Genomic DNA, 113262 nt, shown 5'->3' on the forward strand with positions numbered 1-113262 from the left:
CCGTGCTGGGGTGAGCTGCCGTGCTGGGGTGAGCTGCCGTGCTGGGGTGAGCTGCCGTGCTGGGTGAGGCCGCCGTGCTGGGTGAGGCCGCCGTGCCTGGTGGGGGCGGAGATCAGGGTCGAGTCAGCGGCGGCCGCACCGGTTTCAGGCCGAGACGGCCAGTCCCGCGACAATGGCCGCCGCGTCGGCGCCGTCGTGGTCGGCGCGGGTGGTGACGGTCAGCTGCACCAGATACCGATCCTCGACGATGACATAGCGGTTGTAGGCCCACAGGGTCATCGGTTCGACCACGTAGGTGCCGGTGATCGCGGAGGACGGGAAGCCGTTGAACTCGCCGGTGTGGGTATCGAGCTCCTGCCACTCCGGCAGCCGCCGCGCATCGGTGAACCCGCACTCCAGCAGTTTGGACGAGTCCATCGGCTCGGAGAACTTCGCGACCAGCACCACGGCGTTGTCGGCCCAGCCGCCCTCGGGCGCGGTCGCCCACACCCCGTACGCGCCGGGGAACTGCGCCGGGTTCATCTGCTGCCACCCCTCCGGCACCGGAATCGAGATCTGTGGGGCGCCAGCGGCTTCGGGCGCGACGGACTCCACTTGCACACCCGCCGAGGCGAGGTATTCGGCAATGCTGGGCAGCCCATCGGGGCCGGTGGGGGTGGTCACGAGAGGTCCTCTCGGATCGACTACGGATGGCCGCAGGGGAGTCTGCCATGAACCGGCGCGCGACGATCGGCGACCGAGTGGATCGGTTCGAAGCCGGCGGTGGGATCGGCCGAGACCGACCGGGTCGATCGGGTCGAGACCGGCGGGGCGGCCGGTGGGCGACCCCGGGTGGATCGGGTCGAGACGCAGAGGGTTCGAGACGCAGAGGGTGTACCGCGACGACCGGGTCGGTCGGTGCCGCCGCTGGGGCGGGTACCGACCGACCCGGTCGATTCGCGTGCCGCTCAGGCGAAGCGGCGCAGGCGCAGGCTGTTGCTGACCACGAAGACACTGGACAGCGCCATGGCGGCACCCGCGAGCATGGGGTTGAGCATGCCCGCGGCGGCCAGCGGAATGGCCGCGACGTTGTAGCCGAAGGCCCAGAACAGATTGCCCTTGATAGTGCCCAGGGTGGCCCGGGACAGCCGGATGGCCGCCGCCACGGTGCGCAGATCGCCGCGCACCAGCGTGATGTCGCTGGCCTCGATCGCCACATCGGTGCCGGTGCCCATGGCCAGACCGAGATCGGCCTGGGCGAGCGCGGCGGCGTCGTTGACGCCGTCGCCGACCATGGCGACGACCTTGCCCTCGTCCTGGAGTCGCTTGATCACGTCGAGCTTGTCGCTGGGCAGCACCTCGGCGATCACCTCGGTGATGCCGACCCGATCCGCCACCGTGCGGGCGGCGGCGGCATTGTCGCCGGTCAGCAGCACCGGGGTGAGTCCGAGCGCCTTCAGGTCCGAAATCGCCTCGGCGCTGGTGGATTTGATCGCGTCGGCGATCACCAGCACGCCGCGAGCGGTACCGTCCCAGGCCACCACGACGGCGGTGTGCCCGGCGTCCTCGGCCTGGGACTTGGCCTGTGCCAACGACTCCGGCAGGGTGATCGACCAATCCTCGAGCAGCGCGGTGCGCCCGATCACCACCGCGCGTTCACCGACGAGACCCTGCACGCCCTTGCCGCCGTGGGAGACGAACTGCTCCACCGGATCCAGGGTCAGGCCGGCGGCCGCCGCACCGTCCACCACGGCCGTGGCGACCGGGTGCTCGGAACCGTGCTCCACCGCCGCGGCCACCGCGAGCAGTTCGTCCGCGTCCTGCCCGGCGGCCGGGATCACCTGCGCCAGCGTCATCTTGCCGGTGGTCACGGTGCCGGTCTTGTCCAGTACCACGGTGTCGATGCGCCGGGTCGACTCCAGCACCTGCGGGCCCTTGATCAGGATGCCCAGCTGCGCACCGCGACCGGTGCCGACCAGCAGCGCCGTCGGAGTGGCCAGGCCCAGGGCGCACGGGCAGGCGATGATCAGCACCGCCACGGCCGCGCCGAACGCGGCGGCGGTGGCCGTCCCGGTGCCGAGCCAGAAGCCCAGCGTCGCCACCGAAATGGCGATGACGATCGGCACGAAGACCCCGGCTACCCGGTCGGCGAGCCGCTGCACCTGCGCCTTGCCGTTCTGCGCGTCCTCCACCAGCTTGGCCATCTGCGCCAGCTGGGTGTCCGCGCCGACGCGGGTGGCGCGCACGGTCAGCATGCCGCCCGCGTTCACCGTCGCCCCGACCACCTCGTCGCCGGGCCCGACCTCGACCGGCACGGACTCACCGGTCAGCATGCTCATATCGAGGGCCGAACTGCCGCTCACCACTACGCCGTCGGTGGCGACCTTCTCTCCGGGGCGGACGAGGAATTCCGCGCCGACCGTCAGATCGGCTACCGGGATGCGGGTTTCGGCGCCGCCGCGCAGTACCGACACCTCCTTCGCGCCCATTTCGAGCAGGGCGCGCAGCGCCGATCCGGCTTTCTCCTTGGACCGGGTCTCGAAGTACCGGCCCGCCAGAATGGCCACGATCAGCACGGCCGCGACCTCGAAGTACAGCGTCGAGGCCGAATCGGTGCGCGAAATGCTCAGGGTGAAGGGATGTTTCATGCCGGGCATGCCCGCGTCGCCGAAGAACAGCGCGTACACCGACCAGCTGAAGGCCGCGATGGTGCCCAGCGAGATCAGCGTGTCCATGGTGGCGGTGGCGTGCCGGGCGTTCATCCAGGCGGCGCGGTGGAACTGCGCGCCGCCCCACACCACGATGGGTGCGGTCAGCGTGAGCGAGAGCCACTGCCAGTTGTCGAACTGGAGCGCCGGGATCATGGACGTGGCCACCACCGGCAGTGCGAGCGCCAGGCTCGCCAACAGTCGGTGCCGTAGGTCCGCGGTGGCACTGGGGCGGGAATCATCCTCGGCCGCTTCGTTTCTCGCCGATTCGGTGGTGTGCACGGCCGCGCTGTAACCGGCCTCGGTGACGTGCTCGATGAGGTCGTCGGCGGTCACCGACTGCGGGAAGCTGACCTTCGCCTTCTCGGTGGCGTAGTTCACCGTCGCGGTGACGCCCTCGATCCTGTTGAGCCGCTTCTCGATGCGGGAGGCGCACGAGGCGCAGGTCATACCGCCGATCTCGAGTTCGACGGACCGCTCGGCAGTGGGTGCGCTCATCAGTGACCTCCTTCGTGTGCTCCGTGCCCCACCGGATCGACCGGTGCGGGGGCGGTGGTGGCGGTGATGGTGAATTCGGCGGTGTGCACCGCGTTGCCGTGCGAGAAGTCCAGGTACAGACGGTAATCCCCGGCCGTCGGCGCTTCCGCGTGGAATGCCACCTCCGGTCCGGCCGGTGTCGTGCCGACCTCGCCCTGCGGATGGACGTGCAGGTAGGCGAGGTCGCTGGCCCGCAACGCCACCAGATGCCCGTATGCGCCCAGATAGGGCCGCAGATCGGTGACCGGCTTGCCGTCCCGGGTGACGGTGAAGCTCAGTTCGCTTCCGGTGGTGGTCAGCTCACCGGTGAGGGTGACCCGGTACCCGTCCACCTCGGCGGTCCGGGACGGCGGCGGCAGGGGCTGGAGTGCGGCCTGCCCGGTGACGGTGACGGTCCGGCTCAGGGTGAGCCCGCCCGGCCCGCCGGTCGGCGCGAAGTCGGCGAATACCCGGTAGGTGCCCGGTTCCTTCCAGGTCCAGTCGATGGACCAGGTGCCGTCCGCGGCCAACTCCGGATGCACGTGCCGGAACTGGCCCGCGTCGGTGCGGGCCACGATCAGGTGCAGGTCCTTTTCGTGCTGTTCGTCATAGGCGGTGACGGTTCCGGACGGTCCGGTGATCCGGAAGCTCAGTACGCCGGGCTGATTCGCCGTGGTCGGAGCGCTGATCTCACCGAGGGTGTAGCCGGATTCGCTGTCGGCCAGGCCCAGGGTGTCGGCGTCGGCCGCCTGGCTCTGCGCGGTGTCGTGCCCGGGGGCCGGGCTCGGGTCGCCCACCAGGGCGCCGATCCCGAGCGCGGCCCCGAACAGCACGACCAGTCCGCCGCCGAACGCGGCGAATCTCAGTCGATCGTTCATCTCAGCCCGCCACCTGGTAACCCGCCTCGTCGACGGCGGCCACGACGTCGGCGTCCGCGAGGGGAGCGTTCGACTCCACCTTCACCAGACCGCTCGCGAGGTCCACGTCGACAGTGGTGACGCCATCGATCTTGCCGATCTCCTTCTGGACCGAACCGACGCAGTGGCCGCAGGTCATCCCGGTGACGGTGTAGGTGCTGGTGGCCATGTCAGACTCCTTCTCGCGCTCATCATACGGTGTGGGGGTATCCCCGACATCGATGAACATACCCCCAAGGGGTACCTGGCGCAAGCCTGTCGCCGGAAAACTCAGTGCGCGATCTCCTCGGGCCAGGCGCGCATGGCGAGTTCCGCGGCTTTGCCCAGTTCGGCGGCGGTCGCACCGTCCTGGGCGCTCTGGGACATGCCCTGCAGAACCGCCGCCGTGTAACGCGCGAGCGCGGCGGGATCGGTGTCGGCGGGCAGTGTCCCGGTCTCGACATCCGCCCGGATGCGCTCCTCCAGTACGGCCACATTGTGATTGCGCTTGTCCCGGAGCAGTGTGGCGACCTCGCGGTTGGTGGTATTGACCCCGGCGCTGATCACCATGCATCCGGCCGGGCGACCGGGTTCGGTGTAGGCCGCCGCGGCCTCGCGCAGCAGGCGTTCGGCCGCGCCGCGCGCCGTGGGCGCCTCGGCGAAGGCGCGCATGGCGAATCCGCCATAGCACTCGCCGAAGCGGTGCACCGCCTCGGTGAACAGCTGTTGCTTGTCGCCGAAGGCGGCGTACAGGCTGGGCGCGCCGATGCCGAGCTCCTCGGTGAGATCCCGGGTGGAGGTGGCCTCGTACCCCTTGCGCCAGAACAGGCGAATCGCCTTGTCCAGTGCGGCGTCTCGATCGAAGGAGCGGGGACGTCCCCGTGTCGGTGCGGCCATGGATCTATTTTATAGCGCTCGCTATTCAATGTGTTATCTTCTTTCTGTAGCGACTGCTAGAGAAAGGCATGCACATGGGCGCGCTGACAGGGAAGACCGCACTGGTGACCGGCGGCAGCCGCGGTATCGGCCGCGGCATCGCGGAACGACTCGGCCGCGACGGGGCGCGGGTCGGGGTGCACTACAACGGCAATGCGACCGCCGCGAAGGAGACCGTCGCGGCCATCGAGGCGGCGGGCGGATCGGCCTTCGCGATTCAGGCCACCCTCGGTGCGCCCGGCGACGCGCGGACACTGTTCGATGCCTTCGACGCCCAGGCCGACGGCCTCGATATTTTGGTCAACAACGCGGGCATCGACGGTATTCGGGAACCCATCGCGGGTACCGACGAGGAGTCCTTCGAACGCGTCTTCGCCGTCAACACCAAGGCCCCGTTCTTCATCACGAAGCTGGCGCTCGAGCGCATGCGCGACGGCGGCCGCATCGTCAACATCTCCACCGGGCTCACCCACGGCGCCTACATGCCGGAACTCGTCGCGTACACGATGACCAAGGGTGCGCTCGACGCCTTCACCTCGATCCTCGCCAAGGAGGTCGGCGCGCGCGGCATCACCGTCAACGCGGTCGCACCCGGCATCGTCGACACCGATATGAACGCCGCGTGGCTGCGCAACGATCAGGCACAGGCGAACGTCTCGGCCATGTCGCCGTTGGGCCGGGTCGGGCAGGCGGCGGATATCGCCGATGTGGTCGGCTTTCTCGCCTCGAACGACGCCCGCTGGGTGACCGGCCAGTGGATCGACGCCACCGGCGGTGCGCTGCTGTAGACCCGAAGGCCACGGATCGGCCGGTGGGTGGTACTTCCGCCGATCCGGTGACGGCGGCACGGTGCGTCGGCGGGATGTCCGGCGGGCTGTGCCGCCGTTCGTTATCGGCGGCCGGTGCGCACTAGGCTTGGCCCGTGCTGTCTGTTGTACCCGGTCCCGTGGTCGTGCGCGCCCCGTCGAAGGTGAATCTGCACCTCGGGGTGGGCGATCTGCGCGACGACGGGTACCACGACCTCACCACGGTTTTCCAGGCGCTGTCGCTGAGCGACGATGTGCGCCTGGCTCCGGCGGGCTCGCTGGCGGTGAAGGTGACGGGGGAGGGCGCGGCCGAGGTGCCGACCGACCGCACCAATCTGGTGTGGAAGGCGGCGGTCCGACTGGCGCACCTGGACGGCCGCGCGCCGCTGGTGGAGATCGCCATCGACAAGGGCATTCCGGTCGCGGGCGGGATGGCCGGGGGCAGCGCCGACGCCGCTGCCGCGCTGGTGGGCCTCAATGACCTGTGGGAGCTGGGGCTCGGCCGCGAACAACTGCTGGACATCGCCGCCGAACTGGGCAGCGATGTGCCGTTCGCGCTGCACGGCGGTACCGCCCTGGGCCGGGGGCGCGGAGAAAAGCTGCTTCCGGTGCTGTCCCGCAACAGCTTTCACTGGGTGTTGGCGCTTGCCAAGGGCGGCCTGTCGACACCCGAGGTCTTCCGCGAACTGGACCGGCTGCGTGCGGCCGGTGACCCGCCCCGCCTGGACAGCCCCGAAGCGCTGCTCCAGGCATTGGCCTCCGGCGATCCGCATCAGCTCGCACCGCTGCTCGGCAACGACCTCCAGGCCGCGGCGCTGTCGCTCAAACCCGAGCTGCGCCGGACCCTGCGCGGCGGCGTCGCGGCGGGCGCGCTCGCGGGCATCGTGTCCGGCTCCGGCCCGACCTGCGCTTTTCTGTGCGAGAGCGAGGAGGCCGCGGTGGCGGTCGCCGCCGAACTCTCGGGAGCGGGCGTCTGTCGCAGCGTCCGCACCGCCACCGGCCCGGTGCCCGGAGCCCGAGTCGTATCGGACCCCGGTATGCACTGATCCGGTGACAGCTGATTTCGTAAGGAGCTGGGTACGCCCAGCGGTCTCCACGGTCGTGGCCGCCGGTCCGCGCCCCGAAGTGAGTACATTCGCGCGACCGGCAGCACACGCGGAGAGGTGGTCAAGCCCATGGTCAACCTGATCAATCTGGAGCAGGTCGGCAAGAGCTTCGGTATCAAGCCGCTGCTCGACGGTGTCTCGCTCGGCATCCACGAGGGGGACCGGATCGGGGTCGTCGGCCTCAACGGCGGCGGCAAGACCACGCTGCTGGAGGTGCTGACCGGGATCGAGCAGCCCGACAGCGGCCGGGTGAGCCGCATGGGCGGGCTGCGCATGGCGGTGGTCACGCAGCGCGGGGTGCTGCCGGACGGGGCGACGGTCGGCGAGGTGGTGCTGGCCGGGCTGGCGGAAGACCGGGCGGCGTGGGCATCGTCCGGCGGTTCGACGGGAGATGCCGGTCGCGCGCCGGGCGGCCCGGACGTCGTGGCCGAGCACGAGTGGGCGTCCGATCCGCGGATTCGCTCGGTGGTCGAGGGCATCGGAATCGCCGACCTGGGCATGGACACGCTCGTCACGAATCTCTCCGGCGGCGAACGCCGCCGGGTCGCACTGGCCGCCGCGCTGGTGCGCGATCTCGATCTGCTGGTGCTGGACGAGCCCACCAACCACCTCGACGTGGAGGGCGTGCAGTGGCTGGCCCGGCATCTGCTGGCCCGGCGCAGCGCGCTCGTGGTCGTCACCCACGACCGCTGGTTCCTCGACACCGTCGCCACCCGCACGTGGGAGGTGGTGGGCGGCAAGGTGGAGACCTACGAGGGCGGTTACAACGACTGGATCTTCGCGCGCGCCGAACGGGCCCGGCAGGCCGACGCCGCCGAGGCGCGGCGGCAGAATCTGGCCCGCAAGGAACTGGCGTGGCTGCGGCGCGGCCCGCAGGCGCGCACCTCCAAGCCGCGTTACCGGGTGGAGGCCGCCGAGGCGCTCATCGCCGATGTGCCGCCGCCGCGCGACACCGTCGAACTGGCCTCCTTCGCGCGTAAACGCCTGGGCCGCGTGGTGATCGAGCTCGAGGACGTCACCCTCGCCACCCCCGACGATCGGGAGCTGGTGCGCGATCTGACCTGGCGGCTCGCGCCCGGTGAGCGGGTGGGCCTGGTCGGCGTCAACGGCTCCGGCAAGACCACGCTGCTGCGCGCCCTGGCCGGTGACGCGGACCCGAAGGCGGGTAAGCGGATTCAGGGGCAGACCGTCCGCATCGGCTGGCTGCGCCAGGAACTCGACGACCTGCCGCTGGGTATGCGGGTGCTGGAGGCGGTGCAGGATGTCGCGCAGCGAATGATGCTGGGTGACAAGGAGATCTCGGCCGGTCAACTGGCCGAGCGGCTGGGCTTCACCCCGGCCAAGCAGCGCACGCCGGTCGGCGACCTCTCCGGCGGTGAGCGGCGTCGGTTGCAGCTCACCCGCATTCTGATGAGCGAACCGAATGTGCTGCTGCTCGACGAGCCCACCAACGACCTCGACATCGACACCCTGCAACAGCTCGAGGATCTGCTCGACAACTGGCCGGGCACCCTGGTGGTGATCTCCCACGACCGCTACCTGATCGAGCGCATCTGCGATTCCACCTGGGCGCTGTTCGGCGACGGCAAGCTCACCAATCTGCCCGGCGGCATCGAGGAGTACCTTCGCAAGCGCGCCTCGACCGAGGCCAGGAACACCCCCGCCAAACCCGCCGCTCAGGCGAATACCACGGCTCCCACCACGGATGCGGCCGCCTACCGCGCCGCCCGCAAGGAGCTCGCCAAACTGGAACGTTCCATCGAGAAGCTCACCGAACGCGAGCAGAAGCTGCACACCGCCCTCGCCGCGGCGGCCACCGACCCGGACAAGCTCATCACCCTGGGCGGCGAGCTGAAGCAGGTGCAGGCGGAGAAGGACGCGGCGGAGGAACGCTGGCTCGAACTGGCCGACAACGCCTGAGCCAGCCGATCACCCGCCTGAGGCAGCCGATCACACGTCCCCCCGGCCGCTCATCGGTGGCGACCGCGGGCGGTGGCCTTCGAGCGTCTGCCAGATACCGGCAGCCGCTTGGCAATGTCGCCGTGGGCCGCTCCGGTCGGCTGCTGCCGCGAACGACGGTGGGGTGGCGGCGGAACCGTGGCGGGCTTTCGGTGGCGACCTACAGCGCCTGGTCCAGGCTGGGGACCGGGAGGCAGGTGCGCACGAAGCCGCCGCCGAAGCTGGTGAGCTCGATGGTGCGGTAGAGGACCTTGGTTCCGAAACCGGTCCGCTTCAGCAGCTTTCGCGCCTCGGGGAGGGCCTCCAGCAGCTGGTACCGGTTGGGGTTGCCGAGCGGTTCGCGGCCCAGGTCGATCAGGCCCAGACGGCGCAGATTGGTGAGGTATTCGTCGGTGCGGTTGGGGTAGCGCAGGCCCGCGTCCTCACCGAGCAGGTTGAACCAGCCGCCGCGGGTACCGGCGGTGCGGCTGACGCGGATGTCCATGGCGGGCTGCGGCCCGTCCAGGTAGAGGAATCGAACTATCCGGGCCTCGTCGGGGGCCAGCTCACCGAGAATGCGGGCGTAGGCGGGATGGCTCTCCTCGGCCCCGTGCAGGTCGGCCGACTGCCGTAGGAGTTCGGCTCCGCGCGCCCGCAGGGCGGTGACCGTGGCGGTATCGGGCACCGGCTCCGGTCCGGGCGTGGGATGCACCCCGAGCGCCTGCCGTAGTGAATCCCGCACCTGCGCACCGGCTTCGGTCAGGATGGTGCGGGGCGGCTGCCCGGACATGCTGCCGCGCAGTACGGTCCCGGTGACGCCGAGCGCGGTGCCGACGCCCCAGGCCGTCACCTCCGTCAACGCCGACCACGCCACTCGCACCACGCCGGTGGTGGTGCGCACGGTGCTGGTGCGCTCGGGTTCCGGCACGACCGGTACGGGAGGTGTCGGTCGTACGGCGAGTTCGGTCGAGTACTCCCGATCGTCGCCGTCCGCATCGGATTCGCTCAGATCCATGTGGTCGCTACTCCTGTTCCGAAGACCAGGATGTGAGCGTAGCCCGCGAGCAGCCCGAGCGCGCCGCCATGGACGAACAAAAGCCATTCGTCTTGTTTGATGGCCGATCGCAGCATGTCCACGAACTCGGGCGGGCTCAGCGCCGACATTTGTTTGGCGATGTACTCCGAGACCTGTTTGCCCTGTTGCACATTGAACGACGGGTCGGCGAAGGCGATGGGCGCGATGCGCGTGGCCTCGGCGGTGAGGGTCGACTGGAGGGTGTCGTACTCGCGGCTGCCGAGCATGAACTTGACCGCGCCCTTGGCCGGACCGAGCGCCCGGTCGGCGGCCGGGCGCAGCATGTCCTCCAGCATCTGTACGGTCCGGTCCGAGCGCGGGCCGTTGAGCAGCTCGTCACCGATATTGGCCACGGTCATGATCTCCCGCGATACCAATTCCGCATAACCCTCGGTGATTTCGGGCTGTCGCTTGATCAGCAGGCCCTGTCGCCACGGGCACCACCACTTCGGGTAGGCGGGTTCGAAGATCAGGTTGATGCCCACCCAGTTCACCACCCAGCCGATGATGACGCCGCCGATGGGGAGCACCACCCAGGTGTTCAGCCAGCCGATCTCGTAGATCCGGCCGGTCTGCAGGATGGCGACCAGGACCAGGCCCATGGGTGCGCCGAAGTAGAAGCCGAAATTCTGCATGAACCGCAGTTCCTTGGCGCCCAGCACCTGGAAAACACTGTTCAGCAACTGCGGCCGCGCTTGGAAGTAGCGAATCACCATCTGCTTGACGTCGAGCAGTTGATCGATGTTGGCGCCGAGTTCATCGGTGAGCTCCCGCAGAATCTCGGGCAGCTGCTGCCGGACGCGTTCGTGAATCAGCTCCCGAACCTGCGTGGGCAGGTTGTACCAGAGTTGCGGATGTTCCCGCTTCAAGATCTCTTCAACGATGTCGCGGATCTGAACTTCCGCTATTTCGGTCAGATGTTCAGCCAGTTTGTCGGGTTCCAGTTCCCGATAGAAGTCCGCTACGCTCCCGAGTTTGGCCAACCCCTTGTCCACCGCGATGGACGCCATCTTGTCCGCACGTGACGGAACGATCCCCTGCCAGCCCATCCGCCCGTCGTACTGCAGCAGTGGCAGCACCTGAATTCGCTTGGGCAGGTACGGAAACAACGCCGCCAACCCAGGCATCCGGATGCCGTGGAAGTTGAGCGGTTTGAACAGCATCAGCACACCGGTCCAGTTGGTGATGTAGCCGATGACCCCCGTGAACAACGGAATAGTAATGATCTCCAGCAGAATGGTCGGGTGGATTCCGAAAACACTCTCTAGCACGACACCCTCCTGCCGACCCCTACCGGTACGAGCCGCTGTACCGGCACGCTCAAGTTAGCACCCCGTCGGCAGTCGGACCTTACTGTCGATTCAGGTAGCGGGTCCACCCGCGGGTTCGCCCGCGCCGAGATCTCGGTCACAAACACCCACCCCGATGTGTCGTCGCGCGGACGCTGCCGCCACAATGGCGGGGACCACAGCCATATCCCATTCGGTTGACGGTGTCGGGGGTCATGTTGGGCGGGTGTCGCCGGGCGAGGACGGGGTAGCCTTCGCATGGCTGACCGGTTCACCGTGCCTGGGGTCTGTCGGCGGCATAATCTGTGAACGGTTTCGTTCACCTGGCGAACTTCGGAGTAGACGTGGCAGACGACAGGACCGGGCACGCGGTGGTCCGTCCGGGTTCCCGTGCCGTGGAGCGCAGCTCGGATGTGGAGCAGCGTCAGATCAGCAATGAGGCGCGGCTGATTCGCGGGGCCTTCCGCGCTGCCGGACTGGCGGTCGGCACGGCGGTGCGCAGCGGGCAGTGGGCGGTCGACACCTCGTTCGAGATCACCAAGCAGCTCACTCAGGCCGCGTTGGACGGCGAGTCGTCGGCCGATATCGCCGAGCGCACGGGGGCGGCGCTGCGGTCCATCGCGCGCAGCGCGCTCGGCGTCACCGAGGGGTCGGTGCGCGAGATCGTCAGTTATGTGCCCACACCCGCGGGGCCGGCGCAGCAGGCGCTGCCCGTCAACGGCAGCCTCATCCGCTCGGCCAGCGCGGACGATCTGCGTCGCCGCGGCGACGCGCTGCTGGCGCGCTCGGCGGATGTGTACTTCACCGAGGACGTGCATCCGGCCTACGACCGCATCCTCGACGAGCTGGCCCCCGACGAGGCGCGCATCCTGCGGTTCATGGCCTTGAACGGCCCGCAGCCGTCGGTGGACGTGCGCACCAACCGGCCGCTCGGCATCGGTTCGGAGCTGGTCGCGGGCGATCTGACCTCGGTCCCCGAGCAGGCGGGCGTGCGCTATCCGGACCGATCGCGCCTCTATCTGATCAACCTGAACCGGCTGGGCCTCACCATGACCTCCGACGATCCGGTGGTGCTGAGCCGCTACATGGTGCTCGAGGTGCAGCCGGTGGTGGAGGCGGCCCTGAAGAAGGCCGGACGGGTGCCCAAGATCGTGCGGAAGAGTCTGCGGCTGACCGAGTTCGGCGAGGACTTCTGCCACACCTGCTTCAGCATCGACTCGTGACCGCCGATCCGGCATTCGATACCGCTGGGATGCCGGGGCGATAGCGAATCGGTACAGATCTGCGCCAATCGGCGAGAATCCCGTATCCGTGATGGGATTGTGGGAGGTATGGACGCCGATGCCGTCGCCGCGATCAGCCGGCTGAAGTTCCGCTACCTGCGCGCCCTGGACACCAAGGCGTGGGACGAGTTCGCCGACACCATGGTCCCGGAGGCGACCGCCACCTACAGCGAGTACCTGCAGTTCGAGTCCCGCGACGCCTTCCTCGCCTTCATGCGGAACACGCTCGGACCACACGTCATCACCGAACACCGCTGCGACCACCCGGAGATCGACGTCGACGGCGATACCGCCACCGGCACCTGGTACCTGGCCGACACGGTGCTCATTCCCGGCCACAATATGCTGCTACGCGGGGCGGCCTTCTACACCGACGAGTACGTGAAGTGCGAGGACGGGGTCTGGCGGATCGCGCACACCGGCTACGAACGCACCTACGAGGTGGTGCTGTCGCTGTCCGATCTGCCCAGCCTGCGGCTCACCTCCAGCCGCTGGGGGCTCATCGCCCGCGAACCCGCGGACGCCAACCGCACCGAGCCCAGCCCGCCGGAGGCGACCATGGGCTGAGCGGCCGCCTGTCGTGCCGACTGCTCGCGCTCTCACTCGCCTGAGGTGACCGTGGGCTGAGCGATCTCCGGTCGTGCCGACGGCTTGCGCTCTCACTCGCCTGAGGTGACCGTGGGCTGAGCGATCTCCGGTCGTGCCGACTGCTCGCGCTCTCACCGCCTGAGGCGACCAAGTGGGCTGACCGACCGCCCGTCGCGCCGACGGCCAGCGCTCTCATTCAACCGGCGGCGGGCAATGGCGGGCGAGCCTACTCCGCGCCCGCGACCAGGGGCTCCAGCGTGAGTTTCGGCAGCTCCTTCTGGATGTACTGCAACTTCCACTTGTCGCCGAACAGCGCCAGCAGGACGCCGTCGCTGCGGGTGAACACCTCCACGCCGCGCTGGCGGGCCAACTCCGGGGCCGATTCGGCGTCGGTGCGGCGGGCCAGCGAGTAGGGGAGGCGGTCGAGCTGGGTCTCGACATTGAATTCCGCCTGCATGCGGGCGGTGACGACCTCGAACTGCATCGGCCCGACGGCGGCCAGCACCGGGGTGGCGTCGCCGCGCACGTCATTGCGCAGCACCTGCACCACGCCCTCGGAGTCGAGCTGGTCGATGGCCTTGCGGAACTGCTTGTACTTGCCCGCGCTCCGGGCGCGCAGGGTGGCGAAGTGCTCCGGCGCGAAGGACGGGATGGGCGGGAACTCCACCTTCTTCCCGGCGAAGAGGGTGTGGCCCGGGGCCAGCGCGTTGGCGTTGACGAGGCCGACCACATCGCCCGGGTACGCGGTGTCGACGGTGGTGCGTTCGCGGCCGAAGACGGTGAGCGCGTACTTGGTGGCGAAGGGGCGGCCGGTCTGGGCGTGCGTCACCACCATGCCGCGCTCGAATTCGCCGGAGACCACGCGCATGAAGGCCAGCCGGTCGCGGTGCGCGGTATCCATTCCGGCCTGCACCTTGAACACCACGGCGCTGAACGGATCGGTGGTCTCGCGTGGCGTGCCCGTCACGTCTTTGCGGGCGGCGGGCGGCGGGGCGAGCCGCACCAGCGTCTCGAGCAGTTGGCGCACACCGAAATTCAGCATGGCGGAGGCGTAGATGACGGGGGAGGTGTGGCCCGCGAGGAACAGCTCCTGGTCGTGGTCCTGACCCGCGGCGGAGAGCAGTTCGCTCTCCTCGGCGGCGGTCACCCAGACATCGCCTTCGCGCTCGAGGGCCTGCTCCGGGGTGTAGTGCTCCTCGGGCGCGATGGTCGCGCCGCCCGCGGTGCGGGTGAAGTGGATGTACTCGACGGGAGCGCCCTCCTCGCCGCGCCGCAGCAGGCCGCGGAAGTCACCCGCGATACCGACCGGCAGGAACAGCGGCGTGGGGGTGAGGCCGATCCGGTCCACGATCTCGTCGAGCAGTTCGAGGGGGGCCTGACCCGGCCGGTCCCACTTGTTGATCACGGTGACGACCGGGATGCCGCGGTCGCGCGCCACCTGGAACAGCTTGAGCGTCTGCGGTTCCAGGCCCTTGGCGGCGTCGATGAGCATGACCGCGGCATCGACCGCGGTGAGTACGCGATAGGTGTCCTCGGAGAAGTCGGAGTGGCCAGGGGTGTCCACCAGATTGATCACGCAGTCGCCGTACTCGAACTGCAGGGCGGTCGAGCTGACCGAGATGCCGCGCGCCTTCTCCATCTCCATCCAGTCGGAGACGGTCGACTTGCGCCCGGACTTGCCGTGGATGGCTCCGGCCTCGGAGATCACCTTGGCGTGCAGGGCGAGAGCCTCGGTCAGCGTGGACTTACCGGCGTCGGGATGCGAGATCACCGCGAAGGTTCGCCGCCGCGCGACCTCGTCGGCCAACCGTCGCGGGACGGCGTCGGTCGGGGTGGTCGGGGAAGTCACGGGAGCTCCTTCGAGGCATCGGCAACCGCTCCAGGGTAGCGGCCCCGGACCACCATCCCGCCCGTGGGCTGGACTCCTCGCCCCCCCCGAGAAGATCAGGGGGAACTGGTGGCGGGGTCTACTGGGCCGCCGCCGCCACCGGTTCCCCCTGCGTGCGAGGAGGGGCGGGGGTGGAGGCCGAGCCGGGTGAGGTTGGCGGTCAGGGTGAGGCAGAAGGGGTGGCCGGCTGGGTCGAGGAGTACGCGGAAGCGTTCGGGGGCGGGTTGTTTCGCGACCGGGGTGGCGCCGGCCAGGACGGCTTCGGCTTCCGCGGCGTCGAGGTCGTCCGCGCCGAGGTCCAGGTGGATCTGCTTGGGCAGGGCGTCCTCGGGCCAGGTGGGCGGGCGGTAGTCCTCGACGCGGGTCGCGGATATCAGCAGATCGCCGACCCGGGCCACCGCGACGGTCGCGGTGGAGTAGGTGATCTCCCCGCCGAGCAGTGTGGACCAGAAGGTCGCCAGTGCGGCGGGGTCATCGCAGTCGAGGGTGATGGATCCCAGGCGCGCCATACTCACCCCCGCGATTCTAGGCCGCGCCGATCCCGGGCCTGGATCCCGCGAGCGGGCGTGGACAGCGGGCGTTTCCGCTGTCCGCCGGGGCCGGGCGGGGCATGCGGTGACGGCACGCCGGGGGGATAGGGTCGCCGCACTTGTCGTGCGCAGCGGGCGGGATGGCGGTGTGCCATGCGGCCGGAAAGGTACGCGAGATGGGGGCGACGGTGCGGTGGCGATACGGGGTGGGCGGACGGGTGCGCGGTGAAGAGACCGACCGGTTGAGAAATTCGGGGTGCGGGTCGCGCGCGAGGGATCTAGGCTTCGAAGTGGCGCGTGTGGCATGTCCCGGGACGGGGGTGCGTTTTCGGGGTGCGTTCGGCGCGTGTTAATCTCTTCGGGTTGTCTCGGCGAGGGTGTTGGCACCTGTGCCCACCGTGATCGACGCGGCTCGGCTATCGGCCGTCCATGTTCGTTCTCCCTTGCCGGACGAGCAGACCAACACCAACCGGGGATGGGTCCCCTGGTGTGCAGCCGACAGAGTCCGAGCCGTAGGAGTAGACCTCTCATGTCCGACGCCAACCTTCTCGAAGCCACCGTACGCACCGAGTTCGGCAAGGGCGCCGCGCGTCGCACCCGTCGCGACGGCAATGTTCCCGCCGTGCTGTACGGCCACAACTCCGATCCGCAGCATCTGGCCGTGAACGCCCAGGCGTTCGCCGCCATCCTGCGTGAGCACGGCACCAACGCCATCCTGAGCCTGGACATCGCGGGCAAGAAGCAGCTGGCGATGACCAAGTCGGTGGTCGTGCACCCGATCCGCCGCTACATCGAGCACGCCGACCTGCTGGTCATCAAGCGCGGTGAGCGCGTCGTCGCCGACGTGCACGTCACCCTGGTCGGCGAGGCCGCCGCGGGCACCCTGGTCACCCAGGAGGCCACCGTCCTCTCGGTCGAGGCCGACGCCATGAAGCTGCCCGAGTCCATCGAGGTCTCCGTCGAGGGCATCGAGGCCGGCACCCAGATCACCGCCGGCCGCATCGAGCTGCCCAAGGGCGTCACCCTGGCCGGTGATGCCGATGCGCTGATCGTCAACATCATCGCCGCCCCCGCCGCCGAGGCCGCCGAGGGCGAAGCCGAGGCCGAGGGCGAGGCTGCCGCCGAAGCCGCCGAGTAATACTGCTCCGCAACGGTTCACATGACCGAGGCAACAGCCGGGCCCGCGCTGGTGGTCGGACTGGGTAATCCCGGACCCGAGTACGAGCGCACCCGGCACAATGTCGGTTTCCTGGTCGCCGACGTGCTCGCGGGGCGCGTCGGCGGTCGTTTCACCGTGCACAAGAAGTCCGGCGCCGACCTGTTGGAGGCGCGCCTGGACGGGCGCAAGGTGCTGATCGCCAAGCCGCGCACCTTCATGAACCTGTCCGGCCGCCCGGTCGCCGCGCTGGCCCGCTTCTTCTCCGTGCCCGCGACCGAGGTCATCGTGGTGCACGACGAACTCGATCTGCCGTTCGGCACGGTGCGTTTGAAGCGCGGGGGCGGCGAGGGCGGCCACAACGGCCTGCGCTCGGTCTCCCAGTCGCTCACCACCAAGGACTATCTGCGGGTGCGCTTCGGCATCGGCCGTCCGCCCGGCCGTCAGGACCCCGCCGATTTCGTGTTGAAGCCCTTCTCCGGCCCGGAGCGCAAAGAGGTCCCGGTGATCGTCGAGCAGGCCGCCGACGCGGTGGAACTGCTGCTGCGCGTCGGCCTGGAACCGGCGCAGAACCAGCTGCACTGAGTCGATCGGTCGGGGGTTCTTGGGCCGGGACTGATGGGCCGGGCCCGTTCGGTCGGGCTCGACCGGATCAGCGTCTTCCCATCTGCTCGATCACCAGCTCCACGAAAGTCTCTACGGGCGCGGATGTCTCATCGTGCCGGGTGGCGCAATACCAGGTGCGCCGCTCCGGTACGGCTCCCACACGGACCGCTGTCACATCACTGCGCTCGCGCGTCCGCTCGGCCACCCAGGCGGGCATGACCGTCACCGAATCGCCCGCCGCGACGAGTTCGATGATCACATCGAATCCGGTCGCCACCGTGGTCAGCCGACCGTAGCGCGCGCCCTCCGGCACCGGCAGCGGTGGCGCCGGAATCCGTTGCTGATCATAGGAATCCGGTAGCACCAGGTGCACGTCGTCGAAATCGGCCACGGTGACGTGATCGCGCCGCGCCCATGGATGATGAGCCGCCACCACCGCGCGCATCTCGTCGTCGAACAACCGCTCCAGCCGCACTCGGTCCATGCGGCGATCCAGTTTGGCGATCATGGCGATATCGAGCCGATCCTCGAGCAGCGCGTCGATCATCTCGTCATCGCGCACGGTTTCGATGCGAACCTCGGCGTCGGGCATGCGCTGGCGAAAACGGGTGAGCACCAACGGCATCCACTCGTAGCTGGCCGCGCACTGGGAGGCGATGCGCACCGGCCGGGTGCGGCCCGCGCCGAGTTCGAGCAGATCCATACGCGCCGAACGTAATTCGCCGAGAGCGCTCCCGGCGGCCTGGAGCATGCGCCGACCGGCGTCGTTGGGCACCAGATTCCGTCCGCGCCGGTCGAACAGCGGCAGGCCGAGGCGGTCCTCCAGGCGTAGCAGCCGCTGACTCAGTGCGGGCTGGCTGACGTAGAGGTGGCGGGCGGCCGCGGTCAGGGTGCCGTGGCTGCCGAGCGCCTCCAGCAGTTCGAGATCGCGGATATCGACATCCATAACTTCAGCTTATATCCGATATCCAAACTATGTCGTGGTGTTATCGCTGTGCGGTTCCTAGCGTTGATCTCACCACCAGTTGAAAGGAACGCGTATGAGCACCATCGCCGTCGTCTACCACAGCGGCTTCGGCCACACCCGCCAGCAGGCCGAGGCCGTACGCCGGGGCGCGGCGGCGGTACCGGGCACCGAGGTCACCCTCGTTTCCGTCGACGAGTACGACTCCGCCTGGGCCGCCATCGACGCCGCCGACGCCATCATCTTCGGCACCCCCACCTACATGGGCGGACCGTCGGCTCCCTTCAAGGCGTTCCTGGACGCGACGTCGGGCCGGTGGGCGCGGCAGCAGTGGCGGGACAAGCTGGCGGCGGGATTCACCACCTCGGCGGGGGTGAGCGGCGACAAACTGGCGACCTTGCAGGCGCTGGCGCTGTTCGCCATGCAGCACGGCATGGTGTGGGTGGGGCTCGGCCTGCTGCCCGGCGACTTCGAATCCGTCGACGACCTCAACCGCATCGGCGGCTTCCTCGGGGCCATGGCGCACGCGCCCGCCGACGCCGCCCCCGAGATCGCGCCAGGGCCGGGCGATCTCGCGACCGCCGAACACCTGGGCCGACGCGTCGCCGCCGCGGCGATGCGGTGGACGGGCGACCGCTCGCTTGCGCGGGTCGGCTCATGAGCACCGGGAGAACGGCGACCTCCGGCGGCGACCGGGCACGAGATCACGCGGCGGCGGGCGGCGGTGCCGAGGCGGGTATCCGGGAGGCGCTGCGGCTGTACTTCGACGGGCTCTACTACGGTGATACCGCCCTGCTGGACCGGGTCTTCCATCCGCAGGCGATCTACGCCACCGCCACCGAGGGGCCGCTGCTGCGGCTCACCATGGACGAGTACTTCCCGGTCGTCGCCGCCCGGGAAGCGCCCGCGGCCCGAGGCGACGAGCGGCGCGACCGCATCCTCGGGGTCGAGTTCGCCGGTCCCGTCACCGCCCTGGCGCGCGTCGAATGCGCGCTCGGGGCCAAGCATTTCACCGATCTGCTCACCTTCGTTCAGGTGGACGGCCGCTGGCGGATCATCGCCAAGGTGTTCCACTACGACCTCGTGGAGAACTGATATGCCCTACGTCAACATCAAGGTCACCGATGAGGGTGTCACCCGCGCGCAGAAGGCGGAGCTCATCGCGGGCGTCACCGACCTGCTGAACCGGGTGCTGCACAAGGACCCGGCCACCACCTTCGTCGTGATCGACGAAGTGGCCCTGGAGGATTGGGGGATCGGCGGACTTCCGGTGCCGGAGTACCGGAATCGAGATCGTCGTCGTGACGGCTGATTCCGGAGTGGACGGTAGGGGGCGGCCGGAATCGGTTCGGCGTCCGACCGTCGGTGCGTGTGCGTGACGGTTCGCGGCGTTCAGTCGGGCGCTGGCGATTCCGCAGGGCGGGACAGCGTGGCGGTGGCGGAGCGACGGAGTTTGCCGGAGGAGGTCTTCGGCAGCGCCCCGGGGCCGAGTACGGTCACGCTGCGCGGGCGCACGCCCACCTCGGAGAACACGGCGTGCACCACCTCGTGCTCGATACGCCGCACCTCCTCCGGATGCTGGTGCTCGTTGCTCTCCACCACCACGGCGAAGCTCTCGCGCTTCTGGCCCGCGTCCAGGCGCACCGCCACCGCATTGCCGGGGCGAACGCCGGTGACCCGCATGGCCGCTCGCTCGATATCGGTGGGGAAGATGTTGCGGCCGCCCATGATGATCACATCCTTGATGCGGCCGCACACCACCACCAGATTCTCCTCGGTGAAATAGCCGATATCGCCGGTGTCGAGCCAGCCGTCCGCGTCCTGCGCGCCGCGGAAGCCGTCCACGGTGACATAGCCGGAAGTCACCGCCGGACCGCGCAATTCGATGACGCCCACCGAGCGCACCGGCAGCGGCTGCCGGTCGGCGTCCACCACCCGGCCCTCCAGATTGTCGACCAGATAGCCGAGGGTGGGCAGGCGGCGCAGATTGCCGTAGTGGTGTTCGGGATGCCGGACGGGGACCGCCTTGCCGATCGCCTCCAGCAGGTCGGCGTCGACGATGTCGACCACCTGTCCGAGGCCGGGATCCGGAATCGACACGGCCAGCGTGGTTTCGGCCATGCCGTACACGGGGGTGAGCGCCATGGGGTTGAGTCCGAACCGTTTACCCGCGGCGGCCAGGGCGTCCATGGTATCGGGATCGACCGGTTCCGCGCCGTTCCACATGTAGCGCACACTGCTGAGATCCACCGCGCCGTCCGCGGCCATTCGCAGTTTGCGGGCCAATAGCGAGTAGGCGAAATTAGGTGCCGCGGTGACGGTTCCCCGATACGTGGAAATCAGTTCCGCCCACAGCATCGGTCGCCGCAGGAAGTCCAGCGGTGTCACGCACACCACTTCCGCGCCGAATTGCATCGGCACACTGAGGAATCCGACCATTCCCATATCGTGGAACAGCGGCAGCCAGCTGACCATCACATCGTCGTCGAGTTGGAATTTCACCCGATCGAACATGGCGTAGGCATTGACGAAGAAATTCCCGTGCGTGATCCGCACCGCCTTGGGCGAACCCGTGGATCCGGAGGTCAGCTGCTGCAATGCGATATCCGATTCCTCGGTGGGCAGCGGATCGGTATCCGCACCGTCGCGCAGCTCGTCCATGAGCACCACCGCTATCCCGCGTTCGACCAGCAGCGGCGCGGCGGCCTCGAAGGGCGCGCCCAAGACGACGGCGCGGGCGTCGATCATGCGCAGCACCGTCTCGGTATCGCGCGCCCAGAGTTCGAGATCGGTGCGCGGCGTCGGCTGGTGCAGCATGGTGATGGACGCCCCGCGCATCCAGACGGCCTGGCAGGCGGGGGCGATATCCACCGGCATCCCCGCCAGCACGCCCACCGCGTCCCGGTGCCCGATGCCCGCGGCGGCCAGCCCGCCCGCCATTCGCCGGGCGATGGCATGGATCTCGCCCCAGGTCTGGCGCAGCGGGGCATCCGGCTCACCGGTCACCAGCCCGCGAACCGATGTCCGCGCCGTCGCATACATTTCCTCGGTGAACCGGCTCACGTCGCACTCCCTCACCCTGTCTCCGCGGTCGGGGACACTCCCACTATCCCGCCGACACGCGGGTCTGTTAACCCGGTTTCGCCCAACAGGAGGGTGTACGTCGGCGTGTTACCGATTGGTTCGTTTCGTGAGTGTCGTGACCGCTGCGACGAATCGGTCCAGGTCGTCGAAGCTGACGAAGCAGTGCGGCGCGGCGCGGACCACCGCGCGCAGGTCGCGGGCGGTCATATCGAGCAGGGTGGATCCGCGCTGGCTCACGGTGACGGTGACCGATTCGGCGGCGAGCCGATCGCGCACGTCCGCGGGCTCGTAACCGGCGACGGTGAAGGACACGATGCCCGCGTGCTGGGTGCCGCGGTCGTGCACGGTGACGCCGCCGATCTCGGCCAGTGCCTTGCGCAGGTACTCGGCGCGTTCGGCGATGGCCTGGTAGACCTGGGTCGGGCCGAGGTCGAGCAGGTACCGCACGGCCGCGCCCAGGGCGAGGCGGGCGGCCACGTCGCACTCCCAGAACTCGAAGCGCTTCGCCCCGTCGGCCAGGCGGTAGTCGTGCGGCGCGGTCCATTCGGCGCTGTGCAGATCCAGGCGGCCGGGTTCCATGGTGGCCGCGAGTTCGGGGCGCACGTACAGGAAGCCGGTGCCGCGCGGGCCGCGCAGCCATTTGCGGCCGGTGGCCGACAGCGCGTCCACCTCGAGTTCGGCCACGTCGAGGGGGAGCTGCCCGGTGGACTGGCAGGCGTCCAGCAGCACCAGCGCGCCCGCCCGGTGCGCGATGCGGGTGGCGTCGGCGACGGGGTTGACCAGGCCGCCGTTGGTGGGCACATGCACCAGCGACACCAGCTTCACCCGCTCGTCCAGCATGCTCGCGAGGGCGTCCAGATCGAGTTGGCCGCTGCCGTCACCGGGGATGGCCTCCACCGTGGCCCCGCTGCGGCGGGCGCGCTGGAGCGCCGCGATGGCATTGCTGCCGTAGTCCGTGCCCGAGATGAGGATGCGGTCGCCCGGCCCCAGCGGCACCGAGTAGAAGAAGTCGCTCCACGCCCGGCTGGCGCTGTCGCTGAGCGCGATGGCGTCGGCGTCGGCGTTGATCAGCGCGCCGATCGCGGTCTTGACGGCGTGCAGGTCGTCGAGGCGTTCATTGGCGGCGCGGTAGCCGCCGATCTCCGCTTCGCGGCGCAGATGGGCGATGGCGGTGTCGACGACCGTGCGCGGCGGCAGGGAGGAACCGGCGCTGTCGAGGAATACCTGCCCCTCGCAACCGGGGGTGTCGGCGCGCAATTCGGAGAGATTCAGCATGTCATCGACCATATCGACTGGTCCGGAAAGACCCGTTCGTTTGGTCGGAATCAGACATGATGGTGACTCGGAATCAACCGTCCGGCCTGCGGTGTTCCCCATTTCGTCACTTTTGGTGTCGGACACCGTCGCTACTCTGGTTTGGTCGGCGTGCGTCGCCCCGACCCGAGAGCGGAGGTTGACATGGCTGTGACCGCATCCCGCACGAAGCCGCCGGGCACGGTGCTCACGGATGCGCGTGCGGATTCCGCACCCGAGGTAGGGCTGTCCTCCCGGGCCGCGGCCGAGGCGTATATCGGAGGTGTCTGCTTCAAGCTCGGTCCACCGGCGCTCATCGGAGCCGAACTGGAGTGGCTCACCGCCCGGGGTGAGTGTTCGGCCCGTGATTCGCGTCCGGACCCGACTGTGCTCGCGGACGCGCTGGGACCCTATGCGCCACAGTCCATTTCCCCCGATTCTCCGGCCGTCGAACTGCCCGGGGGAAGCCGGGTCACCCTGGAGCCGGGTGGCCAGATCGAATTGTCCAGCGCCCCTTTCCCGAATGCCGCGGAACTGTGTGAGCGCCTGCGATACGACGCCTCCCTGCTGCGGGAGCTGCTCGAATTCCGAGGTATCCGAACCTATTCCGCCGCCGCCGACGCCGAGCGCGCGGCCCGGCGGGTGCTGCGGCTGCCGCGTTACCGCGCCATGGAGCGGGCCTTCGCCGGTATCGGGCCCTACGGCCTGCTCATGATGTGCAATACCGCCGCCACCCAGGTCAGCGTGGACGCGGGGGCCGATGCCGCGGAGGTCTCGGCCCGCTGGACCGCCCTCTACACCATCGGTCCGGCGCTGGTCGCCGCCTTCGCCTGTTCTCCGGCGCTGCACGGCGCGCCGCAGGGGGAGTGGGCGTCGCAGCGGATGCGCACCTGGCTGCGGTTGGACAATCCGCGCACCCGGCCGCCGGTGCACGAATGGGCGGATCCGGTCAGCGGTTACGCGCGCTGGGCCCTCGATGTCCCGCTGCTGTGCGTGCGCTGCGACGGCGGGGACTGGTCGGCGCCACCGGAGGCGACCTTCGCGGACTGGCTGTGCGGTGCGCTGGACGACGAGATCGGGCGGCGACCCGATCTCGCCGACCTCGACTACCACCTGACCACGCTGTTCCCGCCGGTGCGGGCCTCCGGGCATCTGGAGGTCCGGTATATCGACGCGCAGCCCGGTGCCGGGTGGACGGTGCCCATCCACGCCGTGGAGGCACTGCTGTCGACCCCCGCCGTGGTGGCGGAGGCGACGGCCGTGGCCGCACCGACCGCCGGGCGCTGGCCCGAGGCCGCGCGCGGCGGACTGGACGATCCGGAACTGCGGACGGCCGCCGTGGAACTGCTCGAACTCGCCGCCGCGCACGCCGCGACACCCGAGGCCGCCGCGGAACTCGCGGCGGCGGCGCGGCGCAGCGCGCGAGGTATCAGCCCGACCGAGGAATTCGGAGCTCTCTCATGACGATTCACCTATCCGGCAGCGATCGCGCCGAGACCGAACGGCTGCGCGGACGGATCGCCGACGTGCTGGAACGGGCCCGGCGGCGCACCATCGCCCTCACCGACTGCGTGGACGAGGCCGAACTCGTGGCCCAGCATTCGCGCATCATGAGCCCGCTGGTGTGGGATCTGGCGCATATCGGCAATCAGGAGGAACTCTGGCTGGTCCGCGATGTGGGCGGGCGCGAGCCGGTGCGCGCCGATATCGACGAACTGTACGACGCGTTCAAGCACGCGCGAGCGAATCGTCCGGCGCTGCCGCTGCTGTCGCCGTCGGAGGCCCGCACGTACGTGGGCACCGTGCGGGACAAGGTGTGGGATGTGCTGGACCGCAGTCCCTTACACGGTGGTGAGCTGGTCGAGCAGGGGTTCGCGTTCGGCATGATCGCCCAGCACGAGCAGCAGCACGACGAGACCATGCTGGCCACGCATCAGCTGCGGACGGGGGAGGCGGTGCTCTCGGCACCGCCCGCACCGTCGGCGCGGGTGCCGGTGAGCGGGGAGATCGTGATCCCGGCGGGCGAATTCACCATGGGCACCGACACCGATCCGTGGGCACTGGACAACGAGCGGCCCGCGCATCCGGTGTGGGTGCCGGGCTTCGCCATCGACGCCGCACCGGTCACCAACGAGCAGTATCTGGAGTTCATCGCCGACGGCGGCTACGACCGGCCTGAGCTGTGGTCCGAGCACGGCTGGGCGCACCGGATCGAAGCCGGGTTGGTGGCACCGCAGTTCTGGGAGCAGGACGGCGGCGGCCGGTGGTGGCGAAGGGTTTTCGGCACCATGGCCCCGGTGCGGCCGCGGCAGCCGGTGGTGCACGTGTGCTGGTTCGAGGCCGAGGCGTACGCCACCTGGGCGGGCAAGCGACTGCCCACCGAGGCGGAATGGGAGAAGGCGGCCCGATTCGATCCGAATACCGGCCGCTCCCAGCGCTATCCGTGGGGCGAGGACGAACCCTCCGAGGCCACCGCCAATCTCGGGCAGCGGTACCTGGAACCGGCGGAGGTCGGCGCGTATCCCGCCGGTGCGTCACCGCTCGGCGTCCACCAGCTCGTCGGTGACGTCTGGGAGTGGACCGCCTCCGGTTTCGACCCCTATCCGGGTTTCCGCGCCTTCCCCTATCGCGAATACTCCGAGGTCTTCTTCGGGGGTGACTACCGGGTGCTGCGCGGCGGCTCCTTCGGCGCGGACCCGGTGGCCTGCCGCGCCACCTTCCGCAACTGGGACCACCCCATCCGCCGCCAGATCTTCTCCGGCTTCCGCCTGGCCCGCGACCTGCGATCGGACGACCGCTGATGTGCCGCCACATCGGCTACGTCGGCCCGTCGATCCCCGTCGGCGACCTGCTCACCCGCGGCCCGCACTCCCTGCGCACCCAGTCCTGGGCACCCCGCGACATGCGCGGCGGCGGCACCATCAATGCCGACGGCTTCGGCCTGGCCTGGTGGCTTCCCACCGCGGCGGCCCCCGCCGACCACGGCGCGGGCACCGCCTGGCACGGCGGCACCGCCCCGGACGTGACCGCCTTCGCCCGCGCCGAGCCTGAAACGGCCGCATACCCGGACACAGCGGATGCGGCGACGGTCGCACCGCGGCGATCGGACATCGAATACAGTTCCCCCCACCAATCGGGCGAACCACCTCGGCTCGGACACCCGAAGTCGGATCCCGACACAGCGGACCCCGAGCATGGTTCCGCGTCGCCCGGTGGCGGCACCACCCCCGCAGCGGCCGATGGCGGTGGCGGGTCCGGCACGGCCGGTGTCGGCGAATCCGGTGCGGGTAATCGTGGTGGGGCGGGGGCGTTGTCGGTCAGCCGTTACCGCAATGCCGCGCCGATCTGGACCGATCCGGCCGTGGACGAGGTGCTGCCGCAGATCCGCTCCACGGCGGTGCTGGGTGCGGTGCGCTCGGCGACGGTCGGGCTGCCGCTGGACCGGGGGGCCTGCGCGCCCTTCGTTCGTGGTCGCTGGGCGTTCAGCCACAACGGGGCCATTCCGGGGTGGCGCGACGTGCTGGCCGATACCGCGGCGGAGTTCGGTGCGCCGCCGTTGCTGGAGGCGGAGTCGCTGACCGACTCCGCCGTTCTCTGGGTGATCCTGCACGACCTGCTCGATCGGACATCCGGCGGCGACGCCGAATCCATTGCGCACGTGCGGACCTCGACAGCGCGGCAGCGTGAATGGGTACGCGGTGACAACGGAGTCGGCGCGGGCCGCGGAGACGACAGCTCGGCCGGTGTGAGCGGGGTCGCCCGTGGCGGAGCTGCTCATAACGGGGACGGTGACAGCGGGGCTCCGGACAGCGGGATCGCCGCTGGTGAGCCGGGCGGCGCGCGGGCAGCGCGCGACCTCGCACCCGCGGTGGCTCGTACCGTTGCGCTCGATTCGGCTCGTGCGACGTCGGCGCGGGGCGATTCCGGCGCTGGCCGCGCCGCGGAAGTGGTCACGCGGGGGCAGGGGGACCCGCCGAGCGCGGCCGTGCGGGAACCCGGTGTTCTCGGCCCGGGGGCGGGCGTCGATCCGGCTGCCGCGCTGCGGCTGGTCATGGCGGCGGTCCTACGGCGGTCGCCGAAAGCTCGGCTGAATCTGCTGCTGGGGGACGGGGAGACCTGGTGGGCCACGACGTGGCACCACTCGTTGTCGGTGCTGGTCACCGACACTTCCGCGATTGTCGCCTCGGAGCCCTACGACGACGATCCACGGTGGCGGGCGATCGCCGATCGCCAGGTGGTCGTCGCGGGGCCGGGGCGGCTGGTCGTGGAGGACCTGGCTATCGAAACGGAAAGGGCGCGCTCATGACTGCCGCGACGCTGGAGATTCATCTGACCGACGACGACCTGACCGCGGCGCTGCGGTCGGACGCCCGGACCGGGCTCACGGCGACACCGAAATGGCTGCCGCCCAAATGGTTCTACGACGCGCGCGGCAGTGAACTGTTCGAACTCATCACCGAACTGCCCGAGTACTACCCGACGCGCACCGAGCGGGCGCTGCTGGAGCGGGTGGTGGGGGAGATCGCGCGCACGGCGCAGGCCGAGGTGCTGGTGGAGCTGGGGGCCGGATCGGCCGCCAAGACCCGTCTGCTGCTCAGTGCGTTGAGCGCCGAGGGTCCGCTGAAAACATATGTGCCGCAGGATGTGTCGGCCACCGCGCTGCGGTCGGCGGCGGATGAGATCGCCGCCGAGTTCCCCGCGCTCGCCGTACACGGCGTGGTCAGCGATTTCACCGCCACCCTGGACAATCTGCCGCGCGGCGGACGGCGCATGATCGCCTTCCTCGGCGGCACCATCGGCAATCTGGTTCCCGCCGAGCGCGCCGAGTTCCTGGCCGGAATCCACGCCGTGCTGGAGCCAGGGGAACAGCTGCTGCTCGGTGCGGGACTGGTCATCGACCCGGCGGTCCTGGTGCCCGCCTACGACGACGCCGCCGGAGTCACCGCGGAGTTCAACCGGAATGTGCTGCGAGTGCTGAACTCTCGACTGAACGCCGACTTCGATCCGGAGAAGTTCGCCCATGTAGCGCGGTGGGACACCGACAACGAGTGGATCGAAATGCGCCTGGAGGCCACCGAGTCCATGACCGTGACGGTCCGCGACCTCGACCTCACCGTCGATTTCGCCGCGGGCGAGCAGATGCGCACCGAAATCTCCGCCAAGTTCCGCCGCGAAGGACTCGAAACCGAACTGGACGCAGCGGGTTTCGCCACCGAGCGGGTATGGACCGACCCGGACAGCCGCTTCGCGCTCGTACTCGCCGAGCGGCGCTGATCACCCGGCCGAGCGACGCTGACCACCGGGGTGAAGGTCGGCACCGCGCTGATATATGGGTAGGCCATGTACACCAGGCCGATGAGCAGCACCAGCTGGACGATCTGATTGCGGGAGAACCGGGTGATCTGCGCGGCCTCGATGCGGTCCTGCCCGGTCTGGTGCGCCACCTGATCGCGTGCGAACGCCGCAGTGTGGCGGGTAGGCAGGAGGGCCGAGTTGCCGCGCAGAGGCGCTACTGCGGTGTGCCGCGCGATGGGATCGCGGGCGGTGTGCTGAAGGGCGGCGGACCCACGGCGTGCCGAACGGCGAGACCGCAGCGGGCGACGGTAGCGGGAACGCGGTGGGCGGCTACGACAGCGCTACGGCGGACAATTGCCGGTCTGCGGCGTATCGCGTGGACTTTGTCGGGTCGCGGTGGGGCGGCTGATGGTGGCGGAGTGGTGGATTCGGAGCGGGTTTGTGGTGTGGTGAGGGGCTGAGGTGGCCGCTGTGTGGACGTGGTCAGCGCTGGGCCGTGACCGCTGCCAGCCATTCCACCAGGGGCCGCAGGTCCTCCCAGGCGGTGCGCACCTGCCCGGCGGCCTTCGCGGTGGTCAACCAGGCGGGTGCGCCGAAATCCCGGGTGGCGACGAGGGATTGGTGGCGCAGCAGGTCGATGCGGGGGTGGTCGGCGGTGAAACCCTTGGGTTTCGTCCTCAGCTTGTCGCCGCCGATGGTGTATCCGGCGGCATTCACCTGGTCGAGCAGGCGTTCCAGTTCCGCCCCGCGCACCGCGTCGTCGATGGCGGTGCGCAGGGCGGCCCGCTGGGCGGGCGAGGCCGTGTACAGCCCGCCCGCCACGAACAGGCCGCCCGCGCCGATCTGCACGTACCATCCGCACGATTCGGCGGTGTGCACCACCGCACCCTGGTGGTTCTTGTACGGCGACTTGTCCTTCGAGAACCGCACGTCCCGGTACGGCCGGAAGATCTTGGCCGGGCCGAAGTCCGGTTCCAGCTCGGCCGCCAGCGCCCGCATGGGGTCGCGCACCGACTCCTCCCAGATCCGCTTGTGCGCATTCCAGAAGGTCTTGGAGTTGTCGGCCTCGAGGTCCTCGTAGAAGTCGAGTCCGGCGAGCGGAAATCCGGTGAACTCCATCGCGATCAGTTGGACACCAGATCGGTGCCGACGATGGCGAACCCGATGAGGAGGCCGAGGACCATGCAGACACCGGAGGCGATGGCCGCCCACTTGCCCAGCGGTTCGCCCTTGCTGTTGCCCACCACGCCCAGGATGATGCCCGCGATACCGAATCCGGGCGGACAGAACAGCAGCGCGATCCCCGCGCAGACGAATCCGATGATGGAGAAGATCTGGGTGCGGGGCTGCTGCGGCGTGCCGTATGCCTGCTGCGGATACGGCTGGTAGCCCTGCTGGCCGTAAGGCTGCTGGCCGTAAGGCTGCTGCCCGTACCCGGGCTGCTGCTGCCCATAGGGCTGTTGCCCATACCCGGGCTGCTGCTGCCCGTATCCCGGCTGACCGTAGGGTTGTTGCCCATACGGCGGTTGTTCGGCGGGCTGTCCGTACGGCTGCGGATACCCACCCTGGGCCTGATCACCCGGCCGGGAGCCGTACTGCCCGCCCGCGGGGTACTGCGGCGGCTGCGGGTACTGACCGGGCGGCGGCGCGCTCTCCCAGGACGACGGTGCGCCTGCCCCTGACGGCGGCTGGGCCTCTCCGGACGACGGCTGGGTCTCCCTGGACGGCGGCGCGCTCTCTCCGGACGGCGGCGCCCCCTTCTGGAGAGACGGGGTACCGCTGTCGGACGGACGCTCCCCGGTATCCGAACCGCCGGGAGCCTCCGGGTCCTGCCCGGGCAGCCCGTACTGTGGCACACCGGGCGCGGAGTCCGGAATGCGCCGTGTCACGTCGTCTCCCGGCTCGTCACCGGCCTTCGGGTCGTTCGGTGGGGTGCTCATGACGCGCCCTCCTCACTGGTGCTGTGAACGCTTTCCATGGGTATCACAGCGCAGGTGGTTTCGGCGAAAGAGCGCCGGTTCAGTCGCCCGGTTCGTCCACGATCTCGAGGGCCGCGACCTCGGCGGGCCGGTCGTCCTCGGCGCGTGCTTCCTCGCGTCGCCGGCGGCGCGTCCACTCCTGGTCGAGTTCGCTCTCGATGCCGAGACGGCCGTGGTCGTCGTTCTCGCGATTGCGGATGATCAGGTCTTCCGGCGGGTCGGCGATGTAGCGCTCGTACTCGCGGACCTCGTCGGCCTGGTCGTCGTCGCCGAGGTCGTAGTCGAGGTCGGTGTCGTCATCGTCCATGTCGAGGACCTCGTCCATCAACTGGTCGTCGTCATCGGCCATGGGCCACCACCTCTCCGTGCTACAGCACATCGGCAGCAAACAGGTGATCACCTGCTTCGGCTCAACGCTACCGGAAAACCGCCCCGGAAACGGCAAACCCCCGGCACCGATATCGGTGCCGGGGGTTTGCCCTGCGAACCTCAGGCGTTGCCGTTGAAAAGTCCGGTGACGGAACCGTTCTCGAACACCTCGCGGATGGTCTGCGCCAGCAGCGGCGCGATCGACAGCACGGTCAGCGTCGGGAACTTCTTCTCCTCGGTCAGCGGCAGCGTATTGGTGACCACGACCTCCTTCGCCCCGCACTTCGCCAGCCGCTCGGCGGCCGGGCTGGAGAGGATGCCGTGGGTGGCGGCGATGACCACATCGGTCGCGCCCGCCTCCTTGAGCACGTTCACCGCGCCGGCGATGGTGCCGCCGGTGTCGATCATGTCGTCGATCAGGATGCAGGTGCGGCCTTCGACCTCACCGACCACGCGGTTGGCCACCACCTGGTTGGGCACCAGCGGGTCGCGGGTCTTGTGGATGAACGCCATCGGCGCGTCGGCCAGCGCGTTGGCCCACTTCTCGGCCACCTTCACCCGGCCCGCGTCGGGGGAGACGACGGTGACGTTCTCCAGCGGGTAGTTGTTGCGAATGTGCTCGACCAGCTGCACCTGTGCGTGCATGTGATCGACCGGGCCGTCGAAGAAGCCCTGGATCTGATCGGTGTGCAGGTCGACGGTGATGATGCGGTCCGCGCCCGCGGTCTTGAGCAGGTCCGCGATCAGGCGGGCGGAGATGGGTTCGCGGCCGCGGTGCTTCTTGTCCTGGCGGGCGTAGGGGTAGAACGGCAGCACCGAGGTGATCCGCTTGGCCGAACCGCGCTTGAGCGCGTCCAGCATGATCAGGTGCTCCATGACCCACTGGTTCAGCGGAGCCGGGAAGCTCTGGATGACGAAGGCGTCGGAGCCGCGCACCGATTCCTCGAACCGGACGAAGGTCTCGCCATTGGCGAAGTCCCGGGCGGTCTGCGGGGTGACGTGGACATCGAGTGCCTTGGCCACCTCCTCCGCCAACTCGGGATGAGCGCGTCCCGAGAACAGCATCAGGTTCTTCTGGTTGTCGGTAGAGAACGCGGTCACTGACGTTCGCCATCCTTTTGCTCGTTGGTTGTGTCTGCGGCCGCGAGAGCGGCCTCGGCCGCGCGGGCGGCTTCCGTGCCGGGCCGGTTGCGCTGCACCCAGCCCTCCATATTGCGCTGCGCACCACCGGACACGGCGAGCGCACCCGGGGGGACGTTTCTACGCAGCACAGTACCCGCCGCGGTATACGCCCCGTCACCCACCGTCACCGGTGCCACGAACATGGTGTCGCTGCCCGTGCGCACATGGGATCCGACCACCGTGTGGTGCTTCTTCACCCCGTCGTAGTTGACGAAGACGCTGGACGCGCCGATGTTGCTGTGCTCGCCTATCGTCGCATCTCCGACGTAGGTCAGGTGCGGAACCTTGGAATGCGCGCCGATGGTGGCGTTCTTGGTTTCGACGAACGCTCCGAGCTTGCCGGAGACCCCGACCACGGTGCCCGGCCGCAGATAGGTGAAGGGTCCGATAGTCGCGCCCGCCCCGATGGTCGCGCCGTCGCCGTGGGTGCGCACCACCCGCGCGCCGTCGCCGACCACCACATCGGTGAGGGTGCTGTCCGGCCCGATCTCGGCGTCCTCGCCGATCACGGTGTCGCCCAACAGCTGTACGCCCGGCCGGATCACGGCGTCGCGGCCGATGCGCACACCGGCGTCGATCCAGGTGGTGGCCGGGTCGATGACGGTGACCCCGGAGCGCATGTGCCGCTCCACGATGTAGCGGTTGAGCGTGCGCCCGGCCTCGGCCAGCTGCACCCGGTCGTTGACGCCGGTGACCTTGGCCCAGTCCAGCAGCCGCGCCCCGTGCACCGCGTGCCCGGCCTCGCGGGCCAGCTTCAGCACATCGGTGAGGTACAGCTCGTGCCGGGCGTTGGCGGTGTCGATGCGGCCGATCATGACCCGCAGCACCGCGGCGTCGAACACGTAGACGCCCGAGTTGACCTCGGTGATGGCGGCCTGTTCGGGGGTGGCGTCGGCGTGCTCCACGATCTCGAGTACGCGGCCGTCGGCGTCGCGCACGATGCGGCCGTAGCCGTTCGGGTCGTCGGGTTCGAAGGTGAGCACGGTGACCGCGGAGCTGTCGGCGTAGCTGCGGTGCTCGTCGAGCAGGGCGTTGAGGGTGTGCCCGTCGAGCAGGGGCACATCGGCGTAGGTGACCAGCAGGTCGCCGGAGAAGTCGGCGGGCAGGGCGGTGAGCGCGCACTGCACCGCGTGCCCGGTGCCGCGCTGCTCCTCCTGCACGGCGAGGGTGACCTCACGTCCGAGTTCCGCGCTCACCCGCCCGACGGCCGCTCCCACTTGTTCGCGGTCGTGCCCGACCACGGTGATGAGATGCGCGGGGTCGATCTCGTTCGCCGCATGCAGCGCGTGCGCGAGCATGCTTCGGCCGCCCAGTGGGTGCAATACCTTGGGGGTCTTGGACCGCATTCGGGTTCCGGCTCCGGCGGCGAGAACGACGACGGCGGTCTGCTGTGGCATGGATCTCCCTCGGCTGCCTGTCATCGTTAGTGGGGCTGTCGTGGTGGGCACATGGCCTTCCCGTTGGCAAGACTTGCTCCGCCGCCAGGACTCGAACCTGGACAAACTGAACCAAAATCAGTTGTGCTGCCATTACACTACGGCGGATTGCACACCGGCGGACCGTTTGGTACGCCCGTGCGTCATGGCATGCGGGAACGATCCTCGCATGAAGACGCGGCCACCCGCCACTCTCCCCCGCCGCCCCGCGTCGTTCGCCGGTCGTAGGGTGCTCCGCGACCCTCGCCGTGGACCGGCGGTGGACGACGTGGCCGAGTTTTGGTCGTTCCCGGTGAGTTACCCGGAACCATGCTAGATCAGTTGTTGCGTTTCACGAACGCGAAGGAGCGAATCGCACGGGTGGATGAGCGCCGAGGCGGCACGATCTGAAACAGTTGTAGGACAGTCGGTTGGATCGCAGGGAGGCGAAGCGGTGGGTTCGGGTGAGGGGAACCGCGTGTCGCGCCCGCGCATGACCGGGACCCAGCGACGGCAGCAGCTGATCGAGATCGGGCGGGCGCTGTTCGCCGAGCGGGGCTACGACGCGACGTCGATAGAGGAGATCGCGCAGCGGGCCCAGGTCTCGAAACCCGTGGTGTACGAGCATTTCGGGGGTAAGGAAGGGTTGTACGCGGTGGTGGTGGACCGCGAGATGTCCACCTTGCTCGACATGATCACCGCCTCCCTCACCCAGAACCGGTCGCGGGTGCGGCTGGAACAGGTGGCGCTGGCGTTGCTCACCTATATGGAGGAGCGCACCGACGGGTTCCGCATCCTCATGCGCGACCAGCCCGCCTCCGCCGCCGAGGGCACCTACTCCAGCCTGCTCAACGAGGCGGTGAATCAGGTGGCGCACATACTCGCCGGGGATTTCGAAAAGCGAGGTTTCGATACGAGCCTCGCGACCCTGTACGCGCAGGCGCTGGTCGGCATGGTGGCGACCGCGGCCACCTGGTGGCTGGACGAACGGCAGCCCTCCAAGGAAGTGGTCGCCGCGCACCTGGTGAATCTGTGCTGGAACGGTCTCACACATTTGGAAGCGGACCCCAAGCTGGCGTCGGAATGGCCCGCCCGCAAAGGGGTATGAACACGGTCACGTGAAATGTCGGTTATGCGGGGGCGGAACTGGACAGTTAACCAGCGAATTGCGAAGGAGGACGGGCCGAATGCTCGAATCGGCTGGCGGCGCGCAGTCGGGTGGTACGGTTCACCCATCCTTCGAGTGCTGTTCGAGCTGTGATGTCGGTCTACTTCGGGATGTCGGTCTACTTCAGGATGGCTGGTTTGATGACAGGCGGATCTGATGGCTAGGCAAGCGCGTGCGGAGATCACTCGCGATTCCGTGCTCGCGGGTGCTGCCGATGTCTTTCTGCGACTGGGCTACGCGAACGCGAGCCTGTCGGAGATCATCGCGCAGTCGAATGTGACCAAGGGCGCCTTGTACTTTCACTTCGGCTCGAAGGAAGAACTGGCGCGCGCGGTGGTCGACCAGGGCAATGAGCGACTGGTCAGCGCCTGCCAGGGCTTCTTCGATCCGCGCGTGCCCGCCCTGGAGGCGTGCATCGGGATCACCTACGTGGTCGCGGACCTGACCATGAACGATCCGATGGTCGGCGCCATGCTCAAACTGACCCACCAGATCGGCGACTACCGCGGCGCGAACGGCGACAACATCGCCAAGACCTGGGGTGAGACCCACCGTTTGCTCGCCGAACGCGCCATCGCCCAGGGCGACCTGAAGCCGGACCTCGACCCTGAGACCATCGGCCTGCTGCTGCAGGAGATGACCACCGGCGTGCACATCGTCGCCGTCAGCACCGATTCCATCGACCAGATGGCGAACCGCATGGAACGCGCCTGGTACTTCCTGCTCCCCTCCATCGTCCCGGAGGAGAAGGTGGCCTACTTCCGCGAGTTCGCCGCCCGCCGCCTGCGCCGCTACGTGCTGTAATTTCGCCGCGTGGGGCGGCGGGGTGCGGTGTCGGCGTGAACTACTAGACTCGGTTGGCCGTCCGAATCGCTGATCCGCGCCCAGGAGTCTGCCCATGCCCTCGAACCGACCACCCCTGGCTGGATTGGCCACGGCGGCCGCAGCTGATACCGCGTTGCGGCAGGTCGCGGGGCTGATCGGGCGGGAGTCGGCCAGGCTGGTCGCGCCGTCGGCGGTGCGGCCCTTTGTGGCGGCGACCATTGCCGAGCAGCGACCGCTGGTGGTGGTGACGGCCACCGGGCGGGAGGCCGACGACCTCACCGTGGAACTCGCGGAGATCCTGGGCGACGCCGTGGCGCAGTTCCCGTCGTGGGAGACGCTGCCGCACGAGCGGCTGTCCCCGAGCGCCGACACCGTGGGGCGGCGGCTCCAGGTGCTGCGCCGGCTGGCGCACCCCGACGAGACGCTCTACGGCGAACCGCTGCGCGCGGTGGTGACCACCGTGCGCTCGCTCATGCAACCCATGGCGCGCGGGCTCGGCGATATCGAGCCCATCGTCCTGCGCCTGGGCGCGCAGCACGACTTCGACGAATTGCTCACGCGGCTGGTGGAATTCGCTTACGAGCGGGTCGACATGGTGGGCAAGCGCGGCGAGTTCGCGGTGCGCGGCGGCATTCTCGACCTGTTCCCGCCCACCGCCGATCACCCTGTGCGCGTGGAGTTCTGGGGCGACGAGGTGAGCGAGCTGCGTGCCTTCTCGGTCGCCGACCAGCGCTCGCTGCCCGATATCCCCACCGAGGTGGTGATCGCCCAGCCCTGCCGGGAACTGTTGCTCACCAACGACCTTCGTGAGCGCGCCGGCCAGGTCGCCAGCGAGAACCCGGCCGACGCCGCCCTGGTGGAGATGTTGGACAAGCTGGCACAGGGCATGCCCGTGGAGGGGATGGAGGCGCTGCTGCCGGTGCTGCAACCGGGCGAACTGCGGCTGCTCACCGATGCCCTGCCGGCGCACACCCAGGTGCTGCTCTGTGATCCGGAGAAGATCCGCACCCGCGCGGCCGATCTGGTGCGCACCGGCCAGGAGTTCCTGGAGGCGTCGTGGACGGCCGCCTCCTTCGGCGGGGCCGCGCCGCTGGGCGCGCACGGACTCGACCTCGCCGCCTCCGCCTACCGCGGCCTGGACGAGGTGCACGCCGACGCCGAGCGGCGGGGCCTGGCCTGGTGGACGTTGAGCCCGCTGGCCGCCGACGATCCGAACGAGATCGCGCTGCCGGTGCTGTCCGCCCCCGCCGCCCGCGGATCCGAGGAACTGGTCGCCACCATCTTCGCGTCGCTGCGCGCCCACGTCACCACCGGCGGGCGCGCGGTCATCGTGGTCGCGGGACACGGTACGGCGCAGCGCGTGCTGGAGCGGCTGCGCGACGCCGAGGTGCCCGCCACGGCGTTGGAGCCGGGGGCGCGGCCGGTCGACGGTCTGGTCGGCGTGCTGTGCGGTTCGCTGCACGACGGCATCGTGTTCGACGACGCCAAGCTGGTGGTGGTCGCGGAATCCGATCTCACCGGCAATCGCGTCACCGCCCCGCAGGAGGGCAAGAAGCTCGCCGCCCGCCGCCGCAATCAGGTCGACCCGCTGGCGCTGCGGGCCGGGGACATGGTCGTGCACGATCAGCACGGCATCGGCCGCTTCGTGGAGATGATCGAACGCACCGTCGGCGGTGCCCGCCGCGAATACCTGGTGATCGAGTACGCGCCGTCCAAGCGCGGCCAGCCCGGTGACCGGCTGTTCGTCCCCATGGACGCCCTCGACCAGCTCTCCCGCTATGTCGGCGGCGAGATGCCGTCGCTGTCCAAACTCGGCGGCTCCGACTGGGCGAACACCAAGCGCAAGGCGCGCAAGGCGGTGCGCGAGATCGCCACCGAGCTGGTGCAGCTGTACGCGGCGCGCCAGGCCGCGCCCGGTCACGCCTTCGGCCCGGACACGCCGTGGCAGCAGGAGATGGAGGACGCCTTCGCCTTCACCGAGACCGCCGACCAGCTCACCGCCATCGCCGAGGTGAAGGCGGATATGGAGAAGTCGGTGCCGATGGACCGCGTGGTCTGCGGCGACGTCGGCTACGGCAAGACCGAGATCGCGGTGCGCGCCGCCTTCAAGGCGGTGCAGGACGGCAAGCAGGTGGCGGTGCTGGTGCCCACCACACTGCTGGCGCAGCAGCATCTGCAGACCTTCGTCGAGCGCACCGCGGGCTTCCCGGTGACGGTGAAGGGCCTCTCGCGCTTCACCGACGCCGCCGAATCGCGCGAGATCCTGGAGGGGATGGCCGCCGGTGACGTGGATATCGTCGTCGGCACCCACCGGCTGCTCCAGACCGGCGTCCGGTGGAAGGATCTGGGCCTGGTCATCATCGACGAGGAACAGCGGTTCGGCGTCGAGCACAAGGAGCACATCAAGGCGCTGCGCACGCACGTGGACGTGCTCACCATGTCGGCCACGCCGATTCCGCGCACCCTGGAGATGTCGCTGGCCGGAATTCGCGAGATGTCCACCATCCTCACCCCGCCCGAGGAACGGCATCCGATCCTCACCTACGTCGGCGCGTACAACGACAAGCAGGTGGCCGCTGCCATTCGCCGCGAGCTGCTCCGCGACGGCCAGGTGTTCTATGTGCACAACCGGGTGTCCTCGATCGACAAGGCGGCCAAGCGGATTCGTGATCTGGTGCCCGAGGCGCGGGTGGTGGTGGCGCACGGCCAGATGAACGAGGACGTGCTGGAGAAGACCGTGCAGGGCTTCTGGGAGCGCGAGTACGACGTGCTGGTGTCCACCACCATCATCGAGACCGGGTTGGACATCTCCAATGCCAACACCCTGATCGTGGAGCGTGCCGACACCCTCGGCCTGTCGCAGCTGCACCAGCTGCGCGGCCGGGTGGGACGCAGCCGCGAGCGCGGCTACGCCTACTTCCTGTATCCGCCGGAGAAGCCGCTCACCGAGACCGCCTACGACCGGCTGGCCACCATCTCGCAGAATTCGGATCTGGGGGCGGGCATGGCGGTCGCCATGAAGGACCTGGAGATTCGCGGTGCGGGCAATGTGCTCGGCGCGGAGCAGTCCGGACATGTGGCCGGGGTTGGCTTCGACCTGTACGTGCGGCTGGTGGGCGAGGCGGTGGAGGCGTACCGCGCCGCCGCCGACGGCAGGCCCATCACCGTGGACGAGGAGGTCAAGGAGGTGCGCATCGACCTGCCCGTGGACGCGCACATCCCGCCCGACTACATCGGCTCGGACCGCCTGCGCCTGGAGGCGTACCGCAAACTCGCCGCCGCACAGGATGATTCGGCCATCGCGGCGGTGGTCGAGGAACTGGTGGACCGCTACGGCCCGCTGCCGGTGGAGGTGGGCCGCCTGGTCTCGGTGGCCAAGCTGAAGCTGCTGGCCCGCGAGTACGGCGTCACCGAGATCGGCGTCACGGGCACCACGTTGAAGATCGCGCCGCTGCAACTGCCGGACTCGAAACAGCTGCGGCTCAAGCGCATCTACCCCAATGCCAGCTACCGCGCCGCCACCGGCATCGTTCAGCTGCCGCTGCCGCGCGTGGAGGACAGCGTCGGCGCGCACCGCATTCGCGATGTGCAGTTGCTCCAGTGGGTGGCCGATCTGCTGCTGGCCCTGGACGGAAAGGCCCAGGGCGCGGTCGATCTCACCGTGGAGACCGAGGTGAGCGCGGCCCGATGAGCGGGGATGCGAACGGGCGCACGGTATCCGGCACCGGACAGGCGGCCGATACCGCCCGCATGACCGAAGCGCTGGCCGAGGCGGTCGATGTCATGGACCGGCTGTGGAACTTCGGCGGTTGGGAGGTGACCCAGACCCACGACTCGCTGCGCCCCTACCTGCTCGAGGAGACCTACGAACTGCTCGACGCGATTCAGCAGGCCGACGCGCCGACCATTCGGGAGGAACTGGGCGATCTACTGCTCCAGGTCCTTTTCCACTCCCGAATCGCCGAAGCCGCAGGCGAGTTCACCGTGGCCGACGTGGCCGCCACCCTGGTGGACAAGCTCACCCACCGCAGCCCGCATCTGCTCGACGACTCGATCGGCCCCGACGCCACCGTCGAGCAGAAGATCGCCGCCCAGGAACGCGCCTGGGAGGAACGCAAATCCACCGAGAAGTCCCGCCGCTCCTGCCTGGACGGCATAGCCATGGCCCAGCCCGCGCTGGCCCTGGCCGAGAAGGTGCTCTCCCGCAGCCGCACAGCGGGCCTGCCGGACCACCTCGTCCCCGACGACCTCCGCACCGTCACCCTCGACCGGGGCGACAGCGCCGAGGAACGCCTCCGCAAGGCCACCCTCACCTTCGCCACCGCCATCCGCACCGCCGAGGACCGCGCCGAAGCGGCACGCGGCACGCGCTCCCCACTCACCGCGGACGACTGGCTCCGCTTCTGGCCCCGAGCCTGACCCGCCCCGGCCACCGCCGACGTCACCGAGTCGCATCGGCATGATCGACGCCGGTGCGGACCACCGCGGCTCGGGTGCCGCGGTGAGCATTCGCCGGTTCCGGTGGACGGGGTGGCGCGGTAGGTTTCGTGGGAACGGTAGCGGGCAATTCCGAGGGTTCGGGATGTCGGTTCTAGGGAGGCGGCATGCGGGGCCGTGGGATTGCGGCGGCGGTGGCCGTGCTGTTCTTGGTGACCGGGTGCGGACAGGTGGTGGGGGGTAGGGCCGAGCCCGATCCGGCGGTGGCGAGCCTGCCGCGGCTGGGGGCGGAGCAGGTGGGGGAGGTGCTGCTGTCGATCTCGGAGATCGAGTCGATCGTGGACACCAGCGGGCTGACGCAGTCGTACGAGGCGGCGAGTACCGCTACGCCCAGTGAGACCATCAGCCCCGCGCGGTGCGCGGCACTGGTGTACACCGGGCACGACAGCGTGTACGGCGGTGACTGGACGGCCTTGCGCACCAGGGTGTTCCGGCAGCCGGGGGACCGGTACACGCATTTCGTCTATCAGACCGTGGTGACGTTCCGGAACTTCCTCGGCGCGGAGGCGCTCGTCGACCGGTACCGCGCGGTCATCGCCGACTGTCGGGATCGAGATGTCACCGTCTCGGCCTCCGGGCAGGATTCGCTGACCTGGCGAGTCGCCGACACCACGCGCTCCGTGCCCGCGGGGCAGGTCGCGGTCGGCTGGACCACCACCGAGCAGGGCGACGACTGGATCTGCGACAACCTCGCGCGCACCACGGGCAATACCGTGATCGAGGCCAGTACCTGTTCGGTCGGCAATGCCCGTGCCGCACAGGTGATCGCGGATCGGATCGCGGCCGAGGTCGGCCGCCGCTGACCCGCTCGCCACTGCGAGGTTTGTGCCATTCGCCCTGATAGGGGGCAGGAAATAGGGGATCGCGGGGCTGTGTCCGAGCACCCGCTCTCCGTACCCTGAACGCCATGCGTTCGCGACGATTCGCCATGGCTGTCGTACTGCTGGGAATTCTGGGGCTCGCGGGGTGCTCCGGGGACGGCGACGCCACGGGCGGCACCTTCTTCGGTCCGGAGCGCGCCCTCGGCGGCGGCACGGCGCGGACCTATGTGGTCGTCGGATCCGACGGCGATCCGATCGAGCTCGGATTGCGTTTCACCGCAGCGGCATTGGACGGCCTGCCGGACCACGACGCGTACGGTGACGCGCTGGCGGGCCGCGCGCCCTTCCCGAAAGCCGAAGTGTACGAACTGCCTTCGCAGGCCCGGGCGGCCGCCTACGACCACATCGCCGTCGACTGGTTGGCGCACGGCCATCCGCCGGTCGGCATCTTCGACGAAGCGCATTTCGACGTGCGGTTCTATCTGCGTGAGCCGGCGGCCGTGGCGGCGATCGACCCCGCGGACGCGGAGTTCGCCACCAAGGCGGCCCGCTTCCCGGCGGCCGAATACCTGCCGCGCGACTATGTTCCGGCGGGTGACCCGGCCACCGAGACCGTACCCGGCGCGGGCCTGCGCTGGGTGGATTCGGCGACGCCGTTCCACCCGCAGACCTACGAGTTCACCCAGGCCGTGCTCGCGGGCACCTGGGACGGCGAGTACCTGTTCGCCGAACCCATGGTCACCCGGGACTGGCTGCTGACCGAACCCGATTTCGCGGCAGAGCTGAAACAGCCTGAGGCGGTGCGGAAATCGGGCCACTACGCCACCGGCTACGCCGTCCGCTACGACGCCGCCAGCCGGGAGTACTCGATCGTCCTGACCGGCCTCACCGAGCGCACCGCGTCCTGACGACCGGCCCGGCGCATCGGCACCGAGGTCGGCCGCTGACCGGATACCTCCCGCACCCCACGCCGGTCACTCCTCGGCGAGGTAGCGCTCCACCGTGTCGACCTTCGCCGTCATGGCCCCCGTCACCCCCGGCCGCACATCGGCCTTGACCACCAGGCTGCACCGCGGCGCGACCGCCAGCACGGCATCGGTGGCCTGCTTGACCACCGCCATCACCTCGTCCCATTCCCCCTCGACGGTGGTGAACATGGCATTGGTCTCATTGGGCAAGCCGCTGGCCCGCACCACCCGAACCGCCTCGGCGACAGCGCGTCCCACGTCCACGCCGCCGCCGAGGGGTGTCACCGAGAAGGCGGCTAGCATTACACGTTGACGCCGTAGTCGCGGGCGATGCCCGCGAGGCCGGACGCGTACCCCTGGCCGATAGCCCGGAACTTCCACTCCGCTCCGTGCCGGTACAGCTCACCGAACACCATGGCGGTCTCGGTGGAGGCGTCCTCGGTCAGGTCGAAGCGGGCCAGCTCCGAACCGGTCGCCGCGTCCACCACCCGGATGTAGGCATTGCGGATCTGCCCGAAGGACTGCCGCCGCGCCTCGGCGTCGTGAATGGACACCGGGAAGAAGACGTTGGTGATCGTCGGCGGCATCGCGGCCAGGTCGACATTGATCACCTCGTCGTCGCCGTCGCCCTCACCGGTGAGATTGTCACCGGTGTGCTCGATGGTCCCCTCCGGCGAGCGCAGGTTGTTGTAGAAGATGAAATGCGCGTCCGACAGCACCCGCATATTCGATCCGCAGGCCAGCGCGCTCGCGTCCAGGTCGTAGTCCGCACCGGTGGTGGTGCGCACGTCCCAGCCGAGGCCGACCTGCACCTTGGTCAGATTGGGGGCCTGCTTGGACAGCGAAACATTTCCGCCCTTGGCCAGGCTGACGCTCATGATCTCCTTCCCCGCGGTGCCCTTCGTACCGCATCCCCACCCGATTATGGTCGAAATGGTGACCTGTTGTGCCAGTTCATTTCTGGAATGGCGGCTCGGACCGCCGGTGATCAGCCCCGTCGCCGCGCGCGGTCAGTCGAGTCCCGCGGCGAGTTCGCGCAGCGCCGCCACGCGTTCTTCCAGATAGCGCAGCTCGCCGGGGTCGAGCACGGTGCGCTGGATACCGGCCGCGACCGTGAACGCCGACTGCCGGTGGTCGTCGATGGCCTCCACCTCGATGGCCACCGCCACATAGTCGCGTGCGGTGGGCATGGGATCGGCGACCACCCGCGCGTTGCCGCGCGCGCACAGTGCCACATCGCCGCCGCCGAGGATGAGCAGTGCCACCTCGGGGCGCTCCCGCAGCCGGGCCAGTGAGCCGCGATCGAATTTCAGGCTCAGCAGAATGCGGTGGTCGCCCGCGCGGACCGGCCACGAGACCGGGATGGCGTGCGGGCCGCCGTCGGTGGTCACGAGCACCGCGATGGTGTCGACCGGCCACTCCGGCAGTGCGTCCAACCGCGGATGGTCTGTCGAGGGCTCCTGACGCTGCTGGGCACGCGTAACCATCTTCGTCACCTCACGATCGTGTCGACGCAGCGGGCTGGACTGCGCTACTTGCAGTGTAAGGCGTTGTGACGCCGACCGGCTGGGCTCCGATGATCACGAACTGCTCACCTGCCGCCGGTTACGGATGTGAAAACCCTTCCGGACCTCGGCACCGATTCGATTGACGAACCGACTTCGGAGGTTCATCATTCGTAACAGTTCCTCGTCCAATCGAGGTCGCGCGAGTAACCGGCCGATGACCGCCCGGTGAAGATCGTCCGCCGCATCCGGCGTCGACGAACGCAGCAGCATCCAACAGGCGCGCGTCGGGCGCGTCGCATGAGTGAGTGAGGTGAGTGCGACATGGGATTCCACCCGCATCGGCAGCGGCTGTATCCGCGCACCATACTCACCGCTCCGTTCTTCTGAATGCGCCCAGCGGATTTCGCGACCCGCCCCGACCACGGGCGGGTCGCGTCGGCCGCATGTGTCCAGACGTGAGGTGATAAGCGCGACAGAGCGGAGAACGGTGATGGTGGATATGGGTGCGGGGCAGCCGGAGACGGTGGAGATGGTGGCGCGGTCGACCGCCGCGAATCTGGCGGTGTCGACGGCGGTGGTGGATGATCTGCGATATCTGCGGGCGGAGCTGATGGCGGCGGAGCTGCCCTTCCTGCTGGTGCGGGACTGCGATCACCGCCTGGTGCTGGCGGTGGACGCCGTGCACCGAGCGGCGCTGTGCCGGGTGCTGGGTGCGGCGATGGTGGCTGGCTTCTCGTGCAATGAGCGGCAGCGCAATGTGTTCCGGCTGGGCCGTGACCTGGATCCGGCGCATCATGTGGAACTCGAACTGTGGGAGTACCACGGCGATACCGTGGAGTGCCCGCGGCCGAACGCCTTGACCCGCACCGTCTTCGACCTGGCCGACGTGGAGCATTCCACGGTGCTGCTCTACGAGCTGAGCTGGCCGACGCTCGCCGGCATGTTCGCGCCCAACGCCACGGACGTGGGTTTCGACATCGACATCGTGTTCTCCTGGGTGGACGGTTCCGATCCGGAGTTCCGGGCGCGGCGCGCGGGCATGATGGCTCAGGTCGTGGTCGGTGAGGGTGACGAGGCCGATGCGCGCATCCGCCAGATCGACGAGTTGCGTTACGCGCTGCGCGCGGTGCACAAGAACGCGCCGTGGATCCGGCGCATCTTCATCGCCACCGACTCCGCCGTGCCGGAGTGGCTCGCCGAGGACCCGAAGGTCACCATTGTCCGTGCCGTGGACCACTTCTCGGACTGCAGCGGGCTGCCGATCTTCAATTCCCATGCGGTGGAATGCCAGTTGCAGCACATCGAGGGTCTGAGCGAGCACTTCCTGTATTCCAACGACGATATGTTCTTCGCTCGCCCGGTGCGCCCGTCCATGTTCTTCACCCCGGCCGGAGTGAGCCGCTTCATCGAGGCGGACACCCGGATCGGGCCGGGCTCGAACAACGAGCGCCGCAGCGGGTTCGAGAACGCCGCGCGGGTGAACCGGGCACTGCTGCGCCAGCGGTTCGGCCATGTCATCACCCGGCATCTGGAGCACACGCCGGTTCCCTTGCGGCGCAGCGTGCTCCACGAGATGGAGCGGGAGTTCGCGGCGGATTTCGCCCGCACCCGCACCAGCCGGTTCCGGGCCGCCACCGATATCTCGGTGACCAATTCGCTCTACCACTACTACGCGCTGTTCACCGGCCGGGCGGTGCCGCAGGAGCGGGCCGAGGTGCGCTATGTCGACACCACCCTCTACACCGGGCTCGCGCTGCTGGACGGGCTGGCCGCCCGGCGCAATGTGGACTTCTTCTGCCTCAACGACGGCAGCTTCCCGGAGGTGCCGGAGGCGGAGCGGGTGCGGGCGGTCTCGGAATTCCTGGAGACCTACTACCCGGAGCCCGCTCCGTGGGAGAAGCCGGCGACGGTGGGCGGAGCGCTGTTCGAATCAGGCGCCGCCTGAACCGATTTCAGCTGACCGATTCGCCGTCGTTCTCGGGCGTGGTGGCCGGTCGCTGCACGACGTGCGGAATCCCGGCGGCCGGCGGGATGACGATGCCCGCGTCCGCGAGCTGGCGCGCCGCCTGCTCCGGGGTGGCCGGTTCCCCGACCGTCGGCCCCGACCCGATCGGCACCACCGAGTGCACCACGGTGTCCGGGTAGATGTGCACGTAGTTGAACGCCTGCGCGCCGTCGCGCCCGCGGATGCCGCCGTGGGCCACCGCCAGGTCCTGGCTGTAGCAGGTCGCCGACGCCACCGACACCGGAATCCCGGCGAAGGTGGCGCTGGTGGAGAAGTGCAGGTGCCCGGCCAGGATGGCGCGCACGTCGGTGCCGTCCAGCACGTCGGCGAGGCGGCGCTGATCGCGCAGTTCCACCGTCACGGCCAGGTCGATCACGCACGGTACCGGCGGATGGTGCATGGCCAGCACGGTCCCGAACGGCGCGGGTTCGGAGAGCACCGTGCGCAGCCATTCCAGCTGGGCCGGGGTGATCTCGCCGTAGTGGTGGCCGGGCACCGTGGTGTCCAGCACCACGACGCGCAACCCGTCGAACATGTGCACCCGGTCGTACGGCGCGGCGGAACCCGGCTCGTCCAACAGGTTCTCGCGCAGTGCGGTGCGGTCGTCGTGATTGCCGACCACCCACACCAGCGGCGCGCCGACCCGCTCGGCGAAGGGCTCCACCAGGTTGCGCAGTTTGGTGTACGCCCCCGGCTCACCGTGGTCGGTGAGGTCGCCGGTGAACACGATGGCGGTCGGGGTGATGCCGCTGGCCTCGGCCTGCGCCAGCAGTTGGGATAGGCGTCGCTCGGCGTCCACCGCGCCGTAGAGCGCGGTGTCGGCGGCGATCAGGTGCGTATCGCTGAAATGGAACAGCACGTGATCGGGTCTCGGGTACTCGGCGACTCTGGTGATGTACACGGACATCCTCCCCGGCGGTTTCGTCTTCGCCCTTGCTTGCCGATTCCGTCGGCCAGGATAGCGAAGCCGTTTCTTCCAGCCTGCCCGTGCCCAGTGACGGCATGCTTGCGGAAAGGTGAGATTTACGTGTCGGCTTCAACCACCGAGGCTATTGGCCAGCACCCGGGGATGCTCCTGCTCACGCGCGTCCAGCAGCGCGAAGTAGCGGCGCAGCATCAGCACAGCGGTGGTGGCGAGTCCGGCGGCCAGACCCCACCAGACGCCCGCCGCCTCCAGGTGCAGCGGGTAGGCGAGCAGCAGCGCCGTGGGCAATCCCACAGCCCAGTAGCCGATCAGCGACAGCCGGAATCCCGCCTTGGTGTCCTTCAGGCCGCGCAGCAACCCCACGCCGATGTTCTGGGCCGCGTCGAAGAACTGGAGCACGATGGCGATCAACAGCAGGGTGTGCGCCAGCGCGACGGTATCCCCGTTGGCGTCGCCGAGGAACGGTTTCAGCACCCAGTCCGGGGCGAGGACGTACGCCGTGCCGGTGATCGCGGCGACAATGGCCGCGTAGCGCAGCGCCAACCACGCCACCGAGCGCGCGTGCGGGTACTCGTCGCGCGCCACCGCCGTGCTCACCAGGATGGACGAGCCGTGCGAGAGGCCGATGGCGACCTGGAAGACGATGTAGACGATCTGGTAGACGACATTGTGCGCGGCCAGCGCGGCCGCCCCCAGCGTGCCCATGACCAGGGCCAGCACCGAGAACATGCCCGCCTCGGAGCCGTAGGTGAGCGCGATGGGCGTGCCCAGCTTCAACTCGTCGCGCACCGTCCGCATGCGCACGGGCCACATCTGAATCGGCAGCGTCGGACCGAGTTTCGGGTCGCGGCGCACCATGGCCCAGAACACGCCGAAGGTGATGAGGAAGACCAGGGAGGTGGCCACGCCGATCCCGGTCAGCCCGAGCGCGGGCAGGCCGAGCCACCCGTACATGAGGCCCAGGGCCAGCACGAGATTGAGCGCCACCGAGCCGAGCGTCACCAGCAGCAGCGCCTGGGGCCGCTGCATACCGACGGTGTACTGCCGCAGCACCTGGAACCACAGGCAGGGCAGCAGGCCCGGGGCCAGCGCCACCATCATGGGCCGCGCCGCCGCCAGCACCGAGGCGTCCTGGCCCAGCCATTGCAGGCTCCAGCCGAGCCCGATCAGCAGCGCGCCGCCGAGGATGCCGGCCAGGGTGGCGATGAGGAAGCTCGACCGCACCACCTCGCGCACCTCGCGCTCCGCGCTCACGCCGCGCTTGTCGGCGCGACTCACCGCGATGGCGACCTGATTGCCGGTGCCGGTGATCAGCCCGACGCACATGGTGCGGATCTGGTTGAACAGCACCAGCGCCAGTCCGCCCGCCGCCACCTGCCGCACCCCGAGCGTGCCCATGAGCGCGATATTGGTGGTGGACACCGCCACCTGGGCCAGTTGGGTCAGTGCGATCGGCGTCGCCAGCGCGGTGAGCCGTCGCCCGTCGGATTGCCTGGTGGCGGAGCTCATTTGGCCGAGACTCCGGACACCGGCGCGCGCTGGTCGGCGGGCAGCAGGATGGTGTGGGTCGCGCGCGGGGTGCGCGCCGCCTCGGCCGCCGCCGCGGCGTCACGGCGGGCCGCGGACGGGAGCCGGTCGAGCAGTGCGGCGACGGCGCGTTCGGTCTCGGCGTCCAGGAGGTCGCGGTCGTTCATCCACTCGTCGTCGAACACGGTGTCGAGGTATTTCTCGCCGCCGTCGCAGACAATGGTGACCACGGCCGATCCGGCCGGGAAGTCGTCGAGTCGCCGCAGGGCCGCGAATACCGAACCGCCCGCGGAGCCGCCGATCATGAGGCCGAGCTTGGCGGCCAGGACCCGCGCGGTGGCGAACGCCTCCACATCGGAGACCTTGACGCCCTCCTTCAGCAGGCCCAGGTCCTCGGCGACGATCTTGCCCGGATCGGCTCCCTCCGGGGTGCCGGTGCCGGACTGCCAGTAGGGGCCGGCCGGTCCGCCGAAGGCGATGGAGCCGACCGGCTCCACCCCGTAGAGCAGCGGTTCGATTCCGCGCTCGCGCAGGCGGCGCGCGGTGCCGAACATGGAGCCTCCGGTGCCGACGGCGGAAATCAACACATCCACCCGCCCGAGTTCATCGAGCAACTCGTCGGCCAGCGCGTAGTAACCGAGCGCATTGGCGTCGTTGTTGTGCTGTTCGGTGAAGTACGCATTCGGCGCTGTTCCGGCGCCGAGTGCGGCCTCGCATTCCTCGCGCGCCATTTTCTCGGCGAGTTCCTCACGTGCCGAGGTGGAAAGGCTGTCATCGCCTTCCTCCGCTACGAACACCAGTTCGGCACCCATCGCTTTCATCGCGCGCAACTTGTCCCTACAGGCGTGGTGGTCGACCACCGCGGTAAAGCGATACCCACGCTCAGCCGCTACAACCGCCAGGCCGAGTCCGGTATTTCCGGAGGTCGACTCGATGATGTGGCCGCCGGGGGAGAGCAGGCCGCGGTGTTCGGCATCGTCCACCATGGCGCGGGCCATGCGAATCTTCGCCGCGCCGGTGGGATTGAGATTCTCCAGTTTCAGATACAGCCTGGTGCCGGTGTCAGTGGCGGCCAGTTCGAACAGCGGGGTGTGTCCGATCAGGTCTGTCACACGGGTGACAACCGACATCGCGGGATTCTCCTCAGGATCGGGTAGGGCATGGATGGATTCGAGCGCGGCCGACCGGCCTGAAACGCTAGGTAAGCCTAAGCGTTGATGGTGGAGTTGTCAGCACCACCGCGGCCTGAGTTTCGGCTACCGTTCGGTAATTCGGGATTCCACCGACCATTCGTAGGAATCGCCCGGAATGTCCCGGAGAACGACCTTCGGTGGAATGGCGAGATCGTGGAAGGCGGACTCGTTGGAGTCCATTTGATAACCGGCGGTATTGGGGTAGATCAGCAGATCGCCGGTGCGGGCGGCGCGCGGCAGCGGAATGCGCCGCCTGCTGATCATGTCGTCCTCGAGGCAGGACGCGCCGCCCACCGCCGTCGGCGTCACCGTGCCCGGCTCCGGCGGCCACAGCGCCGGATCGGGCAGGAATTCGCTGCCGAACCACTGCTCGGACAGACTGAGGCTGGTGCCGTTAGCGGTCAGCATCAGGTACGAATGTCCGTGTGCGACAAGTTCTTTCACGCCCTGCACGCCGAAAACCGTACTCCCGGCGCGATCCAGCAGCGCGCGCCCCGGCTCGACCGCCAGTCCGATGCCCTCGCGGCGCAACCGCTGCGCCAGGCCGTCGTGTTCGAGCACCCGGGTCAGCATGCGTGGTCCGGGATGCGGGAAGTGGTAGGGGTAGAGGTCTTTCGGCTCCCAATCGCCGTGGAACCAGTGCGGACTCAGCCGGGTCCGGAAGGCCGTCCACGCCGCCTCGGGTACGTAGTCGACACCGAAGCCGCCGCCGATCGAGATGGTCGTGATCGGGTGCCCCCAGCCCCGGGCCTCCCGGCAGCGCTCGAGCAGTGCCGCCGCCAGCTCCGCGCGGGGCCGGTAGTCGTAGCCGCTGAGATGGAAACTGAAGCCCTCCAGCCGAATCGTCTGCGGGTCGGTCTGCGCCACGGCGAGGTCGAGTTGATCGCCGCGCAGGCCGAAGCGGCTGTCGGATCCCGGGGGGAGCGCGCGCAACAGCACCCGCGCCGGACCGCCGAGCGCGGTCAGGCGATCGAGTTCGGAGAGCGCGTCGATGGCGATGACGGCGCGCGCACGCACCGCCAGCCGCAGCAGCTCATCGGATTTGGCCGGTCCGGTGACCATGAGGTCCCCGCCGTCGACTCCTCCGGCCAGGGCGGCGTGCAGTTCGGCGGTGCTCGAAACATCCACGCCCGCACCGTGCGCCGCGCACTCGGCGACCACGCAGTCGGCCTTGTTGGCCTTCTTGCCGTAGTAGATCGTGCCCACCACACCGGCGGTGGCGAACGCTTGGCGGAAGGCGCGGATATTGTGCCCGACGCGGGCCGGGTACATGACGTGGAAGGGGCCGCCGATCTCGGTCGCCATCTCGCGCAACAGGTTCGGGTGAGCCAGCAGCCTTCGCTCCCATGGGTCGCGGTGGGCGGGCAGCGGCGCGGCGGTGATGTCATCGCGAGTGATGCCATCGTGGTCGGTGTGCGGGTCGGTGGTGTGCGAGTCGGCACCGTTGGTATCCGCCACCGCGGTCAGGGTTTTCGTGAAGTCCGTCAGCGTTCTCCCCTTTCGCTGTCGCACCCGGTCAGTCCCACAACGGCACCTCCGTGCCGCGCCCCTCGGCGATCGCGAGCGTTGCCAGTGCGTGCGCCACCGCGATATCGGTGAGCACGAGACCGCTGTTGTAGACGAAGATGCGTTGGTCGTCGGATAGTCGTCCGGTCGCGCGGCGGCTGAGGATCTGGGGTAGCTCCGCGTCGACCGGACGTAGTCGGCCGTCGGCATCGGCCATATCGGTGCCGGTCAGGGCCATCTGCTCGGCATTGGTGGCGATCACGCGATCGGCCCGGCCGAGCGTGGAGGGGGCCAACCCGTAACCGACCAGCACCGCCACCGCGCCGGGCGCGAGATCATCGGCCTCCACCGCGACCTTGGTGCCCGGCCCGGCGGTGGCCAGCACGACGTCGGCGTCGCGGGCGGCCGCCCGCGGGTCGGAGACGATCTCCAGTTCCGCACGCGGCTGGTGGCGCAGCAGCTCGCGCTGGACGGCCTCGAGCCCCTCGGGATGGGTGCCGTAGAGCATGAGCCGGTCCAGCTGTGGATTGGCGGCCAGCAGATGCGGCAGGGCGTTGCGGCCCTGGGTGCCGGTGCCGATCAGCAGCACGCTGCGCGCACCCGGCCGGACGGTCTCGCGCACCAGCAGCGCCGAGACCGCGGGTGTGCGCAGCGCGCCGACCCGGGCACAGTCCATCATGGCGATGGGCAGCCCGGTGGCGTCGTCGTAGAGCGTGATGGTGGTGTAGTACCGCTTGGTGCTGCGATCGTGGTGCGGATCGAACTTGTAGGACGTCTTCATGGCGACCACGCGACGGCGACCGTCGCGGCCGAGCATGGCGTAAGCCACCGACCAGCCGTCCGGATGCGCAACGCTGAGCTTGCGCGGGTTATCCGAATTCCCCTCCGCGAAGGCGAGGTACGCGTCTTCGACGGCGCGCACCACCTCGCCCGGACTGATCGGGACATCGGCCAGATCGCTGCGGCTGAGCACTCGCAGCGGGGTGGATCGGGTATTCACCTGCTAATTCCTCGGGTCGTAGCGGAACGGCGACACCGTGCGCTGGCCGTACCCGTTCTCGGTGCTCTCGGCCTCGGCGCGACGCCGCCCGGGCAGTCGGATGTTCACCCGCTTGAGCCAGCGGTCGGTGCCGTCGTACCGGGGTTTGAACGGCACCCGGCCGTGCACCACAACGTCATTGTCCACCAGCAGCAGTTCTCCCGGGGTCAAAGCCGCGGTGATGCACACCCTTTCGAGCTCCAGCGCCAAATGATCGTAGGCGGCCCGGAATTCGGCGTCCGCCTCGTCGAGCGGGGTGTAGGCCGGATCGAAGCGCAGGGTGAGCGCGTCCGCGTCACTGCCCAGGGTGGCCACGGCGGGCGCGGGGCTGGCGGGAAATTCGCTGCCGTAGGACAGATCCGGATGGATGGGCAGCAGCGCGCGCTCCAATCGTGCCCGCTGCCAGGACTCCAGCCGCACCCGCCGCACCGACGACACTGTGGTGCCGACCCGGTCCGGATTGCGCAGGCAGCCGAGCATGAGCAGGTTCGCGCGCTCCGGGTGGAAGGCGTCCTCGGTGTGCGGGGCGAGCAGGGTGGTGCTGCTGGCCCCGGTCTGTTCCTGCTCGTGGCCCGGACTGGGCACGATGTTGTTGACCAGCCGCCCCGCCTGCTGGCCCTGCCAGCCGAACGGCTCGCCGGCACAGCGCGCCAGCAGCAGCATGGCGATGTCGAGTTCGAAGGAGGCGGCGCAGCGGACCGGATCGCCCGCCCAGGCCGCCGCCTGCCGCCAGTCGATGGGGGTGGGGCCGAGTTCGGCGTCGGCCACGGGCAGTTCGCCGATGATGGTGACACCCGCGGCGGTGGCGGGCGCGCGCATGGCCTCGTGTACGGCCTCGGGCAATTCCCGATAGCGGGTGTCGACCGTGTCGATCAGCGTCGAATGTGCGAGGGTGGTGGATATCGCCGGATCATGTCCGAGTGTGACGGCGATCTCATGGGCGAGGTCGCGGATGGATCGTGACGCCGCCGCGGGCAGCGCGCGTCGTTCGATATCGGCGGGGTGAAGCGAGTTACGTTCGAAGAGAACGCTTTTCACCGAGGGTTGTCCCTTCTTCGCATCGTTGGTGCGCGGACGTTCGATGGTGAAAAGTACACGGCTTACTGAGGTTAGGCTAGCCTGTGCTTAGCGTCCGGCGTGTCGCAGAGAAATAGCGGGTTGGCATGGAAGGGTAGTGCTGAAAGGTTGCCGGCACCCCGGATTCGGCCGATTCGGCACGGGCGCGTCGGCACATCGTGGCCGATGCGCCGCTTCGTCTGGATGATGAATAACGTGCGTTTCGTGAAGGCCGGCGCTGGCGCCGTCATCTCCCGCGCCGGCCTGCTGGGCACGGCCTGCGCCCTCGTGCTGCTAACCGGTTGCGGGGCAGTGGATCTCACGCCCATTCCGGAGGGTATCCCGCCCGGTCCGGGTGCGCCGCTGCCCGTCATCGACATCGACGCGCCCGGCCGCACCGCGGCGCAGCTGCGCGGCTGGGCCGAGGAACAGTCCGACGCCCTGGGCATTCCGGTGGTGTCGCTGGAGGCGTACGGCTATGCCGCCGCCGTCATGGCGCGCGCCCGGCCGGACTGCGGCATCGCCTGGACCACCATCGCGGGCATCGCGAGCGTCGAGAGTCGGCACGGCACCCACCGCGGCGCCGACGTCGCCGCGGACGGCACCGTGTCGCCGCCGATTCGCGGGATCCCCCTGGACGGTTCGCCCGGCGTCGCGCGCATCGAGGACACCGACGGCGGCAGGCTCGACGGTGACACCGTCTACGACCGCGCCCTCGGCCCGATGCAGTTCATCCCGGAGACCTGGCAGCGCTGGGGCGTGGACGCCAATGGCGACGGCATCGCCGATCCGGACAGCATCGACGACGCGGCCCTGACCGCCGCCCGCTACCTGTGCGCCAGCGGCGGCGACCTCACCGGCCCCGAGGGCTGGCAGCGGGCGCTGCTCACCTACAACCAGTCCAACGTCTACATGCACACCGTGCGCGACCGCGCGGCGGCCTACAGCGTGGGGCGCAGAGCCTGAGCGCGGTCCGCCGGGCCGAACGCGTCCGGCGGAAACCACCGGTCACCGGCCGCGGTCTGCTTGCGCCGGTCGGGCGGACCGGCTGGCGGGGCGAGCGGCCGGGCAACCTTGCGTTAGGCTCGGCACCGCACGGGAATGCCGTGCGACCTGCCGAGCAAGCAGCCGAAGGAGTGTCGTTTCGTGGCCATCATCGAACAGGTCGGAGCTCGCGAGATCCTGGATTCTCGTGGTAACCCCACCGTCGAGGTCGAGATCGCTCTCGACGACGGCACCCTCACCCGGGCGGCGGTGCCGTCCGGCGCGTCGACCGGCGAGCACGAGGCCGTCGAGCTCCGCGACGGCGGAGACCGCTACCAGGGCAAGGGCGTGCAGAAGGCCGTCGAGGGCGTGCTGGACGAGATCGCCCCGGCCGTGATCGGCCTGGACGCGGTCGAGCAGCGCACCGTCGATCAGACCCTGCTGGACCTGGACGGCACCCCCGACAAGTCGCGCCTCGGCGCGAACGCCCTGCTGGGCGTGTCGCTGGCGGTGGCCCGCGCCGCCGCCGAATCCTCCGGCCTGGAGCTGTTCCGCTACATCGGCGGTCCCAACGCCCACGTGCTGCCGGTGCCCATGATGAACATCGTCAACGGTGGCGCGCACGCCGACACCGGCGTGGACGTGCAGGAATTCATGATCGCCCCGATCGGCGCGCCGACCTTCAAGGAGTCGCTGCGCTGGGGTGCGGAGGTCTACCACTCGCTCAAGTCGGTGCTGAAGTCGCAGGGCCTGTCCACCGGTCTGGGCGACGAGGGCGGTTTCGCCCCCGACGTCGCGGGCACCCGCGCCGCGCTGGACCTCATCGCCTCCGCCATCGAGAAGGCGGGCTACAAGCTGGGCACCGATGTGGCGCTGGCCCTGGACGTGGCCGCCACCGAGTTCTACACCGCCGGTGAGGGTTACAAGTTCGAGGGCAGCGTGCGCAGCGCCGCCCAGATGAACGAGTTCTACAGCGAACTGCTGTCGGCATACCCGATCGTCTCGATCGAGGACCCGCTGTCCGAAGACGACTGGGACGGCTGGGTCGCGCTGACCGACGCCATCGGCGACAAGGTGCAGCTGGTCGGCGACGACCTGTTCGTCACCAACCCGGAGCGCCTGGAGGAGGGCATCGCCAAGGGCGCCGCCAACGCGCTGCTGGTGAAGGTCAACCAGATCGGCACCCTCACCGAGACCCTGGACGCCGTGGACCTGGCGCACCGCAACGGCTACAAGACCATGATGAGCCACCGGTCCGGCGAGACCGAGGACACCACCATCGCCGATCTGGCCGTGGCCGTCGGCTCCGGTCAGATCAAGACCGGCGCACCGGCCCGCTCGGAGCGCGTGGCCAAGTACAACCAGCTGCTGCGCATCGAGGACGCCCTGGGCGACTCGGCGCGCTACGCCGGTGACGTCGCCTTCCCGCGTTTCGCGTTCGAAGGCTGAATAATCGGGCTCGGGAAATCGGTAGCCCGGGGGTCGCACGGCCCCCGGGTGTCGAATCGGCTGAGTTTCGAGGTGTGAGATGACGGAGCGGCGAGCGCGCGGTACCAGTCCGGCCGGACGCGGGGACCGCCGCTCGTCGCGATCCGCCAGATCGCGACCGGCGGCCAGCGGTAAGGGCCGCACCACCGCCGGAGCGCGGGCCGCCGCCCGGCGTGCCGCCAAATCCGCGAAACCCGCACGGTCCGAACACAAGATCCTCGGCCTGTCCACCGGGCGGGCGGTGCTGCTGGCCGCGGTGGTCGCCGCGCTGGCCCTCACCCTCGCGGTGCCGCTGCGCACCTATTTCAGCCAGCGTGCCGAGGCCCAGCAGCTCGCCGCCGAGCGGGCGCAGCTGGAGGCCGAGGTGGCGGAGCTGCGCGATCGCCGTGCGCAGCAACAGGATCCGGCCTACACCCGGGCCGAGGCACGAGACCGGCTGCGGCTGGTGATGCCCGGCGAAACCCCCTACATCGTGCAGGTGCCCGGTATCGAACAACCCGCGGTGCCGAGCCCGACCAGCACACCGCGGGAACCCGACCCCTGGTACACCGAGCTGTGGCGCAGTATCGCCGAGCCGCAGCCCACACCCACGCAGGAAGGAGCACCCGGGTGACGTACGAAGAGCCCACCGACCGGGATCTCGAGATCGTCGCCGAGCAGCTGGGGCGCGCCCCGCGCGGGGTGCTCGCCATCGCCTACCGCACGCCCGACGGTGTGCCCGCCGTCGTGAAGACGGCCCCGAAGCTGCCCGACGGCACCCCGTTCCCGACGCTGTTCTATCTGACCGATCCGCGGCTCACCGCCGAGGCCAGCCGGTTGGAGACCACCGGCCTCATGCGCGAGATGACCGAGCGGCTGGGACGCGACACCGAACTGGCCGCCGCCTACCGCGCGGCCTACGAGGGGTATCTCGCCGAACGCGACGCCATCGAATCGCTGGGCACCGATTTCGCCGGTGGCGGCATGCCCGATCGGGTGAAATGCCTGCACGTGCTGATCGCGCACTCGCTGGCCAAGGGGCCGGGAGTGAATCCGCTCGGCGACGAAGCGGTGGCGCTGGCCGCCGACCACGGCCTGCGCGGCACCGCGATTCCCGCGGACTGGCCGAAATACGAAGCGTACGGGACCGATTCGGCCGCCGCGGAGTAGCCGGAGGAGTATTCGAGGAGTAGTTCATGACCGACCGGATCGCCGCCGTCGACTGCGGCACCAATTCCATCCGACTACTGATCGCCGATGTCGCCCCGGCCGGGGAGGCGTCGGCGACGCCGCATCTGACCGATGTGCACCGTGAGATGCGCATCGTGCGGCTCGGGCAGGGCGTGGACGCGACCGGCTCGCTGCACCCCGAGGCCATCGAGCGCACCCGCGCCGCCCTGCACGACTACGTGGATCTCATGCTCGACGCCGGGGTCTCGCGGGTGCGCATGGTCGCCACCTCCGCCACCCGCGACGCGAGCAATCGCGAGGACTTCTTCGCCATGACCCGCGCGGAGCTCGGGCGCGTGGTGCCGGGTGCGCAGGCCGAGGTGATCACCGGGGACGAGGAGGCGCGGCTGTCCTTCGCCGGGGCCGTTGGCGAATTATCCAGTGCCGACGGGCCTTTCGTGGTGGTCGACCTCGGCGGCGGGTCCACCGAGGTGGTGCTGGGCGACAGTTCCGGTGTGCAGGCGGCCTATTCGGCCGATATCGGTTGTGTGCGGATCACCGAACGCTGCCTGCGCGGCGATCCGCCGACGCCGGAGGAGGTGGCGTCCGGGCGGTTCTTCGCCTCCGAACGGCTGGCGCAGGCGTTCGGCGTGGTGCCGGTGGAGCGCGCCCGCACCTGGGTCGGCGTTGCCGGGACCGTGACCACGCTGGCGGCCGTCGCCCTCGACCTGCCCGAATACGATTCGGAGAAGGTACATCTCACGCGCCTGACGCTGCCGGAGGTGCGCGCCGTCTGCGATCGGCTGATCGGCATGACGCACGACGAGCGGGCGGCGCTGGGTCCCATGCATCCGGGCCGGGTGGACGTCATCGGCGGTGGCGCGGTGATCACCGAGGTGCTGGCGGACGAGCTGGCGCGCCGCGCCGGAATCGACGCGCTCATCGTCAGCGAGCACGACATCCTGGACGGCATCGCGCTGTCGGTCGCACCCCGGCGATAGGATCGGCGCATGGCCGCGACAACCCAGGTCACGGCCCGTTTGTGCGGTTGAACAAGCGGTGACGGGAGTGCGTCCCCGATGTTGCTGTTCAATTGCCCAATATGGGAGGGTGACGCACATGACAGCTACACCTCTCGCGAAGGAGGGGGCCGAACGCACCCTGTTCGGGCACCCCATCGGCCTCGCGAATCTGTTCGGCGTGGAGCTCTGGGAACGTTTCTCGTTCTACGGCATGCTCACGATCCTGGGCTACTACCTGTACTACTCGACCACCGAGGGTGGTCTCGCCATGCCGCAGGCCACCGCCACCGGCATCGTCGGGGCGTACGGCGGTCTCGTCTATCTGTCCACGGTGCTGGGCGGCTGGCTCGCCGACCGGGTGCTCGGGATGGAGCGCACCGTCTTCTACGGCGGCGTGGTCGTCATGGCGGGCCATATCGCGCTGGCGATCATCCCGGACCTGGCGGGCGTCGCGGTCGGCCTGGTGCTGGTGGCGCTCGGTTCCGGTGCGCTCAAGGCCAATGCCTCCTCGCTGCTGGGCACCCTGTACGCCAAGGGCGACGCGCGCGCGGACGGCGGGTTCACCCTGTTCTATCTGGGCATCAACCTGGGCGCCTTCGCCGGTCCGCTCATCACCGGCCTGCTGCAATCGCATGTCGGCTTCCACTACGGCTTCGGCGCGGCCGCCATCGGCATGGCGCTGGGCCTGACGCAGTACGTGGTGTTCCGCCGCAATCTCGGCGACCACGGCCGCGAGGTGCCGAACCCGCTGCCGCGCCCCGAGATTCCGCGCACGGTGGCCGCGGTGGCCGGTTTCGGCGTGGTGGTCGTACTCGCATGGATGACCGGACTGCTCACCCTGGAGAATCTGCCCGACGTCACCACCGGGGTGATCGTGCTGGCCTCCATCGCCTACTTCGTCATCATGCTCACCAGCGCCAAGGTGGAGCCCATCGAGCGGGTGCGGGTGCGGGCCTATATTCCGCTGTTCATCGCGAACGCGGTGTTCTGGTCGCTGTTCCAGCAGATCTTCACCGTGCTGGCGGTGTACTCCGATGAACGCATCGACTGGAATGTGTTCGGCTGGACCGCGCCGTCGAACTGGATCGGCTCCATGGAGCCGGTGTGGATCATCGCGCTGTCGCCGCTGTTCGCCGTCATGTGGACGCGGCTGGGGAACCGCGCGCCGAGTACGCCGCGCAAGTTCGCCATCGGCGTGATCGGGATGGGCGCGGCCTTCATGCTCTTCACCGTGTTCTCCGGAACCGAGGGCAAGTCCGTACCGATCCTGTTCGTCTTCGTGGTGCTGGGCGCGTTCGCCGTCTCCGAGCTGATGCTCTCGCCCATCGGCCTGTCGGTGACGACGAAGCTGGCCCCGAACGCCTTCCGCGCGCAGATGATGGCCCTGTACTTCTTCTCGGTGGGCATGGGCACCTCCATGTCCGGCGTGCTGTCGAAGTACTACGACCCCGCGCATGAACTGGCCTACTTCGGCATCACCGGCCTGGTGACCATCGCCGTGGGTGTGTCCGTCTGGTTCATCGCGCCTCGGGTGAGCCGCCTCATGGAGGGCGTGCACTGACCGATCCGGCTCCGGAGGTGACGGCCGCTGTCGTCACCTCCGGCCAAACGGATTGTTAATACCTTCGCAAAGCACTTTCGCGGAAAGCCTGAAGTTCGCTACGGTCGTTTCGGCCGTCGGCTGGGCGTGGATTTCCGCAGCGTCGCGATCCACGCGGTGTGGATGATGATCCGCTGCGTGCGGAGAACCGAGCAAGGAGTGTGGCCTTGTCGTTGCGAGCAACTGGGCTTCGGCGTGGAACGCGAGCTATTCGTCTGGCCGGTGTCGCCGTCGCGGCCGCGGTGGCGGCGGGCATGGTGTGGGCGACCGGCGCACCCCGCGCGGACGCCGCGCCGGGTGATTGCCCCGCCCTGAACGTGGTGGCGGTGCCAGGCACCTGGGAGACCTCCCGGGACGATCCGAAACAGGGCATGTTGTCCCTGGTGACCAATGGTCTGCCCGGCAGCGTGCGCACCGATTACGTCAGCTACGCGGCCACCGCCCTGCCCTGGGAGGGCGAGGTCTACGGCCGCTCCAAGCGCGAGGCCGTCAATGCCGCCCGCGGCCTGATCGCCGATATGGCGGCCCGCTGCGGCGCAACACGTTTCGCCCTGGTCGGCTACAGCCAGGGTGCCGACGCCGCCGGTGACCTGGCCGCCGAGATCGGCACCGGCCTCGGTGTGGTCCCGCCCGACCGCGTGCTCGCCGTCGGCCTGCTCTCCGACCCCCGCCGCTCACCCACCGACATCCTGGTCGGCCCGCCCGTCCCCGGCGCCGGTGCGGGCGGCGCGCGAGTAGGCGGCTTCGGCTGGCTCGCCCCCAAGGTCCGAACCATCTGCGCCGCAGGCGATCTCTACTGCTCGGTCCCCACCGACGATCTGGCGGGCCGCTTCGCCGGCTTCCTCACCCAACTCTCCGCCCCCGACCCCCTCCAGTTCGGCAACTACGCCCTCACCCTCCAAGCCATCCTCGGTGAGGCCCTCACTCCCGGCTGGAACGCCATCCTCACCGCCCCCGCCGACGACCCCGCCAGCGAACAGTGGGCCCGCCAGGTGGAGGAGTTCTACCGCTCCGGAGTCCACCAGTCCTACCCCGGCTACGTGGTGGACGCCAACGGCACCACCGCCACCACCTGGCTCCGCAACTGGCTCGCGGGCATCGCCCGCACCGCCTGACCCGCCGGGCCGGGTACCAGCCCCGACCAGTCGGCACCCGGCCCGACCACCGCATCCCAGGCCGTCCCCCCGCGGCGCACCTGTGACACCCACCCGAATCCACCCCCGGAAGATTCCGGCACAACCGTACGGCTCGGTAGGCTGACCCCCGCGCCCCCGTAGCCCAATTGGCAGAGGCAGCGGACTTAAAATCCGCCCAGTGTCGGTTCGATCCCGACCGGGGGCACTCAGGAAACCGCTGGTAGATCATCATTTCCCGTGATCTCCTGCTGAGCGTTATCGATCTTGGTCCGCAATTCGTCCGCAGCAGTCAGCGCGCCCGCGTTCATCACCGCCGCCACCGTGTCCAGATCGTCCGGAAACAGGTGGCCGTACAGATCCAGGGTCAAGGTTGCGGTGTTGTGCCCGAGCATCCGCTGTACCACCTTGATATTGGTGCCCGCGCTGATGGCGAGCGACGCGGCGGTATGGCAAGGAACCGATCCGCGGTGCACCGCCCCCCGAGCGTGCGATGGTCAATTCCATCTCACGGGCCTGCGTCGATTACTCGTAGTGGAAGCGGCACGCGATGATGACAACTACGTCGGTGTCGATCGCGTACACCAGCCGATGCTCTCCGTTTATGCGGCGTGACCAATATCCTGCGAGGCTGTGCTTCAACGGTTCCGGCTTCCCGATGCCCTCATGACCGTTGCGCTTGATGTCCGCAATCAATGCGTTGATCCGCCGCAACACCTGCTTGTTGTTCGCCAGCCACCACTGATAGTCATCCCAGGCCGGATCGGTGAACGTCAGCTTCACTTAGTCACCTTGGGCTTTCCGGCACTGGACGCGGCAGGTCCGGGATCGGGAGACTCCGGTTCCTGCTCGGGCTCGGTCGAATGGGACCTATACAGGATGCGAAGGAGTTCTGCCACCTTCGATGATTCGCCCATGTCTGGCATCTCGCGGAACAAGCCATCCGCTCGCGCATCTTCGGCGGCACGAAGGGCGGCTACCAATTCGTCTACCTCTTCGCGAGTGTCGTCGCCCGGACGCGCGCTGTTGATAAGAAATGCCCCCGTCTTTCCGCTGCTCACGTAAGCGATCAGTCGGCCGGACGGGAAAGCGGCGTTCGCACTCGCTGATGCGGGCAGTCCATAGATCCGCAGCGGCGTCCTGGGAGTGGGAGCGTCGGCGGGAGCACTCCCGTCGATGTCCACCAGCTCCCGAGGAGAAGCGCCGCCGGCACGGTGCTCGGCGATAGAGCGTTCCAGGTGCCCGGCATTGGCCGGATTGCCCAGCAGGTGGGCAGTCTCCTTCAGCGCTTCATACTCGCTGAGCGCGACGACTACCGCAGGCTGGTGGCCGGAACGAGTGATCACCACCTCTTCGAGATCTTCGGTGGCGCTGCTTAGAACCGACGCGAGGTTCGCTCGCGCCTCGGTGTAGTTCATCGGCTTCATTTCTTCACTGTACAGGATTCTGTACAGATTGCTGGGCGGCTGGCTTGCTTCCGTGATCACGGATGTTCAGCCCTCTAGGCGATCGAACGTTTGTGCCGTGAGCCTCCTCTGCGGGGCCTGCCAAATCCGGATCATCTCTGCTATGACAGATTCCCGTACGGCGTCCACATACGTCGCTGTCCCCAATCGTCTGACGAACTTCAACCGCGAACGAGATGCGGCAATCACTCGACATGTCGAAGCCGAGCTGGCGAAGGCCGGAGAGCACCTCGCGCACCTCGATATCGGGTCGGGCTACCCGGTGGCTGACAGCGATTACACGAATTGGTGGGTCGAGTACACGACCGGACCGGCCGCCCATGGGTCGTGGGAGTAGTGATTGCGGAGTCCGCAGCCAGTCCGTAGGAGTTTCGATCGCACCCAATCGCGCCAGCAATGCCAACGCACAAACAGTCGCTCATTGGCTGTATCTCGCTGCGCACCAACACTATCCATCGGCATGCAAACGTCGAGAGCTGCCATCTTAAAATGGTTGCGTCCAGCAGGATGGTGTAGCAGCTCGTAGCTCGGCCGGTGAGTACCGAACCCCGGACATGAGGGTGGTCACCGCGTGATCCTTCAAGAGACCGACAAAGTCACTGAAGGAAGAAGTCCACGCGATGACCAGTGTCCAGCCTATCGACCCGAGAAAGCCCTTCACCGAACAATTCGCCACCACCAGCCCGGACCTGCTGCGCGAGATGGTCTCGGCGTTCGTGCAGACCCTGATGAGCGCCGAGGCCGACGCCGCCTGCGGCGCCGGCTACGGCGAACGCAGCGACGACCGCGTCAACCACCGCAACGGCTACCGCCACCGCGACTTCGACACCCGCGTCGGTACCATCGACGTCGCGATCCCGAAACTCCGCTCCGGCAGCTATTTCCCGGACTGGCTACTCGAACGCCGCAAACGCGCCGAACGGGCGCTGACCAGCGTGGTCGCGACCTGCTACCTGCTCGGTGTCTCGACGCGGCGGATGGAGAAACTCGTCGAATCCCTCGGCATCACGAGCCTTTCCAAGTCGCAGGTGTCGATGATGGCCCGCGATCTCGACGCCCAGGTCGAAGCGTTCCGCACCCGGCCCTTGGATCAGAGCCCCTACACGTTCGTCGCCGCGGACGCGCTCGTGCTGAAGGTCCGCGAGAACGGGCGCGTGGTCAATGTCCACGCTCTGATCGCCACCGGCGTCAACGCCGACGGCTACCGGGAAATCCTTGGGCTGCAGGTGACTTCGGGAGAGGACGGCGCGGGCTGGCTGGCGTTCTTCCGGGACCTGGTCGCGCGCGGGCTGGCCGGGGTGAAGTTGGTGACCTCCGACGCCCACGCCGGTCTGGTCGCGGCCATCGGCGCGACCCTGCCCGGCGCGGCCTGGCAGCGTTGCCGCACCCACTACACGGTCAATCTGATGAGCGTCTGCCCGAAATCGTCCTGGCCGTGGGTCCGCACCCTGCTGCATTCGGTACTCGATCAAGCAGACCCGGACTCTGTTGCCGCTCAATATGATCGGATGCTCGACGCGTTGGCCGAGAAACTGCCCAAGGTCGCTGATCACCTCGACACCGCACGCGCGGATCTGCTGGCGTTCACCGCGTTCTCGAAACAGATCTGGCGGCAGATCTGGTCGAACAACCCGCAAGAACGGCTGAACAAGGAGATCCGCCGCCGCACCGACGTCGTCGGGATCTTCCCCGACCGCGGCTCGATCATCCGCCTGGTCGGCGCGGTCCTGGCCGAACAACACGACGAATGGATCGAGGGCCGCCGCTACCTCGGCCTCGACGTCCTGGCCCGCTCCCGCGGGCTCACCACCGACGAACAGGAGGACACCACACCCGCAGAACTCACCGCCTGACCGACAATTCGGATCATGCGGTGACCACCCCAGTTACACCACGCCCCGGGACTTGACCCTTAAATCCGCCCAGTGTCGGTTCGAGCCCGACCCTGGGGGCACGACTTCGACATCTCGGAACGTTTTGATCTCGCAACAGATAGTCGGGCACGGCCCAGCCGTGGGTCAATCGTGGTTGCGCTTTGACGGCGTGGATCGGCTCCGCAGCCTTCGCATGGACCGACTGCGGACGAAGGCTGTGGTCGGGGTCCGCGTGCCGCCGTGTAGCGCCGGAATCGACGTGAGGGCCAGAGAAGACGTGGCCACGGAGATCCGGCCTGGAGACGGTAGGTCAGGCTATGACCGTGACGGCGGGGACGACGGTAAGGCCGATGATCAGCGTGGTGCCGTCGATGTGTCTGGGTATTTCCCAGTGCTGGCATTGATGAACTCCTTCTGGTCCGATCGGTCCGCGGCTGGGAGCTGTCGGTGGAAGGTGGATGGCTCATCACCGTCGAGGGTGTGGCGTGTCGGGGACGGGAATGCGCTGGTCATGGCGGATCGGTCGTCTAGGGTGTGCGCGGGGTTTGCCGTGTCCGGCTCGTTGTCGAGGATCTGAGACAGGAGAGTGTGGCGTGCTCGTTGACGGTGGTGGCATCCGGCCGGTGGTCGGTGCGGGATGCCTGGCCCTGGCGGTGGTGTTGGCCGGTGTCGGCTCTGGGGCCGGTGCCGCGCTGGCGGAGGGCACCCCCGACAAGTCGCGGACGGTGACCACCGCCGACGGTTGGGATATCACCGTCACCAAGTCCCGGGAGAATCTGGAGCGGTGGCCGATCGCGTTGAATGCCGCCGCGTTCTCCCGTGAAGGTTTCTTGTCGGTGATGGCTGTCGGGGAGATCGGCGGTCAGGGGCGTTCGCCGGTGCGGTCCGCGACGATCGCGGTCGGGTTGATGATCGGCTGCAATACGGATGTGTCCTCGGGGATGACCCTCGGGATGGCCGGTACGCTGGGTGCCAACCTCGGCGTGCTCGGTAGCGGCACCGCGTCCCAGTATCCTTCCGGAACCCTCGGTGGTAACGCCGGTCTCAATGCCGGGATCACGCCGAGCGTGCAAGTCACGTTGCGGCCCGGATCCATCACCACTGTCGCTCTGGGGTCCAAGCCCCTTGCGGCCGCGACCGGCTATCTGGCCCTCTACGACGTCGCCTTGCGTGTGGACTCCTGCGTGGGGCAGGTCGCGTTGCGGTCGGTCGCGGCGTTGACCGTCTCGACCGCTGCCGCCGACGACACCATTACCGTGTTCGGCGATCCGCTCTCGTTCTGACCGCCCCCCTGGTGATCGGGCGGTCGCGTCGACTCGGCTGAGCGTGACCGAATTGTCGCCATCGAATCGGTGTTGTTGCTGGTCATCGACGGTTACGATCCCAATGGTTCTGATCTTGATCAGGTCTTCGCGCGTGGGCACCGCTTTCTCCGTGTTCTCTGGTTCAGCGTTCTCTGGTTCAGCGAAATCCGCAGTACAGCAGAGGAAGGAACTCCGCCCCATGGGCACCGCCGCGACGCAGTCGCCCGGGCAACACACCGACGACACCGCCCCGCCGCAGTCGTCGGGCTCGCTGGCGCGGCCGGTCGCCGCCGTGGTGGTTGGCCTGGTTCTGTTGATCGCGGCTTTTGCAGTGCTGGGCCGTATCCCGCAGTGGGCCGACCGGTACGGCGCGATCTGGGTGTATCTGGGCTTCTTCGTGGTCATGTCGATCGCGGGCCGACTGTTCTGGCAGGGCGCGGACAAACTGGTGGAGCGGATGCGGTCCGGCGGCAGCACCTCGACCCCAGCCCGGTGACCATCATGCCGACACGGCGACCCACCGTGCGGCGGATCACCGCCGCAGCCGGGCTGCTCACCCTCACCGGTGCCGCGACCGCCGCCCTGTGGGCGGCACCGACTCCGGTGGCGGCGCAACCGATCTGCATCCCCAACCCCATGCTGGGCATCTCCTGCCCGCCCCCACCACCTCCCCCGCCCGGACAACCCGGGATGCCGACCACCGCCGCCCCACCCACCCCGGGCATCCCCTCCCTGCCCGACCAGCCCGGCACTGGCGGTGGCCCCAACGGTGGCGCGTTCGTCCCACCCGCGGCACCTCCGTACGACGGCACCCCGCTGATCCCGGTGCCGGGCGCGACCGAACCCGTCCTCCCCGGCAACATCCCACCGGCACCGACCGCACCCCCACCTGCCCCAGGACAGCCACCTACCGGGGAAGTGCCTACACCACCGCCACCCGCGGAGGGTGAGGACCTCGTGGCGCAACTGGAACGCGCGGCGCGCCTGCACGAGCAGGGCGTGCTGTCGGATCAGGAATTCGCCGACCTCAAACAACGCTTACTCCGCAGCGACATGCCACCAGCACCGTCCGCTGACCGGCCGGGGTCGCCGTCCACTGATCGACCACCCGCACCGGTGCCCGAACCAGCCGAGCGCGACGGATTCGACCCGCGCACAGTAGCGCTCATTGTGGCCGGTGCAGCGGCGTTCACCGCTGCGGCTAGACGCAGCGGTGGCAGTACGTCGTTGGGCTCTCTGCTTCGATCCGGGCTGGCCACGACTGCCGTGCGCCGCGCTCCCGGTGAAGATGGCGGCAATCCGTGGGACGACGTGCCCGGTCCCCACCCCCAACCGGGCCAGATCAACGCCGATTCCGCGCGCGCCCACATTCTCTACGGAGACGGGGAGGGGTCGGGCGGGCATATGTCCGGCTCCGCCACAGATCCAGGTAAAACGGAGTTCCCGGAGGACTGGGGACCGGACCGCATCATGCGGGCCGTCGAACAGGTCGCCAACAACCCCGACCAGCCCCCTGAATGGCAGGAAGACAAGGGCACATGGTTGGTGAAGGGCACCGTCGATGGCGTCGCAATCGAGGTAGCCATCATGCCGGACGGCACTGTCGTCACTGCGTATCCGACTGGGGGGCCGGGAGTGACCCAGCTCGATGAGAACGGTGACCCGCAACCGATGTCGGAGGACAACGGTGAGGGTGGGGGGAATGACGGTGGCTCGCAAGGATCCGACGAGTCGGACTCGCAGGGAACCGGTGAGTCGGATTCGGGCGAATCGGGACCGGCCGCGACATACGAATCGCCGCAGCCGGATGCCGACGAGTCGGGTGCCGGGCAGGATTCTCCGCCGTTGCGGACTCAACCCGACCCCGACAGAAGGGTGCCGCAGCACGGACTACCCGAGCCGCCCCCCGGCTACCACTGGGCGCCCGGCGCGGCAGACAACCCCATGCTCGACAACCCAGATTCGTGGGTACTGGTCCCCGACGATCCCGATGGACCGCCGCCATCGGAATTTCCCGAAGCCCCACCGAACTGGAGGTGGAGCAGTATCAATACCGACGGGACTCCACAGCTGATCCCCGAGCCGCAGCCCAACGGAATGCCCGAACCACCCGAGGGCTACACCTGGGGAGGCTACGGCCCGGGCGGATTGATCCTCGTGCCCGAGGACCCTGCCGCCCCCGAAACACCGCCGGAACTGCCGACCTTGCCGCCCGGTTGGGTGTGGCAGGAGGGTGCCGATGGACCGGTCGCGACCGTCGATCCAGCATTCAACCCGCCGAGCGGCCCCGCCCCATCGGGCGATCAGGCACCATCGAGTTCGGGTGGGGGTGACGGTTCGGAGGGTGGTGGCGGGCTGAATCCTCCGCCCGCAGTTCCGGGCGTCGGGCAACGACCCGGCGACCGACCGGCACCTGGACGCGAACAGCCGGCACCAGGAAACTCCGAACCAGGGCGCGGAGGTCTCGGCGGCCGCGGCGGATCTGGTGGCGGCTGACCTCACCCGGTCGACAGTGATCGCCCAGCGAAGTGACGTGGCTTTGGAGGAGAATCTGCTTGAACGCGACATCTGGTTTGCGTCCGGACATGCCAGCTCTACCCGTTGATGGCGGTGTCCGTGGTGGTCCCAACGGGCAAGGACTGGGCCGCCTGCGGCGGAATCGAAACTCGATATTCCCGAAGACAGCCCCGCGGTATGGGGCCGTGGGCCGGACTACGCGACCACTGACACCGATCGCACTGATTGAGCAGGCAGAACGGAGGCGCTCATGACGGAGAAGTCCTGGCGCGATGAGGAAGGGCGATGGCACCTCACGCCCGAAGACCGCGCCGAAAGGATCAAACGCGGCAACGAAAGGCGGCGAGTCGGCCAAGCTCTACTGGATGCCCTGACCGGCCGGGTACCACAGAAGGTACTCGCCCAGCTACGAACCTTCCACTCCGTCGGCGAGTACCCGATGCTGTTCAGCAACCTTGCCGCAGCGCTGGTCAACCACAACATTCCGATCACCAGCGAGGAGCGCGACCTGCTTTGTGAGATGCTGTACTCCATCGAACCGACCATTCCCGACGCGTACCCATCGATCCGCGATCGCGATCAGGTGATGGTCTCGCTCAACGTGGTACAGGCCGACGGTGCTGCCGGGGTATAGCAGCGGCATCTTCTGGACTGCTCCAGGGACAGCGATTGGCCGCGCTCGCCGACTATGAGCCCGTAGAACGGGCATGACAGTTCCAGGGCGGCGCTTTCGTCGCGCCCACGGCACGCCGTACGACGGCACTCGCTGATCCCGGTGCCGGGCGCGACCGAACCCGTCCTCCCCGGCAACCAGCCAGCCCATCCCGCACTTGGCGGGCCTCCGGAGGGGGAGCCCCGCACTCGACACTTCCGGCACCGGGCCGCAGGTCAGGCACTGCCAATCCGGCCGCGAACGCGCCGCTTCACCCCGACGTCGGCAGATATCCGCAGTTCACCGCGGGTGGGTGTTTGTGTGGATGCTGTACGTGCCGCCCCGGGGGCACGTACAGCATGGACACAACCCAATGCACGGCCCAGGCCCGCGCGCCTGAACCGTGCATACGGCCTATCGTTCCCTGTAGATATACCCCATTGCGCTGCGGCGGCCGTCCGTCGTAACCGCCACACATGGCAGCGCTGCCATCGTCGACCCCCTGCGGGCGTTCAGCATTGAGAACCCGGCTGATCTATCAGGTGCGGCATCCCGAGGAATCCCCGCTCTGGGGGCCGGCCATCCTCATGCTCTACAACGCGGCTAATTCGCAGCAGCGCTGCACCCTTTTCAGTCGTTGGTCGTGGCGGCGGGGACGTGGCCGAGGTAGCGGTCCTCGAGCCGGTAGCTGTCGCCCTCGAGCGAGATGACTTCGGCGTGGTGGACTGGGCGGTCGATCATGGTCGGCGGATCGACCTGTGCTCAGAGACCTCGGTGCCCCGAGTGGTCGACGACGTGAATCGCCAGGTCATGGAGGTGAAGAACACCAACGACATCGCCCGCTACAGCGACCAGATCGTCATCCAGGAGCAGTGGGCACGTGAACGTGGTTACACACCGACGTTGGTGGTCGATCACCGGACACAGATCGACGACCCTGTAATCGCAGACAAGATCCGAACCGGCCAGATCCAGCTGTTGCGAAAAGAACTGGATGACAACAATGACCCCTGAGCACGCCCTCATCACCTACAAACACATGCCCGCTGGCAGCGAAAACGGTGGCACGGATTGGATGAACAACGTGCCGGCCCGGTACGTCCACGGTCAACACGGTTTCGACCGACGGATCATGGAGGAACTCGCGGCCGTGAATGTGCCGTGCTACACCCTCGACGATCTGTCCAACGGTCCGAGAACATCCCACAGGGCATCCCCATCTTCATCGACTGGCTTGCCCACCTCGAGACCCGAATCCCCGGTCCCGAAACCGAGCACCGCTCCATCATTCGATCCGGACTCATCCGCAACCTCATCGACCCCGCCGCTCGCGGCAACCAGCAAGCCATCGACCTCCTCATCGCCCAGGTACGGCACCAACCACCTCTACCGACCCAGCACCGGGAATGGGCATGCGCCGGCCTGGGGGTGATTGCCGCCAAGCAGAACTTTGCACAGATCGCCGACCTGCTCGCCAACTTGCCGGAGGGCACCCCCAAGAGCGCGCTCGTCGAGTACCTCGGCAAGGTCAAAACACCGGAAGCACGCGATCTCGCAGTCAGCTAACTCGGCACTGGTCCGCGTGAAGCTGCGATCAAAGCACTAGTCCAGATGAAAGCAACCGGCGTCCGCCACCTGATCGAACCACTGCTGGACCATCCGTATGCCTCCATCCGCAAGCAGGCGAAACGCGCTTTGGAAAAGCTGCCATCCTAGACAAGCCCAGCGTGCGAAGCACCGAATATTGGTCCGTTCCAACGACTTCTGACTGGATGACCTTTTCGTGGGAACCCGCCCCGGCTGCACCGCCCTCGAAGCGGGCAACGGCACCGCCCATCGATTGCGGTTATCACGTCAGCGCCCCTAATGTTGGTGGCCGATGCTCCGGACAGATCACGGGGTGCGCTTGAACGACACTCAGGGGGTCGACCATGAGTTCCGAATCGGAGCAGCGGAACGCGCGACTACACAGCGCGATCGAAGCGGGCCGGGGTCGTGCCGAGACATCCGGCGGCGCAGTAGTAGTCGAGACCGACCTGGAAGGGACGATCACCAAGCTGCACATCTCAGAGGCCGCCATGTCCGTGGAACCCGAGCGACTGGCGAAGGCCATCATGGCATGCCATGAGGCCGCACGGGAACGGGCCCGAACCGAAGCCGCCAAGCGGTACACGGAACTGCTGGAAACGCCCGGACTCCTGGATCAGAAAGCCCCCAGCCCGAACACCGCAGCGGACACGCCGGAGTGGGAAGAACTCAACCCGCTGTTCATAACACGCACAGTGTGATCAAAATCGAAACCCACGGGACGATGAGACAACCGTTGCGGTGGAATGGTTTCGGCGTGACAGCCTCCGCGACTCGATGCCGTGTACGTGCCACCCCGGGGCACGGCTTCGACATCGAAGTCGGAGGGCCGGCACACCTGTGGAGCAGAGGCAGACGGGTTCGCGCGTCCAGGACGTCCGCGCCATCTGGAGCTCTCTCGTCGGCCACTCACCGCAGGCTGCCTGCGTTGGCCCCGCACGGGCTACGGGTGCTCCGAGTCGCGGGCTTCGTGCGTGTCGAGGGCGTGCTGCAGGGTGGCGTTGAGCGCCTGCGCCTCCGCGAGCTGATCTTCCAGGATCACGATCCGGCAGGCGCCCTCCAAGGAGTTCCCTGCATCGATCAGCTCACGCACCCGCGCGGCGATCCGTAACTGATAGCGCGAGTAGCGGCGATGCCCACCCTCCGAGCGTTGCGGGGTCAACAGGCGCGCCCCATCCAGGGAGCGCAGAAACGCCTGGGTCACACCGAGGAGCTCGGCGGCGCGACCCATGCTGTAGGCGGGGAAATCCTCGTCGTCTAGTCGGTCCACCCCGCTTCTATCCGGAGTGGGAGTCATATCCGGTTGCTGCACAGCACCTCTCAATTTGCCAACGGCCAGAGGCCCCGGCGCACTGTGCGCCGGGGCCTGGGAAATACGTATACGAAAGGGTCGAGTTGCTCACCGGCCTCCAAAGGCCGATGGCATTCACAGCTCCCGAGAGCACTCGGGTCGTACAACTGGGTTTCGACTACTCAGTGGCCACCACCTCCATGCGTACGCATCTTGTCTGCGAGCCTTCTTGCTGTGCCGCCCCGCCGGCGGCGGTCCAGCAGCCAGTGGGCCAGCCGGATTCTCGCCTGCGTCGGCGGGGCGGGGTACCGCATACCAGGCAGTTCACCTGCCCAGTCACTCGATCTCTCATTTTTGACAACAGTGAAATTACCCAACAGCATATGGAATGTCTAGAGTAGCCACTGAAGATTTTCTGGTGAGTGATCGCCCATCGGAAGGATCAGTCGGCGGCACGACCTGGCGATTCCCCCGTCGAAGTGCATCGATGAGGGGTGTAAGTGGCCGCTGCTCTGATCGGGTTACCTTCGTTCGATCGGATGAGGGGCCGCGTCTGCTCGCTACGGCAAGACGAGGCAGGCGGAGCCGGTGTTGATGCCGGTGCCGACCTCGAGATTGATTGCGGGACCGCCCTCGGAGGTTTGGTAGGCGACGATCCGGTGCCAGCCGGGGTTCGTCGGGGTCCACTGCACGGTCGCCACACCATCGACCGGCTGGATGTAGTTGCTCGGTGAGAAGACTGTCGAGGGGTCGAAGTCGTAGAACGACACGGGGGCGGCGTCGTCGACGGTCGCGGTCAGTGTGTAGGTGCAATTGGTGCCGTACTGCTGGGTCGGCCCCCAGCTGAGCCCGGGTGAGGCGTGTAGGCCGGTCACCCGCGCGGCGGCATCCGGCGCGGTCACCAGGACGGAGGCCGCCACGCCGAGCAGAGCAACCGACGATCCGAGCAGTCTGCTGGTTCGTGGTGGCCGCGGTCGGTGTGCCGCACTGCGTATGTGCCCGGTCTCGGTGCGTCTCGACAGCGATAGCATCGTCGAATTCCTTTCAGTCGCCTGTCTTTACGATGCATCAACCGATCCCGAGGGCGGCAGAGCCGAAGGTCGTCAGGATGCGCGGGCTCCGCGGACGGCAGTCGCGACCTACCGGGATCGTGCTGGCCGTGGGGTGAGGTCGCGGCGCGCAATGGGCGGGAGGGCGTGAATTCCTGCTGTTCGACACCGGTCTCGCCGACCCCGGCGGGATGTATACGGCGGGCTTGGGCTGGGCATCCGACTTCCCCGGGTGACGCTCCAGCTGCTCTGGCCGATCGACCACACATGGGGTCGTGGCCAGAACACCGGCGTAGGTGGCAGCGAGCCTACGGGCAGGTTGCTGTCTTCCTCGACATCGCGGGAAACGGGTGGAATCTGCTCGGACCGCCCGCACCGACAGTGGGTTGATCAGTCGGAGTCGACGGGCCGTTGCGCGTGGGTGCGTTCACGCCAGACTGCGCTCCGGCCAGCCGGAGCATGGCGATCCCGCACTGGAAGCTGCCCCTCGGTAGCTCCGCTGATCGATCGCGAGACGCCTGCCCCGATACGGAACTGGGGCCTGCCGTGGTGGCGTAGGGTCGAGGTAACGAGGCCATCGAGGCTTCCGAACAAAGGACCAACCAGTTGTCCGACAAATCTCCGCGTAGCAAGATGTCCAAGGCTCAGGGCAAGACCCTGAAGGAGAAACGAGCGGAGAAGAAGGCCAAATCCGCCAACCCGCAGCCCGCAATCGAGGGTTTCGAGAAGAAGGGCAATAAGCACCGCTGAACTGCGGTTGGCCGCACCGGACGCGGGCCTATGCTCAGATGGGTGCATCTGGAGCTGGTGGCGATCGTGGTCGAGGAATATGACCTGGCAATCGAGTTCTTCGTCGGGGTGCTGGGCTTCGACCTGGTAGAGGACGTGCCGTCGCTGACCAACGATGGCAGACCCAAGCGGTGGGTGGTGGTTCGTCCGCCAGGTGCGCAAACCGGAATCCTGCTGGCGCGTGCGGACGGCGAGGGGCAGGCGGCCGTAGTCGGCGGTCAGGTTGCTGGTCGCGTGGGGTTCTTCCTGCGGGTCGATGACTTCCGGTCGGAATATGCTCGGCTGGTCGCAGCGGGCGTCGAATTCGTGACACAACCGCGGTCCGAGCCGTATGGCTGCGTCGCGGTCTTCGTGGACATTGCCGGCAACCGGTGGGATCTACTGGGTCCTGCCTAGTCGTGGCCTGCCGGGATCGCGCCGCAGTCCGAGATTGTCGACTAAGAAGGGTCGTCATGGAGCGTCCGGCTCGACGTCTTCGACGGATTCCGGCTCCACGTCGATGATCTCGCCATTGTGGCCCAGCAGGCTGAGAGCCCCGCTCATGTCGCGATCCGGTTTGGCCAGCTGTTCGGCGGTGATCGGCCAGCCGTCTTCGCCGACAGGCCATATCCCGTCGTCGCGATGCTGGTAGGCGACGTGGCCGCCGTCGCGGGCGGTCATGGCTCAGTCCTGATGGGCCGGTTCGAATCGGGGACGACCTTCCCGGCGTCGACCAAGGCCGACCAGGCTGCGGCCTTGGTGTGGCAGGTGTCGAGGTGGCAGTTGATATGCACCTGCATGGCGAGGCCCGGGTGTTGCCGACCCCATTCGCGGTTGTGGTGGCTGAGGCAGTCGAATCGCACGATCGCTTCCCCTCCGATGGGCGGGTGATTGGGAGGCGGCGCCACCGGGATGTCGTGGACGAACTCGACCTGGCGATGCTGCCCGACCACAGCATCTACGCCCGTCCAACCAGGATGTTGCCACGGTGGCAAAAGCGTGCCGGACGTTCGGAAGGCTAGACGTGCAACCCCGCCCGATACGCCATGCCGCGCAGCTCCCGGCCGACGGCGTCACGTTTGGCGCGGGTAAGCAACTCGGCGAGCACGGAGCGCATGAACGGGTGGCGGTGAATCCGTGCGGGGGAGATCTTCTCGGCGCGGCGCAGCATCAGAACAGCATCGGTCTGACGCTTGGGCAGTCGCGCCAGGGCGCGGCCGTACTCGCGGTAGTACGCCGACTGCCGTGCGGGTGTCAGTGCGCTCGGGTCGATAGCCTCGGCAATCCTCGCGGCCTCGGGGTGCTCGCCCGCCTCCAGGGCCACACTCATGCGCCACACGCCAACGTTGGATGGGCCGAACCCGAACCACATGGCGTTCCCGTCGCCGGTGCGGGCCGCGAGGTCATCGGCATGGTCGATCGCCGCCCGTCGTTCCCTGTCGTCCAGCTTGGCGGCCGACACGAGCGCCTGTGTAAGCGCGAGCATTCCGGCGACCTGCATCCCCGCTGCGCTGTCTGTGCTCGGCTCGGCCTCCGACAGGGTGCGGGACGCGAGGTCGAATCCGCCCGCGCTCACCAGTCCGAAGGCAGTCCCGAACGCGCTCACCGCGCTGTAGAGGGGATCTTCGAGCCGTTCGGCCGCTTGCTTGGCGGTGGCGGCTGCTTGCCAGGCCAGGTCGGTGCTTGCGCCGATGTCGGACAACCATGCTTGGGTGCCCTGAACATGGGTGAGCACTGCGAGTTTCAACAACTCCTGTTCGTCGCGGCGTGCGTCCAAGGTGGTGTGCAGATCGCGCATCAGACTGGGCAACTCGGCACCGACGAGTGCGTAGTCACACTGCCGTTGTGCTTCCAAAAGACTGGTGGTTCTCGCTTTCAATGCTTCGGTGGGCGTGATGTCGCCGCCAGGTTCTCCCATGCTGACCGACAGCAGGGACAGTCGAACATCTCCGAGCGAGCGATCCTCGTCCAGTTCGCCACTGACTCCGACCGCGCCGCGGGTGATCTCACTCGGGGCGACCTCGAGTGCCTTGGCGAGAGCAAGGATGAGCGAGCGGCGGTCCAGTGCGCGTTCGCCCGATTCCAGTCGAGACAGGTAGCTGGTGGAGATCCCGGCGAGGCCGGCGACGACTGCGAGGGACTTGCCACGCGCGTGTCGAATCTGTCGAAGCGTCTGACCCATACTCGTGCCATCCACACCCATATAGCCACGCTACGACCGGCCGGCCTGTTCATCCAGGGGTTCGGTGATAGCGACCGCGCGTAACAGCAGCGCTCGGCGTACGGCAGGACTGTCCGCCAGCCCCGCTGACTAGGCTGACCGGGTGCGGTTCACAGCGGATGTCGAGCGTGGTGGGTGGCTGCTGGCGCGGGTCGGCGAGGTCGGGGTCGGCAGTGTGGCTGGTACCGGGTTCGAGGCTTATGCGCGGATTCTGCATCCGGTCGAGGCGTTCCGCCGCGATGCCACGATCACCGACGAGTGGGGCAATCCCGCGATCGTGGCGGAGGCGATGTGGCCGTGGGCCGAGGTCGCCGCGCGCAACGGCAGGGTGATGCATCCGCTGGTGCAGTGGCGCAGGCTCACCGATGATGAGGACGAGGCGGCGATGTCGTTCGACGACGGCTGGGAGGTCGGCCAGACCGTCGAGGGGTGGTTCGATCCGAAGCTGTTGGCCGCGCTCGGCGTTCACCTTCGCGCGGCTACCGAGGCACCCGAACAGGTGACGGCTGGAGTGTGGAATGGGTTCGGCGAACTGAACACACCCTCGGACGCGGTGTTCGTCGCGGCCACCGATGGCGATCCGCAGGACGTCGAGCGTGAGCGAGCTCGCATCGACGCCGAGCTGGTTGCGTCTGTGGCACCGGAGGTCCGGCGGGCCGTCGAGGCGGGGCCTTTCCTACGCTGGCCGGGACGCGACTTCCTGCTGTTCGACACCGATCTCGCCGAACTCGCCGACCCCGGCTGGGTGTATGCGGCGGGCCTGGGCTGGACGAGCGACTTCCCCGGGGTGACGCCCCAGCTGCTCTGGCCCGCCGATCACGCATGGGTTGTGGCCAGCGAGATCGACTTCGACTCCACGATCGTCGCCGGCTCACGGGCTCTGATCGATGCGGTGTCGGCCGACAACAGTTTCGAGGTTTTCGAGATCGCCGAGGAGTCGGATCTGAGCTGGAACGGCGACGCGATCAACTGCGCGCCGCAGGGCTGACACGGACCGCCGGGCTTTCGGCTCACGTTCGCGGTGAGCAGCCGCAAAGTTCTGTCATGACGGAATCGACCGCAGGGATGGTGGTCGCTGAACGACTTCCAGAGCTGTGATGGCGCGATAGCTCTCGCGCGCCACCACGGTGCGGGCGTCACCGCCCGCACCGTAGAAGACGAATCCAACTCGTCGTGTGACAACCCCTCTACAGCACCACGAACGCCAATGTGGTCGAGGTCGCCGCAGCGAGGGATGCGGCGGCGAGGGCGAGGGGGATCTGCGTTCGTACGTGGTCCATGACGTCGCCGCCGCAGGCGAGGGCGGACAGGATCGTCGTATCCGAGATGGGGGAGGCCTGGTCGCCGAATACCGCGCCGCCGACGACGGCACCGAAGCACAGATGCAGGTAGATCGGGTTCGGGTCGATGGCGTAGGCGAGCGGCATCGCGAGCGGGAAGACGACCGCGAAGGTGCCCCACGACGAGCCGATGGAGAACGCCACCACCATGCAGATGACCATCAGGATGGCGGGCAGCAGCGGATCCACCACCCAGTTCGACGTGGTTTCGACGATGTAGTTCGCGGTGCCGAGTTGCTTGGACACATAGCCGAGCGTTACCGCCAAGGCCAGGATCAGCGCGCCGACCGTCACACCCTTGCAGCCGTCGACGAAGCCCTCGATGGCCTCGCCGAGCGGGAGGCCCTTGACCAGTGCCAGCACGATCGCGACCACCACCGCCAGGCCGAATCCTTGCGCGATCAGCACCTTTCCGGTGATGGCATAGGAGCCGACTACCACGGTGAGCAGGACGCCCATCGGAACGGCGAAGTCGGCGATGCCCGGCGAATAGTCCTTGGGCAGCTTCATGGTGACCAGCTCGTCGGAGGTGATCGGCTTGGCGGTCGGGGAGTTGAGCTGTCCGGTGGTGCGGGCGCGGTGGATGGCCTTCTTCATCGCGCCGCCGACCCACGGCAGCTTCCCCCAGGCGAACAGCAGGGTCGCCAGCAGCGCGAAGATCGCGTAGAAGTTGTACGGGATCGAGCTGATGAAGAACGCGATGCCCTGATCCTCGGTGGCGAACAGCGGGGTGGTCCCGACGATCAGGCCCGCCACGTAGAGCGGCCAGGCGTTGAACGGGAGCACGGTCGCGACCGGAGAGGCGGTGGAGTCGACGATGTAGGTCAGCTCCTCCTTCGACACCTTGTGCTTGTCGGTGAGCGGGCGCACGGTGGTTCCGGCCAGGATGGTCGAGATGGTGCCGCCCTGATGGAACAGCACGCCCACCAGCCAGCCGAAGACCCGGGCGCTGACGGGGCCGCGCACCAGGGTGCGGCCCGCCATCTCCGCGAATGCCTGCGCGCCGCCGGTGCGCGTCCACAGGCCGATCAATCCGCCCAGTGCCCACAGGTAGACCAGCAGGATGGTCGCGAACGAGACGGTGCCCAGCGACGGAAGCATGAAGCCGTCGACGATGTTGTACTCCGCGCTCACGACGCCGCCGGTGACGACGCCGAGGAACAGCGCGGCCACCACGTTCTTGGTCGCGAATACCACCACCAGCGTGACCAGGGCGGGCAGCAGGCTGAACGCTCCCACATGGTCGCCCTCGGCCGGAAGCGTGCCGGGAGAGAGGAATCCGAGGGCGATCAGGCCGACCGACAGCGCGATCACCCCGATGAGACCGCGCGACCGGCCGATGTGCCGGGCTGGGGAGACCTTGCTCTCCGACGCGTCGGTGCTCGGTCCGCCGGGCCGAGCGGAGTCCACGCTCGGTTCTCGGATCTCGGATATCGAATCGATGGATTCAGTGGACATGGCGACCTTTCCGATGCGATCCAGTGCGGAACTCCCGCTGGGAGACGGTCTCGGTCCACGGAACAAGTTGTGCCGCAGTGGTATCCGTGCCGGCGAGGCCGCGTTCGTGTTGGCGACGGCGTCGGAAACTTCCTCTTATATAATGTGCCGTCATATAGCGGCACGATACTTGGTGTAGCGACAATGGGTTCGGCCATGCTTCCCATGCGTGGGAAACCCTGTCGTGGATGTCACCCCCGTCGATCTGGGTGTCGTGCCGGGATCCGGCGCTCACTGTCGCATGCGTCCGTAATCCGGTCGATGCGGTGCGACCCGGGTAGAACGTGTTCCTTGTTATGGTCTGGCGGTGTTGGGCGTGGAGCATCGGGTTCAGTGCTCAGGGCGCGGACCAGGCGTATGCCGAGTAGCGGATCGTCGGTCCGATGCTGTCGGGAAATGTCCCCCGAACCGGTCGTGAACCGTCCGCTGTGTGGCGGCGCGGACCCTCGGCGCGGGGCGGATTCCTCCGTACCTTTCGAAGTGTCCGAAAACGGAAGCGAATCAACGGGATTCGCGCTTCCGGGATCGCTCATCGAAAGGAAGAATCATGTCTCGTCTCCCCCTCGTGCAGCCCGAACAGGCCACCGGCGTCGCCGCGGGACTGCTTGCCACGGTGCAGAAGTCGCTCGGCGTCACCCCGAATATGACCAAGGCGATGGTGAACAGCCCGGCCGTGCTGCAGGCATACCTGGGTTTCTCCGGCGCGCTGGGCGGCGGCAAGCTGCCGGCCGCGGTGCGGGAGCAGATCGCGCTGCTGGTGGCGCAGGAGAACGGGTGTGACTACTGCCTGTCGGCGCATACCTACATCGGCACCAACCTGGCGGGCCTGCAGGCGACCGATACCGAGCGGGCGCGGCGCGGGCAGGGGACCGATCCGACCGCGCAGGCCGCACTGACGCTGGCGGCGGCCGTCGTGCGCACGCGCGGCGGCATCGAGGACGCCGATGTGAAGGCCGCGCGGGAGGCGGGTCTCGGCGACGAGGAGATCGCCGAGGTGCTCGGCAATGTCGCGCTGAACGTGTTCACCAACTACTTCAACAAGGCCGGTGGCGTCGAGATCGACTGGCCGGTGGTGCGCGCCGACAGCTAGATCGACGGGGAAGTCCGCCCGGGGCGCGGATCGCGTTCCGGGGCGGGCGATCTAGCCGGTGCGGCGCAACTCGGCCGGGCTGGTGCCGTACCAGCGGTGGAAGGCGCGGCGCAGGGCGCGCACATCGCTGTAGCCGACGCGGGCGGCGATCGATTCCAGCGTCAGCGAGGCGTCGCGCAGCAACCGGGTGGCGCGCTCCTGCCGGGCGCGCTCCACCATCTCGCGCCAGCTGATCTGCTCCTCGGCGAGCCGTCGTTGCAGGCTGCGCGGGCTCATGGCGAGGCGGGCCGCGACCCGATTCAAATCCGGTGAACTCCCGTCGTCGAAGATCGCCTCGATCTCCGCGTACACCTTGTCGAGCCAGCCCAGTACCGGCCGGGCCGAGGTGATCAGCGTGGCGGCGTGATCGGTCACGATGGCGTGCAGCGCCGGATCGGAGCCGGGCAGGGCGGCGCGCGCATCGCGCTCGTCGATGAGCACCCGCGCGTGGTCGGCGCCGAAGTCGATCGCGTCGGTGCCGAAGAAGCGGCGCAGGTGATCGTAATGGCGGGGCGCGCGGCCCGGCAGCAACACCTGCCGCGGAGCGATGTCCCGGTGCAGTGCCGCGCGGGCCTGCTGGATCACCAGCCCCAGCGCGAATTCGCCGATGATCTGTTCCAACTCACTCGGTTCCGGCCCCAGATACGCGACCGACAGCGCACCGTCCTCGGTACTCACCTCCAGCCGCGACTCCGGACTGGTGACGGCCGCGAAATTGGCGGAGAGCGCGACGAATCCGCTGGCCAGGGTGTCCGATGAGGAAACGAGGTAGTCGCCCGTGCGCAGCATGCCGCGCTCCCAGCGGGACGACACCCGCACGCCGCCGCCGAGCGGTTGCAGGGCGTGAACGGCGGTGTCCCACAGGTGATGGAGGGTGGCGGTGGGGATCCGTATCCGGGGGTCGGCGGTGTCCAGGGGCACGGCCCCGAGTGTCCGGTCGATCTCGGCCTGCGGAATACCCGCCGTGCGGGCGGCATCCGCGATCAGGCGCGCGAGGTGGGCCGGAACAGTCCTGTCGATCACCGAGGCATATTAACCGCCAGAATTGTCAAGTATGTCCGGATAGTTGGCGTGGAATGTCCGCTTTCTGGCGTGTTCGGGCCGTCGGAGTCCGCCACGTTGGTGTCCTCGGACGTCGTGGTGCGGTGACCTTCTGCCCTTGGGATGGGCGTCCGCCGGGATCAGGCTGAGGTGGTCGTAAACGAATGTGTCGGCGCAGCGCCGACTTTCGAGGAGGAACGCCATGAAACCGTTGTCGGAATCGCTGCTGGAGCTGTCGGATCGGGTCAAGCGGATCGAGGAGGCGTCGGCGGCGGCGCGGGAGCAGAACCGGGCCGCGGTGCGGGCGCGGCGGGAGGAGTTCGAGTCCGCGGTCGAGCGGGAGGGTAAGGAGTTCGAGCACACCGCCACCGAGATGCGGGAGGCGACGCAGCGCTGGTGGGCCGAGGCCAAGAACGCGCTGGAGCGCCAGTTCGAGGCCATGCGAGCCGATTTCGAGCAGTGGCAGGCCGATGCGCACGGTGCGGCGGCGGGGAAGGCTTCGCCGCGAGCGGTGCAGAGCGCCGAGGATGTCGCGGAGGTCGCCGTCGTCCTGGCCCGCTACTGCCTCGACGCCGCCGAATGGGCCGTCGCCCGGGCGCAGCGGGCCCTCGGCGACACCGAGGACAAGGCCGACACCCCGACCGAGCAGCCGGTACGACAGGGCTGACCTGCGCGGACACAACCGCCATCGTCATGGCTCGAACGCTCGCGACCACGGCGCGAGCGATGGCGGCCGGTGGTGTGCCCGCTGCGCCCCTGGCAGCGCACTCAGACCGCGGCCGGTACCGGGATGGGCAGGGTGCGCGCCCACGCGCGCGCCATGTCCCTGGCTCGTACCTCGGTCGAGGCGTCGTGGCGGCCGTGCTCGCCGACCTGGGTCGCGCCGCACGCGGCCAGCTTCTCGGCCGCGATCTCGCCGCCGCGGTTGTAGGTGTCGCCGTAGACGGTGTCGCCGAGTCCGAAGACCGCGAAGCGCAGCCCGGTCAGGTCGGGCGTGGTGGCGTCGAGCCGGTCGAAGAAGGGTTCCGCGCCGGTGGGCAGGTCGCCGTCGCCGTAGGTCGAGCAGACGACGATGTGGAAGTCGTCGGCGGTCAGGTCGCCGGGGTCGAAGTCGGTCATGTCGTAGACCGAGACGTCGTAGGCCGACAGTTCATCGGCGACGCACTCCGCGACCGCCTCGGAAGTGCCCATTTCGGAACCGAACAGAATGACGACGCGCACCACGTCTCCCTTCTCGAACAAGTTAGCCTAGCCTAGGCTAACTTACCCGATGGGAGCCTTTCGTCGACGCAGCAGGAAGGGCAGACTCGCCAACCCGACCGGAATGAGCAGGACCAGGATCGAATCCCGGAAGGCGGAGACGAACACCGTCCCGGCCAGACTCTCCGAGGACTCGCGGACCGCCGCCGCCACCTGCTCGCGCAGGGCCGAATTGCCCTGCTGCTGTGAAGATTCGGAGTGATCGCAGCCCGCCGGAGTGCGCTCCGGCGTGGATGACTGGAGTTGCAGCGTCGCACACCGGGAGAATTCGCCTGCAATGGTGGGAGCGAAGGGCGTCACCGCCGTCAGCCGCTGCTGCAATTGGTCCCGTTCGGTGTTCACCGCCGCCGGTGCGCCGGTGGCGACGGAGTGGAAGAACAGAATGCCGATCAGCGCCACCCCCAGCGAGTTCCCGACCTGCTGCGCGGTGGGCACCAGCCCGGACGCGGAATCGATCGAGCGCGGCGGCACCGCCGCCACCACCGCGATCTGCAAGCGGGCCGCCGCCACCCCGACACCGAAGCCGCCGAGCAGCAGCGGCACCAGCAGCACCGGCCACGACAGCCCGGCCGGAGACGGATCCAGTGCCAGCAGCCAGCCCACCAGCAGCACCCCGAACAGCACACACCCCACGCCGACCATCCGATTGCCCAGCGCCCGAGCGAATTTCGGTGCGATCAATGCCCCGGCCACCGCACCGGCCGAGAACGGCAGCGTGGTCACACCGGTGCGCAGCGCGGTGTACCCGAGCCCGAACTGGAGCGATACCGACATGGTGAACAGGTAGGCCGCGAACACCCCGTACACCACCAGGCAGGCCACGATCCAGTACGCGAAGCGCGCCGAGACGAACAGGCCCGGATCGACCAGCGGTGAACCACCCCGCGCGGCCGTCCGGCGTTCATGGGCGACGAAGGCGGCCAGCACCGCCGCCGACGCCGCCAGCATGACGAGAATCGGTGTCGACCAACTGTGTTCGCGCCCGATCGACAGGCCGTACACGAGGAGGAAGAGGCCGATCGCCGCCAGTAGCGCACCGCCGACGTCCACGGCACAGCGCTCGGACACCACCGAGCCGCGCAACTGCCGGGCGGCCAGCACCAGCGCCACCGCTCCGGGAATCAGATTCACCAGGAAGATCGACCGCCACGACAGGTCCAGCGGATTCGCGCCCAGCAGCAGCCCGCCGGCCAGCGGTCCGAGCATGGCCGCCGTACCCGCGGTCGCACCGTAGAGCGCGAAGGCCAGATTGCGACGGCCGGTATCGGCGAACCGGGCACTGATGATCGCGATGGGCTGGGCGGAGACGGCTCCGGCGGCCGCGCCCTGGAGCACGCGCGCCGCGATGAGCGTGAGCGGGGTGGGCGCGATTCCGCAGAGCACCGACGCCCCCACGAAGACCGCGAGCGCGGCGGTGAAGAAGCCACCGCGCCCCCACCGCATTCCCAGCCGCGCGCTCGGCAGCAGCGAGCAGGCCAGCGCGACGGTGTAACCCGTGAGCATCAGCGAGGATTCGGCCGAACTCGCGCCGAGTTCGCGCACGATGTCCGGGATCGCGACCGTCACGATGGTCGCGTCCAGCATCTGCATGAACACGGCGATGAAGACGGCCGTCACCGCGAGCCAGGCGGAGGAGTGCGGCGCGGGGGCGGCGGTGTCCCGCGATACGCGCAGTGCGCTCATGGGCCGCCCCTACGCGACATCGAGTGAGAGCGGGCTGGTCCCGGAGTGCGTGATCGACTCCATGACCTCGGTCAGCGCATCGCAGTAGCGGGCCATCGAGCGGGCGGCGATATCGGTCTCCGGGAACAGCGATGCCATCCAGATCATGTCGTGCGTGCGCTGCACCCAGGAGTACACCTCCTCGGAGGTGCCGCGGCTGCCGAAGAAGGAGAAGTTGAGCGCGGTGAACAGCTCGGCGCCCGGCAGCTTGCGCATATCCAGGAACGACAGCATCGGGGCGACCCACCCGCGCCGGACCTCGAATCCCTCCCGGGCTTCCAGCAATTCGACGACCCGGTGCAGCGACACCTCCGACAGGCAGCGGCCGTCGGTGAAGGCGGCGTCGGCGCGCCGGGCGGTGTCGGCGAAGCTCTCCGCGGGGTCGAAGTCGAAGGCGATCGGGATCAGGCTCGCGTACCAGCCCACCGAACGGCGTTCGGCCGCGCTGACCCGGGTGTTCTTCGGCGACAGGTTGAAATACCAGGTGCGCCCGGACAATTCGTATTCGGCACGGGCCGCGGCGGCGAAGATGCCGGACACCAGGCGCACCCCCGCACGTTCGCATTCGGCCTCGAAGCGGTCGGCGGCGTCGCCGGACAGCAGCACCCGGCGGTCCGAGGCGGCCGACGCCGACTCCCGCGTACCGGGATCGCGCAGCGGCAGCGGGAAGCTGGGCAGCCTGCCGCCATTGGCCATGATCCGATCGGCCCAGGCCACGATCTGCGGTGACCGCGCGTCCAGCGCCGCGGCCCGGGAACGCTCCCGGCCGCTGTGCTCGCGGTAGCTCGCCGCGGGCACGGCGTCCAGGTGCTGCGCACCGCTCGGGTCGTAATAGAGCTGCACGAGTTCACCGCTGATGATCCCGCCGGAGACGGCATCGCAGTTGATGTGGTCGGAGGCCACCACGAAGGTGAACGAGGTGCCGTGGTCGATCACCGCGAAGGTGAAGCAGTCCCAGCTGGTCGGCCCCGGGGTGATCCGCTGGAGAATGCGGCTCACCAGCGGGCCGTCGATCTCGCCCCAGGAGTCGGCGGTGAGCTGGATGTCCTCGGGCGCGAGCACGCGGCGCTGGATTCCGGCTGCACCGTCGATCTCGAACCAGCTGTGGAAGGAATCGTGTCGCCGCACGATCGCGGTCGTGGCGCGGACCAGCGCCGGAATATCGGGTGCGCCGTCGAGGGTGAACGCGCACAGCACCAGGCGATCGAACCGGCGACCCGACAGTTTCGCGGTGCGCGCCATTTCCAGGTACGCGTCCTGCTGAAAGGACGGTGGGGTGGCATCGGCGCGGGCGCGAAAAGCCGCCGCCCGCGAGGTTTCGCTGGGACGGATGACGGTCAACTGGCCGCCTTTCGGCCGCCAATCGTCGATGAGTCCGCTCTGCATCATGGCAAGAAGTCCTCTGAAATGGTGGAAGTCGAATTCAGGACGCGATTTTCAACAGCGATCCGATGGGCGGCCGCTGTTGCGCGTGCAGGTCGAATTCGCGGGGTACGAATCCGTCTACGCCGAGTGGGAACTGGACGATTCCGGCGCCGGAATCGGGGAGCCCGCAGCGTCCGAGCGCCGTCGCGACGATCTGTCGGCTCATCACCCCGAGTTCGTGCAGCGGCCGGTTGCGGTGCTTGCGCACGCCGAGGTCGACCTGCCCGATGCCCTCCGCGCCGTACTGGTCGAAGACGTCGATCAGCAGCCCGATCTCCACGCCGTAGTGCGGCGCGAAGGCAAGCCGCTCGAGCGCCTGCCGGGTGGCGGCATATTCCCCGCCCAGCGGTTGCACCACGTGGCGCAGCCCCGGTCGCAGCGCGGCCAGCAGCGGGCGGGCCACGAGTTCGGTGACCCGGCCACCGCCGGATTCGTCGAACGACTCACCCACCAGCAGCGGCCGACGATAGTAGCCCTTGCAGAAGACCAGGCTCGGGTCCAGCAGGAGCGGGCCGATGAGCTTGGGGACGAACTGCGGATCGGGATCGATGAGATCGGAATCCATGAACATCACGATGTCGCCGGAGGCGACGGCGAGGGAGCGCCACAGCACCTCGCCCTTTCCCGGGACGGGGGGATGGTCGGGAAGTACCGATTCCCGGCTGACCACGGTGGCGCCGGCTTCGGCGGCGACGCGCATGGTGGCATCCGTGGATCCGGAATCCATGACGATCAACTCGTCGACCAGGCCGACCGGCAGGCGCCGCACGGCCCGGACCACCTCACCCACGGTGGCTTCCTCGTTCAGCGCGGGAAGCACTACGGAGACGGTCCGTCCGTCCTTGGCGGCGATCAGGTCGCGCGCCGTCCACTCCGGGGTTGCCCAGGTGCGGATGCCCTCATCAGATTTCGCGAACAGACCGGTCATATCGACCACCTCTTCTGGTGCTCGGAATGCGTTGACACTGCGAATCGCGGCGTTGCGATGAGGAGAAGCTACAACGCCGCTGAGCGACTGACCAGATTTAAGTAATAGGTTTCAGGCGGTGGTAACCGAGCATTAACTTATTTACGGTTAGACCAGGCAAATCGGGCATGTGCGGTATGGAATAATCGTGACCGCAGTCGCATTTCAATAATGTAGTGACGGGGGTCGCTGTAAGGCAAGTTCTTTCAGCTGGTAATTCCGCTGTTTTGAATCATAGTGCAAGAATTGCTTATTGTGCCAAACGACGCGACGGGGCGTATTGATATATTAGCTGAGAGATTGCTAGCGCAATAGTTCGCGAGCTCCGGCGCCGTACGTGTCCGGATCCTCGAGTTGCGGATAGTGGCCGAGGCCGGTCAGTTCCACCACTCGCGCCCCGGGCCGCAGTGCGCGCAGCCCATCCAGCACCGCCGTGGTGGCCACCGGATCCGCGGTGCCCCACAGCAGCCCCAGCGGCTTGTCCCAGTCCCGCACCGCGCCGTGCCAGCGCTGCGCGTGGGTGACGCGCTCGTCGAGATAGGCGGTCAGCAGATGGGCGATGCGATGGCCGCCCGCCCGCGACAGCAGCGCCCACTGCGCGGTCGCCTCCGCGCTGTTCAGCGGGTGCGCCGCCGAGAACAGTCGGGAGAACTCGCGAGTGAAGACGATCCGGTTGGCCAGGCGCGCCGCGACCGGTCCCAACGGGCCGCGCAGAATCTTCTGGATGGGTCGCAGGGTGGCCTTCTCCAGGATCACGCTGCCGTTGCTCAGTACCGCGCGGTCGAGTTCGAACGGAAGCGTGCCCTCGATCTCACGGGCGAGTAATTCGGTGGCGACCGAGGTACCCATGTCGTGGGCCAGCACGGCGATCGGGCCCGAGATACCGGTCAGCGCGAGTACCTCGGCCACGGTGTCGGCGTGCTCGAACAGGCTGTAGCGGTGCGGGCGGGGCTTGTCGGAGAGACCGAAGCCGGGGAAATCGAGCGTGATCCACGCCCGGCCGTCGAGCCGGTCCACGATGTGGCGGAAATCGAAAGAGCTGGAAGGGTATCCGTGCAACAGCAGGACCGTGGGACCCGAACCCGGGGCCGAACGGACGAACACCGAACCCGCCCGGCGGCGCAGCATCCGTCCGCCCGCGCGCCAGTCCCGAACCGCCTGTGGCATCACGACCCAGCACACTACGGGTCCCGCCGGGCCGGGGAAACCCGCGGTCGACGCATGCGTTCCGGGCGGGTCGCGATTCCCCCTTGCGGCGCGCCCGTTATCGAAATGTAACGTGGAGAGAGGACCGAGACGCCAAGGCAAGGAGTCCTGACACCTTGGAAGACGTATTGCGGCCGCTCATAGTCTTCGGCGGCACCCTCGCCGTCAGCATCATGGCCGGACTGTTGATCGACCGGGTACTGCGGTACAGCGCGAACCGACACCCCGGGTCGTCGCTGGCCACCCTGCTGCGCCGGATACAGCTGCCCCTGCAGGCGCTACTCGCCAGCGCCGGACTGCATTTCACGTATCCGCTCGCGGAACTGGAACTCCAGCAGGACGCCGTGATCCGCAATGTGCTGGCCACCCTGGCGATACTCGCCACCGCGTGGCTGGCCATGCGCGCCGCCGACACCGTGGCCGGGAACACCCTGGACAAGTACGCCAACCGGACCGCCGACACCGCGCGGGTGCGGCGGCTGCACACCCAGCTCGGCATGGTGCGCCGGATCGTCACCACGGTGCTGGTCGTGACCACGGCCGCGGTGGCGATGCTGATCCTGTTCCCCAATCTGCGCACCCTCGGCACCTCGCTGCTGGCCTCGGCCGGTGTCATCGGCATCATCGCCGGTGTGGCGGCCCAGTCCACGCTCGGCAATCTGATGGCCGGGTTGCAGATCGCGTTCGGCGATTCGGTGAAGATCGGCGACACCGTGGTGGTCGAGGGCGAGTGGGGCACCGTCGAGGAGATCACCCTGGCCTTCCTCACCGTGCGCATCTGGGACGACCGCCGCCTCACCATGCCCATCTCGTACTTCAACAGCAAGCCCTACGAGAACTGGTCCAAGGGCGGTCCGCAGATCACCGGCACCGTCTTCCTGTACCTGGACCACAGCACCCCGGTGCCGGAACTGCGCCAGCACCTGCACGAATTCCTGCGCGGCCGCAAGGACTGGGACGGCCGTAAGTGGAACCTGCTGGTCACCGACAGCACCCCGACCGCCATCGTGGTCCGCGCCTCCATGTCGGCCCGCAATGCCGACGACGTCTGGGATCTGCGCTGCGCGGTACGCGAGGAACTGCTCGGCTGGCTCGCCCGCTACCACCCGTACGCCCTCCCGAAGATCCCGACCGCCATGGTGAGCGGCGGCACGCCCGCCATGGCTGAGTAGCCTCGCCCGGCCGTCACGAATCGAGAGGTCGGCTGTTCGGTCGACCGTGGCGGTCGACGGCCTCGGGATTTCTCGGCCAGGAGACGACCCGCCGGGTTCGGAGCCGGTGCTCACTCGTTGGCTCGGGCGCTGGCACCGACGGAGCGTGGAGTCGGTCACGCGGCCTCACCACCTGACATTCATGGTTGGGACAGCTGGCTTTACAGACGGTCACGCGGATGCCATGTGCGCGTCATCACACCGGCAAACTCCCGGGCGCACACTGGATTCCGCGCACCGCTCGTCGCTCGGAGGTCCCGATGTTCGAATCCTGCCGTTCCCCACACGAATCCGCCCATCTGCTGCGCGTGCGCTACGGACTTCCCGTGGAGCTGTTCGCCGACCGGCCCTACCTCACGGTGGGCCGGGCGGTGGAGGCCATCGGGCTGCCGCAGCGGCTGGGCCGCCATGTCCGAGATCAGTTGGCGGGATTGCCCGCAACGCCCGCGGTAGCCGATCCGCGCGGGCGGAACTGGTGGTTTCTCGTCGCTCCACCGACGCCGTATCACGCTGTGCCGCAGCGGCTTCTCGGTCGGCTGCGGGCGCACGGCGTGACCGTGCCCGATGTCGGCGGCAAGGTGATGCTGCCGGTCTCAGATTATCGGCTCGGTTGGCACTGGGCCTGTGAACCCGAGCCCGGCCGCCTGGCCCTGCCGCACCGGGCGATGGTGCTGAACGCGGCGCGTTCGGCCATTCTGCGCGGAGCCGACCATGTTCCCGCGTGAGCGCGCGGTCGCGGTCGCGGCGCGGGAGCCGCTGCCGAGATGGCAGGAGCTGCTGGCCGCGTTCGGCGGCGCCGACACGGACCGGGGGACTGGGCATCCGCTGCTCGACGCCGCCGCGGCACTGGCCGAACTGCACCGGCTGCGCCGCTCGCAGCCCGGCCACGCCGCCGAGATCGACTGCCGTCGCGCCGAATTGGCCGCCGTCATCGACGGCTGGGTGAGCGTGGAGCCGCAGTCGCACCGCCCGCGTTCGGAATCGGTCGGCGGCTTCGTCGACCGGATGGCCGCCGCCCACGCCCACGCCGACCGCCTGCTGCACTCCGATATCGACATCGCCGACGACCGGGTGCACGCCGCCTGGCACCGGCTGGCCGCCCTCGCCGACGCCTGGACCGATCTGACCGGGCAGGACACCGTGACCCGCCGCTGACGGCCGCGAAGCACGAATCCCCGCACCCATGAGGGGGTGCGGGGATTCGTGCCGCGCGCGGTTGCGCACGTCGGGCCCGGCGACACGGACATCGTCGTGCGTGCCGACCACCGTCGGCGTGGCCGGGCGGTACGTCCGATCGGAGGGTGTCCCGGTGGCCGCCCGGAGGAGTCCGGATACGCCTGGCGCCCGGCACCGAGCGGGCCGGTCGGGTACCGGTCCGCTCGGCACCTGGTGTCGAGCACGCCGTTCGCAGGCGGTGGCGTGAGCCGGCCGGAGCGCGCCAGGCTGCTCGGTACCCGCCGGTTCAGTCCTTGACCAGCAGGGGCGCGGCCGTCACCGCTGCCTCCGTCTCGTCCCGGGCGTGCTCGCCCGTCCCGTCCGGGGCGGGTGCCCGGTTCGGGAGCAGGATCGCCGTCACGATGACGAGTACCGACAGGGCCGCGGACACGGCGAAGGCCAGGCGCATGCCGTCGAGTTGGGCGGTCACCGGTTCGGTGCCGGTCTCCACGAGCTGGGTCATGCGCGCGGACATGACCGTCACCACCAGGGCGGTGCCGAACGCGGCCGCGACCTGCTGCAGCGTGCCCAGCATGGAGCTGCCGTGCGAATACAGGTGCGGCGGCAGCGCACCCAGGCCCAGCGTGAACACCGGAGTGAACAGGCCCGCGAGCGAGATCATCAGCAGGATGTGCAGGGCCAGCAGCTGCCAGTACGGCATGGACATGGAGATCTGGGTGAAACCGGCCAGCGCCACGGTGACGCCGACAGCGCCGGGAATCACCAGCGGTCGCCCGCCGAAGCGGTCGAAGAGGCGGCCGACCGTCGGACCCAGCAGCCCCATGGCCAGGCCGCCGGGCATGACCAGCAGACCCGTCTCCAGCGGCGACAGGTGGCGCAGGTTCTGCAGGTACAGCGGCAGCAGGATCATCGAGCCGAGCATGGCCAGGAAGGCCACCGACATGAGGATGAGCGCCTTGGTGTAGGTGCCCGACAACAGGATTCGCAGATCCAGCAGCGGCACCCCGGAACGCTGCAGCCGCAGCTGCCGGAACGCGAACACCGCGATGAGCGCCAGTCCGGCGGCGACCAGCAGGGCCGGAACCGCGACGTGATCGGTCTCGAACTTGCTCAGGCCGTACACCAGGCCGCCGAAGCCGAAGGCCGCGAACGCCACACTGAGCCAGTCGATATCGCCGGTCTGCGGCTCCCCGATATTGTCCAGGCGACGCAGGCCCAACCAGGTGACCGTACCGGCGATCGGCAGCACCAGCACGAAGAGCCAACGCCACGAACCGGCTTGGAGCACCAGCCCGGAAATGACCGGACCCATGGCGGGAGCCACCGAGATGGCCAGGGTGACATTGCCCATGACCCGGCCGCGATCCTGTTCGGGGACCACCGTCATGAGCGTGGTCATCAGCAGCGGCATCATGACCGCGGTGCCACCGGCCTGGATGACGCGGCCCACCAGCAGCACCGCGAAGGTCGGCGCGACGGCGGAGAGGGCGGTACCCGCGAGGAAGACGCCCATGGCGATGGCATACGCCTGCCGGGTGCTCACCCGCTGCAGGAACCAGCCCGTCACGGGGATGACCGCCGCCATGGTGAGCATGAACGCGGTGGACACCCACTGCGCCGCGCGCTCGGTGACGTCGAGATCGTGCATGAGGCGCGGAATCGCGTTGATCATGATGGTCTCGTTCAGGATCACCACGAAGGTCGCGAGCACCAGCAGCCGGATGACCGTCGGCGTCCTACCCCCCGTCGGGGCCGGTCCGCGCGACGGCGGTGCGGATATGTCGGCGGGCATACGGGTACCTCCGGGCGTTCGTGAGCGAAAGACGGTGCGGCCGGATGTCGAGACGGCGTCGTCCGGGCGCTACGCCTGATCAGACGAGAACAGTCGGCACAACTCATCGGCCGGGCGTCAGTATTCCTGCCGGCACCGCGACGATTCATCCGATTATTCGTGTCCGCGACTCCGCTCGCGCCGCGAAATTCCCTGATTACCAGGCGTTTTCGCAAGCGCGACCGGCACTGTGACCCTGGTCACGCCGCTGTGGAATTTCAGGCGGACGGCGTTCGCGACAGGAATTCCACCACTGCCTCGAAGGCGTCGTCCACGCGGGCGCGATCCCCGGTGGTGATCAGATCCAATTGCAGTCCGCGCACCTGCGCCAGGATCAGGGTGGCGGTCCGGGAGATGCTGTCCGGCGGCCAGCCGTACCGCGCCAGCTGGCGTTCGATCACCGTCAGCCAGTCGGTGACCAGCCGGGCGTCGGGATGGTTCGGTGTGCGCGCGGCGGTGGCGACCAATTCGAACAGGACCAGGAATTGTCGCTGTTCGCGCGGCTGGCACAGATGCCGCCACGCCGCCCGCAGCAGGTCGACCGCCGACTCGACGCGCAGGATCTCCGCGGAGAGGATGCGCTGTTCGAAATCGGCGCGGATATGTTCGAGCACCTCCGCCAGCAGGGCGTCCTTGGTGGCGAAATGTCGAATGAGGGTGGCGTGGCTGACGCCGACGGCCTGCGCGGCCCGACGCAGCGTGAGGTCGCGTACGCCATTGTCGAGGACGTACTCGGTGGCGGCGGCGAGCAGCTCCGGGCGGCGATGCTGAAACCGCAGCGTCCGGCCGTCGATCCTCTTCTCGCTCATCGCGGGCAGCCTATCGGTTTCCACCATGAGCAAATTTTACCGTTCCAAGTGGTTACGTAACCGGTTGGTACGCCTACTATCGACGGGGGAGGCCCGGGACGGCCCTCGGAAGGAGACGAGTATGCGATTCGACGAATACCGCGCCCACGACGCGGTCGGCCTGGCCGCCCTGGTCGAGCGCGGGGAGATACACCCGACCGAGCTGCTGGAGTTGGCGCTCGACCGCTGCGCCGCGATCGATCCGGTGATCAACGCCGTGAGCCTGCTGATGGAACGCACCGGCCGAGAGCGCGCCGCCGGTCCGCTCGACGGCACGCTGGCCGGAGTGCCGTTCCTCATCAAGGACCTCGGGCAGGACTACGCCGGGTACCCCACCTCCGGCGGTACCGGACCGCTGCGCAAGGTCAGCGCCGAACGGCACAGCACGGTCGTACAGCGCTGGCTCGACGCCGGTCTCGTCATCTTCGGCAAGACCACCACCTCGGAATTCGGCAGCAAGGCCGTCGTGGAGACCCGCACCTTCGGGTCCACCCGCAATCCGTGGGACCCCACCCGCACCCCCGGCGGCTCCTCCGGCGGCTCGGCGGCGGCGGTGGCGGCGGGCATCGTCCCGGTCGCCGGGGCCAGCGACGGCGGTGGTTCGATCCGCATCCCCGCCGCCTGCACCGGACTGTTCGGGCTCAAGGCGGGTCGCGGGCTCATCTCCAGCGGACCGCTCTACGGAGACCTGCTGTTCGGCGCGGTCACCGACGGCGTCGTAGCGCGCAGCGTGCGTGATTCGGCGGTCATGCTCGACATCCTGAGCCAGCCCGATCCCGGTGCGCCGTACCCGGTGGCGCGACCCGATCGGCCCTACCGCGACGCGGTCGCCGAACCGCCACGCCGCCTGCGCATCGGCTGCACCTGCGAATCGCCTACGGGCTCACCGGTAGACGCCGAGGCGGTGCGCGCCGTGGAGGACGCCGCACGCCTGCTGGAGAGTCTGGGGCACACCGTCGAACCGGCCGCGCCCGCCATCGACGGCACGCGAATGGCCATGGACTTCATGACCGTTTGGACCGCCATGGCCGCCGCGGAACTGGCGGTCGCGTGCGAGGTGAGCGGGGCGTCCCCGACGGAGTTCGATATCGACACCCAGGTGCTCGCCGCCGTCGGCCGCGCTGTCACCGGTCCGGAACTCATGGCGGCACACGCGCGCTGGAACACCTATACCCGCGCTCTCGCTGCCTTCCACGACACCCACGACCTGTTGCTCACCCCCACCCTGGCCGCGCCGCCGCTGCGGATCGGGCAGTACCGCACGCCCGCGCTCGCCGATACGGTGCTGCCGCCGCTGTTGCGCCTCGGCGCGGGAAAGCTGCTCTCCCGCACCGATTTCTATGTCGATCTGGTGACCTCGAACCTGTCCGCGGTGCCGTTCACGCAGCTGTCCAACATCACCGGCCGACCCGCCATGAGCGTGCCCACGCATTGGACGGAAACCGGCGTACCGCTGGGTGTCCAATTCGTCGGACCCTCGGGGGCCGAATATCTGCTGCTCCAGCTGGCGGCCGAAATCGAAACCGCCCGACCGTGGTTCGACCGGCACCCGGACACTCTCGGTGTGGTGGCCGCGGATTAGCCGCGCGCGCTCACCGGCGCTGGACCGGATCCTCGCGCTCGAGATCGGGAACGACGGTGTGCGGGAAGACATATCGGCGCATGGCCCACCAGCGGAACACCGTGGCGAGCAGGGTGCCGATAATCGAGGCGCTGATGAAATCGGCGATGTTCTCCACCAGCAGGGAGACGTGCGGGGTGCGCAGCTGGAACACATAGCTGGACACCGCCAGCGGCAACTGGTTGATCACCATGCCGATGCCGGCCACCAGGAAGAACAGCGCCGCCTCGTGGCGGCGCTCCCGGCCGCCCCGCGCGGTGAAGGCCCATTCGCGGTTGAGGATGTAGGACAGCACGGTGGCGAGCAGCACCGCGATCACATTCGCGGTGACCGGCTTCTCCTGTAGGACGGTCCACTTCAGGCCGAAGAACAGCACGACCGTGGTGACGAAGGCGATCCCGCCGACGGTCAGGAATTTCAGCAGCTCCGCGTGGCGAATGAACAGCGACAGCATTCGGCTCGGCACGCGTGCGACGACAGCCTGGACCAGGAACACGCCGCCAGGCTAGCCGACGATCCGCGCGGTCGCTCGGCCGATGCCGATCCGCCGGGGTCGATTCGATGCGGGGACGCCGACCGCCGGGAGCTGAGTCATCGTGAGACGGCAGTGCGGTACTGAAACCTGTTCTAGACAGAATACTCAATATGTCTTACCGTCGATTCATGAGTTCAATGGCGTCTCAGGAAGTCCGATTCGAACTGATGTCGGGGGAGAGCTGGCGCGATCCCTGGCCGATGTACGCCGCACTGCGGGAACACGATCCCGTGCACCGGGTGCGCCCGGCTGGGCGCGCCTCGGAGGACTTCTACGTGCTCTCGCGGCACGCGGATGTGTACGCGGCGGCCCGTGACCCGGAGACCTACTCGTCCGCCTCCGGGCTGACCGTGGACTATATGAACCTCGAGGCGGCGGGCATTCCGATCAAGCCGTTCGTCTTCATGGATCCACCCGAGCACACCGACTTCCGGCGCCGCGTCGCGGGCGGATTCACACCGCGCCAGGTCAATTCGGTGGAGCCCGCGGTGCGGGCGTTCGTGGTGGAACGGATCGAGCGCCTGCGCGCGGCCGGATTCGGGGATATCGTCGCCGAACTGTTCAAACCGCTGCCGACCATGGTGGTCGCCCACTATCTCGGTGTGCCGGAGGCGGATCGGGAGAAGTTCGACGAGTGGACCCACGCCATCGTCGGCGGCGCGGTGGACGGCGCGAAGCTCGCCGCGGGTGCCGAAATGCCCTCGGCGCTGGGTGAAATGGTGGGCTACTTCGCCGAACTCATCGCCCGCCGCCGCAGCCGACCCGAGGACGACACCATCTCACACCTGTTGGCCTCCGGGCTGGGCGCGGAGGGCGACGACGAAGGCATCCTCGCGATTCTCGGCTTCGCCTTCACCATGATCACCGGCGGCAACGACACCACCACCGGCAACCTCGGCGGGGCCGTACAACTGCTGCACCGGTATCCCGAACAGCGCGCACGACTGGCGGCGAATCCCGGGCTCATTCCCGACGCGGTGGAGGAATTCCTCCGGATGACCTCGCCCGTACAGGGTTTGGCCCGCACCACCACCCGGGACGTCGAACTGCACGACACCACCATTCCGGCCGGACGGAAAGTGCTGCTGCTCTACGCGTCCGCCAATCACGACGAGCGTGAATTCGGGCCCACCGCGGGCGAACTCGACATCCACCGGCAGCCCAAACGCATTCTGACCTTCAGCCACGGCCACCACCACTGCCTCGGCGCGGCCGCCGCGCGCATGCAGGCCCGGGTCGCGCTCGAGGAACTGCTGGCGCGCTGCCCGGAGTTCCGCGTCGACCTGGACGGGGTGCGGTGGTCGGATGGGAATTACGTGCGCTGGCCGGTCAGCGTGCCGTTCCGCGCGGCGTGACCGGGCGGTGCCCATGAGCGATCGCATACCCTCGGCGGCTATGGCGAAGGACAAGCGTGGAGGTCGGGACTGGCTGGCGGAGCAGCGGGCCGATCTGGCGGCCGAGCGCATACTCGACGCCGCGGCGCGACTGTTCGCCGAACGGGGGCCGGGGGCCGTGGGCATGGGGGACATCGCCACGGCGGCCGGATGCTCGCGAGCCACCCTGTACCGGTACTTCGAGAATCGGCAGGCGGTGCGCCTGGCCTTCGTGCACCGGGAGGCGCGCCGGATCGCCGCGCGGGTGTTCGCGCAGGTGAAGACGGTCGAGGACGCACCCGAACGGGTCGTCACCGCCATGCTGACGGCGGTGCGGGAGGTGCGGTCGGATCCGGTGCTGATGGCGTGGTTCCGGCCCGGGGAGTCCGGTTCCACCGGTCGGATCAGCCAGGATTCCGAGGTGATCGAGGCCATCGCCGGTGGGCTGTTCGCGACCTCGGTCGTCGATCGCGAGGAGCGCGGGCGGTTGGCACGCTGGCTGACCCGGGTGATCGTGTCGCTGTTGGCCGCGCCCGGCCGGGACGAGGCCGATGAGCAGGCCATGCTCGAGGAATTCGTGGCCCCGCTGGTGAGTCGCGCGGGCGTGGGGCATTAGGGTCGCCCTCCGTGTCCGATTTCGAATCGCTCGATCAGGTCCGTGCTCGCATCGACGCGCTCGACGGGGAACTGATCGGGTTGCTCGCCGAACGTCAGCGGCTGGTGCGAGCCGCCGCGCGTTTCAAAACCGACGAACAGGCCGTGCGCGCGCCCGACCGGGTGGAGCGGGTGGTGGGGTTGGCGCGGGAGCGGGCGCGGGCGGGTGGTCTCGCACCCGAGGTCGCGGAGGCGGTGTGGCGGGCCATGATCGGGGCGTTCATCGAGTTGGAGCTCGGGGAGCATGCGGAGATCGCCGGGCACGCCCGGGGCATGGAGTAGGTGCTCGGTTGGAGTGTGCCGCGCTTGCCCACCCCGCGCCCCTGGCGCGGACTGCCCAAGCGCAGCGGTCCGGACAGGGCGTGTGGCCGGTTGCCTGAGCTGGTGTTGCTCGCGCGGGTGGGAAGTACGGTGCGGCAGCGGAATCGGTATCGAGTCGGAGTCCGGTGAGTATGCGGAGATCGCCGGGCGTGGTGCGGGAGCGGAGTAGGCGGTCGGCTGGAGTGTGCTGCGCTTGCCCACCCCGGGCCCCTGGCGCAGACTGCCCGAGCGCAGCAGTCCGGATAGGGCGTGTGGCCGGTTGCCTGTGCTGGCGTTGCTCGCGCGGGCGCTTGCTCGCGGCGGTGGCGCGCTCGGTGTGGCGGGGGCCGGTACGGGCTGCGCCGGTGGTTCAGTGCCGACTCATCGCGGGGGTCAGTAGGTAGTCGGTTGGGGCGGGTGTGCGGCGGATGAGTTTCTCGTAGGCTCCGGGGCTTCCGGGCCACAGTTCGGGGAGGCCGTCCGCGCCGAGGTACCAGCTTCGGCAGCCGGTGGTCCAGACCGTGCCGGGTGCGGCGGCACGCAGGCCGGCGTTGTAGCGGTCGGTGGCCGCCGGAGTCGGGGCGACGGTGGTGAATTCGCCTGCGCGCCAGCGGCGCAGCCAGTGCACGATGCGGTGGGATTGCGCTTCGGCGACCGCGGTGAGCGGGTGGTTCGCGACGGGGCTGTGCGGGCCGATGAGCATGAACAGGTTCGGGAAGTCGGGCAGCATCATGCCCTCGAAGGCGCGCGGGCCGTGCGCCCAGACCTGGTCCAGGGTGCGTCCGCCGAGGCCGGTGATCGCCATCGGGCGCATATAGGCGTGGGAGTCGAATCCCGTTGCCAGCACCAGGATGTCGAGGCGGTGTTCGACGCTGTCGGTGGTGCGCACGCCGTCCGGAAGAATCCGGTCGATACCGGCGGTGACCAGGTCGACATCCGCCCGCTGCACGGCCGTGTAGAAGCGGTCGGAGACCACCAGGCGCTTGCACATGGCCTGGTAGCCGGGGGTCAGCCGGCGTCGCAGTTCCGGATCGCGCACCGTGCGCAGATTGCGCGCCACCACCCACTGGACCAACCGCCGCACCGGACCCGGCCGCACCAGTCCGCGGGAGAACAGCGCGAAGGCGGCGCGATTGCCGCCGTAGGCCAGCCTGCCGAGTGCGGGTACGCGCCGGTACACGGCCTTGGCCACCGCCGAGTACTCGCGGTTCACGGTCGGCAGAATCCACTGCGGGGTGCGCTGGAACAGCACCACCCGAGGCACCTGTCCGGCCAGCGCGCTCACCAACTGGGTTCCGGTGGAGCCGGTTCCGATCACCCCGACGTGCTTGCCGGTCAGCTCGACATCGTGATCCCAGCGCGCCGAATGCATGACGGTTCCGGTGAAGGAGTCCAGACCCGGGATGTCCGGCACGTGCGGATCGCGCAGGAATCCGGTGGCGCACAGCACGAAATCGCAGTGCTCCACCTCGCCGGTCGAGAGCGTGACCCGCCAGCCCGTCCCGGTGTACTCCGCGCCCACCACCTCGACACCGAATCGGGTGCGGCGGAGCAGGTCTCGTTCCCGCGCCACGCGGCACAGGTATGCCTTGATCTCCGCGCCCGTCGAATACAGCCGCGTCCATTCGGGATTCATGGCGAAGGTGAACTGGTAGTACCGCGACGGCACGTCGCACACCAGGCCCGGATAGGTGTTGTCGCGCCAGGTGCCGCCGTAGTCGGTGCCCTTCTCGTAGAGGGTGAAGTCCTCGAATCCGGCCCGCCGCAGCGCCACGGCGGTGGCGATACCGGATATCCCGGCCCCGACGATGGCGACGCGTGGAGTGGCAGAAGCCTGGTCGACAAGGTGTTTCGGCACGTAGACACTCCTCGCTGGACACCGAGTCATTCGCTGGACGCAGTGTATAGCGAATGCTACGGTGTGCGCCAGATCACGCTCGAAACTCCGAAGGAATCACCATGCGAGCACTGCAGTGGACCGGCCCCGAAACCGTGGCCGTCCGCGATATCCCCGTCCCCGAGATCGGCCCGGGCGATCTGCTGCTGCGCGTCGGCGCGGCGGGGGTCTGCCATTCGGACCTGACCCTGGTGAACTTCCCGGTCCCACTGCGCGAGGAGCCGCTCACCCTCGGGCACGAGATCGCGGGCGCCATCGAGGCCGTCGGCGCGGACGTCGCCGGTCGTGAGCTCGGTGAGCGCGGCGTGGTGTACCTGTTCTGGACCTGTGGCGTATGCCGGGAATGCGTGAGCGGCAACGAGAATGTGTGCCTGGCCGCCGGACGGACCGCCATGCCGCCGTGCCCGGGGCTCACCGTCGAGGGCGGCATGGCGGAATACGTTCGGGTACCGGCGACCTCGTTCGTTCCCATCGGAGATCTCGACTTCGTGCAGGCCGCACCGGTGGCCGACGCCGCCCTCACCGCGTATCACGCCATCCGGGGCGCACGGGAGCAACTGCGGCCCGGCGGAACGGCGGTCGCCATCGGCATCGGCGGGCTCGGGCACGTTGCGGTGCAGATCCTGCGGGCGGTCAGCGGAGTGCGGGTGGTCGCCGTCGACGTGGCGAAGGAGAAACTGGAACTGGCCGCCGACTGCGGCGCCGATATCGGCATCCTCGCCGAAGACGATGCCGCCCAACAGATTCTCGACCTCACCGGCGGTCGCGGCGCGGACGCGGTCTTCGACTTCGTCGGCGCCGACGCGACCGCCACGCTCGCGGTGCGGACCGTCGCGCCCAATGGTGCGTATCGGATGGTCGGCATCGGCGACGGCGCACCGGAGATCACCGCCGGACCGGCGGGCGGACCCGGCTGGCCCTGGGGCGCCTCGGTGCGCAAGTCCCTGGGCGGCACCCGCCGCGACCTCTACGACTGCGTCGCGCTCGCGCAGGCGGGCAAGCTCCGCATGGAGGTCGAGCGCTTCGACCTCACCGACGGTTCGGAGGCGCTGCGGCGCTTGGACGCCGGGCAGATTCGAGGCCGTGCGGTCCTGGTGCCGTAGCGACTCGGTTCGGCTTCCGACGCCGCACGTGTGCCGGGCGGGGGTCGGCTTCGCGCTCGTGACGCCACGCCCGCGCCGGGCGGGGATCGGCTTCGCGCTCGTGACGTCACACCCGCGCCGGGCGGGGATCGGCTTCGCGCTCGTGACGTCACACCCGCGCCGGGCGGGGGATCTGCTCCCGACTCGCGAGAACGGGTGCATGCCGGGTGAGCCGACGGGTAGTCCGGTCGCGCGAGTTCGCGCAACTTGTGTGTTGGGGGCTGGGAGCATGGGTCGGCAATCGCGGCGCGATGTCGTCACCGCTGCGGGGCCGGTGCGTCCGCGAGGGGATACGTTCGCGACGATTGCATCACCGCGCCCGCGCCGGGTCGCTCCCGGCCGACCATGCTGCGGCCCGTGCCGTAGACCAGCTCATGTTGCCTCGGCGGTTGCTGCACTGGTACGTACCAGCCAGTGCTACCGTTCCGTGTGACGCCGACAACTCTTGTCTCGCCCCGAGACCGGAAGCAGCGATCGGGGCATGACCGGCAGTTGTGCCCTCAGGTCGCGGTGAAGGCGAACGACACAGGCATCGGGCGGTCACCCGCCCGGTGCCGAACTGCATTGTTGCCGAGAAGCCAGACATAGGAGAGACCATGGCGCTATCGGGCCCTGATCGGAACACGACCGGGCAGGGGGCGGGCCGCGGCAGCGGACTGTTCCGCACCAAATCGGTCGAACAATCCATCCGTGACACCGATGAACCCGATGCGAAACTCCGCAAGGACCTGACCGCCTGGGACCTCACCATCTTCGGCGTGGCCGTGGTGGTGGGCGCGGGTATCTTCACCCTCACCGCGCGCACCGCGGGCAACCTCGCCGGACCCTCGGTCTCACTGGCCTTCGTGCTCGCCGCCGTCGCCTGCGGCCTGGCCGCGCTCTGCTACGCCGAATTCGCCTCCACCGTGCCGGTGGCGGGCAGCGCCTACACCTTCTCCTACGCCACCTTCGGCGAACTCGCCGCCTGGATCATCGGCTGGGACCTCATCCTGGAATTCGCGCTGGCCGCCGCCGTGGTCGCCAAGGGCTGGTCGCAGTACCTCGGCGTGGTGCTGGGCGGACACACCCCGGTGGTCGATCTCGGACCGGTCACCTTCGACTGGGGCGCGGTGCTGCTCATCGCCATCCTGGGCATCCTGCTGGCGCGCGGCACCAAGCTGTCCTCGCGGGTGTCGGCGGTGGCCGTGGCCATCAAACTGGCCGTCATCGCCCTGGTGATCGTGGTGGGCGCGACCTACTTCGACAAGGCCAACCTCACCCCCTACATTCCGCCGTCGCAGGACGGTGAGGCCGCCAACGAGGGCCTGCGCCAGTCGCTGTTCTCCTTCGTCACCGGCGCGGGCCACAGCACCTTCGGCTGGTACGGCCTGCTCGCCGCCGCCTCCATCGTGTTCTTCGCCTTCATCGGCTTCGACGTGGTCGCCACCGCCGCCGAGGAGACCAAGGACCCGCAGCGCAATGTCCCGCGCGGCATCCTGGGCTCGCTGGTCATCGTGACCGTGCTGTACGTGGGCGTCTCGCTGGTGCTCACCGGCATGGTTCCCTACACCGAGCTGGAGGGGAACTCCACCCTGGCCACCGCCTTCGCGGTGCACGGCGTCGACTGGGCCAAGAACCTCATCTCCATCGGCGCGCTGGCCGGTCTGACCACGGTCGTCATGGTCATGTACCTGGGGCAGACCCGCGTGCTGTTCGCCATGGCGCGCGACGGGCTGCTGCCCCGCCAGCTGGCGCACACCGGAACGCAGGGCACGCCGGTGCGGCTGACCGCCATCGTCGGCGTGGTGTGCGCGGTGCTGGCCGGCTTCGTCGACTTCGGCACGCTCGAGGAAATGGTGAACATCGGCACGCTGTTCGCGTTCGTGCTGGTGTCGCTGGGTGTGATCGTGCTGCGCCGCAGCCGGCCGGACCTGCCGCGCGGCTTCAAGGTGCCGCTGGTGCCGCTGCTGCCGATCCTGTCGGTGCTGGCCTGCGCCTGGCTCATGTTCAACCTGTCGGTGGAGACCTGGCTGCGGTTCGTGGTCTGGATGGCGATCGGATTCGTCGTGTACTTCCTCTACGGTCGTCGCCACTCCCTGTTGGGGAAGGCTGCTACCGATAAGTAGCTAACTTCCGGTTCCGGCTCCGAGGTCGCGGTGGTGGTGTGTCGTCATGACGCCACCACCGCGTGTGATGTTCAATGGCTCTGATAATCGAGATAAGCGTCACATGCCACACCAGCATCACCTCAGCATCCGAGAGGAACCGATTGTGAGCATGCTTCTCGCCGCCGTACACGACACGTATACGACGGTCTTCGCGCAGGTCGGCAACCCGACGCCGGAAACGCCGCCGGTCGCCGACAAACTCATGAAGCTGGTCCGCTATTTCAACTGGTTCGTGCTGCTGTCGGGCGTCACCGCCATCACCTACGGCGGCGGCCGGTTCGCCTGGGAGAAGTGGAGCGGTGGCGGACTCGAATCCCCGAAGATGGTGGCCGGGGCCATGATCGGCGGCGCCACCGCCACCAGTGCGGGCACCATCATGAACTCGGTCATCGGGACGTAGCGCCCGGGGCGAGTGCAACCCTTCAGGGCGGGCGGGTCGACATCGACCCGCCCGCCGCGTGTTGTCCAGGCGCACCGCCGGTACCTCGGGCTGTGGACTGGTGTTGGTGGTACGTGGGCCGCGCGCTCGGGCACTTCCCACCCCGCGCCCCGCTGCGGTCAGGCAGCGAGGCGCTGACCACCTACTGCGCCAGCATCCCCCGCATCTGGTCGATCTCGGTACGCTGGGCCGTGATGATCGCCTGCGCCAACTGCTTGGCCTCGGCGTTCACGCCCTGGGCGAGTTCGGTCTCCGCCATGGCGATCGCGCCCTGATGGTGCTCGATCATCATGGTCACCCACTTCTCGTCGAAGGCGTCGCCGCTGGCCAGTTCCAGCGCCACCATCTGCTCCGGCGACATCATGCCCGGCATGCCGCCGTGCCCCGCGTGACCGCCGTCCTCGGTGGGCGCGGGTTCGCCGAAGCTCACCAGCAGCGTGGAGATCTGCCGCATCTCGGGAGCCTGCGCCTGCTCCACGGCCTGCGCGAGCGCGATGAGCTCCGGATTCTCCGTGCGGCCCGGCACCAGCTTCGCCATCTCCACGGCCTGGGCGTGATGCGGATACATCATCTGGAGGAATTCCACGTCGGCGGCATTGAAGTCGCTGCGGGTGGCGCCCGCGGCGGAGGTGGTGGTGTCGCCGCCCACCGCCTGGACCGTCGAGGTCTCGTCGCCGCACCCGGCGGCGATGAGGGCCACCGACGAGACGCCGGTGATGAGGGCGAGCTTGATCCGGCTGGATTCGAACATGTCTGTACTCCTTGATAATTGGCGTGTGAATGTGATGCGGGCAGAGGTGATCGCGCTTCCGCGCTCGGGTTGGCGGAAGCGGGCGCTGCCCATCAGATTCGGAGAATCGCCAATTCGGCCAAGGTGAGAACCGTCCACGGGGGTGGGCGGGCGCGTCGCCCGCCCCACCGGTGCGGGCGGGGTCCGGTGAACTCGGGTCTCGTCCAGCCCACCCAGTACAGGGCCGCGAGTGCCAGTGCCAGCGCGAGTGCCGTCAGCACGAAGACGCAGCCGTGCGATACGGCGTGGTTCGGAGTGCAGTCGCCGCTCGTACAGGACGGTGTGGTCGCGGCGGTCTCGGACGCGCCGATGGTCGTGTCGTGTGCGCCGATGGTCGTGTCGTGCGTGTTGACAGCCGTGCCACGTGCACTGATGGCTGTGCCGTGTGTGCTGAGGCCCGCTGTGGATTCGTGCCGATCGCCTGTGGGCGCGACGTGGTCCGGACGATCGTGGGCTGCGCTCGTCGCGGCGGACGTGCCGGATGCGGCGGGGGCAAAGGTCTGCGTGGCGACGGCCACCGCCATCGCCGCGGACGAAGGAAGCATCCCGGGTGCGGCCTGCGGTGAGGTGTCGGCGCTGTGGGTGAGCAGTCGCGGTGCTCCCGGTGCGGTTGCCCCGTGGTGGCCGCCGCCGCTCGGGGCGAAGGCCGCCGAATGCATGATGACCACCCCGACCAGCAGGACGAACAGGGCCAGCGCGCGAGCGTACCCGGCGGCGCGCGGCGTTTGCTGATCGTCCACGCGGCCAGTCTAGCCTCGTCGCCACGCCGTCCATCTATACCCCCTGCCCGTATTTCGAGCGGGCGTTCCGACGTCGTGTTCCCCGGCGTGGCGGAACCGGTGGCCGGAACGCGCGGGGTGCTCCGACTCGGGTTCGGCGGCCATAGACGGTAGCGTGACGCGCGTGTCACAGCGCGAACTGGTCATTCTCGGAACCGCGAGCCAGGTGCCGACCAAACAGCGCAACCACAACGGCTATCTGCTGAGGTGGGATGGGGAAGGGGTGCTGTTCGACCCAGGGGAGGGCACGCAGCGGCAGATGATCTACGCGGGACTGTCGGCCACCGACATCACCCGCATCGGCATCACGCACTTCCACGGGGACCACAGTCTGGGGCTGGCCGGTGTGGTGCAGCGCATCAGCCTGGACCGGGTGCCGCACGCGGTGGACGTGTACTACCCGGCCTCCGGGGAACGGTTCTATCAACGGCTGTGCGATTCCACCGCCTACCGCCACCACGCCGAACTCCGCCCGCGCCCCATTGCCGCCGCGGGCGAATTGCCCGCCCCCGACGCCGGTTTCACGCTGCGCACGGAACCGCTGTCGCATCCGGTCGAAGCCTTCGGCTACCGCATCGACGAGCCCGACGGGCGGCGCATCGTCCCGGACCTGCTGCGCGAATACGGCCTGGCCGGACCCATCGTCGGCGAGTTGCAGCATGCCGGGAGCATCGAGATCGACGGCCGCACAATCGGTCTCGACCAGGTGAGCGAACCGCGTCCGGGCCAGAGCTTCGCCTTCGTCATGGACACCCGCCTGTGCGACGGCGTGTACGCCCTCGCCGAAGGGGTGGACATGCTGGTCATCGAGGCCACCTTCCTCGACGCGGAGATCGACCTCGCCGAGGAGTACGGCCACCTCACCGCCGGTCAGGCGGGCAAGGTGGCCGCCGCCGCGGGCGTGCGCACCCTGGTGCTCACCCACTTCTCCCAGCGCTACGGCACCCTCGACGACCACCTCGACCAGGCGCGCGCCAATTTCGACGGGGAGATCGTCGTGGCGGAGGACCTGGCGCGGATTCCGGTGCCGCCCAGGCGATGACGGGTCCCGGACGCTGGTGTCCGAGCACAACGCGGGCCAGCCGTCGGGCGTGTTCGCGAGCGCCTGGAGTCTGCGGTCGCGACACGGCTGCGTTGGATTCGTGCGGGGGTTTCCGAGGCGCTTGTGGCCGGGGGCCTCGTCCCCGTGAGGTCACCGTGTGTCCGGCGTGGCCAGTGCACCGGGAGACGCGTCCGAAACTCTGCCGTGCCGGTGGGTGGGTGTGCGGCATCATGATTCGCATGGACGCACACGACGAGCTGATCGAGCTGGCGGACCGCTTCTGGGATGCGTTCCTGGAATCCTCACCGAGTGAGGCAACTCTGTTGGGGGACAGGCGCTTCGACGACCGCATCGAGGATCTCTCCGCGGCGGCCGACGCCCGGCTGCTCGCCACCTGGCAGGCCCTGCTGGGTGAGGTGGACGCCCTCGATCCGGGACGGCTGTCCGATACCGACCGCATCACCCGCAGCCTGCTGCGCACCGAACTCACCTCCGCCATCGACCAGCTGGGCTGGCGGCCCGCAGAGATGGCCTCCGATCAGATGACGGGCGTGCACGCGGCCATGCTCACCATGGCTCCGCAGCTCAACGCACCGCGACCGGAGAACGCGGCGGGACTGCTCGAGCGCTACCGGCAGTTCGGTGACCTGATGGCGCAGGCGGTGCAGCGCTTCCGCGACGGGGTGGCCGCCGGGCGCACCCCCGCCCGCATCACCATCGAGCGTTCGCTCAACCAGCTCGACGGTTACCTGGCCTCCGATCTCGCCGCCGACCCCTTCGTCACCTTCCCGGGCCCGCCCGACTGGGACGGCGAATCCGCGTGGCGCGCACAGCTCGCCGAGGTGGCACGCGATGTCATCCGCCCCGCGTTCGCCGCCTACCGCGCGGCGCTCGCCACCGAGCTGCTGCCGGTGGCGCGCCCCGACGACCGCCCCGGCCTGTCCTGGCTGGGCGACGATGGATCCGATATCTACGCCCGCCTGCTGCGCCACCACACCACGCTGCCCGACCTGGGCGCGGAGGAGATCCACGAACTCGGCTTGGCCGAATTGGCCACGCTGCGCACCGAATACGGCGAGGTAGGCGCACGACTGTTCGGCACCGACGACCTCGGTGAAATCTTCACCAGGCTGCGGGAGGATCCGGAGCTGCGCTACCGCGACGGCGACGAGATAATGGCCGACGCCCGGCGCTGCCTGGCGGCGGCCGGTGCGGTGATGGGGGACTGGTTCGGCAGGCTGCCCCGGCAGTCCTGCGATATCCTCCCCGTCCCCGAATTCCTGGCCGCGGACGCGCCCGCCGCGTACTACTTCCCGCCCGCCGCCGACGGCTCCCGCAATGGGGCGTATTACGTCAACCAGTACGACGCCAAGGGCCGCAACCGGTACGAGACCGCCGCGGTCGCCTTCCACGAGGCCATCCCGGGGCATCATCTCCAGCTCACCATCGGCAATGAGCTCGAGCACCTGCCGCGCTTCCAGCGCCAGTCCTTCTCCAATACCGCCTTCGTGGAGGGCTGGGCGCTCTACGCCGAACGCCTGGCCGACGAGATGGGACTCTACCCGGACGACCTCGGCCGGATCGGGATGCTGGCCGGTGACTCCTGGCGTTCCTGCCGCCTGGTGGTCGACACCGGACTGCATGCCAAGGGCTGGACGCGGCAGCAGGCCATCGACTTCATGGTGGCGAACGCGCCGGTCGGTGTGGAGGAGATTCGCACCGAGGTGGATCGCTATATCGCCATGCCGGGGCAGGCGGTCGCCTACAAGATCGGACAGCTCGAGATCCAGCGGCAGCGTGAGCAGGTGCGGCAGCGGCTCGGGGCCGCCTTCGACATCAAGGCGTTCCACGATGTGGTGCTCGGTTCGGGTTCGGTGAGCCTGCCGGTGCTGCGGGAGCTGGTCGCGACGCTGTAGCCGGAAACCCGGTGAGGGAATAGCGGCCCCTCGAATATGTTCGACCCAGTTGATAAGTCGAGCTAACGAGAAGAGGATGCCGATGACAGCCACCGAGGTGCGTCCCGACATCGGCTTCCGGTCCGAGCGGGGGCCGCTGCTCGCCTCCCTCATGCTGGCGACCTCGCTGGTGGCGCTGGATTCCACCATCATCGCCACCGCCGTGCTCACCATCACCGATCAACTCGGCGGATTCGCGCAGTTCCCGTGGCTGTTCTCCATCTACCTGCTGGCGCAGGCGGTGACCGTGCCGATCTACGGCAAGCTCGCCGACATGCTCGGCCGCAAACCGGTCATGCTGTTCGGCATCGCGGTCTTCGCGCTCGGGTCGCTGCTGTGCGGGCTGGCCACCAGCATGGTGGCGCTCATCGCCTTCCGGGCCGTGCAGGGCATCGGCGCGGGCGCGGTGGCGCCCATGTCCATGACCATCGCCGGGGATGTGTACACCGTCGCCGAACGCGCCAAGGTGCAGGGCTACCTGGCCAGTGTGTGGGCCGCCTCCTCGGTGCTCGGACCGGTACTGGGCGGCGTCTTCGCCGAGTACGTGAGCTGGCGCTGGATCTTCCTGATCAATCTGCCGCTCGCCGCGCTGGCCGCGTGGATGCTGGCACGCCACTTCACCGAAAGGGCGACCCGGCAGACGCATCGCATCGACTATCTGGGCGCGGCCCTGCTCACGGTGGGTGCGGGCGCGCTCATTCTCGCCCTGCTCGAGGGCGGGCACGCCTGGGCCTGGGGTGCGCCGACGAGTCTGGCGCTCTTCGGCGGCGGGGCGCTGGCGCTCGTGCTGTTCGGCCTGGTCGAGCGTCGGGCCGCCAATCCGATTCTGCCGCTGTGGGTTTTCACTCGTCGCGTGGTGGTGGCGAGCAGCACGGTGTCGCTGCTCATCGGCGCGGTGATACTCGGATTGACCTCGTATGTGCCGACTTTCGCCCAGGGTGTGCTCGGTACGGGCGCGCTGGCGGCGGGGCTCACCGTCGGTGCGCTCACCATGGGCTGGCCGCTGGCGGCCTCCCAGGCCGGAAAGGTGTACCTGCGCATCGGCTTCCGGCGCACCGCCCTCATCGGCAGCACGCTCGGATCGTTCGGGGCGGCGACGCTGCTGCTCGTCGACGCCGATTCCGGTCTGCTCCGGGTGGCGGTCGGCTGCTTCATCGTCGGCACCGGCATGGGCCTGGTGGCGACGCCGACCCTGATCGCCGCGCAGTCCGCCGTCGACTGGACCGAGCGCGGGGTGGTGACCGCGACCAATATGTTCGCCCGTTCGCTCGGGAGTGCCGTCGGCGTGGCGGTGTTCGGCGCGCTGGTGAACTCCCGGGTCGGCGGCAGCGATCATCCCGCGCCGGAGGTGCTGTCCCCGGCCATCCATCTGGTATTCCTCGCCGTCGCCGGGATGGCGGTGGTCATGGTCGCCGCCTCGGCCATGATGCCGCGGGTGCGCGAAGCCTCAGCAACCCAGTGATTCGCAATTTCACTGCGGTAGTTGCGAGTGGTTTGCGAGGTATTGCCGGGTGGTGCAGGCGATCTCGTAACGAGATAGCACAATGAACCGGCCGAATGGGACAGCGTGGCAATGATCTAGCACACTGTAGGTGTGGTTGAGGTCGAGGATGTGTTGAGCCGGTTGCGGCGGTATCCGGATGTGGAGGCGGAGAACCTCTACGCGGTGGACGCCGCCGACCGGCTGATGCTGGATGTAGCGGCGAACTCCCTCGCGGCAGCGGGGGACGGGCGGGTCGCCGTGATCGACGACGGCTACGGTGCGCTCACCCTCGGGGCCATCGCCGCGCATGATCTACGCGGCGTGCGGGTGCATCAGGATCTGCTCACCGGGGAGCAGGCCCTGGCCCACAATGCCCGCGTCGTCGGACTCGCGGACCGCTACGCGGCGCACGAACTCGGCCGCCGCCTGCTCGCGGATGTGCGGGTGGTGCTGCTGCGCCTGCCGCGCGCCCTGTCCGGGCTGGCCGAGATCGCCGACGCCGTCGCCCGCTACGCCGATCCGGAGGTGGAGGTGTTCGCGGGCGGCCGCGACAAGTACCTGACCCCCGCCATGAACGACGTGCTGGGTGAGTCCTTCGGCTCGGTGCGGGCCAGCCGCGGTCGGCAGAAGTCCCGCATTCTCACCGCCACGGATCCCAAACCCGTTGGCGATCCGCCGTTTCCGGTGTGCAACCGGATCGACGACCCTGAGCTCGAGGTGGTGGCGCACGGGGCGGCCTTCTCCGGGCCGCGCCTCGATATCGGCACTCGGTACCTGCTGGAGTTCCTGAAGCGCATGAAACCGGATGCCCGCGAGGCCATCGACCTCGGTTGCGGCACCGGCATTCTCGCGGTGGCGCTGGCCAAAGCCCGTCCGGGACTGCGGGTCACGGCCACCGACCAGTCCGCCGCCGCGGTCGCCTCCAGCCGGGCCACCGCGGCCGTCAACGCGGTCGCCGACCGGGTCACCGTGCTGCGTGACGACGCTATGTCCAACGCGCCCGACAACAGCGCCGATCTGGTGCTCTGCAATCCGCCCTTCCACGTGGGCGCGGCCGTGCACACCGGCTCGGCCATCAAGATGTTCCAGCAGACCGGGCGGGTGCTGCGGCCGGGCGGTGAGCTGTGGACGGTCTACAACTCGCACCTGAACTATCGCGGGGTGATGGAGCGCATGGTCGGCAAGACCGACGTGATCGGGCGCAACCGGAAGTTCACCGTCACGCGGTCGGTGCGCGGCCTGCACGACAGCGGCCGGTAAATCGACCGAACAGTCCTCGGAGCACAATGGACCGCATGGCCCGAATCGATCTTCGAATCTTCACCGAACCGCAGCAGGGCGCGTCCTACGACACCCTCCTCACCGTGGCCAAGGCCACCGAGGACCTGGGCTACGACGCCTTCTTCCGCTCCGACCACTACCTGAAGATGGGCGACGCCGACGGCCTGCCCGGCCCCACCGACGCCTGGACCACCCTCGCCGGACTGGCCCGCGAAACCTCCCGCATCCGGCTCGGCACCCTCATGACCTCGGCCACCTTCCGCCACCCGGGCGTGCTCGCCATCCAGGTCGCCCAGGTGGACGCCATGTCCAATGGTCGCGTCGAATTCGGTTTCGGCGCAGGCTGGTTCGCCGAGGAACACACCGCCTACGGCATCCCGTTCCCGGCCGACAAGTTCCCGCGCTTCGAGGAGCAGCTCGCCGTGCTCACCGGCCTGTGGGGCACCCCGGCGGGGGAGACGTTCAACTTCACCGGCGAGCACTACACCCTGGTGGACTCGCCCGCCCTCCCCAAGCCGGTCCAGCCCAAGATCCCCGTCATCATCGGCGGCCACGGAGCCAAGCGCACCCCGCGCCTCACCGCCCGCTACGCCGACGAATTCAACATGCCCTTCTCCTCGATCGACGACACCGCCGCCCAGTTCGAGCGCGTCCGCGCCGCCGCCAAGGACGCCGGCCGCGACCCGGCCGAGCTGGTCTACTCCAACGCCCTCATCGCCTGCGTCGGCCGCGACGACGCCGAGGTGTCCCGCCGTGCCGCCGCCATCGGCCGCGAGGTGGACGAACTGAAGACCAACGGCCTGGCGGGCAGCCCGGACGAGGTGGTCGACAAGCTCGGCCGATACGCCGACGAGGCGGGCACCAGCCGGGTGTACCTCCAGATCTTGGATCTGGAGGACCTGGACCATCTGGAGCTGATCGCGGACAAGGTCATGAGCCAGCTGTAGTCGGCTTGCTCACGGTTGGTTGGTGGTGTCCGGCTCCGCCGATGGCAGGCGCCACCACCAATGGCTCGACGGAATCCCTTCAGGTATTAACCGGCTTGGCAGTGGCGCTATATCAGGGGCCCGGTCTCGCAGCCATTCATCCATTTCTTCCACAGTCTCGCGATCCTCGGAATCGAATACCTCGGCGGATGGCGGATAGTCATCTATCAGTAGCTGAATGGCAGATCGGCGTACGCACGGCTCGTGCCAACCGTCGACACGGGCGCGGATCGCATAGTCCATGGACATGTAGAGGTAGGAGAAAAGACTTCTACTACTTCTACTCATCAGGGATGCTACCTGAGACCGGAAGCGGTTGAAGTCATCAGGTGAAGACAACTCGTTGCGCACGATACCTGCGTTTACGCCGATCAACATAGACATCGCGTTGGCAAATAACGAGGTCCGTAACGAGTCTTCTTCCGATCCTGACTCATCGATCGCCAGTGCCTTTTGAAAGTCTCTCAAAGCGACTGCCATGCACTGCTTTGCGTCTGGGTAGGATGTGATCACTGAGGGGACACCGCCTTGGGGCTCCCATATGTTGCTATACGGGCTACGCCGCTGGAGTCAACGATCACGATTGTTTCTGTCACGATAGATTTGCCATCCTCTGAGATCTCCCTGTGGAATACAAGCTTAGAACTGCCATCCGCCTTCTCCTCGTAGGAAACTAGTTTACCTTCGCGTACCGTCCGTGCGGCGCTCTCCTGGTACGCTCTGATTACTGATTTGCCAGCTTGCTCTGTTGTTGGTACTTCATCGATGTGCTTCGGGGCATGATAGGCCGCAGCCACTGCATCTCCGAATCCGAGCTTCTCCGATCGTTGCACGGCATTCGCGAGGGCGGTGCCCTTGAGGTTTTGATCGATGGTAATTGGACCCCGTCCGGCGGCTAGGACGGTCTCAACATCGCGGGCTAGATCAGCCGCAACCGCTGAATCGTCGAACTCTCTAGCTACGACTGCATATTTCGACTGGTTCGGATGCAGGCTTGGATTAAAACTTTTGATAGCTTCGCTAAACTTCGTCTTGTAGTATTCATACGCATTGGCGAAGCGCCACGGATTTCCTCTGCCGCCATGATTCAACGCGAATTCGTAGGCTCGGCGATCCATGCCAGGAGACTTCTTGCTGAACGGATTATTTACGACAACATTAGCAACTCGATCACGTCCCGCGTGGTCTGTTGGTAATGGCCCGTAGATATCATCGGGATTTACCCCAGCCCGCTGTAGTCGACTATCGGCGTTGGCGAGTAGCCTGGCTCGGGCAGTCGCCTCATCGCGTGCATTCTGCGCCGCGTCCTGTGCTTCGCGTGCACTGGGACCGCCTTCCACCCGAGTCTCGGATTCTAGTTCGACGGCGCGGTTGCCGGTCGCAGGGTTGTCGGCAGGTCCGGGTTGACCGTTCTGAGGACTGGTTGTGCGGCCCTCGGTTTCGGAGCCGCGGGGTCCGCCATTCGATCCTGTCCGGGGCACACTGTTATCGGTGTTCGATCCCTGTTGGAGTTGTGGCCGCTGGGGCCGGCCGAAGGGGGAGCGACTGCTGAGGCGGGCGAGTCGTCCAGCTCCGCCTGAGGCGATTCCGTCGACGAGTAGCTGAAGTCCGATATTGAGGGCGAGTTGGGAGAAGGTGGGTGCGTTGTTGACTTGGTGGAATCCGTTGTCGTCTTGGACGATGAGGTCGCCGTTGGGGGTACGGAAGTATGCTTTGGCGGGGCCGCCATTCGGGGCATGTATTCGAGTAAGGGGCTCGATCACCTCTCTTTCGTCGGGCGTGAGCCAGAACGCCCAGAATCGGTAGCCGTTACTCCGTACGGGTTCGTCGGCGTCGGCGTCCCGGACCGAGACGCCGTCGGTGCCGGTGGCGCGGTAGTTGCCATCGGCGTCGAAGGGGACGAGCTTGCCGTCTGCTATGCCGATCTGGTTGCCGTTGCTGTCCCACAGAGTGCCGTCGGGTCGAATGTGGTACGTGGCGGGATTGCCCCACTTGTCGACAGCGGTGTGGTCGATGACGCGGGTGATTCCGTCGACGTCGGTGCTTTTATCCAGCAGCGGTGTGCGGTCGCTGAGCCGCTGGATGTTCACGTAGGTGAACGGTTTTCCAGTGGCCGGGTCGATGGTGGTGATCGTGTCGACTCGCCGATCGTTGGTCCAATCCTCATGCCGGTTGAACTCAATGCCTGCCGCGTCGGTCCATGAGTACTCGCTACTGAGGTCGAAGCCGGTGCGTGTGGCGTTGGTGCTGGTCGTGAACACGCGGCTCGGCAGGGCGGTTGGATCCACGTTCGGTTTGAACTGAGTGGTGAGCACCCACGGTCGGTCCGCTCCATCGCTGCCGCCGTGGTGTTCTTCCAGTCCGAGGTCCCCGCCGGGGAACCGCAGATCGCGTAGCTCCGTGTCGGCGGTCGTTTCGACGTTCACCGTAACGCCGGTGGTGTCGTATGTATCCTCGCGAGGCGTCGCCTCTCCAGGCTCGGTGATAGTAGTGTGCGTCCACGGCCGGTCGCCGCCGTCACTGCCACCACCCTGGGTAACGTCGATGATCACGCCGTTGGTCTGCACGAACCGCCAATACCGTTGGCCTAATTCGTCGATGCGCAGTGATGCCTGGGTGCCATTGTTCTCGACCCAGTACACGGCAGGGCCGCCACGCTGCGGGGCCTCGAGCCCTTCGGGCAGGATCAGCTCGACCCGGTCGGCGTCCAGTTCAGCTGGCGTCGGCGCGGGGCTGGGCGTCGGTACGTGCGTGACTCCAGGATCAGGGTTCGGTTGAGGGGCTTCGGCGGGACTGGCCGGCTCTGGTTCAGGGCGGAGGTGGGCACCCGGGTTGGGGACGGTGCCCGGCTGTGGCCGTACGAATCCGTCCTCGTCGAGTTCGGAGAAGGCTTCGGGATCGGAGATCTGTGTCGCCTGCGGGATCGTCGGCGCGGGTGTGGGCTGCTGGGTTGGTGCGAAAGACTGTGCTGGGCGGGGGCTTTCGGGCTGTGGGCGGGGCTGGTTGGTGAATGCGGCGGCGATCAGGTCTTCCCCGGCGAGGATGCGGTGCAGGATGCGGGCCGCTTCGGCTTCGTTTTTCACGGTGAAGTTGTGAATCCGGTGTGTGACCGGCCCGGCTTCGCCTGCTGGGGTGTGGTCGGCGGGAGCGCCGGGTGTCCAGTTCAGCCATGTCGGGGTGGTGGGGGCGTGCATTATGACCTCCTCCCGGCAGTCGCAGCGACGCGGTGTGCGGTAGACGTTGACGTGGGGTGCGGAGGGTTGTGTCGGTGATCGGGGCGGGTGGGTGCAGATCGTTTGTTGTCGGGCATGGGAATTGACGGGCTTTCCGGGTGTGGGCATGAAAAATCCCAAGCCGGGTGCCTGGCTTGGGATGAAGGGGTGGGGTTGATCAGCGCGCGGTGCGGCGGATCGGAGCCCGCTCGCCGTAGGGCGACGCGGGCAGTGCGGTATGGGCGGCGCGGTCCTGCTAGCGAGAGGCCGCGTTGAATGTGTTCAGCCCCTTAGAGTTTCGACTCCGAGGGGCTGTGATCGGTCGCGACGGCTGTTCGCCGGGCGTCGCACGCGGTGCACACAACCTACGGAGAGGAGGCGGGTGTGATGCGCTGCGGAGGGCGCCGATGATGGTGGCGGGGAAGAAGACTCGGTACCGTCGGCGTTGCGGAGACGTAGTTGTGCCGCCAGCAAAAGTGTTACTTAAGCGATCGCCGGTGTCAAGATCGCAGGGTAATTTCCCCAGAAGTAGCACGTCACAGGGTTATTGCCGGCCCGATCGCGGTTGTCCGGGTGGTCGAGTTCACGGCGTGTGTGGATTGCGGCGGGTCGCCTCCGCCAAGCGGGTGAACACTGTACCTGGGTCCAACCCCATCTCGGTGAGTTCCCGGATAGGGATCGCGGACGGGTCGCACAGCATGTGCAGCAGCAGATGTTCCGCGCCCATGCGCGTGGCTCCCTCGGCGGCGGCCAGCCTCAGCCCGTGGTGCAGCAGTTCCCACAGCCGGTGGCCGCACTCGACGGCACCCGCGACACGGTCGCTCTCCATCTCGTAGTAGCGGCGTACGCGGGCGAGGCGGTCCTGTTCCCATTCCTCGTCGGTCATGCGCGGTTCCGGTTGGAGTCCGGGACGAGCTTGCCCGCGTCCACCAGCGCCCAGTAGGCGGCG

Annotated in this window: 106 protein-coding genes, 2 tRNA genes and 3 pseudogenes (1 of these 111 only partly in view); 58 read left to right on the forward strand and 53 right to left on the reverse strand. The window is 68.4% G+C overall.

Annotated features, from left to right (window positions below; translation table 11 throughout):
* Positions 1 to 144: 144 nt before the first annotated feature.
* The 5 genes from QJS31_RS27620 to QJS31_RS27640 all read right to left on the reverse strand — a co-directional run bounded on the left by QJS31_RS27620 (position 145) and on the right by QJS31_RS27640 (position 4996).
* Positions 145 to 663, reverse strand: coding sequence for an LpqN/LpqT family lipoprotein (locus tag QJS31_RS27620; RefSeq protein ID WP_306358091.1), 519 nt, complete (start codon positions 661 to 663; stop codon positions 145 to 147).
* A gap of 284 nt (positions 664 to 947) precedes the next feature.
* A complete protein-coding gene (locus QJS31_RS27625; protein ID WP_306358092.1) occupies positions 948 to 3185 on the reverse strand; it encodes a cation-translocating P-type ATPase in 2238 nt (745 codons plus the stop codon).
* Positions 3185 to 4081, reverse strand: coding sequence for a hypothetical protein (locus QJS31_RS27630; RefSeq protein ID WP_282785675.1), 897 nt, complete (start codon positions 4079 to 4081; stop codon positions 3185 to 3187). The genes QJS31_RS27625 and QJS31_RS27630 overlap by 1 nt, the downstream gene beginning before the upstream one ends.
* A 1-nt stretch (position 4082) precedes the next feature.
* Positions 4083 to 4289, reverse strand: a complete 207-nt coding sequence (locus QJS31_RS27635; protein WP_195144373.1) for a heavy-metal-associated domain-containing protein — start codon at positions 4287 to 4289, stop codon at positions 4083 to 4085.
* Between the two features lie 101 nt (positions 4290 to 4390).
* Entirely contained in the window at positions 4391 to 4996 is a 606-nt protein-coding gene (locus QJS31_RS27640) for a TetR/AcrR family transcriptional regulator (protein WP_306358093.1), read from the reverse strand.
* 74 nt (positions 4997 to 5070) lie between these two features.
* Here QJS31_RS27640 and QJS31_RS27645 point away from each other — a divergent pair, with 74 nt between their 5' ends.
* From QJS31_RS27645 to QJS31_RS27655, 3 genes are all read left to right on the forward strand, one after another.
* On the forward strand, positions 5071 to 5823 hold the full coding sequence (locus QJS31_RS27645) for an SDR family oxidoreductase (protein WP_306358094.1): 753 nt from the start codon (positions 5071 to 5073) through the stop codon (positions 5821 to 5823).
* 134 nt (positions 5824 to 5957) lie between these two features.
* Entirely contained in the window at positions 5958 to 6887 is a 930-nt protein-coding gene (locus QJS31_RS27650; RefSeq protein ID WP_282785672.1) for a 4-(cytidine 5'-diphospho)-2-C-methyl-D-erythritol kinase, read from the forward strand.
* A gap of 129 nt (positions 6888 to 7016) precedes the next feature.
* Positions 7017 to 8867: an ABC-F family ATP-binding cassette domain-containing protein gene (locus QJS31_RS27655; RefSeq protein WP_306358095.1), complete on the forward strand. Its 1851-nt coding sequence runs from the start codon at positions 7017 to 7019 to the stop codon at positions 8865 to 8867.
* 199 nt (positions 8868 to 9066) lie between these two features.
* Here QJS31_RS27655 and QJS31_RS27660 read toward each other — a convergent pair whose 3' ends face one another.
* The gene (locus tag QJS31_RS27660; protein ID WP_282780406.1) at positions 9067 to 9900 is read right to left on the reverse strand and encodes an Abi-alpha family protein; all 834 of its coding nucleotides are present in this window, start codon (positions 9898 to 9900) and stop codon (positions 9067 to 9069) included.
* On the reverse strand, positions 9891 to 11231 hold the full coding sequence (locus QJS31_RS27665; RefSeq protein WP_143979365.1) for a hypothetical protein: 1341 nt from the start codon (positions 11229 to 11231) through the stop codon (positions 9891 to 9893). The genes QJS31_RS27660 and QJS31_RS27665 overlap by 10 nt, the downstream gene beginning before the upstream one ends.
* 362 nt (positions 11232 to 11593) lie before the next feature.
* Between QJS31_RS27665 and QJS31_RS27670 the strand changes: the two genes are divergently transcribed.
* Positions 11594 to 12472, forward strand: a complete 879-nt coding sequence (locus tag QJS31_RS27670; RefSeq protein ID WP_282780409.1) for an Abi-alpha family protein — start codon at positions 11594 to 11596, stop codon at positions 12470 to 12472.
* 108 nt (positions 12473 to 12580) lie between these two features.
* The gene (locus QJS31_RS27675) at positions 12581 to 13099 is read left to right on the forward strand and encodes a nuclear transport factor 2 family protein (protein ID WP_282780411.1); all 519 of its coding nucleotides are present in this window, start codon (positions 12581 to 12583) and stop codon (positions 13097 to 13099) included.
* 247 nt (positions 13100 to 13346) lie between these two features.
* On the opposite strand, the gene QJS31_RS27680 is transcribed toward QJS31_RS27675, so the two are convergent.
* Together QJS31_RS27680 and QJS31_RS27685 are read right to left on the reverse strand one after the other, a co-directional pair.
* Positions 13347 to 14969 (reverse strand): peptide chain release factor 3, encoded by a 1623-nt coding sequence (locus QJS31_RS27680; protein ID WP_282780413.1) that lies wholly within the window; start codon positions 14967 to 14969, stop codon positions 13347 to 13349.
* 203 nt (positions 14970 to 15172) lie between these two features.
* A pseudogene (locus QJS31_RS27685) lies at positions 15173 to 15517 on the reverse strand (VOC family protein); the annotation flags it as partial.
* Between the two features lie 550 nt (positions 15518 to 16067).
* On the opposite strand from QJS31_RS27685, the gene QJS31_RS27690 reads away from it, so the two are divergent.
* Both QJS31_RS27690 and pth read left to right on the forward strand, forming a co-directional pair.
* Entirely contained in the window at positions 16068 to 16676 is a 609-nt protein-coding gene (locus QJS31_RS27690) for a 50S ribosomal protein L25/general stress protein Ctc (protein ID WP_282780415.1), read from the forward strand.
* Positions 16677 to 16697: 21 nt separating this feature from the next.
* The gene (gene pth / locus QJS31_RS27695) at positions 16698 to 17279 is read left to right on the forward strand and encodes an aminoacyl-tRNA hydrolase (RefSeq protein WP_143979369.1); all 582 of its coding nucleotides are present in this window, start codon (positions 16698 to 16700) and stop codon (positions 17277 to 17279) included.
* Between the two features lie 67 nt (positions 17280 to 17346).
* On the opposite strand, the gene QJS31_RS27700 is transcribed toward pth, so the two are convergent.
* The gene (locus QJS31_RS27700) at positions 17347 to 18246 is read right to left on the reverse strand and encodes a LysR family transcriptional regulator (RefSeq protein WP_306358096.1); all 900 of its coding nucleotides are present in this window, start codon (positions 18244 to 18246) and stop codon (positions 17347 to 17349) included.
* Between the two features lie 94 nt (positions 18247 to 18340).
* Here QJS31_RS27700 and QJS31_RS27705 point away from each other — a divergent pair, with 94 nt between their 5' ends.
* The 3 genes from QJS31_RS27705 to QJS31_RS27715 are packed head-to-tail and all read left to right on the forward strand — an operon-like array spanning position 18341 to position 19576.
* Positions 18341 to 18925: a flavodoxin family protein gene (locus QJS31_RS27705; RefSeq protein WP_306358097.1), complete on the forward strand. Its 585-nt coding sequence runs from the start codon at positions 18341 to 18343 to the stop codon at positions 18923 to 18925.
* A complete protein-coding gene (locus QJS31_RS27710; RefSeq protein WP_282780422.1) occupies positions 18922 to 19359 on the forward strand; it encodes a nuclear transport factor 2 family protein in 438 nt (145 codons plus the stop codon). Before QJS31_RS27705 ends, QJS31_RS27710 begins: the two co-directional genes overlap by 4 nt.
* A gap of 1 nt (position 19360) precedes the next feature.
* Positions 19361 to 19576, forward strand: coding sequence for a 4-oxalocrotonate tautomerase family protein (locus tag QJS31_RS27715; protein WP_282780424.1), 216 nt, complete (start codon positions 19361 to 19363; stop codon positions 19574 to 19576).
* Between the two features lie 80 nt (positions 19577 to 19656).
* Here the strand turns inward: QJS31_RS27715 and QJS31_RS27720 are convergent, their stop codons facing one another.
* Both QJS31_RS27720 and QJS31_RS27725 read right to left on the reverse strand, forming a co-directional pair.
* Positions 19657 to 21327 (reverse strand): fatty acyl-AMP ligase, encoded by a 1671-nt coding sequence (locus QJS31_RS27720; protein ID WP_306358098.1) that lies wholly within the window; start codon positions 21325 to 21327, stop codon positions 19657 to 19659.
* Between the two features lie 108 nt (positions 21328 to 21435).
* Positions 21436 to 22623, reverse strand: coding sequence for an aminotransferase class V-fold PLP-dependent enzyme (locus QJS31_RS27725; RefSeq protein ID WP_306358099.1), 1188 nt, complete (start codon positions 22621 to 22623; stop codon positions 21436 to 21438).
* 183 nt (positions 22624 to 22806) lie between these two features.
* On the opposite strand from QJS31_RS27725, the gene egtA reads away from it, so the two are divergent.
* From egtA to egtD, 4 genes and pseudogenes are all read left to right on the forward strand, one after another.
* Positions 22807 to 24105: an ergothioneine biosynthesis glutamate--cysteine ligase EgtA gene (gene egtA, locus QJS31_RS27730; protein ID WP_282780431.1), complete on the forward strand. Its 1299-nt coding sequence runs from the start codon at positions 22807 to 22809 to the stop codon at positions 24103 to 24105.
* Entirely contained in the window at positions 24102 to 25442 is a 1341-nt protein-coding gene (gene egtB, locus QJS31_RS27735) for an ergothioneine biosynthesis protein EgtB (RefSeq protein WP_306358100.1), read from the forward strand. Before egtA ends, egtB begins: the two co-directional genes overlap by 4 nt.
* Positions 25442 to 25594, forward strand: a pseudogene (locus QJS31_RS27740) (ergothioneine biosynthesis protein EgtC); the annotation flags it as partial. The gene egtB and the pseudogene QJS31_RS27740, both read left to right, overlap by 1 nt.
* Before the next feature lie 1349 nt (positions 25595 to 26943).
* Complete coding sequence (gene egtD, locus QJS31_RS27750; protein ID WP_306358101.1) at positions 26944 to 27915, forward strand: L-histidine N(alpha)-methyltransferase; 972 nt, start codon at positions 26944 to 26946, stop codon at positions 27913 to 27915.
* A gap of 504 nt (positions 27916 to 28419) precedes the next feature.
* Here egtD and QJS31_RS27755 read toward each other — a convergent pair.
* The 6 genes from QJS31_RS27755 to QJS31_RS27780 all read right to left on the reverse strand — a co-directional run bounded on the left by QJS31_RS27755 (position 28420) and on the right by QJS31_RS27780 (position 33010).
* Positions 28420 to 29055: a DUF2461 domain-containing protein gene (locus tag QJS31_RS27755; RefSeq protein WP_306358102.1), complete on the reverse strand. Its 636-nt coding sequence runs from the start codon at positions 29053 to 29055 to the stop codon at positions 28420 to 28422.
* A gap of 5 nt (positions 29056 to 29060) precedes the next feature.
* Positions 29061 to 29876, reverse strand: a complete 816-nt coding sequence (locus tag QJS31_RS27760; RefSeq protein ID WP_306358103.1) for a hypothetical protein — start codon at positions 29874 to 29876, stop codon at positions 29061 to 29063.
* A 79-nt stretch (positions 29877 to 29955) separates the two neighbouring features.
* The gene (locus QJS31_RS27765) at positions 29956 to 30264 is read right to left on the reverse strand and encodes a hypothetical protein (protein ID WP_029931257.1); all 309 of its coding nucleotides are present in this window, start codon (positions 30262 to 30264) and stop codon (positions 29956 to 29958) included.
* A gap of 140 nt (positions 30265 to 30404) precedes the next feature.
* Positions 30405 to 31385, reverse strand: coding sequence for a ribose-phosphate diphosphokinase (locus QJS31_RS27770; protein ID WP_029931258.1), 981 nt, complete (start codon positions 31383 to 31385; stop codon positions 30405 to 30407).
* Positions 31382 to 32863, reverse strand: a complete 1482-nt coding sequence (gene glmU / locus QJS31_RS27775) for a bifunctional UDP-N-acetylglucosamine diphosphorylase/glucosamine-1-phosphate N-acetyltransferase GlmU (RefSeq protein ID WP_143979380.1) — start codon at positions 32861 to 32863, stop codon at positions 31382 to 31384. The genes QJS31_RS27770 and glmU overlap by 4 nt, the downstream gene beginning before the upstream one ends.
* A 76-nt stretch (positions 32864 to 32939) precedes the next feature.
* Positions 32940 to 33010: transfer RNA gene (locus tag QJS31_RS27780), tRNA-Gln, on the reverse strand.
* Positions 33011 to 33374: 364 nt separating this feature from the next.
* Between QJS31_RS27780 and QJS31_RS27785 the strand changes: the two genes are divergently transcribed.
* From QJS31_RS27785 to QJS31_RS27810, 6 genes are all read left to right on the forward strand, one after another.
* On the forward strand, positions 33375 to 33989 hold the full coding sequence (locus QJS31_RS27785; protein WP_029931260.1) for a TetR/AcrR family transcriptional regulator: 615 nt from the start codon (positions 33375 to 33377) through the stop codon (positions 33987 to 33989).
* 216 nt (positions 33990 to 34205) lie between these two features.
* On the forward strand, positions 34206 to 34853 hold the full coding sequence (locus QJS31_RS27790; protein WP_029931261.1) for a TetR/AcrR family transcriptional regulator: 648 nt from the start codon (positions 34206 to 34208) through the stop codon (positions 34851 to 34853).
* 94 nt (positions 34854 to 34947) lie between these two features.
* Complete coding sequence (gene mfd, locus QJS31_RS27795) at positions 34948 to 38565, forward strand: transcription-repair coupling factor (protein WP_306358104.1); 3618 nt, start codon at positions 34948 to 34950, stop codon at positions 38563 to 38565.
* Positions 38562 to 39293 carry a MazG family protein gene (locus tag QJS31_RS27800; RefSeq protein ID WP_372341555.1) on the forward strand — a complete coding sequence of 244 codons (732 nt, stop codon included), beginning with the start codon at positions 38562 to 38564 and terminating at the stop codon, positions 39291 to 39293. Before mfd ends, QJS31_RS27800 begins: the two co-directional genes overlap by 4 nt.
* A gap of 185 nt (positions 39294 to 39478) precedes the next feature.
* Positions 39479 to 40174: a sensor domain-containing protein gene (locus QJS31_RS27805; RefSeq protein WP_306358105.1), complete on the forward strand. Its 696-nt coding sequence runs from the start codon at positions 39479 to 39481 to the stop codon at positions 40172 to 40174.
* 104 nt (positions 40175 to 40278) lie between these two features.
* Entirely contained in the window at positions 40279 to 41100 is an 822-nt protein-coding gene (locus QJS31_RS27810; RefSeq protein WP_306358106.1) for a DUF5602 domain-containing protein, read from the forward strand.
* A gap of 66 nt (positions 41101 to 41166) precedes the next feature.
* On the opposite strand, the gene QJS31_RS27815 is transcribed toward QJS31_RS27810, so the two are convergent.
* The 3 genes from QJS31_RS27815 to QJS31_RS27825 form a co-directional block, all read right to left on the reverse strand.
* A complete protein-coding gene (locus tag QJS31_RS27815; protein ID WP_306358107.1) occupies positions 41167 to 41463 on the reverse strand; it encodes an MTH1187 family thiamine-binding protein in 297 nt (98 codons plus the stop codon).
* Entirely contained in the window at positions 41463 to 42038 is a 576-nt protein-coding gene (locus tag QJS31_RS27820) for a TerD family protein (RefSeq protein WP_039817089.1), read from the reverse strand. The genes QJS31_RS27815 and QJS31_RS27820 overlap by 1 nt, the downstream gene beginning before the upstream one ends.
* 132 nt (positions 42039 to 42170) lie before the next feature.
* On the reverse strand, positions 42171 to 42647 hold the full coding sequence (locus QJS31_RS27825; protein ID WP_186000682.1) for a pyridoxamine 5'-phosphate oxidase family protein: 477 nt from the start codon (positions 42645 to 42647) through the stop codon (positions 42171 to 42173).
* A gap of 511 nt (positions 42648 to 43158) precedes the next feature.
* On the opposite strand from QJS31_RS27825, the gene QJS31_RS27830 reads away from it, so the two are divergent.
* The gene (locus tag QJS31_RS27830) at positions 43159 to 44613 is read left to right on the forward strand and encodes a stealth family protein (RefSeq protein ID WP_372341556.1); all 1455 of its coding nucleotides are present in this window, start codon (positions 43159 to 43161) and stop codon (positions 44611 to 44613) included.
* Positions 44614 to 44620: 7 nt separating this feature from the next.
* Here the strand turns inward: QJS31_RS27830 and QJS31_RS27835 are convergent, their stop codons facing one another.
* The 6 genes from QJS31_RS27835 to QJS31_RS27860 form a co-directional block, all read right to left on the reverse strand.
* Positions 44621 to 45574 (reverse strand): phosphodiesterase, encoded by a 954-nt coding sequence (locus tag QJS31_RS27835; RefSeq protein ID WP_282781139.1) that lies wholly within the window; start codon positions 45572 to 45574, stop codon positions 44621 to 44623.
* 135 nt (positions 45575 to 45709) lie between these two features.
* Entirely contained in the window at positions 45710 to 47107 is a 1398-nt protein-coding gene (locus tag QJS31_RS27840) for an MATE family efflux transporter (protein ID WP_306358108.1), read from the reverse strand.
* Positions 47104 to 48255 carry a PLP-dependent cysteine synthase family protein gene (locus QJS31_RS27845; RefSeq protein WP_306358109.1) on the reverse strand — a complete coding sequence of 384 codons (1152 nt, stop codon included), beginning with the start codon at positions 48253 to 48255 and terminating at the stop codon, positions 47104 to 47106. Before QJS31_RS27845 ends, QJS31_RS27840 begins: the two co-directional genes overlap by 4 nt.
* A 126-nt stretch (positions 48256 to 48381) precedes the next feature.
* Positions 48382 to 49776, reverse strand: coding sequence for a Y4yA family PLP-dependent enzyme (locus QJS31_RS27850; RefSeq protein ID WP_306358110.1), 1395 nt, complete (start codon positions 49774 to 49776; stop codon positions 48382 to 48384).
* A 58-nt stretch (positions 49777 to 49834) separates the two neighbouring features.
* Positions 49835 to 50797, reverse strand: a complete 963-nt coding sequence (locus tag QJS31_RS27855; protein WP_029931274.1) for an ornithine cyclodeaminase — start codon at positions 50795 to 50797, stop codon at positions 49835 to 49837.
* 30 nt (positions 50798 to 50827) lie between these two features.
* Entirely contained in the window at positions 50828 to 51901 is a 1074-nt protein-coding gene (locus QJS31_RS27860; protein WP_282779348.1) for a TauD/TfdA family dioxygenase, read from the reverse strand.
* Positions 51902 to 52123: 222 nt separating this feature from the next.
* On the opposite strand from QJS31_RS27860, the gene QJS31_RS27865 reads away from it, so the two are divergent.
* The 8 genes from QJS31_RS27865 to QJS31_RS27900 all read left to right on the forward strand — a co-directional run bounded on the left by QJS31_RS27865 (position 52124) and on the right by QJS31_RS27900 (position 59503).
* Positions 52124 to 52885: a lytic transglycosylase domain-containing protein gene (locus tag QJS31_RS27865; protein WP_372341557.1), complete on the forward strand. Its 762-nt coding sequence runs from the start codon at positions 52124 to 52126 to the stop codon at positions 52883 to 52885.
* 180 nt (positions 52886 to 53065) lie between these two features.
* The gene (gene eno, locus QJS31_RS27870) at positions 53066 to 54352 is read left to right on the forward strand and encodes a phosphopyruvate hydratase (protein WP_282779346.1); all 1287 of its coding nucleotides are present in this window, start codon (positions 53066 to 53068) and stop codon (positions 54350 to 54352) included.
* Between the two features lie 79 nt (positions 54353 to 54431).
* Positions 54432 to 55004 carry a septum formation initiator family protein gene (locus QJS31_RS27875; RefSeq protein ID WP_282779345.1) on the forward strand — a complete coding sequence of 191 codons (573 nt, stop codon included), beginning with the start codon at positions 54432 to 54434 and terminating at the stop codon, positions 55002 to 55004.
* The gene (locus QJS31_RS27880) at positions 55001 to 55540 is read left to right on the forward strand and encodes a DUF501 domain-containing protein (protein ID WP_039817083.1); all 540 of its coding nucleotides are present in this window, start codon (positions 55001 to 55003) and stop codon (positions 55538 to 55540) included. Before QJS31_RS27875 ends, QJS31_RS27880 begins: the two co-directional genes overlap by 4 nt.
* A gap of 26 nt (positions 55541 to 55566) precedes the next feature.
* On the forward strand, positions 55567 to 56541 hold the full coding sequence (locus tag QJS31_RS27885) for a Ppx/GppA phosphatase family protein (RefSeq protein WP_306358111.1): 975 nt from the start codon (positions 55567 to 55569) through the stop codon (positions 56539 to 56541).
* A 118-nt stretch (positions 56542 to 56659) separates the two neighbouring features.
* Positions 56660 to 58123: a peptide MFS transporter gene (locus QJS31_RS27890; protein WP_282779341.1), complete on the forward strand. Its 1464-nt coding sequence runs from the start codon at positions 56660 to 56662 to the stop codon at positions 58121 to 58123.
* 293 nt (positions 58124 to 58416) lie between these two features.
* Entirely contained in the window at positions 58417 to 59277 is an 861-nt protein-coding gene (locus tag QJS31_RS27895; protein WP_372341561.1) for a cutinase family protein, read from the forward strand.
* A gap of 152 nt (positions 59278 to 59429) precedes the next feature.
* Positions 59430 to 59503 (forward strand) — tRNA-Leu (locus QJS31_RS27900).
* Between the two features lies 1 nt (position 59504).
* Here QJS31_RS27900 and QJS31_RS27905 read toward each other — a convergent pair.
* The 3 genes from QJS31_RS27905 to QJS31_RS27915 are packed head-to-tail and all read right to left on the reverse strand — an operon-like array spanning position 59505 to position 60782.
* Complete coding sequence (locus QJS31_RS27905) at positions 59505 to 59771, reverse strand: hypothetical protein (protein ID WP_306358113.1); 267 nt, start codon at positions 59769 to 59771, stop codon at positions 59505 to 59507.
* 49 nt (positions 59772 to 59820) lie between these two features.
* Positions 59821 to 60078 carry a Txe/YoeB family addiction module toxin gene (locus tag QJS31_RS27910; RefSeq protein WP_282779339.1) on the reverse strand — a complete coding sequence of 86 codons (258 nt, stop codon included), beginning with the start codon at positions 60076 to 60078 and terminating at the stop codon, positions 59821 to 59823.
* Positions 60075 to 60782, reverse strand: a complete 708-nt coding sequence (locus QJS31_RS27915) for a type II toxin-antitoxin system Phd/YefM family antitoxin (RefSeq protein WP_282779338.1) — start codon at positions 60780 to 60782, stop codon at positions 60075 to 60077. Before QJS31_RS27915 ends, QJS31_RS27910 begins: the two co-directional genes overlap by 4 nt.
* An 82-nt stretch (positions 60783 to 60864) precedes the next feature.
* Here QJS31_RS27915 and QJS31_RS27920 point away from each other — a divergent pair, with 82 nt between their 5' ends.
* The 6 genes from QJS31_RS27920 (at position 60865) to QJS31_RS27945 (ending at position 67090) form a co-directional block, all read left to right on the forward strand.
* Entirely contained in the window at positions 60865 to 61098 is a 234-nt protein-coding gene (locus QJS31_RS27920) for a hypothetical protein (protein ID WP_306358114.1), read from the forward strand.
* A 283-nt stretch (positions 61099 to 61381) separates the two neighbouring features.
* Positions 61382 to 62614 (forward strand): IS256 family transposase, encoded by a 1233-nt coding sequence (locus QJS31_RS27925; RefSeq protein WP_282779336.1) that lies wholly within the window; start codon positions 61382 to 61384, stop codon positions 62612 to 62614.
* Between the two features lie 614 nt (positions 62615 to 63228).
* On the forward strand, positions 63229 to 63918 hold the full coding sequence (locus QJS31_RS27930) for an MspA family porin (protein WP_306358115.1): 690 nt from the start codon (positions 63229 to 63231) through the stop codon (positions 63916 to 63918).
* Positions 63919 to 64138: 220 nt separating this feature from the next.
* Positions 64139 to 64435, forward strand: a complete 297-nt coding sequence (locus QJS31_RS27935) for a hypothetical protein (RefSeq protein ID WP_306358116.1) — start codon at positions 64139 to 64141, stop codon at positions 64433 to 64435.
* Positions 64436 to 64440: 5 nt separating this feature from the next.
* Entirely contained in the window at positions 64441 to 66435 is a 1995-nt protein-coding gene (locus QJS31_RS27940) for an EndoU domain-containing protein (RefSeq protein WP_282779332.1), read from the forward strand.
* A gap of 271 nt (positions 66436 to 66706) precedes the next feature.
* Entirely contained in the window at positions 66707 to 67090 is a 384-nt protein-coding gene (locus QJS31_RS27945) for a hypothetical protein (protein WP_282779330.1), read from the forward strand.
* Between the two features lie 648 nt (positions 67091 to 67738).
* On the opposite strand, the pseudogene QJS31_RS27950 reads toward QJS31_RS27945, so the two are convergent.
* A pseudogene (locus tag QJS31_RS27950) lies at positions 67739 to 67849 on the reverse strand (IS21-like element ISAau2 family helper ATPase IstB); the annotation flags it as partial.
* A gap of 33 nt (positions 67850 to 67882) precedes the next feature.
* On the opposite strand from QJS31_RS27950, the gene QJS31_RS27955 reads away from it, so the two are divergent.
* From QJS31_RS27955 to QJS31_RS27965, 3 genes are all read left to right on the forward strand, one after another.
* Positions 67883 to 68122 (forward strand): putative toxin, encoded by a 240-nt coding sequence (locus QJS31_RS27955; protein ID WP_282779351.1) that lies wholly within the window; start codon positions 67883 to 67885, stop codon positions 68120 to 68122.
* 147 nt (positions 68123 to 68269) lie between these two features.
* A complete protein-coding gene (locus QJS31_RS27960; protein WP_282779328.1) occupies positions 68270 to 68674 on the forward strand; it encodes a hypothetical protein in 405 nt (134 codons plus the stop codon).
* Positions 68675 to 69039: 365 nt separating this feature from the next.
* Complete coding sequence (locus QJS31_RS27965; RefSeq protein WP_282779326.1) at positions 69040 to 69396, forward strand: YbaB/EbfC family nucleoid-associated protein; 357 nt, start codon at positions 69040 to 69042, stop codon at positions 69394 to 69396.
* A gap of 242 nt (positions 69397 to 69638) precedes the next feature.
* Here QJS31_RS27965 and QJS31_RS27970 read toward each other — a convergent pair whose 3' ends face one another.
* Together QJS31_RS27970 and QJS31_RS27975 are read right to left on the reverse strand one after the other, a co-directional pair.
* Complete coding sequence (locus tag QJS31_RS27970) at positions 69639 to 69965, reverse strand: MerR family transcriptional regulator (RefSeq protein WP_244961527.1); 327 nt, start codon at positions 69963 to 69965, stop codon at positions 69639 to 69641.
* A gap of 581 nt (positions 69966 to 70546) precedes the next feature.
* A complete protein-coding gene (locus tag QJS31_RS27975) occupies positions 70547 to 70906 on the reverse strand; it encodes a hypothetical protein (RefSeq protein ID WP_143979400.1) in 360 nt (119 codons plus the stop codon).
* Positions 70907 to 71641: 735 nt separating this feature from the next.
* Between QJS31_RS27975 and QJS31_RS27980 the strand changes: the two genes are divergently transcribed.
* Both QJS31_RS27980 and QJS31_RS27985 read left to right on the forward strand, forming a co-directional pair.
* A complete protein-coding gene (locus tag QJS31_RS27980; protein ID WP_169335037.1) occupies positions 71642 to 71785 on the forward strand; it encodes a hypothetical protein in 144 nt (47 codons plus the stop codon).
* 42 nt (positions 71786 to 71827) lie between these two features.
* On the forward strand, positions 71828 to 72220 hold the full coding sequence (locus QJS31_RS27985; protein ID WP_282780641.1) for a VOC family protein: 393 nt from the start codon (positions 71828 to 71830) through the stop codon (positions 72218 to 72220).
* A gap of 54 nt (positions 72221 to 72274) precedes the next feature.
* Here the strand turns inward: QJS31_RS27985 and QJS31_RS27990 are convergent, their stop codons facing one another.
* From QJS31_RS27990 to QJS31_RS28000, 3 genes are all read right to left on the reverse strand, one after another.
* Complete coding sequence (locus QJS31_RS27990) at positions 72275 to 72484, reverse strand: hypothetical protein (protein WP_282780642.1); 210 nt, start codon at positions 72482 to 72484, stop codon at positions 72275 to 72277.
* The gene (locus tag QJS31_RS27995; RefSeq protein ID WP_306358117.1) at positions 72481 to 72666 is read right to left on the reverse strand and encodes a hypothetical protein; all 186 of its coding nucleotides are present in this window, start codon (positions 72664 to 72666) and stop codon (positions 72481 to 72483) included. Before QJS31_RS27995 ends, QJS31_RS27990 begins: the two co-directional genes overlap by 4 nt.
* A gap of 155 nt (positions 72667 to 72821) precedes the next feature.
* Positions 72822 to 74006 carry a helix-turn-helix domain-containing protein gene (locus QJS31_RS28000; RefSeq protein ID WP_282780644.1) on the reverse strand — a complete coding sequence of 395 codons (1185 nt, stop codon included), beginning with the start codon at positions 74004 to 74006 and terminating at the stop codon, positions 72822 to 72824.
* Between the two features lie 121 nt (positions 74007 to 74127).
* Here QJS31_RS28000 and QJS31_RS28005 point away from each other — a divergent pair, with 121 nt between their 5' ends.
* Positions 74128 to 75012: a hypothetical protein gene (locus QJS31_RS28005; protein WP_306358118.1), complete on the forward strand. Its 885-nt coding sequence runs from the start codon at positions 74128 to 74130 to the stop codon at positions 75010 to 75012.
* 199 nt (positions 75013 to 75211) lie between these two features.
* Here the strand turns inward: QJS31_RS28005 and QJS31_RS28010 are convergent, their stop codons facing one another.
* Positions 75212 to 76822 carry a Na+/H+ antiporter NhaC family protein gene (locus QJS31_RS28010; RefSeq protein WP_306358119.1) on the reverse strand — a complete coding sequence of 537 codons (1611 nt, stop codon included), beginning with the start codon at positions 76820 to 76822 and terminating at the stop codon, positions 75212 to 75214.
* A gap of 586 nt (positions 76823 to 77408) precedes the next feature.
* Here QJS31_RS28010 and QJS31_RS28015 point away from each other — a divergent pair.
* Positions 77409 to 77951: a carboxymuconolactone decarboxylase family protein gene (locus QJS31_RS28015; protein ID WP_306358120.1), complete on the forward strand. Its 543-nt coding sequence runs from the start codon at positions 77409 to 77411 to the stop codon at positions 77949 to 77951.
* A 51-nt stretch (positions 77952 to 78002) separates the two neighbouring features.
* Here the strand turns inward: QJS31_RS28015 and QJS31_RS28020 are convergent, their stop codons facing one another.
* On the reverse strand, positions 78003 to 79013 hold the full coding sequence (locus QJS31_RS28020; protein ID WP_306358121.1) for an AraC family transcriptional regulator: 1011 nt from the start codon (positions 79011 to 79013) through the stop codon (positions 78003 to 78005).
* A gap of 220 nt (positions 79014 to 79233) precedes the next feature.
* On the opposite strand from QJS31_RS28020, the gene QJS31_RS28025 reads away from it, so the two are divergent.
* A complete protein-coding gene (locus tag QJS31_RS28025) occupies positions 79234 to 79698 on the forward strand; it encodes a hypothetical protein (RefSeq protein WP_282780653.1) in 465 nt (154 codons plus the stop codon).
* A gap of 101 nt (positions 79699 to 79799) precedes the next feature.
* On the opposite strand, the gene QJS31_RS28030 is transcribed toward QJS31_RS28025, so the two are convergent.
* From QJS31_RS28030 to QJS31_RS28050, 5 genes are all read right to left on the reverse strand, one after another.
* Positions 79800 to 80252, reverse strand: a complete 453-nt coding sequence (locus tag QJS31_RS28030) for a flavodoxin domain-containing protein (RefSeq protein WP_282780668.1) — start codon at positions 80250 to 80252, stop codon at positions 79800 to 79802.
* Positions 80253 to 80294: 42 nt separating this feature from the next.
* A complete protein-coding gene (locus QJS31_RS28035) occupies positions 80295 to 81974 on the reverse strand; it encodes an MFS transporter (protein ID WP_282780654.1) in 1680 nt (559 codons plus the stop codon).
* 9 nt (positions 81975 to 81983) lie between these two features.
* Positions 81984 to 83402 (reverse strand): condensation domain-containing protein, encoded by a 1419-nt coding sequence (locus tag QJS31_RS28040; RefSeq protein WP_282780656.1) that lies wholly within the window; start codon positions 83400 to 83402, stop codon positions 81984 to 81986.
* 34 nt (positions 83403 to 83436) lie between these two features.
* Positions 83437 to 84366: a glucosyl-3-phosphoglycerate synthase gene (locus QJS31_RS28045; RefSeq protein WP_306358122.1), complete on the reverse strand. Its 930-nt coding sequence runs from the start codon at positions 84364 to 84366 to the stop codon at positions 83437 to 83439.
* 342 nt (positions 84367 to 84708) lie between these two features.
* Entirely contained in the window at positions 84709 to 85575 is an 867-nt protein-coding gene (locus QJS31_RS28050; RefSeq protein WP_306358123.1) for an alpha/beta fold hydrolase, read from the reverse strand.
* A gap of 152 nt (positions 85576 to 85727) precedes the next feature.
* Here QJS31_RS28050 and QJS31_RS28055 point away from each other — a divergent pair, with 152 nt between their 5' ends.
* The 3 genes from QJS31_RS28055 to QJS31_RS28065 all read left to right on the forward strand — a co-directional run bounded on the left by QJS31_RS28055 (position 85728) and on the right by QJS31_RS28065 (position 87977).
* Positions 85728 to 86783, forward strand: a complete 1056-nt coding sequence (locus QJS31_RS28055; RefSeq protein ID WP_195144330.1) for a mechanosensitive ion channel family protein — start codon at positions 85728 to 85730, stop codon at positions 86781 to 86783.
* A gap of 299 nt (positions 86784 to 87082) precedes the next feature.
* Complete coding sequence (locus QJS31_RS28060; protein ID WP_282780664.1) at positions 87083 to 87547, forward strand: hypothetical protein; 465 nt, start codon at positions 87083 to 87085, stop codon at positions 87545 to 87547.
* Positions 87534 to 87977: a DUF4254 domain-containing protein gene (locus tag QJS31_RS28065; protein ID WP_306358124.1), complete on the forward strand. Its 444-nt coding sequence runs from the start codon at positions 87534 to 87536 to the stop codon at positions 87975 to 87977. Before QJS31_RS28060 ends, QJS31_RS28065 begins: the two co-directional genes overlap by 14 nt.
* Before the next feature lie 307 nt (positions 87978 to 88284).
* On the opposite strand, the gene QJS31_RS28070 is transcribed toward QJS31_RS28065, so the two are convergent.
* Positions 88285 to 89790: an MDR family MFS transporter gene (locus QJS31_RS28070; protein WP_282783017.1), complete on the reverse strand. Its 1506-nt coding sequence runs from the start codon at positions 89788 to 89790 to the stop codon at positions 88285 to 88287.
* Positions 89791 to 90047: 257 nt separating this feature from the next.
* Positions 90048 to 90638, reverse strand: a complete 591-nt coding sequence (locus tag QJS31_RS28075) for a TetR/AcrR family transcriptional regulator (protein ID WP_282783015.1) — start codon at positions 90636 to 90638, stop codon at positions 90048 to 90050.
* A 121-nt stretch (positions 90639 to 90759) separates the two neighbouring features.
* Here QJS31_RS28075 and QJS31_RS28080 point away from each other — a divergent pair, with 121 nt between their 5' ends.
* On the forward strand, positions 90760 to 92259 hold the full coding sequence (locus tag QJS31_RS28080; protein ID WP_306358125.1) for an amidase: 1500 nt from the start codon (positions 90760 to 90762) through the stop codon (positions 92257 to 92259).
* Between the two features lie 10 nt (positions 92260 to 92269).
* Here the strand turns inward: QJS31_RS28080 and QJS31_RS28085 are convergent, their stop codons facing one another.
* Complete coding sequence (locus tag QJS31_RS28085) at positions 92270 to 92794, reverse strand: GtrA family protein (protein ID WP_306358126.1); 525 nt, start codon at positions 92792 to 92794, stop codon at positions 92270 to 92272.
* A gap of 167 nt (positions 92795 to 92961) precedes the next feature.
* Between QJS31_RS28085 and QJS31_RS28090 the strand changes: the two genes are divergently transcribed.
* The 3 genes from QJS31_RS28090 to QJS31_RS28100 are packed head-to-tail and all read left to right on the forward strand — an operon-like array spanning position 92962 to position 95142.
* The gene (locus QJS31_RS28090) at positions 92962 to 94188 is read left to right on the forward strand and encodes a cytochrome P450 (protein ID WP_306358127.1); all 1227 of its coding nucleotides are present in this window, start codon (positions 92962 to 92964) and stop codon (positions 94186 to 94188) included.
* 40 nt (positions 94189 to 94228) lie between these two features.
* Complete coding sequence (locus QJS31_RS28095; protein ID WP_306358128.1) at positions 94229 to 94822, forward strand: TetR/AcrR family transcriptional regulator; 594 nt, start codon at positions 94229 to 94231, stop codon at positions 94820 to 94822.
* Between the two features lie 11 nt (positions 94823 to 94833).
* Entirely contained in the window at positions 94834 to 95142 is a 309-nt protein-coding gene (locus QJS31_RS28100) for a chorismate mutase (RefSeq protein WP_282783006.1), read from the forward strand.
* Between the two features lie 388 nt (positions 95143 to 95530).
* Here the strand turns inward: QJS31_RS28100 and QJS31_RS28105 are convergent, their stop codons facing one another.
* Positions 95531 to 97018 carry an NAD(P)/FAD-dependent oxidoreductase gene (locus QJS31_RS28105; RefSeq protein ID WP_306358129.1) on the reverse strand — a complete coding sequence of 496 codons (1488 nt, stop codon included), beginning with the start codon at positions 97016 to 97018 and terminating at the stop codon, positions 95531 to 95533.
* Positions 97019 to 97119: 101 nt separating this feature from the next.
* Here QJS31_RS28105 and QJS31_RS28110 point away from each other — a divergent pair, with 101 nt between their 5' ends.
* The 3 genes from QJS31_RS28110 (at position 97120) to QJS31_RS28120 (ending at position 100746) form a co-directional block, all read left to right on the forward strand.
* A complete protein-coding gene (locus QJS31_RS28110) occupies positions 97120 to 98160 on the forward strand; it encodes an NAD(P)-dependent alcohol dehydrogenase (RefSeq protein ID WP_306358130.1) in 1041 nt (346 codons plus the stop codon).
* A gap of 635 nt (positions 98161 to 98795) precedes the next feature.
* Positions 98796 to 100304 (forward strand): APC family permease, encoded by a 1509-nt coding sequence (locus tag QJS31_RS28115; protein WP_282783000.1) that lies wholly within the window; start codon positions 98796 to 98798, stop codon positions 100302 to 100304.
* 151 nt (positions 100305 to 100455) lie between these two features.
* A complete protein-coding gene (locus QJS31_RS28120; RefSeq protein ID WP_306358160.1) occupies positions 100456 to 100746 on the forward strand; it encodes a hypothetical protein in 291 nt (96 codons plus the stop codon).
* Positions 100747 to 100927: 181 nt separating this feature from the next.
* Here the strand turns inward: QJS31_RS28120 and QJS31_RS28125 are convergent, their stop codons facing one another.
* Both QJS31_RS28125 and QJS31_RS28130 read right to left on the reverse strand, forming a co-directional pair.
* Positions 100928 to 101536, reverse strand: coding sequence for a DUF305 domain-containing protein (locus tag QJS31_RS28125; RefSeq protein ID WP_282782444.1), 609 nt, complete (start codon positions 101534 to 101536; stop codon positions 100928 to 100930).
* Positions 101537 to 101628: 92 nt separating this feature from the next.
* Entirely contained in the window at positions 101629 to 102315 is a 687-nt protein-coding gene (locus tag QJS31_RS28130) for a hypothetical protein (RefSeq protein WP_306358131.1), read from the reverse strand.
* Between the two features lie 163 nt (positions 102316 to 102478).
* On the opposite strand from QJS31_RS28130, the gene QJS31_RS28135 reads away from it, so the two are divergent.
* The 5 genes from QJS31_RS28135 (at position 102479) to QJS31_RS28155 (ending at position 109062) form a co-directional block, all read left to right on the forward strand.
* On the forward strand, positions 102479 to 103396 hold the full coding sequence (locus QJS31_RS28135; RefSeq protein WP_306358132.1) for a ribonuclease Z: 918 nt from the start codon (positions 102479 to 102481) through the stop codon (positions 103394 to 103396).
* A gap of 239 nt (positions 103397 to 103635) precedes the next feature.
* A complete protein-coding gene (locus tag QJS31_RS28140) occupies positions 103636 to 105312 on the forward strand; it encodes a DUF885 family protein (protein WP_306358133.1) in 1677 nt (558 codons plus the stop codon).
* A gap of 82 nt (positions 105313 to 105394) precedes the next feature.
* Positions 105395 to 106813 (forward strand): MDR family MFS transporter, encoded by a 1419-nt coding sequence (locus QJS31_RS28145; RefSeq protein WP_306358134.1) that lies wholly within the window; start codon positions 105395 to 105397, stop codon positions 106811 to 106813.
* Between the two features lie 132 nt (positions 106814 to 106945).
* Entirely contained in the window at positions 106946 to 108094 is a 1149-nt protein-coding gene (locus QJS31_RS28150) for a methyltransferase (protein ID WP_282782454.1), read from the forward strand.
* A gap of 44 nt (positions 108095 to 108138) precedes the next feature.
* Positions 108139 to 109062 carry an LLM class F420-dependent oxidoreductase gene (locus tag QJS31_RS28155; protein WP_282782466.1) on the forward strand — a complete coding sequence of 308 codons (924 nt, stop codon included), beginning with the start codon at positions 108139 to 108141 and terminating at the stop codon, positions 109060 to 109062.
* A gap of 9 nt (positions 109063 to 109071) precedes the next feature.
* On the opposite strand, the gene QJS31_RS28160 is transcribed toward QJS31_RS28155, so the two are convergent.
* From QJS31_RS28160 to QJS31_RS28175, 4 genes are all read right to left on the reverse strand, one after another.
* Positions 109072 to 109581 (reverse strand): hypothetical protein, encoded by a 510-nt coding sequence (locus QJS31_RS28160; RefSeq protein ID WP_282782456.1) that lies wholly within the window; start codon positions 109579 to 109581, stop codon positions 109072 to 109074.
* Between the two features lie 29 nt (positions 109582 to 109610).
* The gene (locus QJS31_RS28165) at positions 109611 to 112295 is read right to left on the reverse strand and encodes a hypothetical protein (protein WP_282782458.1); all 2685 of its coding nucleotides are present in this window, start codon (positions 112293 to 112295) and stop codon (positions 109611 to 109613) included.
* 601 nt (positions 112296 to 112896) lie between these two features.
* The gene (locus QJS31_RS28170) at positions 112897 to 113199 is read right to left on the reverse strand and encodes a hypothetical protein (protein ID WP_282782460.1); all 303 of its coding nucleotides are present in this window, start codon (positions 113197 to 113199) and stop codon (positions 112897 to 112899) included.
* Positions 113196 to 113262, reverse strand: the final stretch of a protein-coding gene (locus QJS31_RS28175) for a hypothetical protein (RefSeq protein ID WP_282782462.1). Its footprint extends 110 nt past the window's final position; only the last 67 of its 177 coding nucleotides appear in the window; its start codon lies off the right edge, out of view — the gene reads right to left on this strand; the stop codon is at positions 113196 to 113198. Before QJS31_RS28175 ends, QJS31_RS28170 begins: the two co-directional genes overlap by 4 nt.

Source organism: Nocardia sp. CC213A, assembly GCF_030766805.1.
GTDB classification, from domain to species: domain Bacteria; phylum Actinomycetota; class Actinomycetes; order Mycobacteriales; family Mycobacteriaceae; genus Nocardia; species Nocardia otitidiscaviarum.

Bases quoted from the DNA above. Each gene is read 5' to 3' on its own strand.
- QJS31_RS27625 (WP_306358092.1), bottom strand. From the start codon at position 3,185: ATGAGCGCACCCACTGCCGAGCGGTCCGTCGAACTCGAGATCGGCGGT.
- QJS31_RS27630 (WP_282785675.1), bottom strand. From the start codon at position 4,081: ATGAACGATCGACTGAGATTCGCCGCGTTCGGCGGCGGACTGGTCGTG.
- QJS31_RS27635 (WP_195144373.1), bottom strand. From the start codon at position 4,289: ATGGCCACCAGCACCTACACCGTCACCGGGATGACCTGCGGCCACTGC.
- QJS31_RS27640 (WP_306358093.1), bottom strand. From the start codon at position 4,996: ATGGCCGCACCGACACGGGGACGTCCCCGCTCCTTCGATCGAGACGCC.
- QJS31_RS27645 (WP_306358094.1), top strand. From the start codon at position 5,071: ATGGGCGCGCTGACAGGGAAGACCGCACTGGTGACCGGCGGCAGCCGC.
- QJS31_RS27655 (WP_306358095.1), top strand. From the start codon at position 7,017: ATGGTCAACCTGATCAATCTGGAGCAGGTCGGCAAGAGCTTCGGTATC.
- QJS31_RS27660 (WP_282780406.1), bottom strand. From the start codon at position 9,900: ATGGATCTGAGCGAATCCGATGCGGACGGCGACGATCGGGAGTACTCG.
- QJS31_RS27675 (WP_282780411.1), top strand. From the start codon at position 12,581: ATGGACGCCGATGCCGTCGCCGCGATCAGCCGGCTGAAGTTCCGCTAC.
- QJS31_RS27690 (WP_282780415.1), top strand. From the start codon at position 16,068: ATGTCCGACGCCAACCTTCTCGAAGCCACCGTACGCACCGAGTTCGGC.
- pth (WP_143979369.1), top strand. From the start codon at position 16,698: ATGACCGAGGCAACAGCCGGGCCCGCGCTGGTGGTCGGACTGGGTAAT.
- QJS31_RS27700 (WP_306358096.1), bottom strand. From the start codon at position 18,246: ATGGATGTCGATATCCGCGATCTCGAACTGCTGGAGGCGCTCGGCAGC.
- QJS31_RS27705 (WP_306358097.1), top strand. From the start codon at position 18,341: ATGAGCACCATCGCCGTCGTCTACCACAGCGGCTTCGGCCACACCCGC.
- QJS31_RS27710 (WP_282780422.1), top strand. From the start codon at position 18,922: ATGAGCACCGGGAGAACGGCGACCTCCGGCGGCGACCGGGCACGAGAT.
- QJS31_RS27715 (WP_282780424.1), top strand. From the start codon at position 19,361: ATGCCCTACGTCAACATCAAGGTCACCGATGAGGGTGTCACCCGCGCG.
- QJS31_RS27725 (WP_306358099.1), bottom strand. From the start codon at position 22,623: ATGCTGAATCTCTCCGAATTGCGCGCCGACACCCCCGGTTGCGAGGGG.
- egtA (WP_282780431.1), top strand. From the start codon at position 22,807: ATGGCTGTGACCGCATCCCGCACGAAGCCGCCGGGCACGGTGCTCACG.
- egtB (WP_306358100.1), top strand. From the start codon at position 24,102: ATGACGATTCACCTATCCGGCAGCGATCGCGCCGAGACCGAACGGCTG.
- egtD (WP_306358101.1), top strand. From the start codon at position 26,944: ATGACTGCCGCGACGCTGGAGATTCATCTGACCGACGACGACCTGACC.
- QJS31_RS27755 (WP_306358102.1), bottom strand. From the start codon at position 29,055: ATGGAGTTCACCGGATTTCCGCTCGCCGGACTCGACTTCTACGAGGAC.
- QJS31_RS27760 (WP_306358103.1), bottom strand. From the start codon at position 29,876: ATGAGCACCCCACCGAACGACCCGAAGGCCGGTGACGAGCCGGGAGAC.
- QJS31_RS27765 (WP_029931257.1), bottom strand. From the start codon at position 30,264: ATGGCCGATGACGACGACCAGTTGATGGACGAGGTCCTCGACATGGAC.
- glmU (WP_143979380.1), bottom strand. From the start codon at position 32,863: ATGCCACAGCAGACCGCCGTCGTCGTTCTCGCCGCCGGAGCCGGAACC.
- QJS31_RS27785 (WP_029931260.1), top strand. From the start codon at position 33,375: ATGACCGGGACCCAGCGACGGCAGCAGCTGATCGAGATCGGGCGGGCG.
- QJS31_RS27790 (WP_029931261.1), top strand. From the start codon at position 34,206: ATGGCTAGGCAAGCGCGTGCGGAGATCACTCGCGATTCCGTGCTCGCG.
- mfd (WP_306358104.1), top strand. From the start codon at position 34,948: ATGCCCTCGAACCGACCACCCCTGGCTGGATTGGCCACGGCGGCCGCA.
- QJS31_RS27800 (WP_372341555.1), top strand. From the start codon at position 38,562: ATGAGCGGGGATGCGAACGGGCGCACGGTATCCGGCACCGGACAGGCG.
- QJS31_RS27805 (WP_306358105.1), top strand. From the start codon at position 39,479: ATGCGGGGCCGTGGGATTGCGGCGGCGGTGGCCGTGCTGTTCTTGGTG.
- QJS31_RS27810 (WP_306358106.1), top strand. From the start codon at position 40,279: ATGCGTTCGCGACGATTCGCCATGGCTGTCGTACTGCTGGGAATTCTG.
- QJS31_RS27815 (WP_306358107.1), bottom strand. From the start codon at position 41,463: ATGCTAGCCGCCTTCTCGGTGACACCCCTCGGCGGCGGCGTGGACGTG.
- QJS31_RS27820 (WP_039817089.1), bottom strand. From the start codon at position 42,038: ATGAGCGTCAGCCTGGCCAAGGGCGGAAATGTTTCGCTGTCCAAGCAG.
- QJS31_RS27825 (WP_186000682.1), bottom strand. From the start codon at position 42,647: ATGGTTACGCGTGCCCAGCAGCGTCAGGAGCCCTCGACAGACCATCCG.
- QJS31_RS27830 (WP_372341556.1), top strand. From the start codon at position 43,159: ATGGTGGATATGGGTGCGGGGCAGCCGGAGACGGTGGAGATGGTGGCG.
- QJS31_RS27840 (WP_306358108.1), bottom strand. From the start codon at position 47,107: ATGAGCTCCGCCACCAGGCAATCCGACGGGCGACGGCTCACCGCGCTG.
- QJS31_RS27845 (WP_306358109.1), bottom strand. From the start codon at position 48,255: ATGTCGGTTGTCACCCGTGTGACAGACCTGATCGGACACACCCCGCTG.
- QJS31_RS27865 (WP_372341557.1), top strand. From the start codon at position 52,124: ATGATGAATAACGTGCGTTTCGTGAAGGCCGGCGCTGGCGCCGTCATC.
- QJS31_RS27875 (WP_282779345.1), top strand. From the start codon at position 54,432: ATGACGGAGCGGCGAGCGCGCGGTACCAGTCCGGCCGGACGCGGGGAC.
- QJS31_RS27885 (WP_306358111.1), top strand. From the start codon at position 55,567: ATGACCGACCGGATCGCCGCCGTCGACTGCGGCACCAATTCCATCCGA.
- QJS31_RS27890 (WP_282779341.1), top strand. From the start codon at position 56,660: ATGACAGCTACACCTCTCGCGAAGGAGGGGGCCGAACGCACCCTGTTC.
- QJS31_RS27895 (WP_372341561.1), top strand. From the start codon at position 58,417: ATGGTGTGGGCGACCGGCGCACCCCGCGCGGACGCCGCGCCGGGTGAT.
- QJS31_RS27920 (WP_306358114.1), top strand. From the start codon at position 60,865: ATGACAGATTCCCGTACGGCGTCCACATACGTCGCTGTCCCCAATCGT.
- QJS31_RS27925 (WP_282779336.1), top strand. From the start codon at position 61,382: ATGACCAGTGTCCAGCCTATCGACCCGAGAAAGCCCTTCACCGAACAA.
- QJS31_RS27935 (WP_306358116.1), top strand. From the start codon at position 64,139: ATGGGCACCGCCGCGACGCAGTCGCCCGGGCAACACACCGACGACACC.
- QJS31_RS27940 (WP_282779332.1), top strand. From the start codon at position 64,441: ATGCCGACACGGCGACCCACCGTGCGGCGGATCACCGCCGCAGCCGGG.
- QJS31_RS27945 (WP_282779330.1), top strand. From the start codon at position 66,707: ATGACGGAGAAGTCCTGGCGCGATGAGGAAGGGCGATGGCACCTCACG.
- QJS31_RS27965 (WP_282779326.1), top strand. From the start codon at position 69,040: ATGAGTTCCGAATCGGAGCAGCGGAACGCGCGACTACACAGCGCGATC.
- QJS31_RS27990 (WP_282780642.1), bottom strand. From the start codon at position 72,484: ATGACCGCCCGCGACGGCGGCCACGTCGCCTACCAGCATCGCGACGAC.
- QJS31_RS28000 (WP_282780644.1), bottom strand. From the start codon at position 74,006: ATGGGTGTGGATGGCACGAGTATGGGTCAGACGCTTCGACAGATTCGA.
- QJS31_RS28010 (WP_306358119.1), bottom strand. From the start codon at position 76,822: ATGTCCACTGAATCCATCGATTCGATATCCGAGATCCGAGAACCGAGC.
- QJS31_RS28015 (WP_306358120.1), top strand. From the start codon at position 77,409: ATGTCTCGTCTCCCCCTCGTGCAGCCCGAACAGGCCACCGGCGTCGCC.
- QJS31_RS28025 (WP_282780653.1), top strand. From the start codon at position 79,234: ATGAAACCGTTGTCGGAATCGCTGCTGGAGCTGTCGGATCGGGTCAAG.
- QJS31_RS28035 (WP_282780654.1), bottom strand. From the start codon at position 81,974: ATGAGCGCACTGCGCGTATCGCGGGACACCGCCGCCCCCGCGCCGCAC.
- QJS31_RS28040 (WP_282780656.1), bottom strand. From the start codon at position 83,402: ATGATGCAGAGCGGACTCATCGACGATTGGCGGCCGAAAGGCGGCCAG.
- QJS31_RS28045 (WP_306358122.1), bottom strand. From the start codon at position 84,366: ATGACCGGTCTGTTCGCGAAATCTGATGAGGGCATCCGCACCTGGGCA.
- QJS31_RS28060 (WP_282780664.1), top strand. From the start codon at position 87,083: ATGTTCGAATCCTGCCGTTCCCCACACGAATCCGCCCATCTGCTGCGC.
- QJS31_RS28065 (WP_306358124.1), top strand. From the start codon at position 87,534: ATGTTCCCGCGTGAGCGCGCGGTCGCGGTCGCGGCGCGGGAGCCGCTG.
- QJS31_RS28070 (WP_282783017.1), bottom strand. From the start codon at position 89,790: ATGCCCGCCGACATATCCGCACCGCCGTCGCGCGGACCGGCCCCGACG.
- QJS31_RS28075 (WP_282783015.1), bottom strand. From the start codon at position 90,638: ATGAGCGAGAAGAGGATCGACGGCCGGACGCTGCGGTTTCAGCATCGC.
- QJS31_RS28080 (WP_306358125.1), top strand. From the start codon at position 90,760: ATGCGATTCGACGAATACCGCGCCCACGACGCGGTCGGCCTGGCCGCC.
- QJS31_RS28090 (WP_306358127.1), top strand. From the start codon at position 92,962: ATGAGTTCAATGGCGTCTCAGGAAGTCCGATTCGAACTGATGTCGGGG.
- QJS31_RS28095 (WP_306358128.1), top strand. From the start codon at position 94,229: ATGGCGAAGGACAAGCGTGGAGGTCGGGACTGGCTGGCGGAGCAGCGG.
- QJS31_RS28110 (WP_306358130.1), top strand. From the start codon at position 97,120: ATGCGAGCACTGCAGTGGACCGGCCCCGAAACCGTGGCCGTCCGCGAT.
- QJS31_RS28115 (WP_282783000.1), top strand. From the start codon at position 98,796: ATGGCGCTATCGGGCCCTGATCGGAACACGACCGGGCAGGGGGCGGGC.
- QJS31_RS28120 (WP_306358160.1), top strand. From the start codon at position 100,456: ATGCTTCTCGCCGCCGTACACGACACGTATACGACGGTCTTCGCGCAG.
- QJS31_RS28125 (WP_282782444.1), bottom strand. From the start codon at position 101,536: ATGTTCGAATCCAGCCGGATCAAGCTCGCCCTCATCACCGGCGTCTCG.
- QJS31_RS28140 (WP_306358133.1), top strand. From the start codon at position 103,636: ATGGACGCACACGACGAGCTGATCGAGCTGGCGGACCGCTTCTGGGAT.
- QJS31_RS28145 (WP_306358134.1), top strand. From the start codon at position 105,395: ATGACAGCCACCGAGGTGCGTCCCGACATCGGCTTCCGGTCCGAGCGG.
- QJS31_RS28160 (WP_282782456.1), bottom strand. From the start codon at position 109,581: ATGGCAGTCGCTTTGAGAGACTTTCAAAAGGCACTGGCGATCGATGAG.
- QJS31_RS28165 (WP_282782458.1), bottom strand. From the start codon at position 112,295: ATGCACGCCCCCACCACCCCGACATGGCTGAACTGGACACCCGGCGCT.
- QJS31_RS28170 (WP_282782460.1), bottom strand. From the start codon at position 113,199: ATGACCGACGAGGAATGGGAACAGGACCGCCTCGCCCGCGTACGCCGC.